Source organism: Aquabacterium sp. NJ1, from assembly GCF_000768065.1.
Taxonomy (GTDB): domain Bacteria; phylum Pseudomonadota; class Gammaproteobacteria; order Burkholderiales; family Burkholderiaceae_C; genus Aquabacterium.
Genome location: NZ_JRKM01000002.1, coordinates 1 through 81,637 on the forward strand (window position 1 = coordinate 1; position 81,637 = coordinate 81,637).

The 81,637-nt window shown below is 56.9% G+C and carries 94 protein-coding genes; 43 read left to right on the forward strand and 51 right to left on the reverse strand.

Translation table 11 applies throughout. The annotated features are described in order from the left end of the window. Positions 1 to 24: 24 nt before the first annotated feature. The 10 genes from JY96_RS21125 to JY96_RS21170 all read left to right on the forward strand — a co-directional run bounded on the left by JY96_RS21125 (position 25) and on the right by JY96_RS21170 (position 7,264). Positions 25 to 531: a hypothetical protein gene (locus tag JY96_RS21125; RefSeq protein ID WP_152606674.1), complete on the forward strand. Its 507-nt coding sequence runs from the start codon at positions 25 to 27 to the stop codon at positions 529 to 531. Positions 532 to 640: 109 nt separating this feature from the next. Beyond that, positions 641 to 865 carry a hypothetical protein gene (locus JY96_RS23400; RefSeq protein WP_152606675.1) on the forward strand — a complete coding sequence of 75 codons (225 nt, stop codon included), beginning with the start codon at positions 641 to 643 and terminating at the stop codon, positions 863 to 865. Between the two features lie 25 nt (positions 866 to 890). Continuing rightward, the gene (locus JY96_RS21135; RefSeq protein WP_035044078.1) at positions 891 to 1,109 is read left to right on the forward strand and encodes a hypothetical protein; all 219 of its coding nucleotides are present in this window, start codon (positions 891 to 893) and stop codon (positions 1,107 to 1,109) included. Between the two features lie 102 nt (positions 1,110 to 1,211). Beyond that, entirely contained in the window at positions 1,212 to 1,562 is a 351-nt protein-coding gene (locus tag JY96_RS21140; protein ID WP_152606676.1) for a hypothetical protein, read from the forward strand. Next, positions 1,531 to 1,944: a hypothetical protein gene (locus tag JY96_RS23665; protein WP_161784386.1), complete on the forward strand. Its 414-nt coding sequence runs from the start codon at positions 1,531 to 1,533 to the stop codon at positions 1,942 to 1,944. The genes JY96_RS21140 and JY96_RS23665 overlap by 32 nt, the downstream gene beginning before the upstream one ends. Positions 1,945 to 2,294: 350 nt before the next feature. Continuing rightward, the gene (locus JY96_RS21150) at positions 2,295 to 3,395 is read left to right on the forward strand and encodes a DUF6094 domain-containing protein (RefSeq protein ID WP_035044245.1); all 1,101 of its coding nucleotides are present in this window, start codon (positions 2,295 to 2,297) and stop codon (positions 3,393 to 3,395) included. Between the two features lie 87 nt (positions 3,396 to 3,482). Continuing rightward, positions 3,483 to 3,860 (forward strand): hypothetical protein, encoded by a 378-nt coding sequence (locus JY96_RS21155; RefSeq protein WP_035044083.1) that lies wholly within the window; start codon positions 3,483 to 3,485, stop codon positions 3,858 to 3,860. Next, complete coding sequence (locus tag JY96_RS21160) at positions 3,860 to 4,489, forward strand: hypothetical protein (protein WP_035044085.1); 630 nt, start codon at positions 3,860 to 3,862, stop codon at positions 4,487 to 4,489. The genes JY96_RS21155 and JY96_RS21160 overlap by 1 nt, the downstream gene beginning before the upstream one ends. A 58-nt stretch (positions 4,490 to 4,547) precedes the next feature. Next, the gene (locus tag JY96_RS21165; RefSeq protein WP_081961682.1) at positions 4,548 to 6,881 is read left to right on the forward strand and encodes a DEAD/DEAH box helicase; all 2,334 of its coding nucleotides are present in this window, start codon (positions 4,548 to 4,550) and stop codon (positions 6,879 to 6,881) included. A 53-nt stretch (positions 6,882 to 6,934) separates the two neighbouring features. Continuing rightward, positions 6,935 to 7,264 carry a hypothetical protein gene (locus JY96_RS21170; RefSeq protein ID WP_035044087.1) on the forward strand — a complete coding sequence of 110 codons (330 nt, stop codon included), beginning with the start codon at positions 6,935 to 6,937 and terminating at the stop codon, positions 7,262 to 7,264. Between the two features lie 63 nt (positions 7,265 to 7,327). On the opposite strand, the gene JY96_RS22645 is transcribed toward JY96_RS21170, so the two are convergent. Continuing rightward, on the reverse strand, positions 7,328 to 8,089 hold the full coding sequence (locus JY96_RS22645) for an OmpA family protein (RefSeq protein ID WP_161784387.1): 762 nt from the start codon (positions 8,087 to 8,089) through the stop codon (positions 7,328 to 7,330). A gap of 548 nt (positions 8,090 to 8,637) precedes the next feature. Between JY96_RS22645 and JY96_RS21180 the strand changes: the two genes are divergently transcribed. Both JY96_RS21180 and dnaB read left to right on the forward strand, forming a co-directional pair. After that, positions 8,638 to 9,642: a hypothetical protein gene (locus JY96_RS21180; protein ID WP_035044090.1), complete on the forward strand. Its 1,005-nt coding sequence runs from the start codon at positions 8,638 to 8,640 to the stop codon at positions 9,640 to 9,642. Then, on the forward strand, positions 9,639 to 11,045 hold the full coding sequence (gene dnaB, locus JY96_RS21185; protein ID WP_035044092.1) for a replicative DNA helicase: 1,407 nt from the start codon (positions 9,639 to 9,641) through the stop codon (positions 11,043 to 11,045). Before JY96_RS21180 ends, dnaB begins: the two co-directional genes overlap by 4 nt. 19 nt (positions 11,046 to 11,064) lie before the next feature. Here the strand turns inward: dnaB and JY96_RS21190 are convergent, their stop codons facing one another. From JY96_RS21190 to JY96_RS21205, 4 genes are all read right to left on the reverse strand, one after another. Next, positions 11,065 to 13,149, reverse strand: coding sequence for a tyrosine-type recombinase/integrase (locus tag JY96_RS21190; protein ID WP_035044093.1), 2,085 nt, complete (start codon positions 13,147 to 13,149; stop codon positions 11,065 to 11,067). 29 nt (positions 13,150 to 13,178) lie between these two features. Beyond that, positions 13,179 to 13,850 (reverse strand): hypothetical protein, encoded by a 672-nt coding sequence (locus JY96_RS21195; RefSeq protein ID WP_035044095.1) that lies wholly within the window; start codon positions 13,848 to 13,850, stop codon positions 13,179 to 13,181. A gap of 265 nt (positions 13,851 to 14,115) precedes the next feature. Further along, a complete protein-coding gene (locus tag JY96_RS21200; protein ID WP_035044098.1) occupies positions 14,116 to 14,298 on the reverse strand; it encodes a hypothetical protein in 183 nt (60 codons plus the stop codon). Further along, positions 14,295 to 14,558: a hypothetical protein gene (locus tag JY96_RS21205; protein WP_035044100.1), complete on the reverse strand. Its 264-nt coding sequence runs from the start codon at positions 14,556 to 14,558 to the stop codon at positions 14,295 to 14,297. Before JY96_RS21205 ends, JY96_RS21200 begins: the two co-directional genes overlap by 4 nt. Positions 14,559 to 14,663: 105 nt before the next feature. Between JY96_RS21205 and JY96_RS21210 the strand changes: the two genes are divergently transcribed. The 13 genes from JY96_RS21210 (at position 14,664) to JY96_RS21265 (ending at position 27,283) form a co-directional block, all read left to right on the forward strand. After that, the gene (locus JY96_RS21210; protein WP_035044102.1) at positions 14,664 to 14,942 is read left to right on the forward strand and encodes a hypothetical protein; all 279 of its coding nucleotides are present in this window, start codon (positions 14,664 to 14,666) and stop codon (positions 14,940 to 14,942) included. Between the two features lie 73 nt (positions 14,943 to 15,015). Next, a complete protein-coding gene (locus JY96_RS21215) occupies positions 15,016 to 15,438 on the forward strand; it encodes a LexA family transcriptional regulator (RefSeq protein ID WP_035044104.1) in 423 nt (140 codons plus the stop codon). Positions 15,439 to 15,445: 7 nt separating this feature from the next. Next, the gene (locus JY96_RS21220; protein WP_035044106.1) at positions 15,446 to 16,753 is read left to right on the forward strand and encodes a Y-family DNA polymerase; all 1,308 of its coding nucleotides are present in this window, start codon (positions 15,446 to 15,448) and stop codon (positions 16,751 to 16,753) included. 39 nt (positions 16,754 to 16,792) lie between these two features. Continuing rightward, entirely contained in the window at positions 16,793 to 17,473 is a 681-nt protein-coding gene (locus JY96_RS21225; protein WP_035044108.1) for an SOS response-associated peptidase, read from the forward strand. A 57-nt stretch (positions 17,474 to 17,530) separates the two neighbouring features. After that, a complete protein-coding gene (locus tag JY96_RS21230; protein WP_152606677.1) occupies positions 17,531 to 17,767 on the forward strand; it encodes a hypothetical protein in 237 nt (78 codons plus the stop codon). Between the two features lie 52 nt (positions 17,768 to 17,819). Then, positions 17,820 to 17,978, forward strand: a complete 159-nt coding sequence (locus tag JY96_RS23670) for a hypothetical protein (RefSeq protein WP_161784388.1) — start codon at positions 17,820 to 17,822, stop codon at positions 17,976 to 17,978. Next, positions 17,971 to 18,639 (forward strand): hypothetical protein, encoded by a 669-nt coding sequence (locus JY96_RS22650; protein WP_235334066.1) that lies wholly within the window; start codon positions 17,971 to 17,973, stop codon positions 18,637 to 18,639. The genes JY96_RS23670 and JY96_RS22650 overlap by 8 nt, the downstream gene beginning before the upstream one ends. Positions 18,640 to 18,833: 194 nt before the next feature. Further along, the gene (locus tag JY96_RS21240) at positions 18,834 to 19,685 is read left to right on the forward strand and encodes a SprT-like domain-containing protein (protein ID WP_052163006.1); all 852 of its coding nucleotides are present in this window, start codon (positions 18,834 to 18,836) and stop codon (positions 19,683 to 19,685) included. A 4-nt stretch (positions 19,686 to 19,689) separates the two neighbouring features. Next, the gene (locus tag JY96_RS21245; RefSeq protein WP_035044112.1) at positions 19,690 to 19,932 is read left to right on the forward strand and encodes a hypothetical protein; all 243 of its coding nucleotides are present in this window, start codon (positions 19,690 to 19,692) and stop codon (positions 19,930 to 19,932) included. Between the two features lie 39 nt (positions 19,933 to 19,971). Beyond that, positions 19,972 to 21,270, forward strand: coding sequence for a hypothetical protein (locus JY96_RS21250; RefSeq protein ID WP_035044114.1), 1,299 nt, complete (start codon positions 19,972 to 19,974; stop codon positions 21,268 to 21,270). A gap of 11 nt (positions 21,271 to 21,281) precedes the next feature. Further along, entirely contained in the window at positions 21,282 to 21,473 is a 192-nt protein-coding gene (locus JY96_RS21255) for a hypothetical protein (protein WP_152606678.1), read from the forward strand. Between the two features lie 118 nt (positions 21,474 to 21,591). Continuing rightward, positions 21,592 to 26,451, forward strand: a complete 4,860-nt coding sequence (locus tag JY96_RS21260) for a DEAD/DEAH box helicase (protein WP_369796207.1) — start codon at positions 21,592 to 21,594, stop codon at positions 26,449 to 26,451. Positions 26,452 to 26,473: 22 nt separating this feature from the next. Then, positions 26,474 to 27,283: an abortive infection family protein gene (locus tag JY96_RS21265; protein ID WP_035044119.1), complete on the forward strand. Its 810-nt coding sequence runs from the start codon at positions 26,474 to 26,476 to the stop codon at positions 27,281 to 27,283. Here JY96_RS21265 and JY96_RS21270 read toward each other — a convergent pair whose 3' ends face one another. The 46 genes from JY96_RS21270 to JY96_RS21475 form a co-directional block, all read right to left on the reverse strand. After that, the gene (locus JY96_RS21270) at positions 27,284 to 27,505 is read right to left on the reverse strand and encodes a hypothetical protein (RefSeq protein ID WP_152606679.1); all 222 of its coding nucleotides are present in this window, start codon (positions 27,503 to 27,505) and stop codon (positions 27,284 to 27,286) included. Positions 27,506 to 27,539: 34 nt separating this feature from the next. Then, positions 27,540 to 27,872, reverse strand: coding sequence for a hypothetical protein (locus JY96_RS23410; RefSeq protein ID WP_161784389.1), 333 nt, complete (start codon positions 27,870 to 27,872; stop codon positions 27,540 to 27,542). 125 nt (positions 27,873 to 27,997) lie between these two features. Then, positions 27,998 to 28,693 (reverse strand): hypothetical protein, encoded by a 696-nt coding sequence (locus tag JY96_RS21280; protein ID WP_152606681.1) that lies wholly within the window; start codon positions 28,691 to 28,693, stop codon positions 27,998 to 28,000. 182 nt (positions 28,694 to 28,875) lie between these two features. Further along, positions 28,876 to 29,937, reverse strand: a complete 1,062-nt coding sequence (locus JY96_RS22655; protein ID WP_052163007.1) for a S49 family peptidase — start codon at positions 29,935 to 29,937, stop codon at positions 28,876 to 28,878. 199 nt (positions 29,938 to 30,136) lie between these two features. After that, complete coding sequence (locus JY96_RS21290) at positions 30,137 to 30,427, reverse strand: hypothetical protein (RefSeq protein ID WP_035044128.1); 291 nt, start codon at positions 30,425 to 30,427, stop codon at positions 30,137 to 30,139. Next, positions 30,424 to 30,777, reverse strand: coding sequence for a hypothetical protein (locus tag JY96_RS21295; protein WP_152606682.1), 354 nt, complete (start codon positions 30,775 to 30,777; stop codon positions 30,424 to 30,426). Before JY96_RS21295 ends, JY96_RS21290 begins: the two co-directional genes overlap by 4 nt. Before the next feature lie 45 nt (positions 30,778 to 30,822). Continuing rightward, positions 30,823 to 31,251, reverse strand: coding sequence for a hypothetical protein (locus JY96_RS21300; protein WP_035044132.1), 429 nt, complete (start codon positions 31,249 to 31,251; stop codon positions 30,823 to 30,825). Between the two features lie 92 nt (positions 31,252 to 31,343). Then, positions 31,344 to 32,141 (reverse strand): CsgG/HfaB family protein, encoded by a 798-nt coding sequence (locus JY96_RS21305; protein WP_035044134.1) that lies wholly within the window; start codon positions 32,139 to 32,141, stop codon positions 31,344 to 31,346. A 111-nt stretch (positions 32,142 to 32,252) separates the two neighbouring features. Then, positions 32,253 to 32,498 carry a hypothetical protein gene (locus JY96_RS21310; RefSeq protein WP_035044136.1) on the reverse strand — a complete coding sequence of 82 codons (246 nt, stop codon included), beginning with the start codon at positions 32,496 to 32,498 and terminating at the stop codon, positions 32,253 to 32,255. Positions 32,499 to 32,568: 70 nt separating this feature from the next. Continuing rightward, positions 32,569 to 32,976 (reverse strand): hypothetical protein, encoded by a 408-nt coding sequence (locus JY96_RS21315; RefSeq protein WP_152606683.1) that lies wholly within the window; start codon positions 32,974 to 32,976, stop codon positions 32,569 to 32,571. Between the two features lie 92 nt (positions 32,977 to 33,068). Beyond that, positions 33,069 to 33,470: a hypothetical protein gene (locus JY96_RS23415; protein WP_152606684.1), complete on the reverse strand. Its 402-nt coding sequence runs from the start codon at positions 33,468 to 33,470 to the stop codon at positions 33,069 to 33,071. A 1-nt stretch (position 33,471) separates the two neighbouring features. Next, positions 33,472 to 33,669: a hypothetical protein gene (locus JY96_RS21320; RefSeq protein WP_035044141.1), complete on the reverse strand. Its 198-nt coding sequence runs from the start codon at positions 33,667 to 33,669 to the stop codon at positions 33,472 to 33,474. A gap of 36 nt (positions 33,670 to 33,705) precedes the next feature. Continuing rightward, positions 33,706 to 34,014 carry a hypothetical protein gene (locus tag JY96_RS23420; RefSeq protein ID WP_152606685.1) on the reverse strand — a complete coding sequence of 103 codons (309 nt, stop codon included), beginning with the start codon at positions 34,012 to 34,014 and terminating at the stop codon, positions 33,706 to 33,708. 241 nt (positions 34,015 to 34,255) lie between these two features. Next, on the reverse strand, positions 34,256 to 34,435 hold the full coding sequence (locus JY96_RS21325; RefSeq protein WP_035044143.1) for a hypothetical protein: 180 nt from the start codon (positions 34,433 to 34,435) through the stop codon (positions 34,256 to 34,258). Positions 34,436 to 34,509: 74 nt separating this feature from the next. Further along, a complete protein-coding gene (locus tag JY96_RS21330) occupies positions 34,510 to 35,364 on the reverse strand; it encodes a hypothetical protein (protein ID WP_152606686.1) in 855 nt (284 codons plus the stop codon). 318 nt (positions 35,365 to 35,682) lie between these two features. Further along, positions 35,683 to 37,116 carry a DNA cytosine methyltransferase gene (locus JY96_RS21335; protein WP_035044154.1) on the reverse strand — a complete coding sequence of 478 codons (1,434 nt, stop codon included), beginning with the start codon at positions 37,114 to 37,116 and terminating at the stop codon, positions 35,683 to 35,685. A 74-nt stretch (positions 37,117 to 37,190) separates the two neighbouring features. After that, positions 37,191 to 37,637: an antirestriction protein gene (locus JY96_RS21340; RefSeq protein WP_052163009.1), complete on the reverse strand. Its 447-nt coding sequence runs from the start codon at positions 37,635 to 37,637 to the stop codon at positions 37,191 to 37,193. A 76-nt stretch (positions 37,638 to 37,713) separates the two neighbouring features. Next, positions 37,714 to 38,199 (reverse strand): hypothetical protein, encoded by a 486-nt coding sequence (locus JY96_RS23675; protein ID WP_161784390.1) that lies wholly within the window; start codon positions 38,197 to 38,199, stop codon positions 37,714 to 37,716. Between the two features lie 109 nt (positions 38,200 to 38,308). Next, complete coding sequence (locus JY96_RS21345) at positions 38,309 to 38,662, reverse strand: hypothetical protein (RefSeq protein WP_152606687.1); 354 nt, start codon at positions 38,660 to 38,662, stop codon at positions 38,309 to 38,311. A 117-nt stretch (positions 38,663 to 38,779) separates the two neighbouring features. After that, positions 38,780 to 38,956, reverse strand: coding sequence for a hypothetical protein (locus tag JY96_RS24090; RefSeq protein ID WP_235334068.1), 177 nt, complete (start codon positions 38,954 to 38,956; stop codon positions 38,780 to 38,782). A gap of 21 nt (positions 38,957 to 38,977) precedes the next feature. After that, entirely contained in the window at positions 38,978 to 39,346 is a 369-nt protein-coding gene (locus JY96_RS21350) for a hypothetical protein (RefSeq protein ID WP_035044157.1), read from the reverse strand. Positions 39,347 to 39,447: 101 nt separating this feature from the next. Further along, positions 39,448 to 39,642, reverse strand: a complete 195-nt coding sequence (locus JY96_RS23425; protein WP_152606688.1) for a hypothetical protein — start codon at positions 39,640 to 39,642, stop codon at positions 39,448 to 39,450. A gap of 250 nt (positions 39,643 to 39,892) precedes the next feature. Beyond that, positions 39,893 to 40,336, reverse strand: a complete 444-nt coding sequence (locus JY96_RS21360) for a hypothetical protein (protein ID WP_035044161.1) — start codon at positions 40,334 to 40,336, stop codon at positions 39,893 to 39,895. A gap of 14 nt (positions 40,337 to 40,350) precedes the next feature. Then, on the reverse strand, positions 40,351 to 40,578 hold the full coding sequence (locus JY96_RS21365; RefSeq protein WP_035044164.1) for a cold-shock protein: 228 nt from the start codon (positions 40,576 to 40,578) through the stop codon (positions 40,351 to 40,353). Positions 40,579 to 40,621: 43 nt separating this feature from the next. Further along, entirely contained in the window at positions 40,622 to 41,062 is a 441-nt protein-coding gene (locus tag JY96_RS21370) for a hypothetical protein (RefSeq protein WP_035044175.1), read from the reverse strand. Positions 41,063 to 41,065: 3 nt separating this feature from the next. Next, positions 41,066 to 44,086, reverse strand: coding sequence for a conjugal transfer protein TraG N-terminal domain-containing protein (locus JY96_RS21375; RefSeq protein ID WP_035044178.1), 3,021 nt, complete (start codon positions 44,084 to 44,086; stop codon positions 41,066 to 41,068). Positions 44,087 to 44,101: 15 nt separating this feature from the next. Further along, the gene (locus tag JY96_RS21380) at positions 44,102 to 45,598 is read right to left on the reverse strand and encodes a conjugal transfer protein TraH (protein WP_035044180.1); all 1,497 of its coding nucleotides are present in this window, start codon (positions 45,596 to 45,598) and stop codon (positions 44,102 to 44,104) included. 19 nt (positions 45,599 to 45,617) lie between these two features. Then, the gene (locus tag JY96_RS22660; protein WP_052163010.1) at positions 45,618 to 46,478 is read right to left on the reverse strand and encodes a conjugal transfer protein TraF; all 861 of its coding nucleotides are present in this window, start codon (positions 46,476 to 46,478) and stop codon (positions 45,618 to 45,620) included. Then, positions 46,472 to 48,481, reverse strand: a complete 2,010-nt coding sequence (locus JY96_RS21390) for a conjugal transfer protein TraN (protein WP_035044182.1) — start codon at positions 48,479 to 48,481, stop codon at positions 46,472 to 46,474. The genes JY96_RS22660 and JY96_RS21390 overlap by 7 nt, the downstream gene beginning before the upstream one ends. Position 48,482: 1 nt before the next feature. After that, positions 48,483 to 49,130 carry a type-F conjugative transfer system pilin assembly protein TrbC gene (gene trbC, locus JY96_RS21395; RefSeq protein ID WP_052163011.1) on the reverse strand — a complete coding sequence of 216 codons (648 nt, stop codon included), beginning with the start codon at positions 49,128 to 49,130 and terminating at the stop codon, positions 48,483 to 48,485. 8 nt (positions 49,131 to 49,138) lie between these two features. Then, positions 49,139 to 50,143, reverse strand: coding sequence for a TraU family protein (locus JY96_RS21400; RefSeq protein ID WP_035044184.1), 1,005 nt, complete (start codon positions 50,141 to 50,143; stop codon positions 49,139 to 49,141). After that, the gene (locus JY96_RS21405; RefSeq protein ID WP_035044186.1) at positions 50,140 to 50,616 is read right to left on the reverse strand and encodes a hypothetical protein; all 477 of its coding nucleotides are present in this window, start codon (positions 50,614 to 50,616) and stop codon (positions 50,140 to 50,142) included. Before JY96_RS21405 ends, JY96_RS21400 begins: the two co-directional genes overlap by 4 nt. Positions 50,617 to 50,626: 10 nt before the next feature. After that, complete coding sequence (gene traW / locus JY96_RS21410; RefSeq protein ID WP_035044189.1) at positions 50,627 to 51,262, reverse strand: type-F conjugative transfer system protein TraW; 636 nt, start codon at positions 51,260 to 51,262, stop codon at positions 50,627 to 50,629. Positions 51,263 to 51,271: 9 nt separating this feature from the next. Next, positions 51,272 to 51,817 carry a S26 family signal peptidase gene (locus JY96_RS22665; protein WP_052163013.1) on the reverse strand — a complete coding sequence of 182 codons (546 nt, stop codon included), beginning with the start codon at positions 51,815 to 51,817 and terminating at the stop codon, positions 51,272 to 51,274. 2 nt (positions 51,818 to 51,819) lie between these two features. Next, positions 51,820 to 52,215 (reverse strand): hypothetical protein, encoded by a 396-nt coding sequence (locus JY96_RS21420; RefSeq protein ID WP_152606690.1) that lies wholly within the window; start codon positions 52,213 to 52,215, stop codon positions 51,820 to 51,822. Continuing rightward, positions 52,212 to 54,830 (reverse strand): type IV secretion system protein TraC, encoded by a 2,619-nt coding sequence (traC, locus tag JY96_RS21425; RefSeq protein WP_052163014.1) that lies wholly within the window; start codon positions 54,828 to 54,830, stop codon positions 52,212 to 52,214. Before traC ends, JY96_RS21420 begins: the two co-directional genes overlap by 4 nt. After that, entirely contained in the window at positions 54,830 to 55,522 is a 693-nt protein-coding gene (locus JY96_RS22670; protein ID WP_052163015.1) for a TraV family lipoprotein, read from the reverse strand. The genes traC and JY96_RS22670 overlap by 1 nt, the downstream gene beginning before the upstream one ends. 31 nt (positions 55,523 to 55,553) lie before the next feature. Continuing rightward, positions 55,554 to 56,327, reverse strand: a complete 774-nt coding sequence (locus JY96_RS21435) for a DsbC family protein (RefSeq protein WP_035044193.1) — start codon at positions 56,325 to 56,327, stop codon at positions 55,554 to 55,556. Between the two features lie 20 nt (positions 56,328 to 56,347). Beyond that, a complete protein-coding gene (locus tag JY96_RS22675) occupies positions 56,348 to 57,778 on the reverse strand; it encodes a TraB/VirB10 family protein (protein WP_052163017.1) in 1,431 nt (476 codons plus the stop codon). Between the two features lie 2 nt (positions 57,779 to 57,780). Further along, positions 57,781 to 58,632, reverse strand: coding sequence for a type-F conjugative transfer system secretin TraK (locus JY96_RS21445; protein WP_035044195.1), 852 nt, complete (start codon positions 58,630 to 58,632; stop codon positions 57,781 to 57,783). Between the two features lie 2 nt (positions 58,633 to 58,634). Beyond that, positions 58,635 to 59,300, reverse strand: coding sequence for a TraE/TraK family type IV conjugative transfer system protein (locus JY96_RS21450; protein ID WP_035044197.1), 666 nt, complete (start codon positions 59,298 to 59,300; stop codon positions 58,635 to 58,637). A gap of 2 nt (positions 59,301 to 59,302) precedes the next feature. Beyond that, positions 59,303 to 59,605, reverse strand: a complete 303-nt coding sequence (traL, locus tag JY96_RS21455; protein WP_035044198.1) for a type IV conjugative transfer system protein TraL — start codon at positions 59,603 to 59,605, stop codon at positions 59,303 to 59,305. 16 nt (positions 59,606 to 59,621) lie between these two features. Then, the gene (locus JY96_RS21460; protein ID WP_035044200.1) at positions 59,622 to 59,966 is read right to left on the reverse strand and encodes a hypothetical protein; all 345 of its coding nucleotides are present in this window, start codon (positions 59,964 to 59,966) and stop codon (positions 59,622 to 59,624) included. Further along, the gene (locus tag JY96_RS21465) at positions 59,963 to 60,271 is read right to left on the reverse strand and encodes a hypothetical protein (protein WP_152606691.1); all 309 of its coding nucleotides are present in this window, start codon (positions 60,269 to 60,271) and stop codon (positions 59,963 to 59,965) included. Before JY96_RS21465 ends, JY96_RS21460 begins: the two co-directional genes overlap by 4 nt. An 11-nt stretch (positions 60,272 to 60,282) precedes the next feature. After that, a complete protein-coding gene (locus JY96_RS22680; protein ID WP_161784391.1) occupies positions 60,283 to 60,942 on the reverse strand; it encodes an OmpA family protein in 660 nt (219 codons plus the stop codon). A gap of 23 nt (positions 60,943 to 60,965) precedes the next feature. Next, positions 60,966 to 61,580 carry a lytic transglycosylase domain-containing protein gene (locus JY96_RS21475; RefSeq protein ID WP_052163019.1) on the reverse strand — a complete coding sequence of 205 codons (615 nt, stop codon included), beginning with the start codon at positions 61,578 to 61,580 and terminating at the stop codon, positions 60,966 to 60,968. A 453-nt stretch (positions 61,581 to 62,033) separates the two neighbouring features. On the opposite strand from JY96_RS21475, the gene JY96_RS21480 reads away from it, so the two are divergent. From JY96_RS21480 to JY96_RS21565, 18 genes are all read left to right on the forward strand, one after another. After that, a complete protein-coding gene (locus tag JY96_RS21480) occupies positions 62,034 to 62,522 on the forward strand; it encodes a hypothetical protein (protein ID WP_152606692.1) in 489 nt (162 codons plus the stop codon). Positions 62,523 to 62,528: 6 nt separating this feature from the next. Further along, a complete protein-coding gene (mobH, locus tag JY96_RS21485; protein ID WP_081961686.1) occupies positions 62,529 to 64,868 on the forward strand; it encodes a MobH family relaxase in 2,340 nt (779 codons plus the stop codon). Between the two features lie 8 nt (positions 64,869 to 64,876). Beyond that, positions 64,877 to 66,955 carry a type IV conjugative transfer system coupling protein TraD gene (gene traD, locus JY96_RS21490; RefSeq protein WP_035044209.1) on the forward strand — a complete coding sequence of 693 codons (2,079 nt, stop codon included), beginning with the start codon at positions 64,877 to 64,879 and terminating at the stop codon, positions 66,953 to 66,955. After that, a complete protein-coding gene (locus JY96_RS22685; RefSeq protein ID WP_052163020.1) occupies positions 66,945 to 67,685 on the forward strand; it encodes a DUF4400 domain-containing protein in 741 nt (246 codons plus the stop codon). The genes traD and JY96_RS22685 overlap by 11 nt, the downstream gene beginning before the upstream one ends. Positions 67,686 to 68,195: 510 nt before the next feature. Next, positions 68,196 to 69,089 (forward strand): ParA family protein, encoded by an 894-nt coding sequence (locus JY96_RS21500; protein ID WP_035044211.1) that lies wholly within the window; start codon positions 68,196 to 68,198, stop codon positions 69,087 to 69,089. Continuing rightward, complete coding sequence (locus JY96_RS21505) at positions 69,086 to 70,777, forward strand: hypothetical protein (RefSeq protein WP_035044213.1); 1,692 nt, start codon at positions 69,086 to 69,088, stop codon at positions 70,775 to 70,777. The genes JY96_RS21500 and JY96_RS21505 overlap by 4 nt, the downstream gene beginning before the upstream one ends. Before the next feature lie 41 nt (positions 70,778 to 70,818). Beyond that, on the forward strand, positions 70,819 to 71,427 hold the full coding sequence (locus JY96_RS21510; protein ID WP_081961687.1) for an STY4526/YPO1902 family pathogenicity island replication protein: 609 nt from the start codon (positions 70,819 to 70,821) through the stop codon (positions 71,425 to 71,427). Then, positions 71,424 to 71,825, forward strand: coding sequence for a hypothetical protein (locus JY96_RS21515; protein WP_035044217.1), 402 nt, complete (start codon positions 71,424 to 71,426; stop codon positions 71,823 to 71,825). The genes JY96_RS21510 and JY96_RS21515 overlap by 4 nt, the downstream gene beginning before the upstream one ends. Before the next feature lie 18 nt (positions 71,826 to 71,843). Further along, the gene (locus JY96_RS22690) at positions 71,844 to 73,307 is read left to right on the forward strand and encodes a hypothetical protein (RefSeq protein WP_052163022.1); all 1,464 of its coding nucleotides are present in this window, start codon (positions 71,844 to 71,846) and stop codon (positions 73,305 to 73,307) included. Positions 73,308 to 73,588: 281 nt separating this feature from the next. Then, positions 73,589 to 74,608, forward strand: a complete 1,020-nt coding sequence (locus JY96_RS21525) for a PFL_4669 family integrating conjugative element protein (protein ID WP_035044219.1) — start codon at positions 73,589 to 73,591, stop codon at positions 74,606 to 74,608. A 48-nt stretch (positions 74,609 to 74,656) separates the two neighbouring features. After that, on the forward strand, positions 74,657 to 75,247 hold the full coding sequence (locus JY96_RS23430) for a hypothetical protein (protein WP_152606693.1): 591 nt from the start codon (positions 74,657 to 74,659) through the stop codon (positions 75,245 to 75,247). A 218-nt stretch (positions 75,248 to 75,465) separates the two neighbouring features. Next, positions 75,466 to 75,867: a single-stranded DNA-binding protein gene (gene ssb, locus JY96_RS21535; RefSeq protein ID WP_052163024.1), complete on the forward strand. Its 402-nt coding sequence runs from the start codon at positions 75,466 to 75,468 to the stop codon at positions 75,865 to 75,867. 53 nt (positions 75,868 to 75,920) lie between these two features. After that, positions 75,921 to 77,870 (forward strand): DEAD/DEAH box helicase, encoded by a 1,950-nt coding sequence (locus JY96_RS21540; protein WP_152606694.1) that lies wholly within the window; start codon positions 75,921 to 75,923, stop codon positions 77,868 to 77,870. Positions 77,871 to 77,930: 60 nt separating this feature from the next. After that, positions 77,931 to 78,272 (forward strand): hypothetical protein, encoded by a 342-nt coding sequence (locus JY96_RS21545; RefSeq protein WP_152606695.1) that lies wholly within the window; start codon positions 77,931 to 77,933, stop codon positions 78,270 to 78,272. A 235-nt stretch (positions 78,273 to 78,507) separates the two neighbouring features. Continuing rightward, positions 78,508 to 78,966: a DUF3577 domain-containing protein gene (locus JY96_RS21550; protein ID WP_035044225.1), complete on the forward strand. Its 459-nt coding sequence runs from the start codon at positions 78,508 to 78,510 to the stop codon at positions 78,964 to 78,966. Between the two features lie 104 nt (positions 78,967 to 79,070). Further along, complete coding sequence (locus JY96_RS21555; protein ID WP_035044234.1) at positions 79,071 to 79,694, forward strand: hypothetical protein; 624 nt, start codon at positions 79,071 to 79,073, stop codon at positions 79,692 to 79,694. An 11-nt stretch (positions 79,695 to 79,705) separates the two neighbouring features. Further along, positions 79,706 to 79,945 (forward strand): hypothetical protein, encoded by a 240-nt coding sequence (locus JY96_RS21560; RefSeq protein WP_035044236.1) that lies wholly within the window; start codon positions 79,706 to 79,708, stop codon positions 79,943 to 79,945. A 561-nt stretch (positions 79,946 to 80,506) separates the two neighbouring features. Further along, on the forward strand, positions 80,507 to 81,136 hold the full coding sequence (locus tag JY96_RS21565) for a DUF3275 family protein (protein ID WP_035044240.1): 630 nt from the start codon (positions 80,507 to 80,509) through the stop codon (positions 81,134 to 81,136). Positions 81,137 to 81,637: the final 501 nt, after the last annotated feature.

Sequence of the window (81,637 nt, forward strand, 5' to 3'; positions counted from 1 at the left end):
TTTCTTTTTCATAGGAGAAGCACCATGTCCCAAGTCCCAACTACGGCCACCAGCGAACTCGCCTGGCCCATCCTCGATGTCATGCCAGAAGAACTCCGTCACATGGAGGCTTTGGATGAAACTGCTGAAGACCCGAAAACGGTCCCTCAGCAGCAATCCGCGCCTCGTACGACTGAGGAGTACTGGTCCCTCTTCGAGTCTCAAATCGATGACTTCGCGGTTGCCAAGACCGTCGTTGATTTCCTTGAGAAGAGCCCCGAAGATCTGAAGTTGCATCAAGGTCTGTACCTGCAGGCTTGCATCACGCTCAAGCGTGGTGCTATCGCCTACAACCAGGCCAAAGAAGCAGCTGAACAGGCCAAGAAAACCTCTGAGGCCACCGACAAGGCTTTGAGACTTGAGATGGAACGCATGCGCGATCCTTACTACAAGCTCGAAGTCACTGTCAAAAAAGTAGGTAGCTACCTAGCTAAGCCCCATGTACTTGGGACTTGCTTGGCCCTGGCTATCGTCTGGATCATCAAACACTGATCCAAAGCCCGGTCAACCAAGGTTCAAGCCTTGGTTGACTGCCTTCTTAACCCGCTGGGGCATGCTTCCCCATGTGGGCAAGCTCCCAGCCAATTGTGGAGCTGTCCTCATGAGTACTCTGGAACGCAAAGCCTTCTGGCGCGCCTACATCGCATGGCTCACCAAAGCCAGCGTGGTAGACGAAGAAGCACTGCATGTAGCACTGGCTTGCCTGTGCCACTTCGAAGTACGGCCGATCATTTCTGCTATTGCTCAAGCTCTCAAAGATGAAGCAACCAAGGCCTTGCTGCCTGTTGGTCTTGTCAATGAGATCGAGGCATTGCAAACGGCCTGAAATCAATCGAAAACAAGGATGACCAATGGTCGTTGATCAACAAGCGCATGGCCACCTGGCCAAGACGTACTGCAACAAAGAGCTGCCCCTTGAGGTGCTGCGCTCTGCTGCAGGGTTCTACATCGGTACCCGTGATGATCTGGGTTTGCCCGTGTCTCGTGAATCTGCTGAATATTGGCGGAAGCAAGAGGCTGCTGAGCACGCACTGTCATCCGGCGATTGGACCCAGCGTCAGTATCCGTAATCGCAATTTGTCTCTCGGCCTAACCGGCTGTTGACTACTTTACCCACCTCGGGGAGTTCACTCCCTGAAGGGCGTGGCTCCCCATTTTTTTTGGAGCCACACATGTCAAATCAACCTAAAGCTTTGTCCATCACCCTGAAGTCAACCGGCTATATGGGGATTGCCAAGCTGATCCAATGGGCTACCCAAGGCTACGCTGAAGCATTGCACAAGCGTGAGTCCGTGGGCGTCTTTATCGCGTTGCTGGCAGACGGCTACGGCCTGTCTCCGGTTCTTGCGGAGAAGGTGTTGCGAGGTGAGGTTTCCTACTGCCAGGTCGACAGAGATGTCACCCTGCTGCTGGATCCCGACGAAACCGACAACTACCTTCATCGTCAGAGTGCCATTGAAGGACACGATATCCCGCGTCCCGTGCTGGTGAGTGAAGAACGCCCTCAGAACGTTCATCACTGACTTGATCGACCTAGGTCGTTCTCTCTTCTCAACTCCCCTCTCAGGCTATGTCTGGGCGGGGATTTTCTTTTGGGGAATCAACATGTCGCAATCAATGCAACCAGCAAAGGCCTTCAGGCTGGATCGGGCTCGTAGCCTGTTTCAGAACCATGCAGCACACGATGATCTGACGCAGTCCATGGACAGCATCGGTCGGTTTGCTGACGCGGATTCATTGGCCGAGCTGTTGGCAGATGTTCGTGTGGCCGCAGAGCACCTCGGGCTTGACTTCTACAAGGCACTGAACGACTCGTACCCATTCATGAGTGGCCTGTGGAGCATGTCTTCGAGCAAATTCACCTGGTTGGCCAACAGGCCCACTGGGCGTACGCACAAGGCATGAGCCGCCTCTCCTGCTGCTTTTGCATCATGGCCTCCAAGGCTGATCTCACCCGTGCCGCGCAGCTCAACCCATCTCTTTACAGGAGGTACGTCGAGCTGGAGCGATCCACGGGGCAAGTCATGCTCATGCCAAGCAAGAAGCACGGCAGGAAGACCTTGGAAGAGGTCACCGGGATCAAAGTGGATGGACATGTGCCACCTACTAGACGCCCTGAGCCGGACGTTCAACGGGTTGAACTCTTCGAGAACTACTCATTTTCATTCTGATGTCGCCCTGATAGCCAGGTAGACGTTTCACTCACCAACGGGTCATTCGCGTAAGCGATGGCCCATTTTTTTTGGGAGGCCGCAATGGCTTTGATATTTCCACGCTTGGCGAACAACTTCGTCAAGAACGGGTACTACCCGACCGACTCGCTGACCATAGCCGGGATCACCTCAGCGCTGTCTACCAGCGCTGTTGATCCTGTCCTGTTGGATCCGTGTTGCGGTGAAGGCGCAGCTCTGCGAGATGTTGCTGAGTACCTTGAGCGAATCGGTGCGTCGTATCAGCGTTCGTACGGCATTGAGGTTGATTCTGAGCGTGCCTGGCATGCAAAGACCCAGCTCGATGTCGTGGCGCATGCAGACGTGCACGACGTGATGATCTCTCCTCGGTCTGTTGGGCTCTTGTTCCTGAATCCTCCGTACGGTGATGTCGTCAGCGACAAGGCCGGCCTGGGAGATACAGGAAAGAAGGAGCGACACGAGAAGATCTTCGCTCGCAGGACTTTCCAGCTCTTGCAGTTTGGTGGCGTCCTGGTGCTCATCATTCCCTTCTACGTGCTCGATCACGAGTTGGCGACATTGATCGCCAGAAACTTTGATCGGGTCGAGGCCTTCATGGCTCCAGAGCAGCAGTTCAAGCAGGCTGTCATCTTTGGTGTGAAGCGTCGCAGTTCATCACCTGATTCCAAGGTCGTCCAGAAGCTGGAGGCCTTCGGGAAAGGTGATGGGCATGTGGTGCTACCTGAGGTGTGGCCAGGTGAGCCCTATGAGATTCCTGATCCGCCTGCAGAGCCTTTGACCTTCACGGTCGCCAGGCTCGATGCGGAGCAGCTCTCGTATGAGGTCAGCAGGCTTCGGCATGCAACGCTTTGGCCTCGCTTCAACCAGGTGATCCGCACTGACACAACTGCCACTCGGAGGCCTTTGCGCTCTCTTGGCAAGTGGCACCTCGCACTGGCTCTGGCCGCTGGACAGATCTCGGGGATGGTTTCGGCCAAAGACGGTCGGCGCTATCTCGTGAAGGGTGACACCTTCAAGGAGAAGGACCGTAAGCGGGAGTACGAGACGGATGCCGATGGCAACGTCAAGGAAACCGTGATCGACACCGACAAGTTTGTTCCTGCGATCCGAGCCATTGATTTCACTCCGGGCCCGACCTATGGGTCCATCTTGACCATTCGCTGATAAGCGTTTTCTCTCTCAACCCGTTGCGGGCATGTGCACAGCCCGCAAGGGAGTCGCCTGCCCGCTTCATTTCTCTTAGGAGTTCCTATGTCCAATGCAAGTGGTGCTGGCGGTGACCATAAAACATCGCTGCAGGTTGCTTTCGAGAGCGAGCTGCACTATGACGGAGACGAGGTTGTCCGAGTCCTTTCTGTCACCTTGTCTCCCGTAGATCTGCAGAAGCTGTACGGGATGCTTTTCGCTGTACGAGCAGCAGCTGAGCACGGCGCCAATGTGATCAGTGCATGGTTCATGCCTTTCAAGGCTATTCAGGTCAGCCAGGACGGCATCTTGACGAGCATCGAAACGGTGCACGTCAATGTCTTTCCTGAAGGAGAGGTCTGTTTCGAGGTCGAGCTGCCGGAAGGTGGTCCTCGCTGCGAAGCGGTTCGCTCCCTGTCTCTGGACGAGCAGCTGGAGGCGTGATGAAGCTTTATCTCATCCGTGAGCAGGCAGACGTCTTCGTTGACGCTGCAGTAGCTGATGACCACGGGCAGTTGCTCTTCGTGTCGCTGTTTGGCCGTGATACGGCCATTCAGCAGTTCATGAGCCGATTGCACCTTCGTGGCAAGGAGGGCGGGGTTGACCGCCTCAGGTTCTCAAACCCGGAGACCTTCGACGTCGAGTTGGAGGTTCTGGTGGGGGATCCCAATCGCCTGGACAAGGTGACCGGGCGGCTCCCGAAAGAGAACCTCTTTGGGAACCTGGTGCATGCCTGGATCTTCGACTCATCCGTCGTTGAGGTGGACAAGGCAGGCCGGTCTGGCTGGTATGTGCAGACCGACCTTGAAGCCTCCCGCCTCGGGCATGGTGATGCGATATGGCGTCTCGTCACAGCACTCTCTCCTGTGCCGCTTCTGGATCACTGGCGTGAGCCTGTGATTTCGATGCTTGGCCAGGCAGGTGTGCGCGTGACCAGGTCCGTTGGGGACGTTTGCGCTACCCGCGTAGCCCTCCCTGACGACTTCGAGGCCCAGATCTCTAACCTGGTGGTCGACGGGACTCTTACAGAGTCACCGGAATCCAGATTCCGTACACGAAGCCTGTTTGCCTGACATCTATCAATCACTCTGCGGGGCGCTTGCGCCCTGCATCAACAAACTTGGAGTCACCATGAATTACGAAACTGACAGCGACCTGGTCGTCGCTGACGATACATCTGACATCCCTGCTGATCAGGGCAACGAGGGCGCATCTGTCCTCTCTCTCACATCCTTTGTTGCGGACTTCGGTGAGTCTCTCATCGAGGCCGTGCGTATCCAAAACCCGCCGATCTTTGACGGATCCCCCGATCCCAGCCGCGATGCCCTCATGGACCAGCTCACGCGCAAGCCCTTCGAGGCGCAGCGCAACACCGTACAAGCGGTGGCCAAGCTGCTTGTCGATGAGGGGGAGCCTTCTGCAATCATCAATGCAGAGATGGGCACTGGCAAGACGATGATGGCAATCGCTTGCGCTCATGTGCTTCATCACGAAGGGTATGAGCGAGCTTTGGTGGTTTGCCCTCCTCACCTTGTTTACAAGTGGCGTCGGGAGATTATGCAAACGGTGCCTGGCGCCAAGGTCTGGATCCTCAATGGTCCAGATACCTTGCGCAAGCTGCTGCAGCTCCGCTTGGTATCTGCCAAGCCGTCTGCCCCGGAGTTCTATGTGATGGGGCGCGTGCGCATGCGCATGGGGTTCAACTGGAAGCCAGCATTTGCTACGCGGATGCGGTTCCAGTTGGATGCCGATGGTGTGAGCCGTGGGCGTGTGAACGTAGCAATCTGTCCGGACTGCGGTACGGATATCGTTGACAAGGAGGCTGACGGCGAAACCGTAGCGCTTTCTCCAATGGAAGCGAGCCAGAAGCTGAATGCCAGGCAAATGGCGTGCACCGCTTGCGGTGGCGCTTTATGGACCTTGACCCGTGGGAATGCCCCAGCCAAGAGTCGCAACCAGGTGTTGATGGAGTCACTGACCCAGCTTCCAACTATCGGCCCTAAGACGGCTGACAAGCTGGTGAGCAAGTTCGGGCCAGACATGTTGTCAGGGATGCTTGAGGACAACGTGTATGACTTCATTCAACTCATGGACGATGATGGCGAGTTCTACTTCTCTGACCGCCAGGCCAGAAGAATGGAGCGAAAGATGGCCAACATGGAGTTCTCGTTTGGTACGGGCGGCTACCAGCCGACCGAGTTCATCAAGCGGTATCTTCCAAGTGGCTTCTTCGGGGTGCTAATCGCGGATGAGGGGCATGAGTTCAAGAACGATGGGAGTGCTCAAGGCCAGGCCTTTGGTGTCCTGGCCAGCCAGTGCAAAAAGTCGATCTTGTTGACCGGCACACTCATGGGTGGCTATGCAGACGACCTGTTCTATCTCCTGTTCCGGCTCAATCCGGGCCAGATGGTCAAGGACGGGTTCCGCTACATCCGTGGCTCTCTCGGATCTGCGGGCATGTCTTTCATGCGATCCCACGGTGTGATCAAGGACATCTACAAGATGACTTCGGGTCGTGACGGGGAGGTAACCTCTCACCGAACGGCTAAGGGCAAGCAGGTGGCGCACCATACCGCTCGTGGGCCTGGCTTTGGTCCGCAGGGGATCATGCGCTACGTCCTGCCCATCACGGTCTTCTTGAAGCTCAAGGACATTGGCAGCAATGTCTTGCCGCCCTATCAGGAGTTCTTTACCGGCATCGATATGACAGAAGAGCAAGCGGGGGCCTACAACAGGCTGTCGCTGAAACTCAAGCAGGAGCTGTCGCAGGCTCTGAGGTGTGGAGACAAGACGCTCCTGGGCGTCGTGTTGAACGCATTGCTGGCCTGGCCAGACTGCTGCTTCCGATCTGAACTGGTCTATCACCCGCGTAAGAGGGTGTTGCTGGCCAGCCAGTCGGCGGTGTTTACCGATGAGGATGTGACACCGAAGGAGCAGGCCGTGGTTGACTTGTGCCGTAAGGCCAAGCAGCAGAAGCGTCGAACCTTGGTCTATTCCGTCTACACGGGAACACGGGACACAACCAGTCGCATGAAGTCCATTCTGGAACGGGAAGGCTTCAATGTGGCTGTGCTGCGTGCCTCGGTGGATGCAGCACAGCGTGAAGATTGGTTGATGGAACAGGTTGACCGCAATGTCGACGTGATCATCACCAATCCCGAGCTGGTCAAGACCGGCTTGGACATGCTGGAGTTTCCGACCATTGTGTTCATGCAGAGCGGTTGGAACGTCTACACCTTGCAGCAGGCCTCGCGCCGGTCCTGGCGTATTGGTCAGCGGCAACCAGTCGAGGTGCACTTTCTGGGCTACCTCGGTACCGCGCAGATGTCCTGTTTGGAGTTGATGTCCAAGAAGATCGCTGTCAGCCAAAGCACGTCGGGAGACATGCCAGACAGTGGACTCGATGTCTTGAACCAATCGGGTGACAGCATCGAGGTGGCCTTGGCCAAGCAGATGTTGGCGTAACGACCAGCCCAGTCGGAGCAATCCGGCTGGGCCTTTTCTTGGAAGGAGTTCGTATGAATGACGATTCGCGTGTCGTGCAGAGTTACCCCTCTGCGGACCAGCTGGCTACAGAGTTCGCTGTGTGCTTGCTCGATGAAGTCGGTGAGGTCGCTCTTGCGGAAATCGTTCGGCGTAACGAATCGCCGACTTACGCATATCCTGTTTGCGCCAGTCAGACGTTCACAGATGCCAACATGGTGATGCTCAGAGCCTGCAATGGCTTTGACGTTACCGTAACGAGCGAGGACGTACTTGATGGTGGACCGTGGGACGATCTTTGGAGCGAAGCCTGGTTGATCGCCAGGCGGGACAAGTTCAGGGAGGTCTTGCATGGGGTCTTTTAGGCCCCGTGTTGATTCTTTGAACTGCCCTTGGCCCCACCCTACCAGGTGGGGCTTTTTTATGGGTTACGCGCCTCTCTTTGATGCAGCGCTTGAGTCGAGGTTCGCGCTTGTAGCGCCCTGCTCTGCCATGGGTGGCAGCATCGTTCCCATGGCGTTTGCTGCCGCCTTGGGCATGACCATCTCAACTTCAACTCTTCGATTGGCTCTGCGGCCAAGTTCTGTTGCGTTCGACGCGATGTAGCAGGTTGTGCAGTACGTGGTTTTTATCCGTTGAGGCAGCACCCCTCCGGCTACAAACTCGCCACGCACCTTGACAGCTCTGGTGAGTGCCAGGGCACGATTTGCTTCGGCGCGTCCAGAGGAGTCCGTGCGCCCTCGGATATAGACGCTTTGGGCTTCCTTCGCGAACGGAATCATCTGAGCGATCATGGCTTTGCCCTGGGGGCCAATGTCGCCCGCTGCAAAAGAGAACGGCACGATACGCTTTGCTGAGGCGAATTCGGTATCCATTCGTAGAGCGCTCTCCAGGGTTGTCTTTCCTTCGCGTACCTGGTTGATCGCGCTGCGCTGGAGATTCTCAGATTCCTTCCTGACGGCTGCGGCTACTTCAATCCTTTCCTGGGCCTCAGTCATCTCCAACGGGGCAGTATCGGTCTTCGCAGCCAAGCTTTGGTTGCTGGGCTGAATAGTCTTGGGTGAGCGTGCTTCACATGGGTCGCACACGTGGAAGTATGTCGATCCATCCGCCGCTCTAGCCTGCTGGATAACCGGGCTCTGGGTTCCGATATCGCGCTTGCTGGGCACATGCTCCGTAGAGAATGACATGCACCCTGCTATGGCTGCGGTTGCGCACAGCAGTGCTTGTGTCGTTGCTACGCGTGCCGGTCGGCGCTTGCTGGCAATCTTCATGGCTTGGAAAACGAACTAGGCATCAATCCTTGGGAGCGTGACGGCGGTAATAGGCCTCAGCCTCCGGCGTGGTCCCATTTGCGCCGCAATGAGTGCATGTGAACGAGTCAGCGAGATCATCGGCGCCGCATCTCTGTCCGGTACAGAAGTCCTTGTCGCACCAGCAGCTGACACTACCCGAGGCTTGAGCTTCGTTCCCGCATTCAGGGCAAACGATGGTTTTGTACATAGGGCCTCTCTGCATGTTGCTTGATGTTGGTGGGTGACACCACGCGTCTGCATAATTGTGGTGTACAAGTACACTGATTGTAAATCGAAAACAATTGGCGAACATGCGGACATTTTGTACACCAGATTGACTGGTTGGAAATGGGCAACTGCACGCACGATGTATTGAAAAAGACTTGATTTGTGTATGCGGTTAGCGTACAAACGAGGCATCTTAACGGGGTGTGAGACCTGGAATGATCAAAGTTAGCTTCGAGTCAATCATGCGGCGACTGACGCAGCGCGGTACCGAGTTGGCCAACTCGCGTCTGCCTGATACGGTCAAGAAGCCCACCACCATCCGGCTGACGCCGACAACACAGGCCTGGTTTGAGGCCCAGTCAGAAACAATCGGCTTGCCTGTGGCGCAGCTCATCAATGTCGTCCTGGATGGCGTGGTTGAGGCCAGCACGAATGACACAACAGCTCAGCTGAGAGCCATTCGTGAGCGCTTCTTGTACGTGTTTGAGGCCCACGGCCTGGACCTGCCCTCGCTCATCAGTGTGATGAAGCCGTTTGGTCTGAAGCTGTCCATGCTTGACAGCCCTCGCTTGGTTGATCAACTCACCAGGGAGGCTCTGCAGCATGTGGCCAGCACTTTTCATGTGCGTCTGGAATGGTTGCATGGTGTGAGGGAGTCGGTGATCGAGACGGGATCGCATGTGCGTTGGTACAAGAACGTCCATGCTGCGGGTCGGCGGCTTCTCAAGCTTTCCGCTGAGGGGCTTAGCCCGTATGTCCTGTTCTTGCGCTGCCGAGGTGCCGACTTTCAATCGGCTCGTGTCGATAACGATTCCAGTGAGTTGAGCCAGGAGCCGATTGGGGTAGTAGTGAGAACGACCAGGCGCACCGACGATGGCGTAGAGTTCCACACGTACGAGGTTTGGGAGTTCGAGCGGTGGAACTATTGGCGCTGCCGAGAGCAGTACAAGCTGCTGATCGCATTTTGTGACCAAGCAAGTGCCAAACACCTTCTGAGCTACGGAGGCTATGAGCTGGAGCGGGAGCATATCGATGCCATTCAGCGGCAGCGTGTTTTGCCTGTGACGGTCTTACGATCCGTGGGCTCCATCGACTGGTACCCAGATGACTACGCGTGTTTGCGTGACCCCGTTACCCGCGAAGTTGAAGATTGGCCCAGCGTTCAGAAGGCCTACATCGAAGGCAAGTATGACTCCCTGATCGAGGAGGCCCGCCAATGAACGGCCAACACAGTTCAGGCGTGGGTGCTGAGCAGGAACTATCAGCACTACGCATCCCCCCCCATTCCATCGAGGCTGAACAAAGCGTTTTGGGTGGGCTGCTGCTTGACAATGCAGCTTGGGATCAGATCGCAGATCAGGTCAGTGTTGAGGACTTTTACAGGCACGAACACAAGCATGTCTTCGCGTCCATAGCGGTCCTGATAAACGCATGTAAGCCTGCAGATGTGCTGACCGTGTATGAGGACTTAAAAAGCCGTGGGCAGGCTGAAGACTGTGGTGGTCTGGCGTATTTGAATGCCTTGGCCCAGAGTGTGCCCAGTGCAGCCAATGCCAGGCGCTACGCTGAGATCGTCAGAGAGCGTGCCGTGCTTCGAAAGATGATCGCGGTCGGCGACGAGATGATTGCTGATGCCTTAAGCCCTGCTGGAAGGCCAGTCAGTCAGATACTCGATGCAGCGGAAGCGCGGGTGCTGCGGATTGGCGATGAGGGAGCTAGGCAGCGTCAGACATGGCACGGTATGAGCAGCTTGGTGATCGATGCGATTGATCGTGTTGAATCACTCGCCCAAAGTGGTGGAAAGATGGTCACGGGTGTGCCAACTGGCTATCTGGATCTGGATCGCATGACGTGTGGCTTGCAGCCCGGTGACCTGGTCGTTCTGGCCGCAAGACCGTCCATGGGGAAGACAGCTCTTGCCTTGAACATTGCAGAGCATGTGGCCATCAAGGAATCATTGCCTGTTGCCGTCTTCTCCATGGAAATGGGTGCAGGTCAGCTGACTGATCGCATGCTGGCATCGGTAGGCCGAATTGACCATTCTGCGGTGCGACGTGGAGCGCTTTCAGATGATGACTGGTCAAGACTTTCAGAAGCTGTAGAGCAGCTCGGTCGAGCTGAGATGTTCATTGATGAAACACCTGGCTTGAGCCCGAATGAGCTTCGCGCCCGTGCTCGTAGAAAGGCGCGGGAGTGCGGCGGAAAGCTCGGCCTCATTGTGGTCGACTATCTGCAACTCATGAGTGCGTCTGAGGTGCCCTCCGGATCGAAGACCGGACCAGAGAACCGGGCAACGATCATCGGGGAGATATCGCGAGGCCTCAAGAGCCTTGCGAAGGAGTTGAAGTGCCCGGTGATCGCGCTATCTCAACTCAATCGATCCGTTGAGACTAGGCCTGACAAACGTCCATTGATGTCGGATCTTCGAGAGTCTGGTGCCATTGAACAAGATGCTGACGTGATCTTGTTCATCTATCGGGATGAGTACTACAACCCTGAGACAACCGAACCTGGTGTGGCCGAGATCATCATCGGTAAGCAGCGCAGTGGACCCGTGGGGACGATCAAGTTGGCTTTCCTCAAGGCTCTTACCAAATTCGAGAATTTGGCGCCAGGTTCGTGATTCACAGGCGACGGGTCTTTTAGGAGAAGGCTCGTTCAAATGCCGATTGGCGCTCCTGGAGCTGGGTCTTGCCGTACCGCATTGTTGTACGCGGATCGGCGTGCCCTAACTGGCCCTGCAGCTCTGGAACCGTCACGCCGCGCTCAAGGGACCGTGTGCCGCAGGTATGGCGTAGCCAGTGAAGAGATGCGCGCAAGGCGGTGTCTTTCTCTGCAGACGTGAGGTCGCGTGAGGCCCGGATGCCGTTGCCCATCCAGACCTTCAGGCTGTCATACAGTGAGCGGTAGCCGACCGATGCGGTTGTATCGTTAACGCTGGCCACCAGCGGCGCGTAGGGTGTCTCCTGCACGGCCAGAGCAAGCTGAGGCAGGCCTCTCGCACGTAGATAGGTCTCCAGCGCTCTAACGGCTTGGCCTGGTACCGCAACCGTACGATTGCGCTTGCCTTTGCCGTGGACCGGCAAGGCCCAGTGCCCGTCAACCTGCACGAAGTCCCCCAGCGTGGCCGCGATTAACTCTGCTGAACGCAGCCCTACCCCAAGGCTGAAATCCAGCACAAAGGCCGCACGTGAGCGAGCTGCAGATGGCGGCTGCGTTTCGATGTAGGACATGATGGCGCCCCAAGCTGCAGGCGTAAGTGCTCTTGAATCGAGTTCGCTGTGACGTGGATCATCGCCCAGGCGTGTTTTGACGTGGATCCATGGATTGGACGCTAGGTAGCGTGCCTCTACTAGCCAGCGAAACATAGCGCAGACGATGGTCAATGCATGCTGCTGGCTTGTGCGCGTGAGCTTGCCCGCGAACGGCGCCCAGCCAGGCTGGTGCCGTGCTGCACGGCGCCGCGATATCCACTCCTCTGGCACGTCCGCCAGGAACGCTTTGTAGGCAGCACAGTCCTCGCTGTCCAAGCTGGACAGCGGCTTGCGCCGCTCGATGAGGCACCACAGTAGCAGGCGCTCGGCCTCTAGGCGGTAGGCGCGGGCTGTTTGCGATGTAAAGCCGTCCTCGCCGGGGGTTCCCACCCTGGCCTGGATCCACGCTTGTATAGCCGCCAGGTCATTGGTAGCACGTGTGCCTGCGGTGGATGGCGTGGCACGGTTTATCCCGCAGCTGCCGTCAAGCGTACTCGGCAGGAGAAGACGCAACTGGGCGGCAGAGGTGATGCCAACTTGCACGCTGTTGGCGCCCGCTTCATCCGCACTAAGCAGTTGCCCGATTCGCTCCTGCAAGCTGGGCGATCTGCGCGTAGAAGGCGGTATCAGCGTGGCGACGTAGGCTTCAATGCGTGAGGCCTTCGTGGCGCCAATGGCTGGCAGATGTCGGTACCAGAGCCCGCCTCGGTCCTGGTTGCTGATTCGGTCAAGCAGCTCGCCAAGCAGCAGCAGGCCACTGCGTTCCATCCGGTGGGCGGTCACGTCATCAAGCCACAGCCCCAGGCGATCTGATCGGTGGGCTGCAACCACCGCCAGCGGTTCGATTTCGCGTAGCAACTCCCGTTGACGGGCTACAAGGCGCAAAGCGCGTGAGCGGCGACGCTCTGCCTGGTCCTGGTCCTTTTGCGCGGCTGTGGAGGCCGCTGGCAGGCCCTCTGTGCCCCGAACGGCCTTGTCGGTGGCTTGCCCCCTGTCTCGGTCAGCCGCGTGGGCTTCCTCGGCTTCCCGTGCTGCCTCACGGCAATCTTGCTCGTAGAACTCCAGCAGCTCGCGTTCGCCCCAGTCCCCTGGATCTATCCCCGTGGCCTGGATCCATTGCTCCAAGGTTTGAGGGACGAAAGAAGACGGCGCGGCTTTCAGCGGCGGGTTGTTGATGGGCAAAGACGGCCCAGCTGCTGCTGTGGCCGTGGCCAACACCGGCTCGGCAGGTCGAATCTGCTTGATCCGGCCTATCAGCATGACCAGTCGCCAGCGTGGGTCGCCGCGACGTTGAACGATGGCGCGCAGCAACTGCACTGTTTGTTCGTGCAATCGGCGTGCTGCAGCTCGACTATCAGCGGCCAGGAAACGCTGGGCAGCATCTTCAGGCGCCAAGCCTTCGGCGACAGCGTGCAGGTGCGCGAAGTGTGCTCTGTTCAGCCGTCTCTCGTAGCGTTGCGTGCTGTTCTCCATAAGACTGGCCCTGGCCTTTGCCTTGATCGTCAGGTGAATAGATGGGGCAGCTGGTCGACCAGCTGCGGGTACTCGTGGCGGGTGACGCTGTTGAGGTAGCCCAGCACCTCGTCATCCCCTCCGGTGTGCGTGGCCAGGCACAGGTAGTGATTCAGCCCGTCAATGGGGGCGTAGACGATCCACTCGCCGGTCAGGCGCCCTCCCTCGGCGCGTCGTTCGTAGCCATCAAGGACCACCCGGTCGGTGAAGCGCTGCAGGTCCTCAGCGCTTGCCCCCTGGCTCAGCTCTTCCTCGGCGATGCGCATCATCACCTCGGGAGGTCGTGCAGCCAGGATGTTGCTGGACACGATGCTGACCGTGCTCGCCGTGAAGTGCTTGTGGTACAGGCCAGCGAGGCGCCCGCCTGCCTTGAACGGCGTGGGCGGCTTGGTCTGGCCGTGCCCGAGGCCGGGAGTCAGGCCTTCCAGCTGCTTGATCTCAGCGGCGATCATGTTTGGATCGACGCCATGCACCCCGGCGTAGGCCATCATCTGGGCGATCAGCAGCGCGGAGATGCGCCTTGGCGCGACGTCGCCCAGGCCTACCTCGTCGGCGAAGGCTTGTCGCTCTGCGCGCCCAACTTGACGGGGCGGCTCGAAGCACCGCAGGTTGAACACCAGTTCAAGCGGCTGCGGTGCTGTGGTGTTGGTCATGGCGGACATGTCTTCATCCCTTCGAGCTTGGCCCGTTCTCACCCACTTGCAAATTTCCTACCGTCCACCGGGGGGGGGTGTGCGCGAGGATTGAAAAATCGCTAAGTGCTTGTCAGCACTGAGAAAGTTGAAATTTTGGATCCCTTTTTGGGCTTTTGGCACTCAGTCGGCTGCATTTTTCATAAAAATTAGCCCTCACATAATGCCAGTTAACTGAGGGCAATACAGCCAAAAGAAAAGAGCCCGTAGGCTCTTGGCGGGAAGATGCGACCCGTCAGCCGCGCACGGGCTGCTTGCCGCTCTGGGTCTGGCGTTGATGACGCTGCCGACGATCCAGCGCGTCGTACTGGGCACGGATGCCGCGCAAAGCACCGATCAAGGGGGCGAAATACATCGCCGGGGCCTCGGCCGCGGCCTTGCGGATTTCGACCCACACGGTTGGGTGTTGCTGCTTCATTGCCATTCCTTAACAGCCTTCCAAGCTGTGAGCACAAAATACGCGAAAACGAGGATGGCGTCAAGGGTGACGATGCCCTCGGCCAAGATTTCCAGAACGTGGATTGTGTAAGGCTGCCCGTGGTGCTCCTTGAGCCACTCAACGAGTGCGTCGATCAACCATGCCGGGATCGCGACCACCACAAAAATGACCGTCCCCACAACCGCGTGCGTCACGAAGTGGACGATTGGCGACCACCAGGGGGTGTTTCCATTGCTCATTGGGCCCTTCTATGCAAACCAGCATTTCGAATAATTATGGCGTGGCGTTGGCGTTGGCCGCGTCGTGACGTGACCATGTGGGTGTCATGAACCACAGGAGCTGATATGCCCTTAGATTCTCTCAAGAAGGACCAACTTCATGCGCTGATCGTCGCCGCACTGGCTGAGCATCAAGCCATGCATGGCAGGGTGACTGAAATTCCCGCCTTCCTGCCAATCTCAGAAGAGTGGCACCAGCTCGATCCCTCAAGGGCGAACGGGAGTATCGCACTCCCCGCTGGCTCCAGTCACTCTTTGACGGTCGCCATCGGAGACGTCGTTGCTGAACACCAGCGGCGGTATAGGCTCGATCTGCCCCCAATGGGGCTCACCACGCAACCTTGATCGTTCTCGGCGCCGGATGCGAGGAGCGCACGTATTGGAAGCATCCCAGATGACTTGGACATATACTGTATAAATGTCCAGTATTCTAGGCTCCATTGTTGCGCGTCGTATGCCCTTGCTTCATGTGGGTGCTGTATGTGCGGGCTTTCCTTCACCTGCAGATGACTTTGCAGCGCGTCGCATTGACCTCACGGAGGTACTGATCGCCCACCCTCAGGCCACCTTTCTGCTGCGGGCGCAGGGATGGTCCATGAAGGATGCCGGTATCGGAGATGGCGACATGCTGGTGGTGGACCGGGCGATCAGTCCACGGCACAACCACATCGTGGTTGCTGTCGTTGATGGCGAGTTCACCGTCAAGACCTTGTATCAACGTGCAGGGCGAATTCGGCTCAAGCCAGCGAACCCGACCTTCCCGGACATCGTGCCGCGTCAAGGGCAGACGATAGAAATCTGGGGAGTGGTCACCAGCTGCATTAAGAGGTTTGCGGCGTGAGGTCGCCATGTTCGCTCTGATTGATGGCAACAACTTCTACGTTAGCTGCGAGAGGGTGTTTCGGCCCTCGCTTGTTGGTCGCCCCGTAGTGGTACTGAGCAACAACGATGGCTGCGCGATTGCGCGAAGCAACGAAGCCAAAGACTTGGGCGTGAAGATGGGCCAGCCCTGGTACCAGATCCGCCAGCTCGAAGAAAGCCATGGCTTGGTGGCACTGTCAGCAAATTTCACGCTCTATGGAGACATGAGCGACCGGATGATGAGCTTGGCCGCTGGTATGGGCCCTCACGCAGAAACGTACAGCATCGATGAGGCATTCATCAGCCTGCAAGGCCTCAAGGGCGATTTGGCAGAGCGGGCCCGCGCCGTCAGGGCAAGGATTCTTCAATGGATTGGTATTCCGACCTGTGTAGGCATCGGCCAGACCAAGACCTTGGCTAAGCTGGCCAACCACATTGCCAAGTCATCCGAGCGCAAGCCGGGCAGCTACCCGCCAGACCTTGCCCAGGTGTGCAACCTTGCGGCCCTAAACCAAGAAGAATTGCACGCGCTGTATCAAGCCACGCCCGTGGGCGAGGTCTGGGGCGTGGGGCCTCGCATCGGCAAACAGCTACTGGTCGAGGGCGTCACAACGGTGCTGGATCTCGTTCGGATGCCGCCTACGATGGCCAGGGCGCGGTGGGGTGTGGTGATGGAGCGCACCCTGCGTGAACTGCTGGGGCAGACCTGCATCGAGCTGGACGATGCCCCGCTGCCGAAGCAAGAGATTGCCTGCACGAGGTCATTTGGGCGCCCTGTCCAGCAGCTGGAGCCTTTGATTGAAGCCGTGAGTGAGTTTGCGGCCCGCGCCGCTGAAAAGCTCCGCAAGCAGGGCAGCTTGGCAGGCCAGTTGCACGTCTTCGCGCACACCTCGCCCTTCAGGCCGGGCCCCAGGTTTTCTCGCAGCGTGACGGTGCCTTTGAGGCGCCCTACTGCTGACACCACACAGTTGGTTCGCGCTGCGGTGATGGGCATGCGCACCATCTATCGACCAGGCTACGACTTGGCCAAGGCTGGTGTCATGCTGCTCGATCTGGTCGACGGGCACGCCTGGCAAGGTGAGTTAGAACTTGGTGAAGATGGGGGGCAGGATCGGTCGCGTCTGATGGCCGCGATGGACGTGTTGAACCATCGCTATGGGCGGGGCACAGTGCATGTAGCCAGCACCGGCACCCAGGGTCACAATGCTGATCATCGGGTTTGGGCGATGCGTCAGGAACGGCGCACGCCCCAGTACACCACCAGGTGGGAGGATGTGCCCATTGCCAAAGCGTAACGCTCTTGGCTCTGACCAGACCTAGGAAGGATGTCTTGAATGTGCACGATGTATGAGACTGGCGAGCCGCTTGATCTGGAGCGGGCATTCAGGGGGCAGTTGAGCCTGGACATCGAGTACCCGAGAGAGGTCTTCAAGGACTACGCCGCCCCCATCATCAGAAAGCCAGCTGGTGGTCAGCCTGGCGAGCGCGAAGCGGTATTGGCGCGGTTTCGCTTGATCCCACACCGCATTGCCGAGCCCAATGAGTTCAAGGCATCAACCATGAACGCTCGCACCGAGACTGTGGATCAACTGTTTTCGTTCAAATCGGCTTGGCAGCGCCGACAGGTCTGCATCATCCCGGCGTGGTCGTTCTACGAGCCCTACTACGAAACAGCAGAGGCGAAATCCGTGCGCTGGAAGATCGCGGCGGCTGATGGCCAGATGCTGGCCATTGCGGGCATCTGGGACCGCTGGGCCCGTGATGGCAGGGAGATCGTCTCCTTTGCCATGCTCACCATCAACTGCGACGAGCACCCGCTTCTCAAGCGCTTTCACAAGTGGTACGACAAGGACGGCAAGCCGGAGGAAAAGCGCACACCTGTGCTGCTGGCGCATGACCAAGTGGACGCATGGCTGGCAAGTTCGGTGGATGATGCGCCGCGCTTTTTCTCAACTTTCGAGGCCCAGGATCTGCGTGCCCTGCCCTGGCCCATGGAGCCTCGAAAGCGCGCCTGAGATGGTCCGCATGGGAGGCCTTGAAGAGATGCTCATGGCCGCGCTATGATGGGGTACATGAACCCCGCCACCAAAACCAACAATGAACGGCTTCGCGAGTTGATCGCGGAGGCTGGTGTCACCCAGCCTGTTGCGCTCACGATTTTCAATCGTGGTCTTGGGCCTGCTGCGTACTCAATGGACACATTCAAAGCATTTCTTGTGAGATCCGATTCCGCCAAGTTCAGGCCGCTCAAAGACGAGCTGCTTGAACACGCAGAAAAGCAGTTTGCGAAAGTCATCAATTCCGCTTGACTGATGGGGTACATGTACCCCAAAATGCAAACAACAACGGAGGGACCGCACCATGAAGCCAATCACCTTGACCAAAGCGGAGTGCGTGCGCCGCGCTCGCAACTTGAACCAACAGGCCATCGCGTATCGCTCATGCGGCAAGAAGGTCTGGGCCCGCGAGTTGGTTCAGAAGCGGAAGCAGTACATGGCCGCAGCTCGCTTGTTTGCCTGAACTTGAAAGTGTCATGAATATCAAACCACCACAAACGGTCGAGGAACAGGGCTTTGAGGCCCTGCAACGGCTGTATGAACTGGCTACAGACTTCCACCACGACCACGGGTCCGTGGCCGCTCGCTTCCTTCTGGGGCTTTACAACGGGCATCGGTTCCCTTTCGACCTCACAGACCTGAGGTTGCTTGAGCCTGAAGCATTTCAAGATGCCATGGCCGTCCTGGTCATGGATGCCAGACTGACGCGCAAAGAGGTGCACAACTACTTTGCGGACGGCAGCAAGAAGTTCGAGCGTCTGGTGCAGGATTGGAACGTCACCGACGTGGCCAGGTTGAAGGAAACGGGTGATGGTTCGCCGACGCCGCGTGCTCAGCGAGGGTTTCTTCGTCACGAAGATGACGTGTCGGCCAAGCTCGTGACCTACGGCGAAGCACCAGGCTATCGAGACGTGCGTCTGACATTCGATTGCGAAGTCATCGGGTCTGATCGCGAGGATGTGGGCCCTGTTCGCATCTGCCTCAGCGTCAGCGCCGAGGACGGCTTGTCTGTGATGGAGCACATCCAGCAGGTTCACCAGTTTGCATGGCGTCGCGGTCGCCCCATCGACGCCAAAGACCATGAGGTGGCGCCGCGTTGGGCGACGTCTTCAGCCAGCAACTGAGAAGCCAGCACCTGCAGGGGCGAATGACTGGATTGGGCGCGGGAAAAAGCGCCATGACACTCATGGCATGGTGCCGCCAGGCCCTTCCGGCATAGCGCCCCTCCTTCCTTCAGTACTCCTTTTTTCTTGTCCACACTGTGGACAAATAACCATCAATTTGTATTGCACAATACAAATTACAAAGAAGGGACGGGATGAAAGCTTCACCATCAGCCGCGTCCTCGGCCACGCCACATGTTGACGTGGCATTGGAGCTGCAGCACGCCTATGACTTCTTCAACCGCGAACTGTTCGATGCTGAGTTGCCGGTTTGCATGATCACCTTGCAGCGCGAGAAGGATACCTTCGGGTACTTCTCAGCGAAGAGGTTCGGCAACAGCGATGGCAAGCACACAGACGAGATCGCCTTGAACCCCGGCTATTTTGCCGTGGTGCCAATTCTTGAGATCTTGCAGACCCTGGTCCATGAGATGACGCATCTTTGGCAGCATCACTACGGCGAACCTGGTCGCGGGCGTTACCACAACGCAGAGTGGGCCAACAAAATGGAGGCCATCGGGCTCATGCCCAGCGATACGGGCAAGCCAGGGGGCAAGCGCACTGGAGATCGGATCGCGGATTACGCCATGCCCAGTGGGCGCTTCCTGGAGGCGGCAAAGAAGCTCCTGACAGCCGAGTTCCGCATCTCGTGGTATGACCGCTATCCACCGACTGGGGTGTGTTTGGCGGCTGAATCCTTGGAGTCTTCTGCCTTGTCGGTTGAGCTGGGGTTGCCTACATCCGTGGTCGACTCATCCCCTGCTGTGCATGCCGACGTGGGTGTGCGCGTTGCTGAGCAAGTCTCTACCGCCTCGGGCGTCAAGGGGCCGGACAACAGATCCAACAGGCTGAAGTACTCGTGCGCGTGCAAGCCTGCAGTTAATTTCTGGGGCAAGCCTGGGATCAAGGCATTGTGTGAGGTTTGCCGCCACCCCTTTGTCATTCCAGGGGCATATGGAGGGCGGCAGCACCAGCACGACGTCGCCGAGCAAGATCATCTATCATGAGCACATGAACACCGAAAACGTACCGTTCAGCACCAATGCCAGGCTTCGCAAGTTGGTTGAAGGCTCTGGCCTTTCTCAGATGGACGCTTTAGCGCTCGTCAATCGAAAGGTTGGAGTGCGGAAGATCTCCGATTCAGCTTGGAAGAGCTACTTTTGTGCGGAGGGAACCTCGCGCTACAGAAACCTCAGCAATGAGCTGCTTGAGGTAGCGGAAAAAGTGCTCATGCCGCTCCAGAAGGATGCTTGACCATTGGTGTACAAGTGCCATACATTGAAACCATGGAGGATGTTTGACATGAAGGCGATGCGGGTCCGCGCAGCAGGCGTAGCCTTTTGCATGGCTTTGGGTTTCATCGCGACAGCGGCCCCGACCGATCAAACGGAGCCTTTGTCTGCATGGGTGAAGCCAGTGGAGACCTCGGTCGTTCTCGGCGAGGGGGACTCTCGGGTGAAGGCACGCGAGGTCGCCATAGACCAGCTCAAGCGAATCGCATCAGCGAGCGCGGGCTCTGTCGTTGAGAGCATCACGACGGTGAAGGATGACAAGTTGACCGAGCAGATGCGCATGATCAGCGTCTCTTTGGTCAAGCTCGACCAGATCAAAGAGCTGGTCGCCGTAGAGGCTGGCGCCGTGGTGTTGAAGGTGTCGGCCAGAGCGAGCATCGATCAGTCGGAGCTGGCCAGGTTGACCAGAGAGCTACGCCAGGACACCGAAAAGGCGAAGGCGATTGCGAAGCTGCAGAAGGACAATGAGGCCTTGAGGGAAGAGCTACGCAAGGTCTCCGAGCAGCTCCAGCAGCGCAAGGCACCCAGCACGGTAGATGAGTTGGGGCAGCGCCAGACGCGCATTCTGACGGCGCTGGCCACCAATGAGGGGCAAGTACGCCAGGTGTTTGAAAAAGGCGCTTTGCTGGCCATGGCCGATGCGGATGCAAAGCGGTTTGAAGATACCAAGGCCGTCATCCTCCAGGACGCATTGATGCCTCTGGTGGATACGCCCTTGCGTGCTGAGGTGGTATCGGTAGTTCGAGAGGCTGGGGCCTATAAAGTGGGGCTGCGTGTAGGTTGGAGTGCTGCCCCTATTGATCGCGCCCAGAAGTTCTTGTCTAAGTACCTGCAGGGTGGTGGGTTCTACTTGGCAGAGCGTGATAGGGAGGCCTACTTTTCTCACCGCGATAATGCAGAGGGTCGATCTCCGAACGACTTGCAGCCGCGCCTTTATGACTTCGTCGCGAGGCACAAGGTTGTGGCAGTGTTTAAGGTCGGGAGCAAGTCTGTCGAATTGCCGATCATGGCCACGTATCAGCACGACACCTTTACCAGGTGCCGTCAGAAGCCAGCGTCTAGCGGGGATCTGGGTGTTATTTGTCTGTTCAAGCTGTTGCCTTCCAGTAGTGAAATCCTCGGAACTGAGGAGAACGGCTATCGCTACAGCGTGAACCCTCTGACGATTGCTTTGCCTGAGTCAGAGGCTGCAGGGGCTGTGTCGGTTCTAGGCGCCGTGAAGTTAATTGGACCAGCTGGGGTAATAAGGCAAACCGATTTTTCTGCACCCTTGCAGGGCGGCAAAGTCAGTGAGAGGTAATGATCATGTTGATGAGCATCATCGAATTCTTGCGCTTGAAGAGCGCTGTCGCAGAACAAAAAGCCAAAGAGGTGAAGGCTGAGATGGTCACACAGGATGGTCAGATCGCCATGTCTGCTGCAGATCAGGAGGATCCATTCGATCATCCTGTGAACCCCGTTTTCCCGGACAGTCTCTTCGAGTCAACACACTGCCATTTCTAAGTTCACTTGCGTGTCAATTGGCACTAAGATCTTCTTGCCGGTGGATTGCATCGGCCCTGCTTTTCCTCCCTGAGCAGGTGCCTTACCGTGATGACAGCGATAAGGCTTCACTCGCTGGATGGTCCTGCTGTCCAGCGAGTTTTCTTTTGCTGGCCAGCAGCTTGCCAAAATTGATTTCCGTAGAAGTTGGCGAAAACCAAATAGAGAAGCCATGATCCGATCCATTCTTCAGCAATATCGAGACGAGTCCGCTTTCAATCGTGACCTTGGCGACCGCTTCGAGAGACTGATTCGCGCTTACCTCAAGCTTGATCCCCAGTACGTTGCGCTGTTCTCCGACGTATGGTTGTGGAAGGACTGGCCTGAGCGCGAGGCTTTGGGCTACAAGGCGCCTGATACCGGAATCGACTTGGTGGCCAAACTGCGCGACGAGGAGGGCTACTGCGCGATTCAGTGCAAGTTCTACGACTCGCCGATTCCGTTGGGCGATCTCGGCAACTTCTTCACTCTCTCGGGCAAGGGTGGCTTCACGCAGCGACTCATCGTGGCCACGGCTAACCTCAGCAAGCACGCTGCCGACGCGCTAGAAAACCAGACCATCCCGGTTGAGATGATGACACTGGAGGACTTGGAAGCCTCTCCCATCGACTGGTCGCATTTCTCCATCGAAAAGCCCGAGCATCTTCGTAAGCTGCCGAAGAAAGGTCCACGTGATCATCAGCGCGAGGCCTTGGCCAACGTACTGAAAGGCTTCAAGAGCAGCGACCGTGGCAAGCTCATCATGGCTTGCGGCACCGGCAAGACCTACACCTCGCTCATCATCTCGGAGGAGATGGTGAGGCCGGGGCAGTACGTCCTCTTCCTTGTGCCATCCATCGCCCTTCTGTCTCAGACCCTGCGCGCATGGACGGCCGACGCAGCTGTGCCGCTGCGCTGCTTCGCCGTGTGCTCTGACAGCAAAGCCAGCCGTAACGAAGAGGACATGCGCATCTACGAGCTGGCCTACCCTGCCACCACGAATGCGACCAAGCTCGCCAAGTCCCTTACCGAGACGAAGGACGATAGTGCCCTCACGGTGATTTTCTCGACGTACCAGTCCATCGACGTTGTGCATCAGGCACAGCAGAAAACCGGCATCGAGTTCGACCTGGTCGTGTGCGATGAGGCCCACAGGACGGCTGGTTACACCGTACCAGGCGAGGATCCTTCTGCCTTCATCCGCGTGCATGACAACGCCTATCTCAAGGGCAAAAAGCGGCTTTACATGACCGCTACCCCTCGCATCTATGCCGAGGCTAGCAAGAGCAAGGCTGAGGAATCGAACGTCCAGGTGTTCTCGATGGACGACATCTCAACATTCGGCCCTGAGTTTCACCGTCTGCGTTTCGATGAGGCTGTCAAACGCGACCTACTGTCTGACTACAAGGTGCTTGTGATCGCAGTTGATGAGCTGCACGTCAGTCAAGTGCTGAATCAGCGGATCGGTGATCGAGGCGATGAGCTTAAGCTGGACGACGCGGTGAAGATTGTTGGCTGCTGGAATGGCTTGGGCAAGCACGCCGCAATCGAGGATGGCAACGATTTCAGCGTCGATCCGTTGCCCATGCGCACGGCTATCGCCTTTGCTCAGTCCATAAAGCATTCCAAGCTGCTGACTGCCGAGTTCGAGAGAATTTCAAACGATCTTGGCGATGACATCGACTACCTGCCAGCTTTGGAAGCTAAGCACGTTGATGGCACGATGAACGTGGTCGAGCGCAATCAGAAACTCTCATGGCTGAAGGACAACATTGCCAAGGATGAGGCGCTGTGCCGCATCCTGACCAATGCGCGATGCCTTTCGGAGGGCGTGGACGTGCCAGCTCTGGATGCCGCGATCTTCCTGAACCCGCGTGACTCCGTGGTTGACGTAGTGCAATCAGTTGGCCGTGTGATGCGCAAAGACCCAGCAGGCCGCAAGAAGTACGGTTATGTGATTCTGCCCATCGGCATCCGCAAGGACACGTCGCCCGAGGCCGCGCTGGACGACAACAAAAAGTACCGCGTGGTCTGGCAGGTGCTCAACGCCTTGCGCGCCCACGATGACCGGCTTGACAAGCAGTTCGCCACCATCGACCTGACTGGTAAGGGTAACGGCGTGGTCAACGTGATTGGTGTCGGCGGGGGCAATGACAAGACCGACAATGTGCCAGACCAGCTTGGGTTCAACTTCGACCCTGTGGAGTTGGGCAAGTGGCAGGACGCCATGTTCGCCAAGATCGTCCACAAGTGCGGCAATCGACGCTACTGGGAGGACTGGGCCAAGGATATTGCCGATATCGCCGACCGTCACCAGATGCGCATTCGCGCTTTGCTGGACAAGCCCTACTCCAAGGGAAAGAAGGCCTTTGACGAGTTCCTCAAGGGCGTTCGGAAGAACCTGAACCCGAGTGTCAGCCAGAACGACGCCATTGAGATGTTGGCCCAGCACATCATCACCAAGCCGGTGTTTGATGCGCTGTTCGAAGGCTATGCCTTCACCAGCAAGAACCCGGTTTCCCAGTCCATGCAGAAGATCATGGACATCCTTGAGGCACAGGCACTCGACAAGGAGCACGAGACGCTGGAAGGCTTCTATGCAAGTGTGCGCGAGCGCGCCTCTGGCATCACCGACCCCAAGGGGCGGCAGAAGATCATCGTCGAGTTGTATGACAAGTTCTTCAAGACCGCCTTCCCGCGCATGGTCGAGCGTCTGGGCATCGTTTACACGCCGGTCGAGATCGTAGACTTCATCCTTCACAGCGCGGATGCAGCCTTGCAAGAGCACTTCGGCATCCGCCTCGCCGACAAGAACGTTCACATCCTTGATCCGTTCACCGGCACCGGCACCTTCCCGGTTCGGCTGATCGAAACTGGTCTGATCCCACCCGACAAGCTGACCTACAAGTACCGCCACGAGCTGCACGCCAACGAGATCGTGCTCCTGGCCTACTACATAGCGGCCATCAATATTGAAGAGTCGTTCCATCGCGTCACAGGGCAAGACTACGAGCCGTTCCCCGGCATCGTGCTCACCGACACGTTCCAGATGAGCGAGCCCCAGAACGGTGACATCGACGAGGGCCTTCCCGAGAATCACGAGCGGGCTGACCGCCAGAAGGCCCGCGACATCCGCGTGATCGTGGGCAACCCGCCCTACTCCGTGGGCCAAGATGACGCCGGTGACAACAACCAGAACCTTCGCTATGCGCGGCTGGATGGGCGGATTGCTGCCACTTATGTTGCGCATTCCACCGCGACCAACAAGAACAGCCTTTACGACTCCTACATCCGGGCTTTCCGCTGGGCCTCAGACCGTGTCAAGGACGAGGGCGTCATCTGCTTCGTCACCAATGGAGGCTGGGTTGATGGCAACACGATGGACGGCTTCCGTAAGACGCTCCAAGACGAGTTTTCTGACGTGTATGTGTTCAACCTACGTGGCAACCAACGCACCAGTGGGGAGCTGTCACGCAAGGAGGGCGGCAAGGTGTTCGGTTCTGGCTCGCGTACTCCAGTCGCCGTCACGCTGCTGGTCAAGCGCAAGGGGCACACTGGCAATGCCAAGGTGCGTTACCACGACATCGGAGACTACCTGACACGCGAGCAGAAGCTGGACATCGTGTCTGACTTCGGTAGCCACAAAGCCATCCCTTGGAAATTACTCAAGCCGAACGAGCATCACGACTGGATCAATCAACGCAGCGGTGACTTCGGTGCTTTCATGGCGATCAACGACGAACCTGGTGCAATCTTTGCGATGCGTTCCCGTGGGGTGTCGACGGGCCGTGACTCATGGGCCTGCAACCTGAGCAAATCGGGAGTGACTGCCAACATGAAGCGCATGGTGGCCTTCTACAACGAGCAGGTGAAGGCCGTTGGCCAACGCTGCAAGGATGCCGGGAAGGAGGCTGACAAGACTGCCGCCGCTCTGGCCTCTCAAGACAGCAAGAAGATTAAGTGGAACCGAGGCCTGCTCAGTAGCTTGGCTCGCGCACGGGCCATCCAGTTCGACAAGAGCCGGGTACGCCTCTCTGCCTATCGCCCGTTCAACAAGGCGTGGGTGTACTTCGACCCGCTGCTGAACGACATGGTGTACCGGATGCCTGCGTTGTATCCGGAGGACGATTGCGACAACATCGCCATCTGTCTTCCTGGTACTGGCGAGGATCGCCCTTTCTCCGCTTTGGTGACGCGCAACCTCCCCAATCTGCACCTGCTGCACGGTGGGCAGTGCTTCCCGCTGCATTGGTACGAAAAGGCCGGTGAGCAGTCGGCACAGGCAGGCCTGAGCTTTGACGAGCAGAAAGGCAAGGCCGAGGTCAACGGCTTTGTCAAACATGACGGTATCACCGACGAAGCGCTGGCCAACTTCCGCAAGCACTACAAGAACAAGGCTATCACCAAGGAAGCCATCTTCTACTATGTCTACGGCGTGCTGCACTCGCAGGAATATCGCGACCTGTACGGGGCCGATCTCAAGAAGGTGCTGCCGCGTATTCCGTTCACGTCAGACTTCGCCGCTTTCGAGAAGGCTGGACGCGCTCTCGCCAAGCTGCACCTTGACTATGAGACGGTCGAGCCGTGGCCTGTCGCTGAAGAAGCCAAGGACAAGGGAGACCTTAACGACTTGGCCTATTACCGGGTCGAGAAGATGCGCTTCATGTCCAAGGGTGGGCGCGAGAAGGACAAGACGGCCATCGTGTTCAACAGCCGCATCACGATCAAGGGCATCCCGCTTGAGGCCTACGAGTACGTGGTCAACGGAAAGAGTGCCGTCGAGTGGGTGATGGATCGCTACGAGGCCTCCACGGACAAGGACAGCGGCATCAAGAACGACCCCTACGAGTGGTGCAAGGAAGTCAACGACCCCGCCTATGTGCTGAACCTGCTCAAGCGCGTGATCCGCGTGAGCATGGAGACGGTCAAGATCGTTGGAGGACTGCCGTCGATACAGTGACGGCAGAAGGGAGAGAAGAACAATGTCCGACCTGACCGCGTTCGAGGGGCGCAAGCTGGAAAAGCTGCTTGGCATGGGCAGCGGCTACGTGCTGAACTTTTCCGACCGCACCTACAGCGAATTCTTCATCGACTACCGCATTGACATCGACGCGGCCCAGTACCGCACGGGCGGCGACTCCAAGGCCAAGCGGATGCGCACCTTCTGGGCTGTCGCACCGAACCACACAGTCGGCCGCGTGCTGGAAGGCCTGATCGCCTACGGAATCGACGAGCGCTGTCTGGGTGATAGCAGCCACGAGCTGATCGACGCCTGCCGCGTGATCGCGCAGCGCTTGCTCGCCGATCAGCCGGTGGCCGAGCTGGACTCGCTGACGGCCAATTCCGATGACCGCGACTTCGAGGTGGTTGCCGAGCACGTCCGCGAAGCCATCGAGAAGAACCAGCCCGAGGGCGCGCTGGATCGCCTGCACACGTTCGTCATCAAGTTCATCCGCATCGCCTGCGAGCCGCACGGCATCGAGGTGAACCGGGACAAGGCCCTGCACAGCATCTTCGGCGAGTACGTCAAGGCGCTACGTGAGGGTGGCCACCTTGAATCGCAGATGGCCGAGCGCATCCTAAAGTCCAGTATCTCAGTGCTGGAATCCTTCAATGATGTGCGAAACAACAAGAGCCTCGCTCACGACAATCCTATCTTGAACTATGAAGAGAGCCTTCTGATCTTTAACCACGTTGCTGCGTCGATCCGATTCATCAAGGCTCTGGAGCTGAAGATCAAGGCGAAGGCTAATGCCAAATCGGCAACTTGGGATGATGACGTGCCGTTCTAGTTATGGCTCGAAGTCAGAGTCTCGCTCTGGCTCGGCGCCTTCTTGCTCCGACTTCAACGTTGCCTTGAGAGCATTTGCCCAGGCATACACTTGGTCGATGTTGCCCGTGAATGAGTGGCTGAAAACCTTCACTGTTAATAGTCGGTCGGCTCCTTGCGTCACGATCACGTTTGCTCCGAGGATTTCCAGCTGGAAGGCTATGCCGTTGGCAATCTCAGCCAAATCTAGATCAGAGTACCTGGGAACTTGTTTGGAGTCATTCATGGTCGGGGTAGTTGGTGATGAGCACGCATGCGGTTCGCCTGGAACCTGTCTTTATGAGGTCTGAGTACTTGGCAGTTTTTCTGGGGAGTAGAGCAACTGATCGTTCTTCCTGAGTTGTCTCCAATTGATTGCCTTGGAGTGACTCTTGCCCTCTTACGGTGATGTCTTGTCGCCTGGCGAGCGATGCCATGGCATGCATGTTCGCCATCTTTGTGAGAGCGTCCGTGGTGATGGAACCGCTGGCACAGCCGATTGCGGTATCGGGCGAGACATCAGGCAACTCTGACGCGGTGTCCGCCGCGAGGCGCCAATCAATCGGCTTCATTCTCAGGCTGCTGGCCAAGGCCTGCAGATCCGAAGCCTCCACCAAGCTTGACGCCTCATCTGAGGAGATCTGCTGAGATGCCGTGAGCCCAGCGATCAGCAGCCCAATGAGGGTAGCTGCAGGCGTCAATTGCCGCTCTCTGCTGCGCTGGAGGCTGTTGCTGGTACCGATGCCGTCAGAGTGGCCGTTTGGGCTTCCCTGGCCTCTTTGGCGCGTTGCGCCTGGCGCTCAGACACTCGGCGCTCCAAGTCGCTGAAGGCGGCTGCGATCTTGGCGTCATGCGCTTGTGCTTTTTGCTGCTGCAGTACGCGATTGAATTCGGTGTAAGGCAGCTTGACCAGCACGAAGGTGTTGAATTCCCCACCGATGGACTTGACGTCTTGCTTGATGGTTTCCAGACCCACTACGGGGACTTGTGTGACCAGCTTGTCAATTAGCTCGGTGTATTGCTGTGTCAGTGCCCCGCCCTGCTCTTGGTTGTAGCTGCGCTCGCTGCCAGACAGCTCTTGGTTGTAGAGCTTGGCCAGGCCGAACTCGCCATCCAGCATGGCCTTGCGCATGGATGTACGCAGATCGCTGGACTTGCCAATACCCACTGCGTAAACGCCAGAGGCATCGGGGATGGGGGCTTGAAGCGCCCACCTCGGGACTTGTTCAAGCAGTGCCTCGTTCTGCGTCTGTTTTTTCGCGGCAAGATCCGCCGAGGCCTGGCTCCGTACCTCTTCGGCTTTGGCCCTGTCACGGGCTACTTGCTCCATCGTCGGAGACGATGCGCATGCGGACATAAGCAGGGGGATGGATAGCAAGGCAGCACGTTTCATGAGGCTCTCCTGGACATGGGTTGCGTTCCGCGCAGTTTGGTGCACAGGTGCACCGGAATCAACAGCCCGGTATCACTTACCCCCATTTTCTGTGGATAACGACCGGGCTTGAGTGCTGAAAGTTGTTCGCTGACAACCCTTTAGACTGGGTTGCCCGATTTTTAAGCAACCCTTGCTGAAAGTCAGCGAAGAGTGACGCTGGACTCCGCTGTCGGGTTTGGTGCTGACATCACACTGCGGATCAGCTGGGTGATCCACGAGGCTGCGTGCAGGCCTTCAAAGCCGTCAGAGCCAGGCCCAAAGTCGTGAGCGGGAAGCTTCCATTTGCGCTCGATCACGTCATCAATCGTGCCCAGCTCATCAATGACGCCAAGTGCCAGTGCCTCGTTGCCGCCCCATGCTTCACCAGTGGCGTATTGAACACCGGGCTTGAGCGTCTTGCGGAGGGAGCGAAGCTCGTCGCTGAACTCCTTGCCCATTGTGTTGACCAGCTGCTGGGCTTTGTCGTTTGCCTGGTCCGTCATCGGAAGGTAGGGGTTGAGCATGGCTTTCAGCGGACCTGAGGCGTACACGCGTTGGGCCACGTCCACCTTCTCCAGTGCCTTGTGAAAGTCCCAGGTGGCCATGACGGCGCCAATCGATCCGACCAGTGAGTACTTGCCTGCGTAGATTCGATCCGTGTGCATCGCGATCATGTACGCAGCTGACATGCCCCCGTTACCGATCACTGACACGATGGGCTTGGGATGCTGCTTTTTCAATGTCGCTATGGCATTGGTGATCCGTTCCGACTCGACAGGGGCTCCACCGCTGCTGTCGATTGCCAGGACCACGGCCTTGATCTTGTCGGACTCGAATGCAGCCTTTAGCGCGGGGATAACCTGCGCCGCAGATGCGGTGCGTGAGCCAGGCGCGATATCGCCTTCAATTCGCACCACACCTACTGCGTCTGCAGGAGTGAACCACCGGCTCCCATTCATGTAGATCAGGCCACAGAGGTAGACCAGGAATGGCAGGCCGAAAATCATGAAGTAGATGCTGGCCTTGAGGATTCGAGATCTGCGCTCGGCTCCTCGGTCACGCAAGAGCGCGGCGACCAGGCCTTGGAGTGTCGTCTGGAGATCTGCGCCCGAAGAGGCGTGTGCCCCAACGGCCAATTCCACCGGATCTGTATCCCTCTGTCGGCGAAACAGTCGTGACCAGATGGACGTGCGCGGCTCTTGTGTGTCGGTTGGCTGGGTCATGTTGCACCTCGAAGGATGGAATGAATGAAGGATGGGCAGATCGATGATCTGCCCTGCTTCCAACTTCTGACTTCCGACCTTCCAGGGTGACGACGCCCAAACTGCGGTGCGCTACCAAAGCCCACCGCTGGATATTGCCCCTGGGAACTATTTTGGCACTCTCATAAAAGAGGTGGAAATGCCCATTACTTACAAGGTATCAGTGCTTTTGCCGCTTGACCATCCAACCAGGTGTATTCGAGCCTGGTCGAGTGAAGATCAGGCGGTAGGCAGAAAAAGCGAAGAAAATCATTGCCCCTACTCGCAGCATTAAAGCACCTAAGGCTAAGCCGAAGAACATCGCATCGTGAGGCGCATTGCCCGAGGCATTCAGGTCGTGCGTGATGCCCGCGCCAAGCAGGTAGGCCAACGACGGGGTCAGGAGAAGCGTCACGAAGGCCGTGACTGACCAGCTGGCAAGTGGAGCGATGGCCGGTGAAGTAGTTTTCATGATCTCGTTCCCGCCTGGGGGGGCGTTACTCTGAACTTCTTGTTGGCATAGAGATTGACAAGTAGCTTGTCGATGCCGAACCCTACAAAGGCGCCGACGATGATGAGAGTAAAGCCGATCAGGCCTGCGCTGAGAGGAACGGCAGAGCCCTCATAGGCCATGGCAGCGAACTGCTCATACGGCACGTACGTCTGCGTGCCATTTGAAGCTTCTACCTTGTAGTCCCCTGTCATGAAGTCCCTGCTGACCCGACCTTCGAGTACCTCCCCACCCTTTGTATAGAAGTGGGCATGTTCAACGACTTGGAGGCGCGACGCGGTGATGAACGCGCAAAGAATGATGATGATCATGGCTAAGAAGCGCATGGCATTGGTCCCCTTAATCTGGTCACTTTCTCAACGGCGCAGCAGTTTGGCCCTGAACGGTTCATGCCGCTTCTTGGCTTCTCGCATTGCCAACATGGCCTGAGCGGCCAGCATCCGGTCCACATGGGTTTGAACTTTTGTGACCCAGAAGAACGAACCAAATAGCAAGACAGCAAGAGAGGTGCTGAACAGGTATGCGATCATCTTGGCGTACTCGGTCTTGTTTCTGCTCAATAGCTCAACCTTACTTGTCAGGTACTTTTGCATCGCAGCTTGTGTGGCCGATACTTGCTTGCTGGACTCAATTTCCACCAACTTTGCCTGAGCATCTAGCGTGTCGTGAAGATAACGCTCGTAGTTCTCAACAAATAGGTATGCCGAGGCCAGAATTCCGGCAAGCCCGAAAATCGCGAGGAACTTCCATAGGCTGTCTGTTGGGATTTGAAGCTTCTCCAGCATGCAGGTTCATCCCTTTTGATGGCGCTTGTAGCTTGGTCAGCTGACTACCGACCGTGGGGCAAAGCTAAACATTCGGACTTAACCCCGAAGATTCACTTCTTCGCGTCGGCAACCGTTGGCATCACCATCTGCACGTCCGTCACGCCCTTTGCTGACACCACGGTCTTCGACGTGTATGACGCCACCCGAGTCAAGACGTCACGTACTACGTCTTCCATCGGCGTTCCCTTGATGGACGACATGCCACCCAGCGCGCCCATGCCAGGACCGAAGGCAGCGGCGCCCCAGCTGGTGCTCGACGTTTCGTTGTTGCCGGTGAAAGTTTTGGCTTCCATCACCTTGGCCTTGCTGACGTCAATCACCTTGATATCCATGCCCAGTTCGGCCTGGCGTGTCGTTGTGGAAATGGATCCCAGAATGGGAATGAAGCCGCCCGCGAATTGCTTCTTCTCGGTGCTCATCGAGATGGAGGTGATGGCCCCGGTGATCATGTACTCGGCCTGCTGGACTTCGACGGTCTTCCCAACCAGCGCCATTTCCTTCTTCAGCTCCTCCAGCGCTTCGCGCTCCTGGATCTCGAAGCACCCAGTTTCTTTGAGGACAGTGGTCAGCATTGCTGTCATGCCATCGCCAATGCCAGGGAACGTGGACGAAGAGCTGCCCGAGGCCAGCTGTGCCAGCGCCATGAGGCCGCTTGCCCGAGGGTCTTGTGTAGGAGCTTGGCAGGACGACGACTTGCATGTCACCTGGCCAACCATGACCGTGGCCACAGGCTTGCTGCACTTGGGCAGCGCGTAGTCCTTCTCGTTTGTGACGGTGGTCGATTCAGCGGCAAAAGAAGCTGCAGCGAAGCACGCCAGTGCGCATGCAGTGATGGTGCGGATTTGCATGGATTCCCTCTTTGGTACGTCGTTCGTCAATGCGCCTCAAGTTGGCGCGATAGGCGTAATTCTGCCCCGTTCCGGGGTGAATGGTAGGTGCACTGGTGCACCGAGTCAAGATTATGTGCCCTTGTGCCCGAATACCTTCTCCGCATGCTTAAGGTAGGCCGGATCGAGCGGCCTCCAACGCATGGATTCAGGATCAGCCAGCCAGGCCTTGAACGCTGAAAGGCTGATCGGCCTTAGCTGCCCTTCATTGAATGCCTCCAGCGCCTTCGACTGTGAAAGGCCTGAGCCTTCGACCAGCGTGCGAAGCCGCGCATTGGTCGAGGTGTTAGCGGGGGGCTTTTTCGAGTCTTTGGTCATTCCCGAATAATACCCAGTAGGGATCCCCGGCTTGATTCGAGTCAGGTAGCTCTGCGAAGCATCTCGACGCTCAATCCCTAAATCGTCCGATTCTGAGCGTTGTGATCGCCGCAAGTGCGGCACCAGCTGCTGGCTGCAAAGCAGCTGCCCAGCCAGCGATACCGTTTGGAGCATCGCCGCCGTAGAGCATGGCCACCTCCACCGGAACCGTCATGACAAGCACCGATGCAATGCGCTTGAGTGGATGTGACGGCAGCAAGCTGCAAGGAAGAACAAACGCGAAGGTGCCAGCGCACCCGACCATGAAGGCGACGCCGTGCCCGACTGCATGAGATGTACTTTTGCCAAAAGCCTCTTGCAAGTCCTGCAGAAGAGGTGCGGATGCGTCGATTGCAAGGAACGTCAGCTTGTCCCCCACTACCTTGGCAAAGTACTCCATGAACGCTACAGCAAGTAGAAGGCTGTAGCCGAATGTCATCCTCCAGCTCATCGTCCAATTTCCGAGAGGGTTAGTGGCGGCGTACAGCCTCACCGAGTTGCACTAAGGTATAGATGAGATTGGCATACTCACTAAAATCGAATGCCTAATGCTTTCGATACCAAGTCTCTTGTTGATTGATCTTGCAAAAGCAAGCTACCAGACGGCTGGTCGGACTTCATCGGGTCGCCGCTGGCCAATATCAGCCACTGCTGCCCCTTTTGAATGGCAAGACCGCATGATGAGTTCGATGTGTAGACAGGAACGAGTTCCCCTACGTGCATGGAGCCTTTGATCACCTGATGCACTCGCATCATCGCTGGTACTTGTTGACCACTTCCGCTCCTGCCATTCGATGCGGACTCAGCCCGCCCAATGAAGACCGATTGCTCTTGGTTGACATGCTCGCCCAATCCAATGTCTTCATACTTACAGCCCCAAGAAGGCAGCGTCAGCGCAAGCAGAGCGATCCCAACGTATAACGCGGACTTCACACTACCTCCCGCTGTCGACCGTTGTCGGCTTCGCTTGAGCTTGTTGGTCAGGCGATTGCCTCCAAGCTAAAGCATTGATCTTTGCATCAACCTTGTCCGCCCAATTGAAGTACAGGCTGTTGAAAAAGAGGACGGCGAAAGTAAATGCCACCGCAGCCATTGCCTGCAGCGTCAGGGTGATCAGCTTCTTGACGCTCACGATTCGCCACTCCCGATTGAATTAATTAGAAGCCTATTATCTCTGCTTGACATAGGCCTCATGCCGCCGACGCCACAGCATAGCGATTGCTGTCATGCGGTCGAGCCCTTCTCCCAGGATCAATACGTCCGAGTCATTTTCTTCGTCGTAAGGGGCATTCACATCTGCGCGCCACTTGCCTCGCGAGTCACGCTCGAAGCTGCCGACGCAATCCCATCCACTCGGGGTTACTTGCGTCACCGGACATCTGCGCTGCAGGAAGCCAGGCGCGTCTCGTGATGGGTAATTCGGATTGAGTTCGATGAAGAAGACTCCGTCGTCCAGCAGAACCTCAGATGTGGGCATGCCACCATCCTTGCTATGACTTGTTCCCATGGGCTTTCCTCGCCTTCGGTTGCTAGGCAATCCTACCGCGATAGATGCGGTAGGTTTCTCCGTATTGTGGTGCACAGGTGCACCGACGGTCAAGCTCCCTGAAATTGCGGGCGCCGGGAGAGAGGTGGGGTGGGTATTAAAGTTCGTCGAAAGCACCATTGAGGGCTCCTCTTAGCGCCATCTAGACGAACTTTTCGCTTTTGGTCTTTCGTCAGCCCCACAGCGCTTCGCGCAAGGAAATGCGTTGGCCAGCTATGCGCTGTTGTATTCGGTAGGCGCGTGCGGCACACATCCGCATGTCATAGCTATCCATGCTGAAGTCGAACCAGCCAATACGGCGTCGTGCTACCGACTTGCGCACAATTTGTTGCTTGATTTCTTCGTAGGTCATTGCTTATTCCAACTGTGGTCAAACCTTGGCTAGAGCTGTGGCGCCCCAGCCGTTCTATGCAGCTTCTATCCCGCTCAGTCCACCCATCCAGGCCTCGGGCATGGTCCGGAGTTGTTCCGCAGCGCCTGCAGCCACGTGCCGAGCTGATTCCGCTGCTCCCCGATGCCTCCTGCTGTCGTGAGAATTGGGGCGTCCATTTCAACAGCGCCGTAGTCCACCAGTTGCCGCAAGAGCGCCATGAATACTCTCCGGTACTCACTACCGCCGCAGACGATGACACCGCGCCATCCGGCCCCCTTGACATCGTTCCTAGGGAACATGGAGCGAGACATCACCGATAGCGGGGTGGAGTCCGCTCCATACCTGGTGTTCATCGTCCCAAAGCGGTCCTGTCGTTCCAATATGCCCGCCTTGATCAGCATGTCGGCCTTTTCCTTTGTCAGACGTGCCTCGTAGGTCTGGCTATGGGCTGTCGCACTGGTGATGCCGTACTTTCCAGAAAGCACGACCACATGTGCATGGGTAAGGCCATAGCCGACAACTTTGTAGTACCAATCTCCGAGGTGTGTTCTCAGCGTTTGCCACATCGGCCCCTCGTAGAGATCGATGAGGGTGGCCTCTTTCCCTGCCTCAAGCACGCGTTTGGTTCCGCCGCATGCCATGAGGATCATGGTGTTGTCGAACGTCATCTCATCAGAAACTTGATCAGCACTGGTCAGATCGATTTCCAGGCTTGGATCCACGCTCCGAACTCGCCTGCAGGCCTCGGCCTCTTCGCGGCGCCAATCGGTGTTCACCGGCAGCTCATCGATGAGTGATGTCTGACGTGCAGTTTTCACTTCTGCTGGTTGGTGAGCCTCGGGAGGTGCGGAGGGAACGTCCGCTTGACGGTAGTCTGCTTCAGCTGTGTGTTGGAAGTCGGTCGACATTGATCTGGTCCTTTCGTCGGTTGTTATCTGCTCGTTGGAGCCGCCTCGACGCAAAGGAGCACTGGAAGCCGAGCTGGCCAGGGCATGCCCGGAAGCCGCACGCCCGCAGGGACCGGGTGAGGACATGGCGAAGCGCACCCTGGCCAGATCGGGTGGAAGTGCTACGCGTCGAAAAGAGGCGGTCCACCGGGCTGATCCGGCGAAAGGTCAGTGTGGTGGAGCTGACGTCATCTGTGAGGTGCTGGACTTGGCCAGCTGAACTCTCCAATAAAAAAGCCACCCGGTCGTAGAACGATCCGGGTGGCCACACTTCGCGAATCAGCCGGTGGCTGTTGCCACCGAATACCGCAAAGCCTTTGGAGAAGAGTCGGCATGGGCTGTACTGGCCCAGTGCCGAAGAGCCTTCCCCAGCTCTTCAAACAACCTTGCTACGGGTTCAAAGCAAACCGATTGCCCCATCGCCGCATGACCATCAACGATGCCCATGCCTTTGACAAGGCAGTCAGGTTGCCCCTTCAGCCGAGCATGCTCAACAACACTGAAGCGGCGCTTGAGGCCTGGCTTGGTCGGGTGTGCCAGAAGTGGGTCTGTAGAACCCGCCTTCTGATACCCCTTGCGCAAGGTAGGCACCTCGATGTCGCTTTCGTCAACCGTCTGCAAGGCAAAGCAGGAGCCCTTCTGCGCATCCCTTTCAGCCTTGATCTGCAGGTAGTCGAATCGAGACCACTCCGGCGAGTCGTCAGCTACATCCTCCAGCACTTCACTCACGTACCGCACCTGGCGATATCGCTCATGAATGTCAGAGGTGACGCTGTTGATGTCGAAGGCGATACCCCTGGTCACAGCAACCAGGAACCATCGCTCTCGACGCTCCAACTCGCCAAAGTACGTTGCGGTCAGACAAGTCTCTTGGACGTGGTATCCCATGTCCGCAAGCATCGACCTGAGAAGATCTGCGCTCGCCTCATTGGAGTAGCTTTTGACGTTCTCTAGAACGACAGCAGCAGGATTCCAAGCAGCGATCAACATGAGCGCCGGTACAACCAGGTGCCCAACTTCAGGGTGTGACTCCATCCTCTTGAGACCACGCTTTGCTTTGCCTGCTACCGATGCTCCACTGCAGGGAATGCCCAGTTCCACGACGTCGACCTTGAAGCCTCTGCTTTGTGGGTCTTGGGCATACTCTTGCATCGGAGCTGCAACAGCGACGGTCTTTGAAGACCATGCCGGGTTGTGCTCGATTGCCTGGTTCAGCCAGTCCGCGTTGATCTCCACTGCGACGGCCAGATCCGCGTCAAGCTCTGCCCGCTTCAGCCCTTGGTGCGCAGTGTGCGCGAGAACACCGATTCCATGCGCAATGCTTCCGACCTGCAGGCGCCCCGCATCCACAGATCTGCTCAGCCTTTCTAGGCGGTCAAGCCTGGAAAGTTCGCTGGCCAACGGCGTGATGGTGATCTGCAGGGCAGAGATGGTTATTCGAACGACCATCACCGCGCCAAGTGTGGAGAGCATGCCATTGCTGTTGATGTCGATCACCGGAGCGACATCTTGGCTTCCGTGCTTGCGCTTCTTGCTAACCACGCGAGATCCATTCTCTCGCCTATGCAGAATTAAAGTCCTCTTACTGGGGCAGGCCTCGATGTCGAAAGTAGTGCCTGGTACAAACTGACTTCTCGCCAGTACAGCACCATCAATGTAGATGCGTCGGGCACCACGATTCGAGCCAATGGCCCTGACGATATAGCTATCCATGATCACTCCTAATGAGGAGGCCAGGCCCCCTCTCGGGAATGCCTGGCCAGGTCTGGAAAGTTCAGAAGGAGCGATCAGTCGATTGCTCGGTAGATTTCACGTGCTTCAGGGTGGTCAGCCATGAAGTCGCGCAAGGTGTGGAAGTTCTCGGCGCATGTGTCGGTGCGGTCTGAGAAGCTCAGATGGCTCAAAGCCATGAGCGTCATGATGATTCCGGCAGCGTCACCGCTGACTTCGCCATCCCAGCCGTTCATGGTGTTGGTGAGCTTGTACAAGCCGTGGGCAGCGGGCCTCATGTAGCCGACTCCACCGGGTATCTTGACGAACTCCCAGTGACCGCCCGTGTACTGCTCGGACATGCCACTCATGAAGTCGAACACCATGCCCTCACCTTTGAGGTACAGGCCGTTCCCAAAGAGTTTGGGCAGGAAGGCCATTCGATGCGGCGCCGACACCAACGTGGCGTTGCCATGCAGTTCGCCGTTGATGTTCGCTTTCACAGATTCAAGGATTTCACTCATGATGAGCCTTTCAAAGTAGGAAGAGCCCGCCCATGGCCTAAGGCTGGGTAGGCAAAGTTGATGAGGTGTGACGTGCTTAGGCCGCTGCGGATGCAGTGCCAGCAGAGCTGAGAGAGGAAACCCAGTCCCGCAGGAATGCAGCATCTGGGTCAGTCGAGTCAGTAAGCCAGCGGGCCACCGTTTGGTACTTCTCGTCTTTGAGGCAATGCGTTGTCGCTCCCTTGAAGGCTGCTACAACGCGCTTGGGCTCGAAAACACGCGGGTATCCCAGCACGGCATAGCACCAGTCGCAGTCCTCTTCGAACCAGCCTGCTTCGCCACAGAAAGTGGGAAAGCTGGCCAGGACAGGAGGCAGAGCAGCCAGGCGAACCGGCGAAAGGTAAAACCCGCCATGGCTGGGCGTGCCATAGAGCGTGATGCCAGGCAAGTACACGTAGCCGTAGTCGGGAGCACCCCAGGGGGTGCACGTCGTTCGCAGCTCCAATGTCGTGAGTGGGCGGTTAGCACCTGGTGCAGACGACTCGGTGATCAGCGATTGAGACAGACGAGGTGTGATGGGCATAGAGCCTCCTAAAGCGGTGCAGGAAGCTCTCCCTGCAGGGATGAGACTCCCTGCAGGGTTGGTGATGGATAGCCTTGCTCAGCGTGCTGAGCCAAGTTCAACCGGATGGTCAGTCCAGCAAAACGGTGATTGCGCACAAGCCAGCTTCGCGGAGCTTGCTGTGTGCGGCCGAGGTAATCAGCGCGCTGTAGACCGAACAACCCAGCCGTTTGGCAGCTTGGTGCTCAGCTACGGTGCGCAGTTCCAGGTTCTTGGCTCGAATCCGATGAGCCTTCAGCGTCTTTCGAGCCAGGTCATCGTGTTCTTCGCGCCAATACACCGCATAGCCTCGGTAGAGGTACTGGGTGTTAAACAAGCAGATGGGTGACTTGTCCCCCATCTCTGGCCAGAAAGCGCCGCCTCGGTCGAACGTAGGCCCTGCATGAGGCGTCGAGTCGAGTGCTTGCGCGTGAAGGTTCGGCATAGCGTGCTCCTGAAAGACAGGACACGCCCCAAACGGGATCATGTCCCGCCGTGGGTAGAAAAACAAAGCCCCCGAGTGCTTGACGCGCTGGGGGGCTGAGAGGGTGGCGCTGAAGGCTCAGCGAGAGATGCTGGAGAGTATCCTGGCCTCGCGTGCTCGGTTAAAAGCACGCATGAGCTGGAAGTCACGATCAACCTGACGCTTGAGGCGCAGACCGCCGTAGACGTGCCAGCCAATGGTGGCGAAAACTGCCACCAGACCAATTGTCACAATGGAAAATCCCAACGTATGCATTGCATTCCTCTTTCTGAGAATTTAGTCCACTTTGCCGATCTGGGCAAGTTCCAGACGGGCAGATATGGCTACTCGATACGCCAGGACGCGGAAGATTGCCCAGAGCAATCCACCGGCAACTGACGACAAGGCAAACCAAATCTTTCGTGGGTCATCTAGGAGGCCTGCAGATACGAGGATCGACACGGCTCCAGGCACCGCGGCACCCAAGGGCAGCGCGGCTTTGTCGCACAGATCAACGACGGCTTGCAAAGCCTCTGCTTGACCCTTGAGTTCACGCTTTCGGTCGAGAATGAGCTTCTCCAACTTTTTGCGCTCAGGGGAACCCTCGGAGAGGGACTCGCAGAGTTCTTCAAGCCCGCGCAGATCCTGCACGTCTTTCATGGTCATACATCAATACTCCTGTTTTGGAGCGATCAACGCATGACCCTGGCGGGTATGCGAATCCCGCTCGGGTTATGTGGCTAGGCTGTAGGCCTAACAGTTAAGTTTCAAATGCTTTGGAACAGCTGGACGTTTTCCGCGTGGGCTGTCAACGCATCACGATAGAAATCGTGGCGAGACTTACGCATTCGGCGATCCTGCAGACATTCCGGGCGCATCTTTTGGCGCAAGTGACGGATGACCTGGCGGGTCGTCGCGGCGACGTGCAGATCACGCACCGCATGGCGGGCTGCAAATGACATGGTGCTTCTCCTATGAAAAGAAAAAGGGGAAGCACCGACCCCCAGCGGGAAGGTGAACTTCCCCATGGGGTTACAGACAGATCGCACTCCAGGCCTCAGCTTTGGTGGATGAGGTCCACGAGACTTTCGGGAGCCGTTCTCGTGTTTCAGGGCGCTGCGTAAGGTGCAGCACACCGACCGTAACTGACGGTCAACAGATTCATTCTGCAATCTTAGACCATCTGATGCTGATGGTCGAGACCCACGCGGCTCACTGCTGCTCCGAAATCTCGTAGATGATTTCCTCAGCCTGACGATATGCGTAATGGTTCAAATTCAGTCCCTCACTGGCAGCGTAGGCAAGAAGGGGCACCTCTGCTGAACGAAGCTGGTTAAAGGCAGGCTCACGTGAGTCCAGATCCGCATCTCTAGCCCGATCAATGGCGGCCATGTAGACAGGCAATGCGTCAAGCGCTGAGGCTTTCGGTGCTGGAGGAAAGGCCCGCTCAACCTCAGCGAGCTGGTCCTGCTCAATCTCCGGCCAAACCACCCGACCGAACTCGGTTTCGAAAACCACCTCATCAGATTGAGTGACTCTGATACCTGGGACCAAGTTCTTGTAGGTGAAGACAATCTCCAAAGTGGCCTTCACCTCCTCTCGATAGATGGGGACTTGGTATTTTCCTTGGTCGTTGAAGAAGTGAATCCGATACATAGTGATCCGGCCCTTCAGTTAATGGCATTGATGGCGTCGTCCAACACCTGGACCTGCAACGCCATCACTCCACGATCATGCTGCTGGGGCTCAAATTGAACGCGCATGCCTTCCTTCAGGGTTCTAAATCCATCCATGACGATTTGGCTGAAATGAACGAACACGTCGGTGTCCTCACCGTCCGCGACGATAAACCCATATCCCTTGGCGTCATTGAACCATTTGACCTGCCCAATCTTCATACCCCCCCCTTTCGACGTCTGTAAGGCACTGGTGATGCCGCTGCTACGCACACTGCCCTGCCGCTATCAGCGCATCGTAAAACTGATCTTCGTTCCCCGATGTCATGAGCGCGCCACATGCACCGCATTCGGAGTAGCCTAGGGTTGTGTGGAGCACATTGCACCCCTTGGGGCAATATAAAACATGCCCTGACGAATTGCCTGGATGGCAAGCATCCATTGCCAACTCATCCAGAACCATGTTGTGCGCGTACTCATACTGACGGGCTAAATCTGGATCACTGAACGGCACCCTAAGTGACAACGTCGGATCTACAAATTGAGCCTTGGCGTCACGCTCCCCCAGCGTGTTGGCGATCGACAGCGCTTGCCAATACATCTCGTCTGGCTGTTCGGTTTCGGGTCCATCCCTGAAAATCACGTCACGGATGGTTTGCCTGGCCATGAGGACCATGGCCTCAACGATCAGCGCATACCTATCCATTGGCTACTTTCTTCCTGACTGTTGGGCCTTCTGTGCGGCCTCTGCAGCCTTGCGCGCTTCATCTGTAGGGCCAGGGATCAAGTCAACGAGCCCACTGGGGCCTGTGGCCGGACCTTGCCCACCAGGGATCTTGCGCGAGGCCCCTGATCCCATCCCAAAGTTGGACGGCGTCTCTTGTGCCAGCTTGGAGGTGTCTTGCAAGTGAAGCGGGTTCAAGTTCCCTTGCCGCTCATCCATCTTTTCTCGGGTGCCTTGTCTTTGCTCTTCGGTGGAAGTTTGCGTGGCGGCAATTTGCTCCTCAGCCCTCGCCTTCGCGGCCTTCGCCTCTTCAGATAGCTTGTTGTCCCTCACCACATCATTCGGAGACAGTCCCTGCTTGCTCTGGGCTGACCGCACTCTGGCCACGTTCGCATCGTTAGCCGCTTGAACTGCCGGTGCGCTTGTCGGCTTGCCAGGTACCTGTTTTGCAAGCTCCCCACGAGCCCGGTCGTAGTCTTGAAGTAACGGGCTCTCACCTCGGGCATCCGGCGCGTAGCTCGAAGAACCAGATGGCATTGTGGCCACTGCTCGCGGGCCTTGTGCACCGATTGACGATAAGAAGGGCTTGTTGTGATCGTCAAGGAACACCTCGCTCGATTGCAACCACTTCAGGACAGCTGCCTCAGCCTTCTGTTGATCGTACGACGCAGCGCCAGGCGTAATGCCTTCCTGCTTGAGGTAGTTGTTCAGGTCAATCGTGTTTGAGGTCGACCACCGAGTGCTGACGACCATTGCCTTCTCAGCAAGAGACTGGAAGCGTTTTGACTCTTCGAACTTGGCGTGTGCCCCCTCTCGTGCGCCCACTGCTTCCTTCAGCCCAGCATCGACACGCTGAGTTGCCTCACGGTTGCTGCTGCGAGCGCTCTTGAAGTCATCAGATGTCATGTAGGAGGTGACGGCATCGAGCTTGCGTTGCGTGCCAATCTGCTTGAGCGAGTTGACACCCGACTCCAGAGCCTGAGTGACCTGCTCGGCTGTTGTCGTACGCCCTGCAGCTGCCAGCTTCGCCTGGAGGCTCACCCCCATCATGCTCAGACCTGCACCAACCAAGCCGCCTGGCTTGAGGCCAGCTTCGACAGATGCGGTAAGGCCCATCTCAACGGCTGTCTTTTCGTCAATTCCAAGTTTCTGAGCGATGTTGCGCGTGGTTTGTGCGACCTCAGAGCTGGTGACACCTGCCGAGTTCATGTCCTGGAAGGCTACGCCGTTGACCTTCGTATTTTGGAGGCCTGACCCCTTGGAAAGAGCCTGAACGTCGTTGAACGAGGCATCAATGGATCGCTCAAAATTGCTGTTGAGCGTATTGGCCGAGGCCTGAGCTAGCGCCGACTGGTCGGTCCAGCGCCTACTCAGATCCCGAGTGACGTCGACCGACTGAGGATTGCTCCCTGTGCGAACGTCAGCTCGGTAATCACCATTGAGCAAGTCGCTGTAGACCATGCCGTTGGTGTAGTCCATCTTGCGCATGTACGGGCTGCTCTCCTCGGTTGACATCGAGCGCTTATCAACACTCACGTTGCCGCCAGAAGCATTGCCCTTTGCTGCCTCACCTGCAGAAGACGCAGCTTGATCGACTGGAGCCCGCGTCAAACCGCCACCGGAAACTAGGCGATCCATGCCAAACACCACCGCAGCCGCAATGAAAGGCACCATGTTCAGGTACTTGCCCACCATGGCTGTAGCGGATATCGACCCCGAGTAGATGCCAGTGGCGTTCTCAAGGGTGAGCCCCCCAACAGAAGAAGCAGCAGCTGCCAGCTCGCGGGCAGAAGACGTAGTCGCCATGAAATTGACAATCGCAAACATGGGGGGCCACAGCTCAACCCATACTGCGGTCAGTAGATAGCCGACTGCAAGCCTCTTTGCCATCTGGCCTTCTGACATCAGCAGGAAAATGACGACGAGCGGAAAAACACCCATCAGCAAGCCATCTGTGATGTTGCGCATGATGGGCAGGGCCTCCTCAGCGTAAGAGCCCTCCGCTGCGAATGCGGCGTTCATGGATGCGGTTCCCTGAGCCTTTGAGTAGGCCTGGAGCATCGCGGCCTGATCACCCGCAGCAACTGAATTCGCCACGTTGGCCGCACCATACGAGTTGCGGAGCGCGCTGGAGAGAATCAAGTCGTTGGCGGTCGCCGCTGCAGTCGCCAGCTTGGCCTTGGTCATGGCTGCGACAAGGTCTGTCCCGAAAGCTGCCTGGGCCATGGCCACGGTCAGGGTGGGATAGAACGAGGGGGCAAGCTTTGCAATTTGGCGTGTGACGTCCGCCCCCACCTTGGTGTTCAGGTATGTGTACGCGCTCTTGCAATCCGCAACGGTGACGACAGTCCCAGATGGCAAGACATCCTTGTGATACGTCGTGAAGAGCGCCGCGTTCGTGTTACCCATCAGGCCCCAGAGGCCCACACCCGAATTGAGAACATCATCCTCAGTGACAAGCTTTCCGACCACCGGAATGAAGCAGTTCTTGATGTAGTTGGTCACATCGGTCTCGACGTCACCTGAAACCCACATCGAACTCAGGTGCTGGGCAATGAGCTTGTTGCCAAACATCATCCCGTGATCCCGGTATGTAAGCGATGAGGACATCGCCGCATCGGTCGGGATGGACTGGAAGCCTGTCTCGAACAGGGAGGTGATGGTGTCTCCGACGTTAGACTTGATGGACCAGAGCACGCCCAACGCCCATGGCACGTTTTGCACGACCTGCGCTGGTTGCACACCCAATCGGTCAATCACTGTGACATCGGTCTTCGGTATGAATGCGATCCCAGATAGCACCGCCACCTGGGCCAGCCATTTCCATCCCTTTGCCCAGTGCTGCGGCATCAGCGATGCAATCGAAACAACAATGAAGCCAATGATGACCCCAAGGCGGATCAAGTCCTGGTACTCATTGGCACCGATGATCAGCTTCACCGCCGTCAGGATGCCCACTAGGCCATCGACGTTGCCGTATGCGTAGACCTCATTGCTAAACGCCATGCCGCCTCCTGCCGATCACCGAGGCGCTGCCTTGGCCATGGCCAAGGAGTTCCCGATGAACTCACGAATGCGGGGTGATCCCGTCGTGCGGAACTGGCGATCCATGCGCTCCAGGTTGTCGATCATGGCGTTCATCGCGGGCTCTTGAGCCAGGTAATTGCGCTGCTCTGAGTCGAATGCAGCCAGCTGTCGATCAATCGAGGCACGCAGCTCTCTCAGGTTCTCATCCTCCACGGTGTCCTGAGGCTTGACGTTGCTCAAGTAGCCCTTCGCATCGCGCAGTTGCGCTGTCAAGAACACGTATGCGAAGTCATACCCGATTGCGCGCTTGTAGCGCTGGATGAGCTGGTCTGTGAGCGACGTATCCGGAGCCCAGTACCCCAGGGCCATAATCTTGTAGACCGGGATTCGTGTGTTGTTGATCAGCTTGAGCGTGTCGCTGCCAGCCAGAGCAGGGTTGACGTTGTTGGCCAGGGCATCACGCCAGGCATTCAGTAGCTTTTCGACCTTCGAAGGAAACGCTTCGATGGTCTCGTCAGGGTTGGTGGTATCGACCGCAACGTCGGCGCAGGGCTTGCCTGTCGGATCAGATGTGTCGGCGACACAGCGCCACCAGTTCTTGATCTTGACCTTCCCTCCGGCAGCATCCTCGTTCCCTTCAAGGAGAAGTTTGAGGCTGGAGATTGTCGGCTCACGTCGCTGAGGAAGCTTCGACCCGGATGTGTCGTCCTTCGCTACTCTGCGCACAACCGTGCCCACCAGGTTGATGAACAGCTCCTTTTCATCCTTGGTGAGCGTGGTCGAGGCGAGCGCATCCCACATGAGATTCGCGTCGTGAGGCGCGACATCTTTTGTCTTTGGATCAGCTGCTTGTGCAACGTTGGTTGATCCCGCGTTGTCCTTACAGGCGTTCTGCGCCTTGTTGTAGTCGACGCCCTTCATCATTTGACCCATGATGCACTTTTGGGTGTCGCTGCCCGTGATCATCCCAGTAGCGCCCATCACCAGGCTCTGCGCGGCCTCACAGGAATTGATGTTGGCCTTGTTGACGAACCGTGTGATGGACTCAAGGGTGTCAAGCACCCCCTTGAGTTGCGGACTGAGATATGACAGCGCTGCCTGAAAGAGAAGGCCGACCGTGGCATCGCCGATGGATTGCAGCATCTCCTTGAACTTGTCCTCATTGATGTACGAGAACGAACCAAGGCGAGCATCAATGCCACCGCAACCAGCTGAGAGAGAGGGTGCAGTCATGCTGGCCAGCTGGTAGTTCCTTGCTGGAATCCGCCATTGAACCTCGCCCCCTGTAATCACGCCCATCGACTGGCTTCGAAACGCCCCAGGACCGTCAACTGTGGCGGTCCCACCCATGGACTTGAACATGTTCTCCATCTGCGTATCCAGCGCCGCCGCTTGGCCGACTGGATAGGTGATCGGGGTGAGCATTGCTGCGGCTGCTACCGACGTAAGGAGCAATCTCCTTGCCTTGCCACTTTGCTGCTTCGTGTTCATGCTTTACATACCCCTCTGCTCATTTCTTGGCGACTTGCGTATCCCGGATCTCGACCACCTTGTCGATTCGCTCAACCAGCTCGGTTCCGCTCATCAAGCCAAAACCAATGGGCATCAATTCGCGCATCGCGGGGCGAACCAATGCAGTAAAGGGAGTTCGGAACTCCCCAGGAGGCAACTTCATGTCCTTGATAACGCGAGCGACCATGCCGTTGTCAGGTCGCGCATCAGGATATTCAGGGATGCCTTGGCCATCAAGGGAAATAGCCAATACTTTGAATCCATACTTTTGCTGGAATTCCCGCAGGATGGGCGCGAACTCGTGGCAATACTTGCAATCGCTACGGAAGACGAAAAAGATGCCATGGGTTTGGGCGAGCCCTCGAATTCGCTGCTCGGCAAGTGACGCACGTTCTTGATCGTGGATCCGCGTTGCGATAGGGGAAGTCGGCCTCCCGCCGTTCAACGTCGCGCTGAACTGAGGATTCGCCCATGCGATGGTGCGCCCGATGTCAGCGAAGTCAGACGACTTCTTGCGCACCTCATACCAAACCGCCAGGAAGTGCTTCATGTTCTCCTCAGTGGGTTCCATGATGGCGATCTGGATGCTGTCGTTCAGCTCCTTCTGCAGGGCCTCCATCCGCACCAGCGCAGGGTGTTTTGGCGCCGACGCAGGCTCCTCTGGCGTGGGCGCTGCTGTGGCAGGCTTCGCCTTTGGCGCAAGTTTCGGATCCTTGTACCAAAACCAGCCGTCCTGGCCACGTTCAATCGCGTGAACCTGTGGCTCCGTCTGAGTCTCCTGCTGCGCCTGAGCCAGCACCGAAGATGCGCATACCGTCAATGCCAAAAGTAGAAACTTTTGCCGCACTGCCTTCAGCATTTCCCGCCTCCGTAATAGCAGCTCGAAGACTTGCTCTGAACTGAATTCTGCGTGGCAGAAACGTCCGGCAGTGTGATCTTCAAGTCCTTGGTGAATTCACTGAAGTCCATTGCAGCGAAGTCCATTCGCTGCAGCTCTTCAATGGACAGCCCCGAGCAGTCAGGGTTTTCCGGAGCAGCCCCCCAGTCGCGGCCTACCTGTGGGCGCCCTTGTTCATGAATGATCCGAACGAGCTTCGAACCAAAGCAGCATGAGTTTTGACTCTTGTGAAGGCAGGCAACCTTCTTTCCCGCGACCTTCAACCACGAATCACAGAATGAGTCGAATGTGTGGCACTTCCCTAGAGCTTTCTCCACCGCAAGTTGTTTTTCCTCCGTGCTGCATCCCAGGGTAGCGATATCAGCAGGCGTGGGATTGACCGGGTCAAGGAAGGAGTCCAGCTTGCAGCAATTCAGGAGACCAATTGCTGCATCCGAGCACTTCTCCTGCTTGCCAACAAACACAATGGGATTGCCCCCGCTGGCACTGAAATCCTTCGATGCCTGCTTCATGGCCTCCAGAATCGCAGCCGACTGATAGATGCCAGTGTTCGGGGTGTATGTCTGGTCATAGCAAGACCCGTTCTCACAGAAGCTCGAACCGCCAGTGCAGGTTGCAGACCCTGAGATTTTGGCGGGCGTGGCCTCGCATTGGTATTTTTCTGTGACGCTGGTGCAGTTGCCATTGACGTCTTTCGAGGCACATGAGTTCCCGGCCACTTGCGCGCAACCCTTGAGAGAGATCGGGTCGCACGTAGAAGAAGCCAGACGATCCCCGCATGTGTACTTGTTGGCCCACTGCCAACACGCTCTGTACACATCAATACCCTTGATGTTCTTGGTTGCTGGCCCATCAATGCACGTGCTGGTGTCTCTGGAGCAATAGCTCTTGTTCTGGTTTGCAGCACCAAGCCCCATCAGCTGGTCCAGAGGCAATGACGGCTGGCCATCAGGTTTCTGAGCCTGAATGTCGATCAGGTTCTCGTAGCTCTCACAGCCAGAGATGCCCTCATACGGTTGCAGTTCCTTCGGCTTCTGGAAGTTCATCACCGCGTCGTATGCCTCACGACCAGGCCATTCGAAGTGAATCGTCTGGTTGCAGTTCCCGTCGCCAACTGGACACCCAAGACCCGAGGTATAGACATTCATGTACTTACAGCCGTCCACCCAGTCAGGAGCCAGGTGCGCAACCACGGTAGGCGATGTCGCGTGTGTCATGTCGGCGAGGAACGATTGCCACCCAATACACGCCCCGTCAGAGCCGTGGGCATAGACGCGGAACTCCATGCGGCCATCCGTCCGCCCTGCTGGACAGACCGCCTGCGCATACATGATGTCTATCCCGTTGCGATAGACAGTCTGTGAAGCGATGATTTGGCCAGGATCACAATTCAACGCGCCCTTGGGCACGACCGTCCTGGTCCTATTGCACGCAGCCTTGGAAGCCCAGAAGTTGAAATTCACTGAGCAGGACATGTCCGTGTAGGTGGCAGGCGTGGTGATCTGAGCGTCCGTCACGTTGCACCCAGAGTAAGCCTTGCTGACGTTCCCCAGAAATGCCATCGGGTTGTTGGCCACGGCCTGACCTTTCAGCACGGGGTCATCGAGCTTGATCGTGCCCTTTGGCACGCTCACCTGAGACTGCTTGATCCCCGCGCACTGAGGATCCTTTGGCTTCGCTCCCTGGCTGGCACACTTGTCCTTCAACGCCTGCGCTTGAGCCGCTGCCGCTTCTGAGTTCCCGTACAAAGCTGTTTCAGGCGGGTTCGGGTTGAATCCCGGCATCGAGCTTTGCAGGCTGCTTGCCGTAGAGCCATTGGAAACGCCATCATTGACGCTTCCCATCATCTTGTTGGCCAGGTTCTTTCCAGAATCGAATTGATCCTGGGTGGCATCCGCCATGGCAAGCCCACTGGTGAGCAGTGCACCGGCATAGATCAGGGCGTAGGCTTTTCTCCAGCTCATTTCAACCTCTGATCTTCCTCAGGTATGACGCTGCCGTGGGTGCCATCTGCTTGTCCTGCAGGCGCACTGCGTCAAGGAAGTCTTCAATGGTGACGTCGCCCACCTGCTTTGAGAAGCTGGCGTCCTTTTCACCGTTCGGCGATGTCAGCACATAGGTAGGAACCGCAGTGACCTGGTATGCGATGAACGACTTGGGATCGATGATCCAGGCCACCTTCTTCTCCTCCAGCACCTGCTGAACTTTCGCGGCAGTCTTCTGCATAGATCTGTCCACGAACCCCCGTATGACAAGAACGGCACCGCAGGCCTGCGCCTGGCTGACAATCCGCTTGATGCTGTCCTCGGGCATCGAAAAGCTGATGAACGCAAGCAACCCACGTGGACGGGCATCCTGATCTTGCGTCGGCGATTTCGGCTTTTGCATGGCCTGGTACTGCTTGGCCAAGGCCTCAAGGTCAAGTCTCGGCTTCTGACCCGCCGCTCCCTGAGGAGCAATATCGATATTGGGCATCACCGGCTTAGGCGCGGCCTGGATAGCGGTATTGCTGGGCATGCGCCACTCCTCTCCCAGAGTTGCGGCGCCCTGCGCCCAGGCATGTGAAGAAACCAGCAGAGCTGCAGCACACGCTGCTTCGAATTTGATGCTCATGAGCGGCCTCAATACGCGCAGCAATTGCGCTTGCGGAAAAGGATGTACGCGAAGTCCTCGCCAGCGATGGGAAACTCCTTGCCGGTCGCCCAAATCGCGGTTGTGCGTCCTAATGGCTGACACCCTGACGTGTAGGGGATCGGGTAGGTCATATTCGACTTGTATGCCCGCTTATCCATGATCATGTCGTTCACGGGACCACATAGCGCCTGCGATCCGTGATACCTCTTTGCCAGGCCGAGTCGGTGCATCTTGGTCAGAAAGCGCTGCATCAAGAGGCTGGAGGCCTGTGCGCCCGAGACGTGGTACTGGACGTGCCCGTTCAATGGAAACAGGGAGCCATTGCACCCAGCACACCAGTACATCTCTTGGATACCGAAGCTCATGTTCGCCATGGCGCAATCAGCAAGACAGGCGAGTTGGGCCACTGGCGTGGCGAAAAGAGCCTCGTCAGGGGCGATCACTGCGGCCAGCTCGTCGTCATCCCAGGATGGATCCAGCTCGGTCATGAAGTTGAGATCGATCCCGCCAGATGATGAGCAGATGCCATCGAAGCCCAGGCCCAGGACGCCCAGCAAGGGCGTCTCATAGACATGCACCTGGTATACCGACCAACCTGGTCCACCGTTGGCCTCGTCACGTAGTCGACCTTCTCGACCGTGGGTTACAGGCGAGCCGCCTGTATCGATGTTGATGCCACCGAGGCTGACCATGCAATACGGGTAGCGAACCACCTCGACGGTGCGCGCAGGCTCCCAGAATCCGATGGACAGGCCTGGAACGGGGAACTTGCACATGCAAATCGGGCTTGGAGGATTCTCAATGTCCTTCTGGCCACCAATCGCGATCTGAGCTGCGCCGATGCTGATTGGAAAGACACACTCCCAGCAAACATCGCTGATCATGTTCATGAACTTGCCACGGCAAAGTGGACTCTTTTCCGTGGCAGAAGCCCCCATGGAGCAGGCCGCTGTAATGACGGCCAGGATGATCTTGGCAATCAGCCGCTTCACGCCATCACCCCACCTGCAGGCAATGCCAGGAGACGCTTCTGCACGATACGGTCAACCGGCGTTTTCCATCCAAAGACGAACCCAGGCGCGACCATCACCATGATGGTGACCGAAAAGAGCACAATCGCTGACCAATTGGTGAAGTCTGTCCTCAGGCCCTCAGCCCCCACGGCTTGAGCGTACTTCGCGAACGCTTCCGCCATGCTCTGCATATTGCGGCCTGCGGGATGCTGGCTATAGATGCCCATGGCGACCCACAGAGCAAGCGCACAGCCAAGGATCAAGGCGAAACGCGCCACAAGCCAGGTCATCAGCGATGCCGGTTCGATGAGCCACATTTCGGCCTTCGTCCCCCTCACTGCCTCTCGCTGACGATGCACACGTTGGAACTCTTCAAAGAATGCTGGATCCCAGCGGCGATAGAAAGCAAGCCTGATCTTCTCGACAATCGAAAACGGGTTGAGTTTGGGCATGGATGTGTCCTCAAAGGCCTGCAGGAACTTCAGTGATTCGAATGCGCTTACCGTCCTGTTCAACCCAAGCCGGGACGTGGGTGATACCAAACGTGGAAACGTAGATCCCGTGCTGGTCAAAGTACACAGGCCACTTCCATCGCCGCGACAACTCAAGCGGCGCACCGTTGGTCAGTACCACCCTGACGGCATCGCCCTTGTCCTCCACAGCGGCACGCGCCAGGCGAACTTGCTTTTCGTCCTGGCCGTCGATAAACAGCCATTTCCGCTTCAGCGTGACGTAGTCCAGAGGGTTCTTTCGTGTCCCAACAGGAACGATGATGGCGCCACGGCCATCAACGATGTTCTCTTCCACGACGACAGTCGGGTCGTACCAGAAAACCTTCTTCTTGAAGGTTGTTGTGAGTCCTGACACAGGTGTCGGGTGCTCAATCACGTTCATTGCTCTGCGCGAGTACTCCTGCTGGATCTTCTGCAGCTCCCCCGTCGCCTCCTTTTGCTTCAGGGTGTTCGTGATGTCCTGTAGCAGGTCTGGCTCGGCAATCTCATATACCGGCCCAGCGCGCCCGAGGTCTTTCGCCTGAGTCTGGCCACACGACCATTGCGCAACGATGAGGACTGCAACAGCGACTATGCGAGGGGTCATACAGCCACCTCACCAGAGCTTGATAGCACGACCGATCACCGCCGACTGCGGCACCAATCCCAGGACTGCATAACGCGAGTCCAAAGCGTCTTTGTGCGGGGCGAAGGCGTATACATAGCCAGGCGGGATAACGCCTGGCTGTGACGCCTCAAGGGGGATGCCGCCCAGGGAGTGGGTCTTTGCAGTGCCCAGAGCCTTCCCGTCAATGGAGAAATTACGCCCTTCTCGCTCCACCTTGTCGCCAGGAACGCCAGCCAGATACTTGACGAACACCTCGCCCTTACGATGGTTGCCAAGCTCTGGTCCGCTGTACGCGAAAACGAAGAGATCCCCCTTGTGTGGTGGAACCCCCTTCTGCACGAGTGCCATCGTTGCCCCCACGCTCTCGGTCACCACCCAGGCCAGAGCAAAGTGCTGGCTGAAGGTCCAGACCATCAGCAGGCCGATGACGGCGTAAGGAAGGCGCTTGCGGGCCTTCGGTGCCCGATCTGCCCACCAAGCAGACAGACGTTCACGGAATGAACCTTCAGCGGTGGCAATCATCTCCGTCGTCATGCTCACAGCCCCAGCTTCTTCATCACGACTTTCGTGTAATCGGGCATTTGCTGAGATGTGCTTGCCCCGTACATGACACCGCCTTTTGCAAGCAGTACGCAATCACAGGTGTTCGCGACCTCTTCCACATAGACCCCCACCTTCTCTGCCATCCGAACATCAAGGCCCTCGGCCAATGCTTTGGCCGCAGCCTCTGGCCCCTGCGACTTGTTCTTGGCCATCACATCGTCCGCAATGCGCGTTTGCATGGCCTTGTAGATGGCACCCACATCGATGACGGCCAGCCTCGGCAAGCTGGCCAGCTTCGGTTTGACCGCTACGCGGTCGTAGGCAACCATGGTGATGGTCGAAGCCACGAATGCGATCATGGCCATTTGAATGATGTGTCGTGCTGTCATGCGAGCCCGCGTTCCCTCAATACGTCTTCAATGGCTGCGTCAACATCCATGCCAGCTTCAATTCGCGTGTCGAGAGGCACGTTGTCCTCCGCACGGTTCGAGAGAAGCAGACCAGTTGCCGGATCGATGAATAGCCTGAAAACGCCTGTGTAAATTGGTGATTGGACGTACCACTCTTTGTATACGTTTTCCTCCCCAGCAAGCGACCCCAAAAGTCGTTTTAATCCTTCGTCCATTACGAACTTTTCGCTCTTGGCGGCTGCTGCAATCGATTGCTTGGACTGGCGCCCCAGGAAGATGAAGTCGGACTGGTTGAAAACTGACTCGCCTGCGACTGATGCGTAGTAGTGGTCGATGCTTTGCGTCGCTGTGACTGCTGAGCCGTGGTACTTACGAACCCGCAAATAGAGCTTTTCAATGAACTCGCTCATCGCCTGGTCGTTAGGCCCGTTGCCTGCGAGGGCATCCTTGGCTTCGTCCATGATGAACATCTTGCGCGAGGTACGCTCCATCAGCATCTCTTGCGTGATCTGGTAGAGCAAGATCATTTCAATCACGCCCTTGAGGTGCTGATTGTTTGACAGGTCTTCCAGCTCAAAGCAAACGAAACGACTGTTCATGTTGAGAGTGGATTCACCCTCAAAGAACTGTTCGTACGGCCCGCCCTTGGTAAACGGTGCGAGCATGTAGGCCATATCAAAGAACCGCTGCTGAACCGGCTCACCCTCGTATAACGCACCCTTCTTGTAGCGGAGGTAGACATCCGTCACGGTCATCTTCGGATTCTTCTCGTACTCTTCCTTGATGACGGTCGCGAGTGTGGCGTAGACCACTGGGTCCAGCGGGTGCGTAGGGGAAGCCATCTTGGCCAGCACTGGCTGGAGCATAGCCACGTCGTCGTTGATGCCGCCGCACAGTTCGCCGTCGACCATCACTGGCTTGGTGACCATGGAAAAGGGGTTGATACAGACCTTCGACGCGCTGTTGAAGCGTATGAACTGCCCATTTGCCCGCTTCGCGATCCGCTCAAAGCTTCGCCCCTTTTCAAAGACACGCACTCGGGTGCCAATTGACCAGTAGGAAGAGGCAATTTCCTGAAGGAGCGTGGATTTCCCTGAGCCAGTAGAACCGACAACCGAGATGTTTTTCCCGCCGATGCGGTTATCCCAAAAGTCGAAGGTGACCAGCTGCCCGCGTCGACCTACGCCAATCATCACCGGGGTTTCACTGCCCTTCCCTTCAGCCAGGACTGGTGCGAGGTGTGTAGCGTTGCCAGAAGTCTTAGGCCACATACGCGACAACGCCTTCATCTCCATTGCGAATCCGCCTGTCAGGCGCATTGGCATGCAGGAGAGGAAGGCCTGGCGCTGCATGAAGCCGTCAACCATGATCTCGAAGTTGCGCTTTCTCCAGACCTCGCGCACGGCATTGGTGGCCCGTGTCAGTTGCTCAGGCTTAGCGAACAGTACAACCTGGTGATACGCATTGAGAAGCTTTCCGCCACGAGTCACCGCACGCAATGTGTGCTGCCACTCTTTGGCCTTGTCGCTCATCGAAGGCGACAACTTGGCGAAGTCAGTCTTTGAGTCGGCATCCGCCTTGGCCGCGTTCGTCACTGCAGCGGACTTCTCAGCTGCCTGATCAGGGACGTGACAGCCCATGACCACCAAGAACGGGCAAGGCACCTGAAGAGACGTCTCGAACATGTCTCCGACCACAGCCCCCATTTCCCAGAGCCCAATGGTCTCTGGGTACTTGTTGGCCGACATCGTTCTGATGCTCAGATGGTTGGCGTCGTTGCCCAGCTGTCGGAACTGGATCTGCGTGGGATCATGCCAATTGGTGTACGTGTCAGGGAACACGATCTGCTCGTTGATCTGCCGCATGTCGTCGTATGTCGCGAACACGCGTTCACCCAGCAGGCGACCAGGGTTAACCAGGTCAGCGCACCAGTTGATGAGATCCGCGGCATCCCACACCTTGTGAGCAAAGCCTGCTGCGGTAAGTGTGGCGCTGATCTGGTCGCGCAAATTGAGCAAATCCTGCAGGTTGCGCGTGTCAGTGGTACTGCCAGGCAGTGTCAGCGACAGGACCAGCCTGAAGTTGCGGATCATCAAGGGGGCACCACGGGTAATTGAGCCTGTGGCGCCCTTCATGAGGTGCTGTACGCGGCGGCGTGCAAGCACGCGACCCAGGTTCTGGTTTCGTGTCGGACGACCTGCGCTCAGATTGCGATCAGCGATGTCCTCATCTTCCGATCTCATCGTCGCGTACTGGATCAGCTTGTCCTTGATGTGGGGATGCGCGAACATGCCGATCTGGATGCAGGCATCTGTCGGCAATGCCGAGAACAACCCTTTGAGGCTGTTTGCCATGTCCATATCTGCCCCTGTTTGGGGCAGAAGCTCCATGCACCATCCGATTGAATCAATGTTCTTGAAGACCTGCTCGTTCTTCATGAACACCCGATACGGCAACCAATTGCCGAATCGCACCGAAGGATCACTCGGGTCAATTTCGCCCGGTATTTCGTACTGGGAGGGTTTCGATGTCGGTTCTGGCTCTTCCCCGCCCTTGGTGACCTTTGCGATCCACTCGTTGATGGCGCTGAGCATCAGTTACCCCCTTGCTGACCTTGAACCATCTTCATGGTCTCCGCGAGGTTTTGCAGGGTCTGAGGCAGAGCCTGAGCACCAGCTGCGCCTACTGCACCAGCGCCGATGGCTTGAGGGGCCTTTTTCAGCTGTCCTGCGGCACCAGCACCAGCCTGCGTGTTGACGCTTGTACCTGGAGGCTTAATCGGCGTGTCTCGATTCGCGCCACCTGGCGTTGCAGACGAGATTCGTGCAGGCCCATATTCATCTTCGACTTGTCGAGCGTTATGCTCGATCAGCCAGCGCCCTGGATTCACAACGAGGTAGACCTTGCTCTCCTCGTTCAGATCGCCCTCGTCGTCCTCCCACCACGCAGCCCAAATGCGGATGGTCTCCGGTTCAGATCGAATCGCACCGGGAGCCAAGGCGTAACCCCGGCTACCGGGGACGCCAATCTTGGCCGTCCCGTACTGCTGCGACTCTCCAGAGGATTTCTTGCCATCGTCTTCTGAGCGGGTCTTGGTGTGCTGACCTGGCAGGTTGTTCGCTCTCAGGTTGGCCGAGATTCCCGCCATAGAAGTACACATCACGCCGTCCGGCGCCTTGCATCGAAACCCATTGTCAGCATTGAGTCCGCTGAGGCCCCCAGCACAACCAGTCAGGCCCGCTGCAATCAGGAGCGCGGCAGTCCCGGCGCGGTAGTTCGTTTTCATGATCTAGATCCTTCCGACGATGTCCTGTTGATCAGCGCAGCGACACGTTTTGTCGGCTGTTGTTGAGCCACGCGTTCAAGGCTTGCAAACCCATAGCCCCCGCTTGCACACGGCCATCGCCTGAGATGATCGTGGGCGTTGCCTGGATCCCGACAGCCGTGGCCATGCGTGCCAACTCGCCCGTTGGAGCTGTACACCCTGAACGCTGCTCAGGCGCCACGCCAACCAGCATCCACTTCTTGTAAGCATCCAGCTTGTCTTTGCTGCACCAGATGGCGGCGGTCTTCAAATACGAGTCGTCGCCCAGGAATGGAACAACGAACGTGTAGATCGTCACGTCAGTGAGCGCCTCGGTGCTACGCTCAAATTGCTTGCAGTAGCCGCAGTTGGGATCAGAGAACACGTACATCACGCGCTGACCGCTGCCTCGCACGGTTTTGATTGCCAGCGCCTTGTTGAGCTTGGACAAGTCAACACGTCCGCCGTCCTCTTGCGCGGAGGCACCCACCTCGTCTTTGCGTTGGGCAGTCAGATCCTTTCGTTCTCGCGTGTCAAACACGTTGCCGAAGAACCAGTACCGACCGCTATCGTCCATGTAGACGACGTTGGTGCCCATGGTGACCTCAAACAGGCCGCTCACAGGGGCCTCGACCACGGACGTGAACTTTGTGTTCGGGTACTCTGCCGTGAGCTTTCTCTGAAGCGCCATGGCTGCGGGCGATTGCTTCGCTTCTGCGAAGGCGGCATTTGCTGCAAGCGTGGCAGTCAGTACCAAGGCAAGCTTGGTTGCGAATTTCCTGATCATTCTGTGTTCCTTCTTCCGGTTTACTCGGCGCCGTTCGCCTGCAAGTCCACATAGGCCTTGCGGGCGTCTCGGGCCACGTATCGCCCAATGCTTTGCGAGACGCTTGGGTCGCCGTTACCAAGGTCAAGCGTAGCTTCCAAGTTCGTGCCCTGCATGATTGCGATGTCCACAAATCGACCTGCGTCGATTTCGATCACAGGGAAGGTCTTTTCAGCCAGCGTGATGTAGTAGTTCGCCAGTCGATCCATAGCTCGGCCAGCACCCATTCCCAGCGCTGAGTTCATGACATCCTTGGGTGTGGTACCAGGCGTTGCCGTTGAACCCAGCGGGCTGGTCGAAACGGTGACAGACTGCTGTGCAAACGCTTGGCCAATGCCAGAGGCAACACCAGACAGCAGAGCGTTGGCCAGCAGCTGCCCTTGCTTGGACACCAGCCGACCGCGAACCCCGTTCTTGCCGTCGTCGCCGAAGACATGCCCGTACAGTGGTGCCTCGATTGCTTGGCCGAACCTGTTGATGCAGTTGATGGATGACGTACGCAGGTAGGCCCGCTCAGAAGAGACATCCCCCCACCCACCAGCGACCACAAAGCAACGCTTCACGTTCTGTCGGAATCCATTCGGCAACTCCGCAAAGTCAACGATCTCCAGGAGCGTTGGTACCGATGCAGAAGGAGAGTTGCTCTGTCCACCTGTAGGCGCATCAAGCCCCCCCAAGAGAACTGCCCGGACGTGCCCGACAGGAAGGTATGTAGAGCCTGTAGCCTTTTCCTGCTTGCCCGACGTACCCCCCTGCGCAATGGCTTCTTTGCTTGTCACCGAAACGCGAATGATTGAAGGCTCGCGTACTTCCTTGACCGTCTCCTGGCGCCCATCGTCGCCCGACGCGGTTGAACCGTCGTTCGGAGCGCCGTTTGGATAGCCCTTCAAGCTCCCTGGAGCAGGGATGTCGGATTTCGGCTGTCCTTTCAGGCCTGGTGCAGTCTTGGTTGCTCCTTCAGCCACAACAGGGCGTACGTTCAGCGGCCCTTCTTCCTCAGCCTTGTCCTTTGCTGCTGCTGGAGTTTCCTTGCCTTGCTCTCCACCTGGCACAGTCTTCGGGTTCGCTGCATCCCCAAAACGCTCTTTGAACATGAGTTCGAGCTTGTGCTCCAGAGCATCAGCGCTGTCCTTTTGCGCTGTTGCATACTCGTCCATGCGCTTTTCAAGCGCATTGACCTTGCGACCAGATCCCCCCATCCAGAGTTCTTGATCAGTAACCGCATCACCAGGCAATTCGGTTAGCTTTTTCTCCTCTGGAACGACAACCTTGCGCTCGGGCTCTGTGCCGCCCACCATCGCCATCGCCGTGATAAGCAGGCCCAATACGGCAAAGCCGCCCATGGCCATGTTGACCTTTTGCTTGGTGCGCGTAGGCAGTGTCGAATAGACTGGGATTGCGAACTTAGCCATGTTCACTCCCCTTGAAGACGTTGGCGGACGACGTATACCTCCGTCGATTCGCCCGGCTGCAGGTCGTGCACGCGGATCGACACGCCAATCACACCCTGCCGATAGAACTCGCGTTCGTCCATGACCAGCGGAGCATTGGAGACATTGGTGAGGTTGAACCTGTCCCCCACCCATTCCTCTCCTACCCACTTCTCCACCAGCACGAACTTGGCTTCTTTCCAGAGGCCGACCTCTTCACCGGCAGGCACCACTTCCATGTTCGCTGGCTGCTGGCGCGACACCATCGCAAGCACAAATGCCTTCAGCTTGCGGATGTGGCTTGAAGACTTATCCGTCTGGATTTGATCTGGAACGCTTGTGGCTGGAGCTGGCTGTACCGAAGCCTTGCTCCCCTTCGCAAAGTTGATAGCCAAGCCTTTGGGCTCAACAATGATGGTGTCGCCAGGAATGTCTTCCGGCATCAGCAGAAGCGAATACTTACCGCGTGTCGTCTTCAGCGTGATCTTGACTGGGCGCAGCGTGCCTTTTTCGCCTGGTTTCGCGCCTGGCGTGGGCTCCAAGCCGAATGAGGTTGGCTGCACGTAGATTTCGCCGTCCTCGGAATCCTTGTCCAGAGTCAGGCGACCTTGCGGGTTCTTTTCCTTGTCGAAAAAGTCGCCCACCACGTCAAGGATTTTCGAGCCTTCCACCTTGATCCGCGTGTCGTCCTTGATGGAGATTTTGACCATGGTCGAATCGCCATCTCGCGCAGGGACGAATTGCGCGGCTTGCGAAGCACCTATGGTGCCGAAAACGGCGAAGGCTACCGCCCACGCCTTGAATGCAAGGCGTGTCTTTTGAGTCGTATGCGTCATCTTTACTTACCGCCAGCTTGGATTGCACTTGATGCTGCAGATGCAGCGGCTTCTACTGCCTTGACTGGTCCTTGCTTACCAGGTTCCTTGCGCAGGCCCAGTGGATCGTCAGCACTTGCAGCCTCGTACCAGTCCTTGAGGACCAGCCTTCCTGAGTCGAACTTGAACTCAGCCACGTACGCCTTCAGCTCAGCCGGATTGGGCTCTCCGCTGATCCGCGTTGTGAGGTTCCCACGCATCGCGACACGCAGCTTGTCCGTGTCAGGGAACGCTGAGAGAACCTCGAATTCGGTAGACGCAGCGTACTGACGCAAACGGCGTTCAGCAGCCTTTGACTTGCTGCGCACTTGCTCAGCAAACGACCCGTCAGTCCAATTGAGCAGGATGTCTGTGTTGGCGCCAATGGTTCGCTCATTGACGTCCAGGTTCAGGTGGGCCATCCACTTCCCCAGCTCAATCAGCTTCGCTTCGCTGACCTTGCTACCCTGAATCCATTTGCTGCGGTCACCCCAAGGGGTCTCTTGAATGATCTTTGTCCGATCACTGTTCCGCATGATGTTGATCTGCTGAAAGATCGCCAAAACGATCAGTCCGCCAATGATGAGCCTGCTCCATTTCTTGTCTTTTTGCAGGTTGCCAAGCTCGTTTTTGTGGATGCTGTCGTCCATGATCACCCGATCATTTCTCTGTAAACCGAAGGCGGTGTAGCCTTGAACTTCCCCGCCCAAATGCTGTTGGGTAGGTTCCAGTGGAACCAGTGCTTCATGTAACCCGCTGGATTCGCCTCGCGTGTCTTGTGCCAATGGAAGCCGATGAACGACACCACGGCAAAAGTGGGTACGTACGAACGCATGGCAAAGCCACCCAGGGCGAGCATGCCCAACACAGCAGCGATGTCCGCATCAAGAAACAACACCTTCCAGGGTGTTTTGATGCGGTGCACGATGTGCATGTCTGGATCGGGCACGCTCATTCCCTTGCTCCCTTGCTTAGATCAGAGCGCCAGACAGGGTGACGGCGGCACCCAGACCAGCAGCCAGGAACACGATGAAGCCGATGAACTTCATCACGGCACCCATGGCCTGAGCAGCCAGCATGGCCAGGCCAGCGGCAACGAAGCCGATCAGGACCAGCAGTTGCTTACCGTAGCCGTTGGTGATGTCGTTCAGCAGGTCAAACGCGGGCTTCAAGGCCGTGCCAGTGGTACCGGCTGCGTGGCCCAGCGACATCAGTGCTGCGAGGACCAGCATCACCACGAAAGTGATGGTTGCGGCCTTCTTGAACGAAGCCAGGTTCAGGTTGAAGGAAGGGCGGAAAGATGCGATGGCATTCATGCTTGTGACTCCAGAGAATGGTTTGACAAATGGTTGAGTTTTTCCAGATCCAACTGCATCCGGCTTCGCGCTGCGCTCTCCATCGCTGCATGTAATTCCGGCCGTTCCTTCACGACGGCAATCACGCCCTCGATCAGGTAGCGGTAATCCATGCGAGGCGATGCGCCCGCTTGCACTTGCTTGATCCAATCGATCAAGTCATCGCTCACCAGCACGCTTTTCACGCCCGGTATGCGCTTCCTTGGTGGAATCTGGTGGTATTCCCGCACTTCTTCACTTCCGCTCTTCAATTCGTTGGTTCCCATGTGACCCTCGGTTAGTTGTCCTTGCTTGGATCGATGTCGCTCGTTCCATAGATTTCGACCTCAGCCCGTCGATTCAAGGATCGCCCGGACTTGGACTTGTTCTCCGCGATGTAGCAGCACAAGCCTTTGCTCTGGACCGCGACCCTGTTCTTCTCAACCGACACAAGCACATCACGCATCTGCAGCATGACGGCGAGGGCACGTTGATTTGCCAGGCGGTCGTTGGCGTCACCAGGGCCTGTGGCATCAGTACGCCCCACCACTCGCACACGTGTGGCGTTAGCCATCAGCGGCCCCAGTTGCGCCAGCTTGGCCTTCTCTTGTGCACTGAGAACCGCGCTGTTCCACGCAAAATGGACGATGGCCCTGCCGATCACCTTTTCCTGCGGCGCCAGCGTCGGCGATGTAGGTGATGACGCTGGCTCAGACGGCACTGCTGGCTTCACATCAACCGCCTGCTGGACCACCGGGGTCTCTTGTCCCTTTACCTCAGGCCATCCAATCGTTTTTGCTGTCCGCTGCGGGCAGTACGACACTGTGCAGTCAACAAACTTTGGCCCCACATCAGTGGGTACCTGTTGAACCGACTCCCTCACCTGCGTCTGTCCATGCTGCGGAAGCTTGTCTCCCGTAGCGCAGGCTGAGAGCATGCCGGTGATGGCCAGTGACACACCGACCCTTGTCATTGGCATCCTCATGAACGTCCCCGTTCCTTTTGCTTGTCCTGGGTGCTTTTTTCAGTCGCTTCGACCATTTGCATCTTCTTGAATACTCGCCACACGTATGTCTGCCTTGCTTTTGCACACGCGGCTCCCTTCAGTTGGGTGCATGCTGCGTTGTAGGCTCCAACGGCCTCCCACGTGTTTCCATACTTCTTGAACTCATGCGCCAGGATCCAAGCACCGACATCGATGCTCATACACGCATCGTTCAGCTTGTCTGACTTGATCCCGTATTCCTTCTCAAGCAAGGGGAACCAGCTGCTGTTGATCTGCATGAGCCCAGCATCGACGGTCTTTGTCCGCTTGATGTGCGTCAGGTTTTTTGCTGTCTGGACCCCTGACGACTCGGCCAAGGCGATACCCTTCAGCAATAGCGGGCTCAGCTGGTATTTGTGCCCTGCGGCGACAAAGCAGGAGTGGTACGCGGGCATCACCAACTCAGCACGCGCTGGCGAGCACATCACCACCATCAGCATGGTGATCAGTGCAATGCAGCCGTGAATCTGAGTCCGCTTTTCCACGTTCTTACGCCCTTGGTTCTTTGTGCTGAGAAAGGCCAGGGGATCTCTCCCCTGGCTAAACAGCAAGTCGTGACTCTTGGGGAAGCCACGGAGCTAGTGTGTAAAAACAACCCTTTTCTCTCAACGTCAAAAGTCGATTTTTGATAGGCGGGTGGTTGAGACTTTTTGCACACTCCATCAGGTAGGCCCAATAGGCACCGTGCTTGCGCTCAGTAATGGGGTAACGGACTGACTGAAAGGGCCGGCCAGACCGCTGCGCTTTAGACCGCTTGCGGTCTGGCCAAAAGGCCTCAATGGGTAACGGACATGAATACACTAAGGGGGCAACCCCTCAGCTAAGGGGTAAAGGGGTGGCGAAGATGGCCACCCGTCCCATGCGTTAGGACTGTTGCAGCGGAAAGCTGCAGCAAAGAAAAAGGCTTTCCGGGTCGTGAATTTGGCGTCGTAACGCTACGCTTGACTTGGAGCCGTCAATACGCCCACCGGCGCACCGTCAACCTTAAATACGAGAGTCATTGCATGGACAGCTCTACAAATACAAAAGAAGAATCGACCCTGGCCCAGCTGTTGACCACTATTGGACTGCCTCAATGGCATGACCTTATTCTTGACTGGACCGGCAGATTTGATGGCTGGCGCGCTTGCTATGAAGCTTCGCCCACGATGCAACCCGATTTCACCCCCTTGTCCATGGCGATTGCGGCTTTGTTGGAAATGGCCGGGGCCACTTACACCTCTGACGTTGCCCTGGCAGAAGTCCTGGCGAACCTCGACTTCACTTACTGGCGTGCCTGCAGGGCAGACAACCCCCGCGAGATCTGGTATCCCCTGCAAGAGACTTTCCGTGAATTCGCTACCAGGGGCCCAGTCAGCGTTTGGGCCGACACCGAGACAGCGATCCCTCCTGGGGTGATTAAGTACTGGCTCCTGGGTCGCCAAGCCTTCAAAGACTGGCGCAGCGAAGGCACACCTCAGCCTGCAACAGGCTCCCCCCCCACCATTCAGTGAACCACTATGTCCGGCACTGTCCTACTGGTACTCAAGGCCCTCGCGGGCCTTTCCGCTTTTGGCCTCGGTGCTTTTGGAGTTCATAAGCTCCAAACCAAGAGCAGCTTCGGCTCTTCAGTCCAAAGCAGAGCGGCATCACGCGAAGTCATTGTCAAGGATCGACCGCGCTCTCAACTTCCCATACGGAAATACCGGCAAATTGTTGAGGACACCGACACACAGGTGCTCATAGATTCAATTGAACGGCGAGCTGCACTATCGAAAGACGTATTTGATACTGACTGCAAACCAGTATTAAAAGCATTTGCAGAATATGTCCAGTTTCTGCCCGCGTCGGAAGCCCACCACCATTCACAACCAGGTGGCTTGTGGATCCATGCCCTAGAAGTGGTTGATGCCGCTTTGGCATTCCGGGCGGGCATGGAGCTGCCCCGAGGTAGGGGTACCGAGGACAGAAAGCGGCTGGCTCACCGCTGGACCGTTGGCGTCTTCCTGGCAGCGCTGCTCCACGACTTGGGCAAGCCGATGGCGGATATGCGCGTGAGCCTCTTTGGCGACCTGGTCCACGACGCTCACCGCTGGGCCGCTCTCGCTGGGCCAATGACGTCTGCAGGGGCCTTCACCCACTACAGCGTCGACTTTGTTGACGGGTCTGAGAAGGACTATCAGCTGCACCAGAAGCTCCCGGCAATCCTCATGCAGCGATTCGTTCCCGAAACGGTGCTGCGCTGGCTTGCGGACGACGCAGAGCTGCTCAATGAGCTGCTGCAGTACCTGTCAGGGGATAACAAGGAAGGCATCCTTGCAGAGATCGTCAAGCGAGCTGATAGCGAGTCAGTGCGCCGCAACCTTCTTTCCGGCCCGCGCACCAGATTTGCGTCGGCCAGGGCCCGACCACTCATCGAGCGATTGATGGAAGCTCTACGCCGCATACTCGAAGAAGGCAGTGCACTGCCCCTGAATCGGGCTGGTGCGGCGGGCTGGGTATGTGACGATGCCCTGTGGATCGTCTGCGGTCGGCTTGCCGATGAGCTACGCACATACCTTGCCGCGAATGAGAGCCTCAACGGCATTCCCGGAAAAGACAAGAACGACAGAATTTTCGACTGCTTCCAGGAGTACGGAGGAGCTGAGACAAACCCCAGCACACAGGGGGCTGTGTGGAGGGTGCTTGTGGAATGTGAGGACTGGAAGTCGCCAGGCGTGCTCACTGTGCTCAAGTTCCCCCTGGGGCTGCTATTCGCTGATCATGCCAAGCCACGTCCCATGAACGGCAAGATCACAGTTGTCGCGCAGAAGGATAAAGCTGAGGCGGCAAAGCCCGCAGCAAGTCCACCTGCAGCTCCACCAGCTGCGGCTCAAACCATCACCAAATCGGATGCCCGCAAGGAACCTGTCCTAGCCCCTGAACCTGCTGCACGTACTGTTCCAGCGGCCACAGGCAAGGCAGTCATAGCGCCTGTTTCAGCCGACACAGCCTCACCACCTACGCCACCCGCGAAGGCATCGAACACTGGTCCAGCATCATCCCCTCCCCCCCTTCAGGATGCGCCGCCCCCTTGGATTGGCGAGACCTTAGATGCCGTTCCACCCCTTGGTGACCACCATCTCAGCGCACCTGAGGTTGCATCCCGCTCAGTTCCCGTGACGGCACCTGCAGCAGCAATCCAGCTGCCAGCAGAGCCTGTGACAGCAGATGATTCGACAACTGCTACGGCCAGTGATGACAGCGCTGAACCAGAGGACTCACTTGATGTGGCGGAAGCCGCTCCAGCCAGTCTCACTGCCTTGCTGGCAGAGAGTGAACCGAAGCGATCAGAAGCGTCCACAGACCTGATAGCCCCCGTCAAGCCGATGGATCAACCTCGCACAGAGGCAAAGCCCCGCAAGGACGGCACACCTGCAGCGAAGGCCTTTATGCGATGGGTTCAGCTGGGCGTGAACTCCGGGGAGCTGAAGTACAACGAAACGCAGGCGCTTGTCCACTTTGTGCCTGAGGGGTGCTTGCTGCTCTCCCCTGAGATATTCAAGCGCTTCGTTCGAGAGCACCAAGAGGTTGACGAGGGTGACGTTGCGGCCCTCATCAAGCAGTACGGTGATCGAGCCTATACCCGACTGCAAAACGAGTTCGCCAAGTCACCATGGACTGTGCGCAACGGTGATGAGAACCTGCATTACTACGCGTTCACCAAGCATGCTGGCGGCATCTCGCCCACGTCAAGCTTCTACCTGCTTGGCAAGCCTGATCTCTTCTGGCGCCCTGTACCAGAACCAAATCATCGAATCGTGAAGACAGAGCGTCCTCCACGGAAGCTCAAGCCCAAAGAGCACATCCAAACACAGTGAGGTTGATCATGGCTTCGCCAATCATCGACAACGTCTATCGCCCGCCTTATGAGTACCTCCCAGCAGTCGCAGCATTTGCGGCTGCAGGGGCGATCACAATCGCACCGCATATCTTTCTGCTGACGCCGAAATGGGCTTTGCTCGGTACGGCAACATTGGGTTGCCTGGGTGCGATACGACTCAAGCAAGCCCGTCGCATCTCCCTCTTTAGGCGAAACGTCAAGCGGTTGCCATCGCTGGCCATGACGCCTGAGCAGATCCCGGTTTCAGATCATGCGGTCTACCTCGGGAAGGGCTTCAATTGGTCCACGAAGCATGCTCAGCGCTTGTACCTTGCATCTCTTCCAGAGAACGAGCATCTGCACGACTCATCATGGCTTTACAAGAAGGCACGAGCCATCGAGCGTGGCACACCTGCAGGTCAAGATACGTGGCTCACGAAGCTCACAAAGACCGATGCCTGGTGGAACCCTGTCGCGCCTCTTCCTCCGGTTGGTGGCGCTCCGATATTGCATGGGGTCGAGGTCGAAGAAGAGGATGTCTTCACTGCCCTTGCTGAGCTGAACAACCATACGATTGTTTATGGGACCACCCGCGTGGGCAAGACGCGCTTGGCGCAGATCTTGATCACACAAGACATTCGACGTGGCGATGTGGTGATCGTCATGGACCCGAAAGGCGATGTTGACTTGCTGTTGGGCATGTACGCGGACGCCGTTGCAGCGGGAAGAGAAAAAGACTTCTTTGTGTTCCATCTGGGCTTCCCAGAGATCTCTGCTCGATACAACCCCATCGGTGCATTCGAGCAAATAACTGAAGTTGCCAGCCGCACAACGAACCCACTTCCTGACGAGGGCCAATCCTCGGCCTTCAAGGCGTTCGCTTGGCGCTACGTGAACGTGATTGCACGGGCCATGGCCGCTATTGGTGAGAAGCCCGACTTTGCAAAGATCTACCGCTATGGCGTGAACATTGACGACCTGGCCAGGAATTACCTTGAGCAGTATCTGGACAGTAAGGAGCCAGGGTGGCGCGATCGCTTTGATCCGACGCCCACCAAGGACATGAAGGATCTCTTGGCCAAGGCTGCAAAGAATGGCCGCGACACCCAGGTTGTGATGCTGACGCAGTACTTCCGGGAGAAGGGGCACACAGACCAGGTAGCCGACGCCTTGATCAGTGTGTTGTCCAATGACCGAACGTACTTCGAAAAGCTGGTCAGCTCTCTGTATCCACTCATGGAGAAGCTCACCAGCGGCAAGCTTGCTGAGCTGATCTCTCCCAACTACTTCGATACCTCTGACCCCCGCCCCATCATCGACTGGATGTCGATCATCAACAGAGGCGGCATCGTGTACATGGGACTGGATGCGCTCAGCATCCCCGATGTGGCACAGACAGTAGCTGCCGCAGGCCTGGCGGATTTGACCAGCGTTGCAGGCAGCATCTACAAGCACACCTCCTCTTATGGCATGTCTCGCGGAGGTCGGCGTAGACGCATTCGACTGCACGCAGACGAACTCAATGAACTGATTGGCCCCGAGTTCGTCCAGCTCGCCAACAAGGCCGGTGGCGCTGATGTCAACATCACTGGCTACACACAAACTGGCCAGGACATCGAGGCCAAAGTCGGCAATGCAGCAAAAGCCGGTCAGATCGGCGGCAACCTCAACACCCTCATCATGCTTCGGGTGAAGAACAAGGAGACCGCAGAGATTCTGACCAACCAGCTACCTGAGGTAGATGTGTTGTCAGTCACACCCGGTAGCCGCGTATCAGACACGAACGACCCCACGGAGTTCGCTGACTTCGCATCGGCTTCTGAGGACAGGATCTCCCGTGAGAAGGTTCCCCTTGTGGATCCAGCAATGCTGACCAAGCTACCCAAAGGACAAGCGTTTGCGCTGATTGAAGGTGGCCAACTCAAGAAGATTCGCATCCCGTTGCCTTTGCCTACTGAGAGCAAGTCAGCTCCATCGAATTGGAACCAAATGCTGTCTTACATGCGGGCAAATTATTCCAAGTACTTGGAGTCGCTTGGGGAGGCAGCGGAGCTGACCGTGGAGGGCAAGGGAATTGGCTACTAAAGCTCAAGGTGTCTTTGACGGCACCATCATTCAGGCGTTCTTGTGGCCATTCCGAACACTGCTGCGGACGACGATCATCGTCACGGTACTGCTCCTGTGGACCATCGTCACACAGTGTTGGTTTGCTTACCGCCACAGCTCGCATGATCCGGTCTCACACCTCAAGGCGGTCATGGGCAGTGACCTCGACTACGCAGCTGATCTGACACCCATCGCCTTTTCACCAGTTAACCTGGCTTCGGGCATCGGAGGGGTCATCCAAGAGTACGGCGTAGACACCATCGTGGCCAGCGCACGTGCACTGATGAACACACCAACGATCCTGGGTCATAAAGGTGGCGCAGATCGCGACTTGGGTAAGCAGTACGTCGACAAGAGACTGATGCCTGAGCACGGTGACAAGTTCAAGCAATGGATACTGGCTTCCTACATCTTCGGCGCGAGGATCGCGATCTTTCTGTCGATGTTTCCTTTGCTGGCCCTGCTGTACGTGGTGAGTGTTGTTGACGGCCTGAGTAGGCGCGCTATCAGACGCGCCAATGCTGAGCGCGAGTCAGCAAGCATTTACCACCGAGCCAAGATGTCCCAAGTGTGGCTACTTGCCGTAGGCCTTACTGCTTATCTCGCAATACCCTATTCTTTGAGCCCTGCATTCGTATTAGCTCCACTTGCTGTAATACTTGCGTATCTAGCAAGGATGCAAATTGCATCATATAAAAAATATTTGTGATTCAGGGGGATTTCTTATTACTGCACCAGCGCTTGCCGTTTTGGCATGAATGCACCAGAGCTTCGCAACCATTGACTGCCCCAGCCATCGCAGCGCAACAGAGCGCGGCATCGGTGGCCTGACGCGGTGGGAGCGACGGCGCAAGGCTTGCACCGCAAGCCTTGTGACGGAGCGGGTTGAATGCTCGATAGCGTCTTACACGCTTTCAGGGTGGCTCAGCAGCGTGTTGCCAACTTTCATCACAGCATCCCCCTAGAGGGCGGACTGTGTGTGATTTTGCAACTCTCGGCGCGAATGTTTGACAAGTGCGAAATTTTCACAGTACATTAGAACCGTGAGCTTCGGTAGTGAGTGATGCATTACCGTTTATCGGCGTGATTGCTGATGGTCGTCTGTAACCTGACGAGCCATTTTCGTACGCTGATAAATCTAGAGGTGCGCCTATTCGGCCCCCTTTAGTCCCTGCCCTAGCTCCGTCCAGAAACGTTTTGAGCTTTGGAGGCGGGAGCGATGACACACAAGATTGCGGCCATTTCGACTAAAGGCGGCGTCGGAAAAACCACTACTTTGGCCAACCTCGGCGGCGTGTTTGCCGACATGGGTGCCCGCGTATTGTTGGTGGACGCTGACCCTCAGCCCTCTCTGTCCAAGTACTACGAGTTGGAGTACGAGGCCCCCGAAGGCCTGACCGAGGTCATCACCAGCGGATCGGTTGGTCCGACAGCGATTTCAAAGACCAAGTTCAGCAATCTGGACCTGATCAAGTCCAACGATGGTGAAGCTGAGTTGCAGCATTGGCTCCACAAACAGCCTGATCGCCGCTCACGCCTGGCTCTTGCACTGTCTTCGCCGGTTGTGACCAACAACTACGACATCGTGCTGATCGACACGCAGGGCGCAATCGGTCCATTGCAAACATGTGCTGCCTTCGCAGCCGACACCCTGGTCTCTCCACTGCCGCCCGACACGGCCAGCATCCGTGAATTCCGCACCGGAATGCTCCAGGTGCTGCACAGGCTGGAGAAGTCGGAAACTGAGCCCACTACTGCGCTGGCACCTATCCGAGCGCTGATCTGCAAGTTTGACTATTCGCGTGATGCCAAGGCCATCCTGCAGGAGCTGCAGGGTGAGTTCACGATCAACGACAAGGTCACCTTTGTCCAGACCTTGATCCCTGATGCGGTCGCCTACAAGGAAGCGTTCTCTTTGCGCGTTCCTGCCCACAAGCACAACACGACTGGCGGGAAGCGGATGCCATCTGCCTATGAAGTGATGCACCGCGTGGCTTGGGATCTGATTCCGGCTCTCTATGGCGTCTTCGCTGGTGGCCTGAGCGGTAATCCAGACGATGTTTTCGGTGGTGCCCCCACTGAAACGATGTTTGCTGCTGGAGTACGCGCATGAATGCCCCCGCCAACACGAGCGGACGCCGGACGGTCAACCTGACCGCTCTGGGTGAAGGTGGCTCCCCTGTGAGCCTTTCTGATCGTTTGGCGCGAGCGCGCCACGACAGCTACACGGCTGAAAATCCAGCCCCTTCAGCCCTGAATCTGAAGGGAGCAGGCTCGGTAAGTGCGGCCATCCTAAAGCTGGATGTGACGCAGGTTCAATTGTTCGACAAGAACCCACGTCGCTTTCACAACGAGAACTACGAAGACATTGCCGCCTCCATGGAGGCGCAAGGTCAGACGCAGCCCTTGCCAGTGACGCAACGCGAGCCCAACGGGCCGTACATCATTTCTGCGGGTGGTAACACCCGCCTGGAATGGATGAAGCGCCGCTTCGAGCAAACGAAGGATCCGGAACACCGCTACGCCTACTTCTACTACACCCCCTACCGGGACGAAGCTCAGCTGATCGCTCAGCACCTCACTGAGAACCTGTCTCGGGGTGAGATGAAGTTTTGGGAGTGTGCCGTTGGCGTTGTGGACCTGATCAAGCTTCTCAAAGAGCAAGAAGGCCAGAATCTCACGCTTCGCGACTTGGAAGAGAAGCTCCGTACAAAGGGGCTTCGCCTTGGCCGGACCATGCTCTCCCGCTATACGTTCGCGGTAGATCGCCTCCACTCTTTGGGTCCAGCACTGGAAGCTCTTACTGGCCTCAGCGTCAGCGAGACCTTCATGCCCAGGCTCAATCTGGCAGCGAAGCTGGCGTCGAAATTCGGCGTAGATGAAGAGACGAGCTGGGCAACACTCTTTACCCCCGCGCTGGAACGTGCTGGCCAGGCCTACCTCACAGCCTCCGAGAAAGTTCTCCCCGCGAGCGAAATTTGCGACTCCTGCGAAGTTGCCCTGGCCGACAAGATCGGGCATTCAGTCCACGAAGTTCGGACGATGCTTGGCGTACTTCGCAAGGGGGATCAAACGCTCCTGGACCTGAAGGCGGCTATTGCCTCAGCCTCACACGGCTCATCCTTCGTACAAGCGGATGGGCGCCAAGAAGACGGCGCTGAAAGATCAGAAGCCCCTGCGCAGGCAAGCAAACCTCAACGCCCCAGCGAGGTTCAGGCTCATCAACCTGCCCGACCACAGGCGCCAACAACCACGGTCACGCATTCTGTCCACACTGTGGACAAAACCCCCGGCGCTTTGCCGCATGACGAAATTCAAGCGGTGTCCCAGGCCACGGCATCTACTGCCGCCAACCTTCAGGAGCGGTTTAAGCAGGAGCTTACCGTACTTTGTGACCTGGCTGGTATCGCCGACCTTCTTGTCTGGCGCGATCAGTTGCCACTTGGTTTTTTCATCGACTACCCAACGCCGGGAGACTCGCGCCACGCGATCTCGACGGTTTCATCAAACGACCAGGTAGGGCTGATCGCCCGAACGAGCAAATCAGTGGTCTTCTGGTCGCTCATGCGCCTTAGTGGCCAGAGCGATCCAGAAAACGCTGGCGCCCTGGATCCAACCTCGAACTTCTATCGCGCCATGGCCGATGAGAACTTCGACAACCAGTGGATGGAAGGCCTCGATATGGGGACCACCCTCCGTGATGACGATGTGCTTGTGTTGGCCACCAAACCGGAGTACCCGGCGATTGGCTGGCTGATGAAAGTGATCTACACCATCCGTGAACTCAATACCAAGAATTGAGCACGGAATGATTCGGACCTCAGTAATTTAGGGAGTAAGGAATGAATTCTTCAGGCGGTTTGACCATCAGTGATCCGACAGCGAAGGCCATGGTGCTTCAGCACCTGGTGAGCCTGTCTGAAGCGATTGACGACCCGGACCAACTTCGCGAACTGCACAACTCGGGGCTCACGCCCGAGGTGATCGACCGACTCAGGCAACTGAGTGCGGCTGAGATGGCGCAGCTCAGCAAGATGAAGTCTCGCGATGTCGTGCTCACGCTCAATCCTGATGGATTGCTGTTCAATCTTCGCCAGCTCGAAGCCACGCGGGAAGAGCGAGCGAAGTTTCAGTATTTCATCCGCCACGGCGCCTCCCCTTCCATGATCATGCGGCTGTTTCGCGGGACGTCACACGTTCACGTTCGCCAGCAGCGCGCAGTCATGGGGATCACATCGACTTGGGGACGCCCCCCTGTGCCCAAGTCTGAGCGTGAGCGCAGAGACATTGAAGAAGCATGGGTTGCCCTTTCGAAGGACATGCCCAAAAGCAATACGCACTGGGAGCGTGAACGCTTCCTGATGCTGCACAAGCGTTATGGCCACTACAGCTTGGCAAGCCTGGATGCAGTGATCATGACATTCCGCACCCAAACGGGACACGCAGAATGAGCTACTTTCTTGCGTACATGGAGCGCAATCCTGAGTTCGCACTCAGGCTCTACGACCGCCCCATATCCTTTCAACGCCTCTACGTTTCCATCACCGGCAAGATCACAGCAGCCCTCATGTTGTCTGCAGCCATGCAGTGGGCAGAGGATGGCGATACTGATGGCGACGGCTGGTTTTCTAAGACTGGCGAGGATTGGTCTCGGGAAACGGGCATGTCCAAGGACGAGCAAGCAACGGCCAAAGCCCGCCTGCTCGATCTTGGCATTTTCGAAGAGCGTAGATTTCGCGTCGATAACGGCATGCGCCTGGTGATCCAGTACAGGATCAACTTCGATGTGATTGACCGCTTGGCCATCGAAGATGACATGCGCCATCGCGCCTTGGCGGCTGCGCACTAAATAAGGTCGGCACTGGCCATGCAACCGACCTTCCCACGCACACCGGACGGCAGCACCCCCGGTGTGCGTAATCACGCGTTCCTGAACAGCAGATCAATTGCGGTTCACAGGAACGTCATCCGCATTGCGGGCAACGTCGCCGCAGGCCTGTTCCTGTCCCAGCTTATCTACTGGACACGCCACGGCGTAGAGGTGACGGCCCGCCAAGGATGGGTGCGCAAAACCGCTGACCAGTGGCTTCTCGAAACCGGCATGAGCTGGAAAGTGCAGAAACGCGCCCGAGAGAACCTTGTAACGCAAGGTTTGATCGAAGAGCGTCGCGTAGGCTTGCCTGCCCAAACTGAGTACCGCGTCAATGTGAATGAGCTGGCCGCACGTTCGGCCCAGCTCATTCACATTCACCTGGACGAGTGCGTCACATTGGATTTGTTCCGAACTGACGCCCACATCATCAAGCAGCTTCTTGGCCGAGCCACGGCGTATCACCGTCGCTTGGCCGAACTGCTGCCCCATATCAACGACGCGCTCTTCCTGAGCCGCCTGATCCAAGACTCAGGCCACAGCGAGCGCTGGGTATGCCGCTCCAGATCCGACTGGATGAGCGAACTACTGATGTCTAGGCAGGAATGGGAGACCTCGCGCAGACACCTGCGGCAAGCTGGTCTCCTGATCGAGCGTGGGTGCAACTACCCCCGTAGAGTGGACTTTTTGGTCCCTGCCAAGCCCCTCATGATGGCCCTCGCACAGCTCCAGGCAAGAAAGGGAGAATCTGCAAAGGCTGCTCAGCCCATTAGGCTGGATCGGGAGAATCTGAGAGTCGGGAATCCCGAACTCGTTGAAAACACTGCATTAGGAGAGATTGGGCGAAACTCAGAGGAAGACTTCCCGCAGTCAGTTTCGCCCATTTCCTCCCAACCCAATCCCGCCTTTAAGGCTGGCCCGATCCAGCCAACAAGATTCGCCCAATCCCGCCTTTACCTTAAGGACAAGGGATTACAAGAAGGATTACAACCACCACTACAGCGCGCAGAAGACCCTGTGGTGGTGGTGGTAGACGAACCCACACTGGCCCCAAAAGACGTCCAGCCTTTGACGATGGAGGCTGCATCCTGGCCGAACTGGATCGATGGTTTTGAACGGGTCATCATCTGGACGTACTTGGCTGATCTGCCTGCTGAAACCGCCCAGTCCATCCTTGACGAAATGGCTTGGATCCGCCAGCGGCGCGGTGTGAACACAGCGCCAGGCCTGGCACGTAAGCTCGCCTTGCTTGCCAAGGCTGGGGACTTCATCCCTGAGGGGGCACACAAGGTCAAGGCTGCACGCGATGCGGCCATGGGGACTACAGCTGTCGCGGTAGCTGCTCCAGCTCAGCCGCAGGTAGAGCCTAAGGGTGTCCCAGTCCCTTCAACCGTAGCGTCTCGGTTTGCCGCTTTGAGGCAGACCCTAGCCGCGAAGAACGCTCTCGGAGGGACCAAATGACACGCCAAGGTTTTGTCCACGGTGTGGACAAGCGACTCGCTTTGAGCGCTCTCGCAGCGCTCGACACCGGCTGGCATGGACGTTTGTCCACAGTGTGGACAGAACCCACGGAGAGATTTTCATTAACTGTTCGGGCTCAGTTGCAGTGCTCGAATGGCATGTCTTTGTCCACACTGTGGACAAAGATTCACCCAATAACACCTAAGGCTCAGAGTTTTATGGGCCTACAGCAAGTCCCGCAATGGGGTCATTTCGCCACGTGCTGACACAGGAGGATTGCCATGAATGATCAGACGACGGAAGTAAAACCTGCCACCTCACCATTTCCAGATGGATATGACATTGAGGGGGCGAGGGAAAGACTCGCAGACCTTTTGGTTCGCGATGACATCGATGTCACAGACCCTCGGTATCCCGAGCTTGAAGAATTGGAAAAACGGGAAGCCCAATTGCGCAGCATGCGTTTGAAGCATGAAATGCGAATGGAAGCTGACCCCGTGGTTCAGGATTGGGAAGCCCGCAGTATGCGGGATATGGGTAAGCTTGAAGACGAAGAATCGGACAAGTTCGATATTCACACGCTTGAAGCGGCAAGATTGTTTGTCGGTAAAGCTGTGGCCCCTGGTGAAAATGGTCGCGGCATGGCTGGCGGTAAAAAGGTTGCCGCTTCACTTCGCACGGTCATGAAACTCAGCGGGGATAATAATCCTTATGCTGATTATTGCCTTATTCGTGCCACAGATAGAATGACCGAAATGAAGGAAAAGATTTCGGCAAGTGTTAATGAAATGATGAAAGAAATTGACGCATTAAAACGTCATGGAATGCGTCTTTCTGTGCTGAAAAACAATACTCCGCTTACTGTGGACCTTGAATTTAAGAGCCCGTACGGGTATAGTGTCATTATGTTGATCGGTGAATTTGATTACTTTGTGCGAGTAATCAAAACACTGATTCGAAAAGATTTGATGACTGACGCTGAAGGTCGCGCAAAGCTCCATGAAATGCGCCACGGTTGCAGGTCTATTTTCGAGGAAGTGGTTTATTACGCCCGGTGGCTGAATCGAGACGTAATGCAGCCGCTCTCACGAAGTGATTTTCTTCCTGGTGCAGACGCGGAAGCGAAAAAGCGAGTGGAAGCTGCCACAAAGCTTTTCGGAACGCTGCCACGGGCTATTTTCACTGGGGCTCAGGCTCCGCGCCACAGCCGTCGTCGCGAGCCGATTACTGCTGAGGAAATGCGTGTGTTGAATGAAGTGCCGCTGGAAGACTTGAGTGTCGATATCAAGGCATTGATCTGATCCAGGGGGATCTGGAAAGGGACTGGGATGGGAAAGGATCTTGAGGATATGCTGACGCTGGATCTTTTTGGAGCCTGTCCACAGGGTGGACAGGTACCTGGGCCAGCAGCGTGTAACAGCCAGCAGGTCACTGAAGATGATGCTTGTCCACACCGTGGACAAGCATCGAAGCAGAGATCTGCACCATTGATCATCTCTTCCCAGATGAAAACTACAGCAACTGCTATGACTGATACGTCTACAGCTTGTCAAACAATTGCTTGCTGGAAAGGGCCTTTAAAGGGTAAGGGGTCTGACCTGCGGCAGTGGTTGAAATTGGCTGAGGCGCGCTTGGCCGACGTGCATCGCCAGATGAACGAGCTGCGCGATGAGACGAAAGCCGTCGAGAAGCGCCGTGTCAGCTTGGACGTGTATTTCCTGCGCCATCGTCTACAGCAGTCGCTTCGGTGGCGCCTGGCTGGTGGGAAGCACGCAACATGGGAGCTGGTCAAACCTCTGCTCCAGACGATGAATGCGTCGGAGGCTCAGGCTTACTTTGAGTGGAACTCCCGCGCTGAGATCTTGAATGCACTTGAGCAGGTGGCCCGGTATGAGGTGAGGAACGTGCAACGACTCATGGAGGAGCAAACAGCGCCATGACGTGAAGGTGTGCCGCAGTCAAGTTGTCCACACTGTGGACAAGCACTTGAAGGCAGCGAACCAGCATCAACAAGAGGGTTAGGCGATAGACCTTGAATCCCCGGTAAGAATTGATAATGACTTCGCACAATTAGCGGAGCGAAACTCACAGCAAGTTTTCTGTTTGGGAATCCCGCCAATCTCGATTGGCACATTCAACACAGAAACGGAGTTTCAAGATGGCTTCTCTCAACATGGTCCAATTGATCGGCAATTTGGGCCGCGAACCTGAAGTTCGCTATGCACCGGACGGCACGCCGTTCGCCACAATCAGCCTGGCAACCACCGAACGTTGGAAGGACAAGGAAACACAGGAACCCAAGGAAGCCACGGAGTGGCATCGGGTTGTTTTCTCGGATCGGCTGGCGGAAATCGTGAAGGAGTATCTCAAGGAGGGATCGCTCATTTACGTGGAAGGCAAGCTACGTACACGTAAGTGGCAAGACAAAGAAGGCAAGGATCAGTACACCACTGAGGTCAAAGTTTCGCGTATGCAGATGCTTGGCAATACGCGCAAGACAGTGGCCCCAGCTGACTCTGGTCAGCTGGAATCCGAAGCGGCAGAATCGACTCCTGCCTAATTTGAATCGACACTTAGGCCCCGATTTTGGGGCCTAAGTATTTGGAGCGTGCCATGTCGGTTCAAGCATATTCGGGCGATGAGTTTGAACCCATTGCCCCAGCAAAAAAACAGTTTGTTATTCGAGCTGCTTCAGACGGCTTCCGTGTGGGTCTTTCTGCTGCTTTCTTTCCTGACGCAGCAGAAGTAATGAAGGAACTTGGGTTTTCATGGTTCCCGCTTAGGCGCATGTGGGTAATACCCGCTACCAAGATGAAGGCGGCAATTTCACTGCTGCCTAAGTACGCCTCAAAGTATCGAGAGTGGGACTTCTCTGATATGCGAGATAAGGCGCTCACGGCCTGGAATAGTCCAGCTGACGATTTCTTTGTTTCTCTTTTTGACACCCAGTTAATGCCTTTGGATTCGGGTGGATTTGCTTGCACTGCGGTGTTTGATTCCCTGTACGTGCAAGTCATGCGTGATTTGAATGGGGTCTTTCACAAGTACGCTGGTGCATGGGAGGTTAAGGCTCCAATTCAGCTCATTAAGAGGAAATTGCTGGATCAGGTCGGCATCGGCGAGCAATATCTGTTTGTGCATGAAAGCAGCGTAAACCTGGAGCAGCTGGTTTCGGCTCCAAAGGCAGGGGTGCCCATATCGGTGGCAGGCGCTGCCCCAGAGTTTGTCCACGGTGTGGACAAGACAAGCGAGGGCATGGGGTCTGGCTTCATCACAACCTTTGGCACGCCGCTGGAGCGTTGGCCGGTGAACGAGGATCTGCTGCAGAAGACCGCGGCTAACTGCTCACTGCGAGACTACCAAGTTGTTGGTGTGCGCCATTTGATCGGCCATTCGAGCGCACTGCTTGCTGATGACATGGGTTTGGGCAAGACCAGGCAGGCGGTTGTCGCTGCACACCTGGCTTCTGGGGAAGATCACATCTTGGTGGTCTGTCCTGCAAGTTTGTGCATCAACTGGGAGCGTGAGATTCATGCCTTGTTTCCAGATGACAAGGTGGCGTTCATCGGGCAGCACTCGATGCAAAAGTGCAAAGAGGCTCGCTGGATCGTCGCGAACTACGAGCGTCTTGGGGGGCTTGTCCGAGACCCAAGCATCCGCATTGGTGTGATGCTGATTGATGAGTGCCATTACCTGAAGGAGCACGAAGCGGGCCGCACAAGGAACGCGTTCATCTTGGCCGACCGAGTGCCACGTCGGTTCTTGTTGACTGGAACTCCAGTCCTGAACCGCGAGGTCGAGATTCACACTCTCCTGCGCTTATCCGGTCATCCAATTGGCCGGATGCCTCTGCAGGAGTTCAAGAAGACCTACGCAGGGGATGCGGCCAAACGGGCTGAGCTGGCGGATAGGTTGAAAGAGTGGATGCTTCGCCGTGGCAAGGACGCCCTGAAGGACTTGGGAGTCAAACACCACCAGGTGCGGATCATTGAGCCAGCTGAGGGGATGGGCGCGTATGAGGCCATCGTCAAAGACATGACGATGCAGGCCATGCCGAAGATCACCAAGCTGCGGCAATGCCTGGAGATGATGAAGTTGGATTTCATCATCGAGTCAATCCAGTGCCTACCGGAAGGCGAGAAGGCCATTGTCTTCTGCGAATACATGGAAACGGTGGGGCACCTGATGCAGGCCCTCAAAGAGTCGGGTATTGGTGCAGTCAGTTTGGTTGGCGCGGATTCAACGACGAAGCGGATGAAGGCGGTGGACGCCCTGCAGCAGGACAAAGGCACCAGGGTCTTTGTAGGTACCACCATGGCGGCGGGTGTAGGGATCACGCTCACTGCGGCGAACTACGTGTTCTTCGCGAGTCTCCCTTGGACGAATGCGCTCAAGCGGCAGGCGGAAGATCGTGCATATCGCAGTGGCAACACCAGGGATGTTTTCGTCATCATTCCGGTTGTGGCGAAAACCATTGACGAGCAAGTGAATGCACTTCTCTCGGCAAAGGAGGTCATTGAGAAGGATCTGGTCGAGTCTGTGCGCAGGGCAATCGCGGCGTAGTATCATGGGTGCACCAGTGCACCACTTAACCAGTGCACCACTTATACGGGGAAGATTGAAATGAGCAACGTGCTGTCGATTGGGTCGCGGGCATCAGTGAAATGCGGGCCAGGGCAACCGGCTTTCCACAAAGAACTGGGCTGGTGTGTAGTCGTATCAGCCAATGGGCTGATGCGGCAGATTGATGTTGTTGTGGACCGAAAGGTCAGCGATACCCCAGATGCCAGTCTCTGTGGCGGTGTCGGGCAGGATGAAGTCATGAGCGAGGAGATCGTCTACATCGAGACCTTCGATGTAGACGTTCGCGATCTGGAGGAGGCCATGCCCGTGGAGCCGTGCAATGCGAAGCCCTTGTTGTTCACTGGAAAAGTGTTCGACTCGAAAAGAACTTTTAGCGCTTGATCGGAAGGCCGGAACAGGCGCACACTGAATGCGAATTCTGTTGACCGTCAGCTACGGTCGGTGTGCTGCACCTTACGCAGCGCCCTGAAACACGAGAACGGCTCCCGAAAGTCTCGTGGACCTCAGCCACCAAAGCTGAGGCCTGGAGTGCGATCTGTCTGTAACCCCATGGGGAAGTTCACCTTCCCGCTGGGGGTCGGTGCTTCCCCTTTTTCTTTTTCATAGGAGAAGCACCATGTCCGCAAATCAATCGCAATCTGAAGTTCAGTACTTTGACCTGATCACCACTGGTGTCGGTTACCTCAACCGCTACCGTAGTGTCAAACCTGATCGTGGCCCAGCCTACAAGTGCTGCACGATCAACGCTCTGGTCGGCCCTTCCAATGAAGTCGAGTATCGCGAATACGATGTTCGTCTCGTTGGTTGGCAAGCGCTCGAAGCTTTGGAAATCCTCGCTCCCCACGTGGAGGCCAAGAAGAAAGTCATCGTGACTTTCCGTATTGGTGATGCCAAGCCCGACTCTTACACCTTCACCAAGCAAGATCGCAAAGCAGGCACTTCTGAACAAGTCGCCCGTCTTTGCAACAAGGGTCGACTGCTGCAGATCATGTCTGCCAAGGTCGATGGTCAAGTGATTGAACTGCCCCAGGTCGAACAACCTGAACAAGCAGCTCGCACCGGCACCGACAACTAAACCCGCGACATTCGTCGCCTCTAAACCCAAGACGCCTCACGGCCTCTTGGGTTTTTTCATTTCAACCTGGCGCAAGCCTTTCTACATAGACCCAAGGAGTTCACATGTCCACAACTACCATCACCGTCGAAGCCCCCGTTTGCACCCCATACGGCAAGGCCAAGATCCTCATTGGCCGCTATCAACAAGGCGGATCCATCGCTATCCAGCTGATCACGCTCAAAGACGAGATCCTGGATGAGCCGCTGGCCACGTTCTCTACCAACATTGCTGGAGCGCGTACCGGCATCGATGAGTTCTGCGTCAAGAGTTGGAGCGAAAACGAGCCGCTGGTCGAACCAATGTTCGACACAGGCCTGTTTGAGCGTACTGGCCGGTCAAGTCGAAATGGGATGGTCTCCGCAGAGGTCTGGCGCATCAAGTCGCCGTCTCTTGTGCCGCCACCCGTGATTGACGAGACCATGACCTTGGCGAAGCTCGCGATGAGTCGCCTTCACATCGTTCCACTGGAAAAGCTGCCAGATGTCCTCAAGGGGTTGTCTGCACAGCATCGCATGTGGCTCAACGACACCCTTTTGAACGACGACGAATCGACTGATGAGGAGCTGAAGGATCACCTCACGAAGTCGTGCGGAATGCCGGAAGACGTGGTTACTGCTGCGCTGACATTCCGTGACCAAGCCTTGGCTGATCCTTTGTTCCATCTGTTCGATCCCACTGCGCTTTGATAGGAGTCCTTATGAGTTCGCAAGCAACAACCACTGAACCGGCCTTCATGACGGTTCCGTTCTTTTGCAGACTCACGTTTGAGGGTGTTCGGCGTTTTGCCGCTGAGCACCCAGGGCGAGCAATCTCGGTGCAGGCTGGGGGGGTGGAGTACGGCTTCTGTATGGACTTCACACCAGAAGACATTCAGCAGCTGGACGAAGCTACCTTTGACGACATGGTGAACGTAGCGATGGATGCTGCGTTCGCTTGAATCAACCAAGAGTGGGCAAAGAAGCGGGGAAAATCCCCCCGCTTCTTTGTTGCACATGGTGCGAAGTTGACGCAAACTCAACAAGCGAAAAGTGTATCCAGCCCTTAGAATTAGGGGGAGTTCTTTCGCTAAGAGCTATCTGTCCATGGCTTTTAACGAAAGAAGGTTCGTTCCCTTGTTGGTGTGCTCAAGGCTAAATAAGCACACATCGGTTTGCATGTTCCTCAAAAACATGTGCCTTATGACATCGTCCGGCTCCTGCAACGGCGATGGGGTCTTTGACTCTGGAGTGCGATCTAGCAAATGGCGGCGCTCGAACTCCCTGACGGTTCGCTACGAATCACCGAAGCTCACACCTCGTGCATTCACTCTGGCACTGTCACAGTACCTAGCGCTTGCCCTGCAGTAGTCTGAACCACTACTGTCTGGTTATTTCCTGGCAAAGCGACGCTCCGGTGTCGCTTTGTTCATTTCCCCTTATCCAAGTCCGCCCAATGGGATCCTCGTCCCAATGGGGTGAGGTGTCTCTGCGGGTTCTATCCCAGCCGCAAAGGAAACCTCATGATTCGAGTACCTGGAACCCTCATCGTCAACCGCCGCACTGGTCGCAATGGAGCTTTCTCCGTAGGCGACTTGATCACGGCCATTGGCGAGTTCAAAGTCAAAGACACTGCCCTGGATCAGTACGAGCCAGGGGAGTACAAGGGCGACTTCATCATCAAATGGATTGAGCCCCACACGAACACTTGGCGAGGCCGAGTGTTCGTGGAAAACAGAGCCAGCCTGGCTGACATCATCATCACTGACGCGGTCGAAGACAGCGTCACCGCTGAGCAGAAGGCAGCTGATAAAACGCCTCCCGAGCGTGATCCGCTTGAGGAAGCGTCCACATCATCTGCGCATGCGCCAGCAACACCAACAAAGCCTGAGTCTTCTGAAACGCCGGTTTCAAAGCCTGTCCACCAGGTTGAGACTGCAAGCCGTCCAGCAAACGCAGGAGAGATCCCAGGTCTGTCGCCCGAGCAACGCGCACTGCTGGGCGATGAACTCTCGGATCTGTTTGACAAGCGCGAGCGGATCAAGCTCGATCCCACTGTGGATCGTGAAGTGTTCCGTAAGCAGCGAGACTTGCTGAGAAGCTCTGGCTATCGATTTGACTCAAAAGGTCAGGATTGGTACTTGGCATCTTGATGTGATGCCCATGGTGCAGTGATGCACTAACAAGCCCGCCGCGTGTGGGCTTATCCAAGCTGGGAGGTTTTGGATAAGCCCACGTTGAAGTGCTTGCGCTTCACCGGCTAACTAGCCATCATTGGTGACCACGGCCTCAGCCGAGGTGCCCTATAGCGCAGTGCGCGATTCAGAGTGTGTATGTTGTGTCCGATGTCTGCCTTGAGGGACACGCCGTTAGAGTCTTGGGATGGATTCGAAGGTTTGCAGATACGCTCATATCCTGAGCCTGGCCATGCCGGGTTCTTCAAGCGTCGCGGGTCGGCGTTTGAAGAAGTCGGTTATCTGTTGACCGTCAGTTACGGTCGGTGTGCTGCACCTTACGCAGCGCCCTGAAACACGAGAACGGCTCCCGAAAGTCTCGTGGACCTCAGCCACCAAAGCTGAGGCCTGGAGTGCGATCTTGCAATTTTGCAACCCCCTGGGGAAGTTACTTTCCCCGTGAGGGCTAAGTGCTTCCCT

What these genes read in the sequence shown, in the direction of transcription:
- JY96_RS21125 (WP_152606674.1), top strand. Translation starts at nt 25, where the DNA reads ATGTCCCAAGTCCCAACTACGGCCACCAGCGAACTCGCCTGGCCCATC.
- JY96_RS23400 (WP_152606675.1), top strand. Translation starts at nt 641, where the DNA reads ATGAGTACTCTGGAACGCAAAGCCTTCTGGCGCGCCTACATCGCATGG.
- JY96_RS21135 (WP_035044078.1), top strand. Translation starts at nt 891, where the DNA reads ATGGTCGTTGATCAACAAGCGCATGGCCACCTGGCCAAGACGTACTGC.
- JY96_RS21140 (WP_152606676.1), top strand. Translation starts at nt 1,212, where the DNA reads ATGTCAAATCAACCTAAAGCTTTGTCCATCACCCTGAAGTCAACCGGC.
- JY96_RS21150 (WP_035044245.1), top strand. Translation starts at nt 2,295, where the DNA reads ATGGCTTTGATATTTCCACGCTTGGCGAACAACTTCGTCAAGAACGGG.
- JY96_RS21155 (WP_035044083.1), top strand. Translation starts at nt 3,483, where the DNA reads ATGTCCAATGCAAGTGGTGCTGGCGGTGACCATAAAACATCGCTGCAG.
- JY96_RS21160 (WP_035044085.1), top strand. Translation starts at nt 3,860, where the DNA reads ATGAAGCTTTATCTCATCCGTGAGCAGGCAGACGTCTTCGTTGACGCT.
- JY96_RS21165 (WP_081961682.1), top strand. Translation starts at nt 4,548, where the DNA reads ATGAATTACGAAACTGACAGCGACCTGGTCGTCGCTGACGATACATCT.
- JY96_RS21170 (WP_035044087.1), top strand. Translation starts at nt 6,935, where the DNA reads ATGAATGACGATTCGCGTGTCGTGCAGAGTTACCCCTCTGCGGACCAG.
- JY96_RS22645 (WP_161784387.1), bottom strand. Translation starts at nt 8,089, where the DNA reads ATGTCATTCTCTACGGAGCATGTGCCCAGCAAGCGCGATATCGGAACC.
- JY96_RS21180 (WP_035044090.1), top strand. Translation starts at nt 8,638, where the DNA reads ATGATCAAAGTTAGCTTCGAGTCAATCATGCGGCGACTGACGCAGCGC.
- dnaB (WP_035044092.1), top strand. Translation starts at nt 9,639, where the DNA reads ATGAACGGCCAACACAGTTCAGGCGTGGGTGCTGAGCAGGAACTATCA.
- JY96_RS21190 (WP_035044093.1), bottom strand. Translation starts at nt 13,149, where the DNA reads ATGGAGAACAGCACGCAACGCTACGAGAGACGGCTGAACAGAGCACAC.
- JY96_RS21195 (WP_035044095.1), bottom strand. Translation starts at nt 13,850, where the DNA reads ATGTCCGCCATGACCAACACCACAGCACCGCAGCCGCTTGAACTGGTG.
- JY96_RS21200 (WP_035044098.1), bottom strand. Translation starts at nt 14,298, where the DNA reads ATGAAGCAGCAACACCCAACCGTGTGGGTCGAAATCCGCAAGGCCGCG.
- JY96_RS21205 (WP_035044100.1), bottom strand. Translation starts at nt 14,558, where the DNA reads ATGAGCAATGGAAACACCCCCTGGTGGTCGCCAATCGTCCACTTCGTG.
- JY96_RS21210 (WP_035044102.1), top strand. Translation starts at nt 14,664, where the DNA reads ATGCCCTTAGATTCTCTCAAGAAGGACCAACTTCATGCGCTGATCGTC.
- JY96_RS21215 (WP_035044104.1), top strand. Translation starts at nt 15,016, where the DNA reads ATGTCCAGTATTCTAGGCTCCATTGTTGCGCGTCGTATGCCCTTGCTT.
- JY96_RS21220 (WP_035044106.1), top strand. Translation starts at nt 15,446, where the DNA reads ATGTTCGCTCTGATTGATGGCAACAACTTCTACGTTAGCTGCGAGAGG.
- JY96_RS21225 (WP_035044108.1), top strand. Translation starts at nt 16,793, where the DNA reads ATGTGCACGATGTATGAGACTGGCGAGCCGCTTGATCTGGAGCGGGCA.
- JY96_RS21230 (WP_152606677.1), top strand. Translation starts at nt 17,531, where the DNA reads ATGAACCCCGCCACCAAAACCAACAATGAACGGCTTCGCGAGTTGATC.
- JY96_RS23670 (WP_161784388.1), top strand. Translation starts at nt 17,820, where the DNA reads ATGAAGCCAATCACCTTGACCAAAGCGGAGTGCGTGCGCCGCGCTCGC.
- JY96_RS21240 (WP_052163006.1), top strand. Translation starts at nt 18,834, where the DNA reads ATGAAAGCTTCACCATCAGCCGCGTCCTCGGCCACGCCACATGTTGAC.
- JY96_RS21245 (WP_035044112.1), top strand. Translation starts at nt 19,690, where the DNA reads ATGAACACCGAAAACGTACCGTTCAGCACCAATGCCAGGCTTCGCAAG.
- JY96_RS21250 (WP_035044114.1), top strand. Translation starts at nt 19,972, where the DNA reads ATGTTTGACATGAAGGCGATGCGGGTCCGCGCAGCAGGCGTAGCCTTT.
- JY96_RS21255 (WP_152606678.1), top strand. Translation starts at nt 21,282, where the DNA reads ATGAGCATCATCGAATTCTTGCGCTTGAAGAGCGCTGTCGCAGAACAA.
- JY96_RS21260 (WP_369796207.1), top strand. Translation starts at nt 21,592, where the DNA reads ATGGTCCTGCTGTCCAGCGAGTTTTCTTTTGCTGGCCAGCAGCTTGCC.
- JY96_RS21265 (WP_035044119.1), top strand. Translation starts at nt 26,474, where the DNA reads ATGTCCGACCTGACCGCGTTCGAGGGGCGCAAGCTGGAAAAGCTGCTT.
- JY96_RS23410 (WP_161784389.1), bottom strand. Translation starts at nt 27,872, where the DNA reads ATGAAGCCGATTGATTGGCGCCTCGCGGCGGACACCGCGTCAGAGTTG.
- JY96_RS21280 (WP_152606681.1), bottom strand. Translation starts at nt 28,693, where the DNA reads ATGAAACGTGCTGCCTTGCTATCCATCCCCCTGCTTATGTCCGCATGC.
- JY96_RS22655 (WP_052163007.1), bottom strand. Translation starts at nt 29,937, where the DNA reads ATGACCCAGCCAACCGACACACAAGAGCCGCGCACGTCCATCTGGTCA.
- JY96_RS21290 (WP_035044128.1), bottom strand. Translation starts at nt 30,427, where the DNA reads ATGAAAACTACTTCACCGGCCATCGCTCCACTTGCCAGCTGGTCAGTC.
- JY96_RS21295 (WP_152606682.1), bottom strand. Translation starts at nt 30,777, where the DNA reads ATGATCATCATCATTCTTTGCGCGTTCATCACCGCGTCGCGCCTCCAA.
- JY96_RS21300 (WP_035044132.1), bottom strand. Translation starts at nt 31,251, where the DNA reads ATGCTGGAGAAGCTTCAAATCCCAACAGACAGCCTATGGAAGTTCCTC.
- JY96_RS21305 (WP_035044134.1), bottom strand. Translation starts at nt 32,141, where the DNA reads ATGCAAATCCGCACCATCACTGCATGCGCACTGGCGTGCTTCGCTGCA.
- JY96_RS21310 (WP_035044136.1), bottom strand. Translation starts at nt 32,498, where the DNA reads ATGACCAAAGACTCGAAAAAGCCCCCCGCTAACACCTCGACCAATGCG.
- JY96_RS21315 (WP_152606683.1), bottom strand. Translation starts at nt 32,976, where the DNA reads ATGACATTCGGCTACAGCCTTCTACTTGCTGTAGCGTTCATGGAGTAC.
- JY96_RS23420 (WP_152606685.1), bottom strand. Translation starts at nt 34,014, where the DNA reads ATGCCCACATCTGAGGTTCTGCTGGACGACGGAGTCTTCTTCATCGAA.
- JY96_RS21325 (WP_035044143.1), bottom strand. Translation starts at nt 34,435, where the DNA reads ATGACCTACGAAGAAATCAAGCAACAAATTGTGCGCAAGTCGGTAGCA.
- JY96_RS21330 (WP_152606686.1), bottom strand. Translation starts at nt 35,364, where the DNA reads ATGTCGACCGACTTCCAACACACAGCTGAAGCAGACTACCGTCAAGCG.
- JY96_RS21335 (WP_035044154.1), bottom strand. Translation starts at nt 37,116, where the DNA reads ATGGATAGCTATATCGTCAGGGCCATTGGCTCGAATCGTGGTGCCCGA.
- JY96_RS21340 (WP_052163009.1), bottom strand. Translation starts at nt 37,637, where the DNA reads ATGAGTGAAATCCTTGAATCTGTGAAAGCGAACATCAACGGCGAACTG.
- JY96_RS23675 (WP_161784390.1), bottom strand. Translation starts at nt 38,199, where the DNA reads ATGCCCATCACACCTCGTCTGTCTCAATCGCTGATCACCGAGTCGTCT.
- JY96_RS21345 (WP_152606687.1), bottom strand. Translation starts at nt 38,662, where the DNA reads ATGCCGAACCTTCACGCGCAAGCACTCGACTCGACGCCTCATGCAGGG.
- JY96_RS24090 (WP_235334068.1), bottom strand. Translation starts at nt 38,956, where the DNA reads ATGCATACGTTGGGATTTTCCATTGTGACAATTGGTCTGGTGGCAGTT.
- JY96_RS21350 (WP_035044157.1), bottom strand. Translation starts at nt 39,346, where the DNA reads ATGACCATGAAAGACGTGCAGGATCTGCGCGGGCTTGAAGAACTCTGC.
- JY96_RS23425 (WP_152606688.1), bottom strand. Translation starts at nt 39,642, where the DNA reads ATGTCATTTGCAGCCCGCCATGCGGTGCGTGATCTGCACGTCGCCGCG.
- JY96_RS21360 (WP_035044161.1), bottom strand. Translation starts at nt 40,336, where the DNA reads ATGTATCGGATTCACTTCTTCAACGACCAAGGAAAATACCAAGTCCCC.
- JY96_RS21365 (WP_035044164.1), bottom strand. Translation starts at nt 40,578, where the DNA reads ATGAAGATTGGGCAGGTCAAATGGTTCAATGACGCCAAGGGATATGGG.
- JY96_RS21370 (WP_035044175.1), bottom strand. Translation starts at nt 41,062, where the DNA reads ATGGATAGGTATGCGCTGATCGTTGAGGCCATGGTCCTCATGGCCAGG.
- JY96_RS21375 (WP_035044178.1), bottom strand. Translation starts at nt 44,086, where the DNA reads ATGGCGTTTAGCAATGAGGTCTACGCATACGGCAACGTCGATGGCCTA.
- JY96_RS21380 (WP_035044180.1), bottom strand. Translation starts at nt 45,598, where the DNA reads ATGAACACGAAGCAGCAAAGTGGCAAGGCAAGGAGATTGCTCCTTACG.
- JY96_RS22660 (WP_052163010.1), bottom strand. Translation starts at nt 46,478, where the DNA reads ATGCTGAAGGCAGTGCGGCAAAAGTTTCTACTTTTGGCATTGACGGTA.
- JY96_RS21390 (WP_035044182.1), bottom strand. Translation starts at nt 48,481, where the DNA reads ATGAGCTGGAGAAAAGCCTACGCCCTGATCTATGCCGGTGCACTGCTC.
- trbC (WP_052163011.1), bottom strand. Translation starts at nt 49,130, where the DNA reads ATGAGCATCAAATTCGAAGCAGCGTGTGCTGCAGCTCTGCTGGTTTCT.
- JY96_RS21405 (WP_035044186.1), bottom strand. Translation starts at nt 50,616, where the DNA reads ATGCCCAAACTCAACCCGTTTTCGATTGTCGAGAAGATCAGGCTTGCT.
- traW (WP_035044189.1), bottom strand. Translation starts at nt 51,262, where the DNA reads ATGACCCCTCGCATAGTCGCTGTTGCAGTCCTCATCGTTGCGCAATGG.
- JY96_RS22665 (WP_052163013.1), bottom strand. Translation starts at nt 51,817, where the DNA reads ATGACGACGGAGATGATTGCCACCGCTGAAGGTTCATTCCGTGAACGT.
- JY96_RS21420 (WP_152606690.1), bottom strand. Translation starts at nt 52,215, where the DNA reads ATGACAGCACGACACATCATTCAAATGGCCATGATCGCATTCGTGGCT.
- traC (WP_052163014.1), bottom strand. Translation starts at nt 54,830, where the DNA reads ATGCTCAGCGCCATCAACGAGTGGATCGCAAAGGTCACCAAGGGCGGG.
- JY96_RS22670 (WP_052163015.1), bottom strand. Translation starts at nt 55,522, where the DNA reads ATGAAAACGAACTACCGCGCCGGGACTGCCGCGCTCCTGATTGCAGCG.
- JY96_RS21435 (WP_035044193.1), bottom strand. Translation starts at nt 56,327, where the DNA reads ATGATCAGGAAATTCGCAACCAAGCTTGCCTTGGTACTGACTGCCACG.
- JY96_RS22675 (WP_052163017.1), bottom strand. Translation starts at nt 57,778, where the DNA reads ATGGCTAAGTTCGCAATCCCAGTCTATTCGACACTGCCTACGCGCACC.
- JY96_RS21445 (WP_035044195.1), bottom strand. Translation starts at nt 58,632, where the DNA reads ATGACGCATACGACTCAAAAGACACGCCTTGCATTCAAGGCGTGGGCG.
- JY96_RS21450 (WP_035044197.1), bottom strand. Translation starts at nt 59,300, where the DNA reads ATGGACGACAGCATCCACAAAAACGAGCTTGGCAACCTGCAAAAAGAC.
- traL (WP_035044198.1), bottom strand. Translation starts at nt 59,605, where the DNA reads ATGAGCGTGCCCGATCCAGACATGCACATCGTGCACCGCATCAAAACA.
- JY96_RS21460 (WP_035044200.1), bottom strand. Translation starts at nt 59,966, where the DNA reads ATGAATGCCATCGCATCTTTCCGCCCTTCCTTCAACCTGAACCTGGCT.
- JY96_RS21465 (WP_152606691.1), bottom strand. Translation starts at nt 60,271, where the DNA reads ATGGGAACCAACGAATTGAAGAGCGGAAGTGAAGAAGTGCGGGAATAC.
- JY96_RS21480 (WP_152606692.1), top strand. Translation starts at nt 62,034, where the DNA reads ATGGACAGCTCTACAAATACAAAAGAAGAATCGACCCTGGCCCAGCTG.
- mobH (WP_081961686.1), top strand. Translation starts at nt 62,529, where the DNA reads ATGTCCGGCACTGTCCTACTGGTACTCAAGGCCCTCGCGGGCCTTTCC.
- traD (WP_035044209.1), top strand. Translation starts at nt 64,877, where the DNA reads ATGGCTTCGCCAATCATCGACAACGTCTATCGCCCGCCTTATGAGTAC.
- JY96_RS21500 (WP_035044211.1), top strand. Translation starts at nt 68,196, where the DNA reads ATGACACACAAGATTGCGGCCATTTCGACTAAAGGCGGCGTCGGAAAA.
- JY96_RS21505 (WP_035044213.1), top strand. Translation starts at nt 69,086, where the DNA reads ATGAATGCCCCCGCCAACACGAGCGGACGCCGGACGGTCAACCTGACC.
- JY96_RS21510 (WP_081961687.1), top strand. Translation starts at nt 70,819, where the DNA reads ATGAATTCTTCAGGCGGTTTGACCATCAGTGATCCGACAGCGAAGGCC.
- JY96_RS21515 (WP_035044217.1), top strand. Translation starts at nt 71,424, where the DNA reads ATGAGCTACTTTCTTGCGTACATGGAGCGCAATCCTGAGTTCGCACTC.
- JY96_RS22690 (WP_052163022.1), top strand. Translation starts at nt 71,844, where the DNA reads ATGCAACCGACCTTCCCACGCACACCGGACGGCAGCACCCCCGGTGTG.
- JY96_RS21525 (WP_035044219.1), top strand. Translation starts at nt 73,589, where the DNA reads ATGAATGATCAGACGACGGAAGTAAAACCTGCCACCTCACCATTTCCA.
- JY96_RS23430 (WP_152606693.1), top strand. Translation starts at nt 74,657, where the DNA reads ATGCTGACGCTGGATCTTTTTGGAGCCTGTCCACAGGGTGGACAGGTA.
- ssb (WP_052163024.1), top strand. Translation starts at nt 75,466, where the DNA reads ATGGCTTCTCTCAACATGGTCCAATTGATCGGCAATTTGGGCCGCGAA.
- JY96_RS21540 (WP_152606694.1), top strand. Translation starts at nt 75,921, where the DNA reads ATGTCGGTTCAAGCATATTCGGGCGATGAGTTTGAACCCATTGCCCCA.
- JY96_RS21545 (WP_152606695.1), top strand. Translation starts at nt 77,931, where the DNA reads ATGAGCAACGTGCTGTCGATTGGGTCGCGGGCATCAGTGAAATGCGGG.
- JY96_RS21550 (WP_035044225.1), top strand. Translation starts at nt 78,508, where the DNA reads ATGTCCGCAAATCAATCGCAATCTGAAGTTCAGTACTTTGACCTGATC.
- JY96_RS21555 (WP_035044234.1), top strand. Translation starts at nt 79,071, where the DNA reads ATGTCCACAACTACCATCACCGTCGAAGCCCCCGTTTGCACCCCATAC.
- JY96_RS21560 (WP_035044236.1), top strand. Translation starts at nt 79,706, where the DNA reads ATGAGTTCGCAAGCAACAACCACTGAACCGGCCTTCATGACGGTTCCG.
- JY96_RS21565 (WP_035044240.1), top strand. Translation starts at nt 80,507, where the DNA reads ATGATTCGAGTACCTGGAACCCTCATCGTCAACCGCCGCACTGGTCGC.